Source organism: Bradyrhizobium sp. UFLA05-108, from assembly GCF_059803455.1.
On record NZ_JBANAZ010000013.1, the window covers coordinates 57,672 to 151,094 of the forward strand.

The following is a 93,423-nucleotide window of genomic DNA, read 5'->3' on the forward strand; positions in this document are numbered from 1 at the left end:
GGTCGGGAAGCTCGGCGGCACTTTTGACCAGGAAGAAGCCGCGATTGGGCTCGGACCGGACCACCTTCATGTCTTCGAGGATTTGCAGTGCTGCGTTGATCGGCGCGCGCGACACCCGCAGTGCATCCGCCAGCGTCTGGCTCGGCAGATGCTGTTCGGCCTGCAAGCCGTTGGCGCGGATGTAGTCGAGGATCCGCGCGGTCATCTGGGTCGCGAGATTGGGGCGTGGCATGGGGCGACTCGGTTGATCCTCTCTCAAGAAGATGTCGCTTACCTGCGCGGACTGCACAAGCGGGACGCCAGAGCAGTTCTTGCGTCTCATAAAGAATTGTGTTTTAAAAAATAAAAAGCAATATGGGGAAACGTGACGTCCAAGAATTCTGTCCCTGCTCCGCTCCGCGCTGACGGCGCCCCGCTGTCGCGGCGCTTGTTCGCGAGCCTCGTCGCCGCCGGTGCGGTGACCGCTGCATGGCCCGGTGCATCCGCGTTATCTCAGACACAGTCCCATCCGGAGGACAACATGCTCGAAGGCTCTCGCTCATTCGTTTATGTCGGTGCGCGCACCACCAAGGAACGCAACGCCCGCGGCGACGGCCTCAACGTCTATGCAATGGACAACGCGACCGGTGCCTGGCGCCATGTCCAGCTCCTCGGCGATCTCGTCAATCCGTCGTTTCTCGCCTTCGATCGCACGCGACGCTTCCTCTACACGGTGCATGGCGATCTCAGCGACATCACGGCGATGGCGATCGATCCTGCGAGCGGCAGGCTTGCCGTGATCAACCGGCAGAGCACGGAAGGAAAGAACCCCGTCCATCTCGCGATAGATCCCACCAACCGCTTCGTGGTGGTGGCCAACCACATCACGTCCACGCTGGCGCTGCTGCCACGGCAGGACGACGGTTCGCTCGGTGCTGTCATCGATCTCGTCAAGCTGGAGGGCAAGATCGGCCCGCATCGCGTCGAGCAGCCCTTCGCCAAGCCGCATCAGGTCGAGTTCGATCCGTCAGGCGCGTTCATCGTGGTGCCGGACAAGGGCCTCGACCTCGTCTTCACCTACAGGATCGATGCCGAGAGGGCAAAGCTCGTGCTGGCCGGCAAGCCCGTGCAGGCGCGTGAAGGTGCCGGCCCGCGCCACGTCGCGTTTCACCCCCAAGGACGGCTCGCCTACGTCGTCAACGAGCTTGACTCGACCGTCACGGCCTACCGCTTCGATCCCGCAACCGGTGCGCTCAACCCGTTCCAGATCGCCTCCGCGGTGCCCGATGCCTACACAGGCAACAGCCGCGCGGCCGAGATCGCGGTATCGTCCGATGGACGCTTCGTCTACGCCTCCAATCGCGGGGATGACAGCATCGCGACGTTTGCAATCGATCAGGTGACCGGCCGCCTCTCGTCCGTCGGCTGGACGCCGAGCGGCGGCAAGACACCGCGATTCTTCGCGCTGGCGTCGTCGGACACTTTGCTGTTCGCGGCGAATGAGGACACCGACACGGTCAAGCTTTTCAAGCGCGATACCACTAGCGGCCGCCTCATTGCGACCGACCAGGTGGTTCACATCGGCAGCCCGGTTTGCATCCTCTTCAAGACACTTTGATGCGCCAGGCGTGCGCTCGGATTGGTGAGAAGGCTTGAGCACTGGGCGGCTGTAGTAGAACGGCGCCCATTGCTGCGGCGCGGCTTGCCGCAAATCTCGGCTTGCCTGCCAAATCGCCAAATGTCAGACTTATGACATGAATACAGCCAAACGACGCGAATCGAACCTTCGCGACGAATACGCCGAGATGACGCGGCAGCGCATCGTGGCAGCCTTTGTCGAGACTTTAGAGGACGAGGCGGCCGACGACATCTCGATGGCAGCGGTGGCCAAGCGCGCCAAAGTTGCCGAGCGGACCATCTATCGCCACTTCAAGACCCGCGCGGAGCTCTTTGCGGCTGCCGGAGAGTGGATCGAGAACAACGTCTTCAGTTACATTCCCTTCGCCTCGCCTGATGAGCTGCCCGATATTTTCCGCAAGCTCTGCAAGCGCTTCGATCGTCATCCGCATCTGGCGCGGGCCATTGCGATGACGCGGGCAGGTCGCCGAGTGCGCGCGGGCTTCCGGCGCCACCTGATCGAGCAGCATCGCAAGGCAATGGCGCCGCTGGTGCGGCATCTTCCTGCGAAGGAAGTCCGCCAGGCAGAGGCGCTCGCGTCCTATCTCAACAACGTGCTGGCCTGGAACGCGATGCGCGAAGACTTCGGCATGTCCAGCACTGATGTCGCCGATGCGATCGAGTGGGCGCTCACGACTCTTTTGAAAGATGTCCGTCAGCGCGATGCCGCCGCGGCGCGCAACGGCAAAGCCGGCAAATCGCCGCGAAAGCGAACCACGGCCGCGAAAGAGCCGGCGTAGAACGAGGCATGCCATGAATGCGATACCCGACGATCTCCTGATCAACGCGCCCGACGAGGTCCGCATTCGCCAGGACCTCGTGCTGACGGCGCTCGGCCGTCGCCCGGCTGATCGCAGTCTGCGGGTCGGAAGATTGCTCGACGTCCATAGCCGTACCTGGAGCGAGGATCAGGAGATCGTCTTTAGGGGACGGCGCATCGCGTGGGTGGGGCCGGCGGGAAGCTATCCAGGCGAGGTCCGCGAGCGGGTGCACCGGCCTGATCTCGCCGCCGTGCCCGGCTTCGGCGAGGTGCACAAGCATATCGAAAGTTCGCATCTGACGCCGGAATGGGAGGCCGCGTTGGTGCTGCCGCATGGCAATACCTGGACCTGCGAGGCGAGCCACGAATTCTCCAACGTCAACGGCGCGAAGAATCTCGAATTCTGGTTCGAGGCACGCTGCCGCGGCTCGCCGCTCAAAATCTTTCCGCAGCCCGGTTCGGCCGTGCCACCGACGGCTTACGAATGGGGTGGCGGCTGGTATGGGCGCGAGGAGCAAGCGCGCTTCATGGGCGAGAGCCTGATGGTCACCGGGCTTGACGAAGTCATGGACTGGCCGGCGGTGTGGAACCCTGACAACCCTTCCTACAAGAGGCTCTGGGGTATGATCGAGGCAACGTTCGCGGCGCGCGGCGTCGTCGAAGGCCATGCCTCGGGCCTGCGCGATCTGCCCTCCATCAATGCCTTTGCCGCGGCGGGGCTCGCCTCCGATCACGAGGTGCAGACGCCGGAAGAGACCTGGGACAAGCTCACGCGCGGCCTGTTCGTCGAGCTGCGTGTCTACGCGATGGACGAGATCGTCAAATGGCTGCTTGCCAAGGGCTTGCAGGATTGGTCGCAGATCGCGTTCACTACCGATGACCGCAGCGCCAGCCACACGCTCGAGCTGGGCGCCAGCGATCACAACGCGCGGGTCGCGATCGAAGCCGGCCTCCCACCGGAGATCGCAATCCAATGTCTCACCATCAACCCGGCGCGGCACATGCGCCTCACGCCGTTCGTCGGCAGCCTCGCCCCGGGGCGCTTCGGCGATGTCGTGTTGCTCTCGGACGTATCCAAGCTCACCATCGCTGAGGTGTGGGCCGATGGCGTGCAGGTCTCCAATGGCAAGCGCTACCTCGGTGATGTCCCCAGGATCGAATGGCCGAAATGGGCGACCAGGACGATCAATATCAAGCGCACGATCAAGCCGGAAGATTTCGCGCTGCCGGCCGACCCAGGCCGCACCACGATGAAGGCGGCCGTGATCCGCCCCTTCCACTGGCATCCCGAGTTCTACACGCTCGAATTGCCAGTGCGGGACGGCGCCGTGCAGCGCGACGAAAGCGAGGCCATCACCAAGTTCGCCATCGTCGACCGTTTCTCTGGCGAGGGACGGGTTGCAAAGATGTTCTGGCGCGGCTGCGGACCTCGGACGCCGGAGACGGCGCTGGCCTGCTCGGTCGCGCATGACAAGCATAACATCTGGGTGGTCGGCTCGTCTGACGCAGCGATGGCCAAGGCGGTGAACGCGCTGATCGAGCTTCAGGGCGGATGGGCACTGGTGCGCGAGGGCGAGCTCGTTGCGACCGTGCGCTTCGAGGTCGGTGGGCTGATGAGCTGCCGCTCGGCACAGGCGCTCGATGCCGAGATGCAGGCGCTCTACGCCGAGGGCCGCAAGGTCGACTGGATGTATGAGCCGACCTTCCGGCCGCGCTGGTATCCAGGATTCCCTGAACGACTGATGTTCGCAACGCTGACCTGCGCGCCCTGGAGCTGGGTGCTGGTAGCGCCGTGTGAGCAGGCGCCGCTCGGGTTCATCAATGTGCAGACCGGTGAAGCGCACCCGGTAGTTTGGTAGGGGAGTGACGGGGATGAACGAGATGACGCCACCGCAAGCCGCTTCCGCAGAACCGGCGCCGCGCGCCGCCGTGGGCCCGCTCGATCGCATCTTTGGCCTCACCGAGCGCGGCACCAGCGTCGGCCGCGAGGTGATGGCCGGCGCGACCACCTTCGCGGCGATGGCCTATATCGTCGCGGTGAATCCGGCAATCATGTCAAACGCCGGAATGGACCGCGCCGATCTCGTCAGCGCCACGGCACTCGCCGCGATCTTCGGCTCGGTGCTGATGGGCCTTTGGGCCAACCTGCCGCTCGCCGTTGCGCCGGCGATGGGCTCGAATGTCATCTTCACCTATGTCATCGTCAAGCAGATGGGCATGCCGTGGCAGGGCGCGCTTGCCATGGTCGCCTTCACGGGCGTGCTGTTCTTGATCCTCAGCCTGTCGAAGCTGCGCGAGAAGGTTGCGAAGGATGTGCCGGAAGCGCTGAAGATCGGCATCCAGGCTGCCGTCGGCACGCTCATCGTCTTTATCGCACTACGCGGCGCTGGCTTCGTTGTGCAGAACCCCTCGACCTACATCGCGATGGGATCGCTGCGCAGCCCGCCCGTGCTGCTGACGCTGTTCGGTCTCCTGCTGACGCCGGTGCTGGTGGCGCGCCGGGTGCCCGCGGCGCTGATCCTGTCGATCGCGGTGCTGACCCTGATCGGCTTTTTCGTTCCAGGTGGGAACGGCAAGATGGTGACGTCGGTGCCATCAGCGATCATGTCGTGGCCGCGCTGGCCGACCAGCACCTTCATGGCGCTCGACGTCGGCTATCTCTTCAGCCATTTCGTCGTGGCGCTGCCGCTGCTGTTCTACTTCCTGTGCGCCGAATTCTTCTCGACGCTGGGCACGCTGATCGGCGTCACGGGTGCTGCCAATCTACGCAGGGCAGACGGTTCGATCCCGAATGCTACTGCGGCGTTTGCAACCGACGCGACGGCATCCATCGTCGGCCCGCTGCTCGGTACCTCCGTTGTCACGGCCTACATCGAGTCCATCACGGGCGTGCAGGCCGGCGGGCGCACCGGCCTGACCTCGCTGACTGTTGCGGGGTTCTTCTTCCTCGCGTTGTTCTTCTGGCCGATCTTCGTCATCATCCCGCCGCAAGCCACAGCGCCCGCGTTGGTGCTCGTCGGCGTCTTGATGATGCAGGGTCTCGCGCGCATCGACATGACCGATCTCGTCAATGCGGTGCCAATTGTGCTCACCCTGCTGGTGACCGTGCTGACCAACAACCTCATCAACGGCATGGCGCTGGGGACGCTGAGCTACATTGCGCTGGAGGTGACCATGGGGCGCCGCGGGCAGATTCCCGCAATGGTCTGGGGGCTGGGTGTCGTGTTCATCGCCTACGCGATCGTGACCGCGCAGATATTCTGAAGACAGGGCTACGCCGCCAGATCCAGCAGCCGGCACGATCCGCGCACCAGCACCTTGCGGCCGGATGAAGTCATGACGGGCACGCCGTCGCTGATCGCGACGAGGCCGAGTTTGACGAGGTCTTCGACCGCATGGGCCTTCGAAAAACGATGGAGCGCCGGGCAGCGCAATGCTTTCAGCATTTCCCACTGGTCCGGAGAAAGATTGAAGTCGAAATCGTCGTTCATGTTGCCTCGAAATACCTGACCGTTCGTGCACCGATTAGCGGCGCAGCATGAAAACCATGCGACGACATTGAGTCGGGAATTCGATTGGCTGTTTAGAACATCCCTTCACAAATTGCCGCAGGTTATTGCGCCACAATAGTTAAGATCGCGAGCACGAGAGTATCGTCCCGATCTTCGATCACCTCTTGATGATCGATAGTTGATGCTGCATCGCGAACTACCGCAGTGCACGGGAATAAGAGCTGTCCCATTCCGCGTTGCGATGTGCACAGGAAAATGAGACAAGCCGTTCAAGACTCTGTTACGGTGATTCCTGGGGAATGGCTTCACGCAGCAGGAGTGGAGTGCATGAACAGGCTGGTGGAAATTCGCAGTCAGGAATCCTTTTGCCGGGAACGTGCGGCGCTGGATTCGAGACGCCGGGTTTTCTGGCTCGCACAGGCCGAAGAGTGGGAGCAGCGCGCGCTCGACGAGATCGCTTATCACTTTCGCGAGTGCAATCTGGCTCACGGGGATTTGCACGCACTCGCCAGCTAGCGGATTATCACCGGTTTACTGATAGCTCGCCACGATATCGGACACGGCGCGCTCGAGCTGTTGCGCGGTAGCGCATTGTCGCACCACGCTGCAAAATGTCGCGTAGCGCGGCATCTCGGAATCACCAAAGCCCCAGACCATGCGGCCCTCCGGATTGAGCCAGACCAGCCGCTTCGACCGCTCCGAGATGCGCCGCAGGATGTCGGCGCGCGGATCGAGATTGTTGCTGCGGGCGTCGCCCAGCACGATGACAGTGGTCTGCGGCGTTAGCGTGCTCATGAACTCATGCTCGAAGTCGTCGAGCGACGAGCCATAGTCGGATGAGCCGAAACCCACTTTGGACATGATCTCGGCCATTGCCGCCTCGGGCGAGTTCGATTCCAGAATGTCACTGACCTCGATCAGATGCGAGGAAAAGGCGAAGGAGCGGACGTCGTCGACCACCTCGTGCAGCGAGTGGATCAGCAGCAGGAAGAAATCGGAGACGCGGGCAACCGAACCTGAGACGTCGCACAATGCCACGATCTTCGGCCGATCGCGGTGCTTGCGCTTCCAGGCCGTGAGGAACGGCACGCTGCCCCAGGCGGCGTTGCGGCGCAGCGTGCGGCGGACGTCGAGATGGCCGCGCCGCTGGCGCTTGCGCGGCTTGGAGTAGCGCTCGCGCAGGCGGCGCGCGATCTTGCGGATCAGCGCGCGCATCTCATCAACCTGGCGCGGCTCGATTCGGGCCAGCGGCGCATTGCGCAGGATGTCGTTGCGCAGGTTTTCGGCCTCCTCGCGCGCATAGAGCGCGAGCCCCTGCGAGACCGTATCGCGGACGGCTTCGCGCAAGCCATCGAGCGCCGCGCGCAGACGCTCGGCAAGCGACGGATTGGTCGCGGTCAGTTCGTCGAGATCGTCGCGCAGCCGCTGGAGACCCATCGCGTCGAGGATGCGGCTGGAAAAGATCCCGCGCTGGGTGGAGTAGCGGATGTTGGACAGCGACGCCGCGCTGGCGGCGCCGGCGATCGCGGCGGCGATCGCGTTGCGGTCCTGCGACAAGAGCATTTGCGCCAGCGAGCCCAGGCCTTCGGTAGGTTGACCGCCTCCCGCGTCATTGGCCGCGTCGGGGGAGGGCGGCTGACTGCCCTCCGGAGGCGTATCGTTGTCGTTGGTCTCGGGTTGCTCCTGGCGCGGCTCCGGTTGGCTAAAAAACAGATCAAAGCAGTCGCCGAGCGCAAGCTTCTCGTCCTGCGACTTTGCCAGCGTCAGCAGCAGCGCGTCGCGCAAGATGTTGCGGTCGGAAAAGCCGACCTGCGCGACCGCGCGCATGGCGTCGATGCTTTCGGCGGGCGAGACGTGGACGCCGGCACCACGTGCCGCACGAAAGAAGCGATGGAGGTTTTCCCGCATCGGTATCAACCGAAGACGTTCGACCGCGCCGCCTTGGCAATGAACGTCGTGACGTGGGGCGCCGCTGCCTCGATGTCGGTCTCGTATTTCAGGAGCACGTTGAGCGTGTCCCTGACGGTCTCTGTGTCGAGCTCGCCGGCCTGCAACAGCACCAGCACGCGCGCCCAGTCGATAGTCTCGCTGACCGAGGGCAGCTTTTTCAGGTCCAGCGTGCGGATCTCGTGGATGAAGCCGACCATCTGCCGGCGCAGCGTCTGCGAGATGCCGGGCACGCGGCTCTCGACGATGCGCTCCTCCAGCCGCTGCTCGGGGAAGCCGATGTGCAGATGCAGGCAGCGCCGCTTCAAGGCGTCGCCGAGATCGCGCTCGCTGTTGGAGGTGAGGATCACCGTCGGTGGCGTGATCGCCGAGACGGTGCCGAGCTCGGGAATGGTGACCTGGAAATCGGACAGGATCTCCAGCAGCAGCGATTCAAACTCGGCGTCGGACTTGTCGATTTCGTCGATCAGCAGTACGCAGCCGCCGGGCTGCTCGAGAGCCTGGAGCAGCGGGCGCGGTTCGACGAATTCCTTGGAGAAGAACACGTCGCCGAAATCATGCAACTGGTCGAGCGCGGCGTGCAGAGTCTGCGCTCCGCCGAGGACTTCGCCGAGCTTGTCCTTCAGGATCTGGGTGTAGAGAAGCTGCTTGGCGTATTTCCACTCATAGAGTGCCTTGGCCTCGTCGAGGCCTTCGTAGCATTGCAGGCGGATCATCTTCATGCCGCGCCAGGCGGCGATCGCCTTGGCAAGCTCGGTCTTGCCGACGCCGGCGGGACCCTCGACCAGGATCGGCTTCTCGATCTGTTGCGACAGATAGACTGCGGTCGCGATCTGCCGGCTCGCGATATAGCCTTGCGCGGCGAGGCCGCTCTCCACTGCCTCGATCGAGGTCGAGGGCTTCTGATCAGCCACGAATGGGCGCTCCCGATAGTCTACTTGAGGCTTGTTCTGCCCCCCTTCCGGACAAAGGACAAGCCTCGATTATCGGGGAACACGTTGCACTGGCGCCATTTTTCCGCTCAGCGCAAATACCCGAGCGCAGGGCTCGGCGTCTTTATCAGTGACGCAGCAGCTCAGGTTTTTGAATGGTCTGCCGCAGTTCGCCGCCGCAATCGGCGCATTCGTAGACGAAGTCGATCTTGGCAAGGCTCCAATGCGGCTCAACCTCCCGCACATACATTGGCAGGAACCCCATGCAGCACGGGCAAATCACAGGCGCGATCTCGATGTCCTGATGATGCTGTACATAGGCTGGCATCTCGGCTCTCCTTCGCAGGCGACCATCAAACCCCGCGCAGAATCTACTGCCGGCGGCGTAAGCGCCGTCATCAACTCTTTCGAACAGAGGCGGAACGGCCGGCATTTGTCCACCGCTGTGACATTCTTGTAACGTCTCTGTACTGTAACGGGCGGACTAAATGCCTATTTCAGAGACCGATCAGCTTTCTTCCGACGAGCACTCCAACAATAAGGGAGCAAACACCCATGACCCATGCCATTCGTTTTCACAGAACCGGAGGTCCGGAAGTCCTGGTTTGGGAGCAGGTTGAGGTCGGCAAACCCGGTCCGGGCGAGGCGCGCATCCGTCACACCGCGGTCGGTCTCAATTTCGTCGACATCTATAACCGCTCGGGTCTCTATCCCGCGCAACTGCCGAGCGGGCTCGGCAGCGAGGCGGCCGGCGTGGTCGAGGAGGTCGGACCCGGTGTGACGGATTTGAAGCCGGGTGATCGCGTTGCCTACGGCGCCTCGCCGCTCGGCGCCTATTCCGAGGCGCGGCTGATCCCGGCCGACCGGTTGTTGAAGCTGCCCGATGGCGTCGACGACAAGACCGCGGCGGCGATGATGCTGAAAGGGCTCACGACGCAGTACCTGATCCGGCAGACCTATCGCGTGAAGGCGGGCGACACCATCCTGCTGCATGCGGCAGCGGGCGGGGTCGGCTTGATCCTGAGCCAGTGGGCGAAGCATCTCGGCGCAACAGTGATCGGCACGGTGAGCAACGACGAGAAGGCCAAGCTCGCGAAAGCTCATGGCTGCGACCACGTCATCATCTATACACGTGAGGATTTCGTGAAGCGCGTCGACGAGATCACCGGCGGCAAGAGGGTTCCGGTCGTCTATGATTCCGTCGGCAAGGATACTTTCCTGAAGTCACTGGACTGCCTGGCGCCGCTCGGTGTCGTCGCACTGTTCGGCCAATCCTCCGGCGCGGTCGAGCCGCTCAATCTCGGTCTGCTCGCACAGAAGGGCTCGCTCTTCGTTACCCGTCCGACGCTCTTCACTTACGCGGCGAAGCGCGAGAACCTGGTGGCGATGGCAGGCGAGCTGTTCGACGTCGTGAAGTCCGGTGCGGTGAAGATCGAAGTCCACCAGACCTATCCGCTAAAGGACGTGGCGAAGGCGCATGCCGATCTCGCGGCCCGCAAGACCACGGGATCGACCGTGCTGCTGGTGTGATACCGGGTCAGATGGTGATGCGGGCCGCTCGCGGCCTGCATCACGACCGTTCGTGCTTGCGCAGGTCCCGGGCGTGATCGAAGCGGGTCACCTGGAGGGTCGACCTCGCCAGGCGCAATCTCAGGCGGCGCGGCCTGCGTGAGGATGTCCTCGGTCACGTCCTCGACCGCGGACCCGCTGATTTCGTGGATGAAGCAGATGTTTCCGTATTCACCGGAGGCGACGCGCGAAACGACCTCGCGCCGGGTGACTTCGGGATCGACAACCGCTTCGCGGCCGCGGCGACCATAATCGATCATCACGACGAAATACTGCATCAAAAATCCTTGCCCGCCTCGAGGCCACCTGCAGTATTTCTGAAAATAAGAACATAGTCAAGCCTCGATTTCCAAAAATCGGAAATCGAGGCTTTGCGGTCTCCGGCAGGCCACGTGTTACTTGCTCTTGCCCTTGCGCGCGCGGGCGGACTTGGCGCGCAGACGCTCGAGCTGGCCCTTGGGCATCGTGAGGCAGATCTCGCCGACCCACTCCAGCTTCACGCCGACGATCGGCTTGACGTTGAAGCTGGCGAGATTGACGACGGAGGGGGTCTTGCCGCGTTCGATGGTTTTCAAATAGCGCTCCCCCGTTTTCAGCCGGACCACGGCCTCCTCGCCATAGAAGCTCGATAGCGGGAAGCGCTGCTCCTTGTAGACCACGATCACGTCGCCGTTCTCGTACTTGGGCAGCATCGAATCGCCCATGACCTCGAACGCCACGGTCTCCTCCATGATCGGGAAGGGCAGCACGATGTCGCCAAGTCCTTCCGGCGGGACCTGCTCATACTCCGGCTCGATGACGGCGCCGGCGCCGACCCGGCCCATGATCGGCGAGAGATTGAGCTCAAGGTATTCCATGATCGGCAGGATTTCCGAGGCCTTGACCAGGCGCTCGCCGCCGAGGATTTCGGAGACAGCGCCGGGGCGGACGCCCATGGCCTGGGCCAGCCCGCCCTTGCTCTTGCCTGACCGCTTCAGGCCCCGTTCGATCATTGTCGCGTCCATCATGGTGATTTCCTCGCTTGTCGAGCTTTCGTGACTATCTTAACCCGAAATTCGGAATTATCTATTACGAATATCAGAATTCTGGCTTGACTTTGTTCTTCGGAATATCGGAATGTGTGGCTCGCCTCCGGAGTGTCGTTCGGACCAGATGAGGCGCATCACAGGGCAAGACAGTATGGAACCGGGCAACTGGGCGTCGGAGCATTCCGACGCGCTGCGCGACTATTTTCTCAAGGGAATGTCTTTCGCGGAGATCGGGAAGGAGATTAACGCAAGATTTGGAACGAATTACAGCCGCAACGCGGTGATCGGGCGGGCCAAGCGGATGGGGCTTGCCGCGCCCAAGCAGATGCAGGCTCCGCCGATCGCGCCGCATCTGCCGAATGGACTGCAGTGCTGGCCGACCCCTGCGGGGAGAGGCGAGACGTCCAAGCCGCCCCTGGTGCCGGCCGAACCGGTCAAGCTGCGCTGCGTCGGGATACGGCCGCGGCTGGTCTCGCTGCTCGCGCTCGAACCCGGCGACTGCCGCTATCCGTATGGCGGGGACAAGGACGGGGAGTCGATCGCCTTCTGCGGTCATCCCCGGCGCCCGGGCTCCAGTTATTGCACGCCGCATTTTCACCTGACCTCCGGTCCCGAGACGGCGCGAACGACCGGCCCGGTCATCCTGCGGCTCGTCGCGGCTGCCTGAACCTGGCCGCCCCGTGCTGGGAATCCGATTTCCATCGTTTTGTGTCAAGGAGTATCCAAGTGGCACGTGCCAAACGCAGCAAAACCTTTAGCCTCGGAGGGATCTACGACCGCAGGTCACGCGACTTGGCGCTCCACGCCGAAGTGGCGGAAATCGAGGTCGACGATCCCTTGGGCCTTGATCCCGGCGAGAAAATCATCGCGTTGCGCTCAATTCGCAACGATCCGCTGGGCCGGCTCCACGCCCATCACCAGATCGACGAAGCGCAGTATCGCGGCGGCCGTGCGTTCCAGAACGACTGGGAGAAGGCGGAGCGGGGTCCGCAGGCGGTCGACCCCAGCCGGGAATATGTCGACGGCACCCTCGGCCGGGAGCCCGTCACCGAGAGCCAGCGCAAGGCGGTGCTGCGGCTGAACCGGGTCGAACGCGAGCTCGGCACGGACGGCGCTGCGCTCGTGCACGATGTCCTCGTGCTCGGACTGACGATGGAGCAGGTCGGCGAACGCCGCGCGGTACGCAGCCAGCGCTGGAACGACTATTTCTCCAAAAGGTTGCAGGAGTGCCTGGATCGGTTGGCACAGGTCTACGGCTTTGCAACCGACGGCGGCGCGACGAGCCCGCCCAGCTCCAAAGCGCGATGAGATCGTCGTCGCGCTTCAGGTTATTGTTCGAGCGTGATCACGCATGTCACGGATGCGGCATGATCTGGTACGGTGTCGTGTAGGGTTCGACGCGGAGCGAGGCGTTGGCCAGTAGTCCGATCTTGGCGGTCGGCGCCTGCTGCATCTCGCCGTTCTGGCCGCGGTGGACGTTGTATTGCCACACGGTGAGATCGCCCTTCTGCGCCAGCGCATGTGCCACGGCGCTGGCGTCGGTGCCGCCGAGCGCCTGGAGTTCTTCGGCGTTCAGTCCGATGACGATTTCATCCTTGACGGTAACGATCTTGAACAGGTTCACCTTGGCCTCCTGCGCCCATGCGCCGTGCGATGCGAAAGTGAAAAGCGCAACGGCCGCGCCTTTGATGAGATTGCCGCGAGAAAGCATGCCGTCTTCCTTTGCTGGACGCGCGCCCGAATCGTTAGTCCAGAAGTCAGCCATGGCGCCCGTGACGTGCGTGGCCGTATCGCACTGGGCTCTTGGTCGTCCGCTTGCGAATGGCGGTTCATGCCTTTGAAAAATATCGTAAGACGGTGAACCGCGATGGGGCGCGCCGTGTCCAAGTACGAGACTAAAAAGGGGACCTCAGATGAAATTCGCCGGCATCGTCTGCTTTCTCGCTTCTCTGGCTGGGGCCGGCGCCGCTCACGCAACCGACCCCTCCTACGTCGGAAGCTGGAAATTCACGAGCGCGGTGGTGGCGCCTTGGGCGGATCCGCAGCACAAACCCGACAGCACCGAGCAGGCGCGGTTGATGGGCAAGATAGTCGTCGTCGCGGCCAAGGAAATCTCCGGACCGCGCCCCTTTGCCTGCGCCAAGCCGCAGTACAAGCTCACCGACTACGGCGCCGACATGATCTTCCAGGGCGCCTTCGACGAGTTGCAGCACTCCAGCAAGAAGGCCGATCCGAAGGCGCTCGCCGCCTCTCTCGGCTTCACCGGCGCCAAGATCAAGACGCTCGAGACGGGGTGCGAGATCGATTTCCACTTCGTGGATGATGGGACCATGGAAGCGGGCCTCAATGATTACGTCTACACGCTGAAGAAGCAGTAGCCCGATCGCTGCTGCAGTAGCGGCTATCCTTCGAGACGCCCGCCTTTGTAAGGCCCCTCAGGATGAGGTCTGATTTCGTGGGGACGTATTAGATCCTCATGGCGAGGAGCCCGCAGAGCTGGCGTTTCGAACCGTGAGGCCCCCGGGCACGTTCATAGCTTTCCACCGGGGGCCACCCCTCAAATCGAATTAATATGTGAGTATCGTCCCCGCCCGTTCCAGGTTCATATTGGGAAACAAAATACGCCGGTTGTCGCATTGACGCAGATCAAGCCAAGGTGCAGCTATGACCTGCTGAATCCTGTCGCGGACGGGGGTGGACCGGGTCCGTTATCCGGAATTGCCGAGGTGCGATGACGACGAAGCAACCCTCTCCCAGCAGTTTGGCTTGCCGGAAGGGTTGTTCCTTGTCATAGTTGCAACCTCGTCGGGTTCGCCCGAGCCGTTGGGGTCATTCGGTTTGGCGGTCCGCCCGGGGTCGCCCGGCCGAAAGCCGTTCATGTCCGAGGTTGGTTCTCGAACGACGTCTGCCCTCTCACGAAGGCCGTTCCTTTCATAGGTGCGAGATGAAAAACCTCAATTTCGCGACTGAACTGCACCTGAAGCTGGGGGCGCCCGCGAGTCAAACCGTCGAGAGCCTGCGACTGCTGCGCGCATTTCTCAAGCTCGCGCCGCGCCAGCGTTTCGAGGTCATCAAGCTGGTGGAAGACCTCACCACCGAAGAGATTCCCGAACATCCGCTTTCGTGAGGGGGTGTCGCCGGACGAAGTCCCAACCAGAGCCGACCGCCCCAGGGATCCCTGACGCCAGCCGAGCCGCTGGAATGCGATCCGATAAGTGTGATAAATCAGTCAGGGACAAGGGGAGGACGGCGACATGATCGAACCGAAGCTCGAAGTTCCGGCCGAATTGCGCGACCTGGCCGAGAAGACCATTGATCAGGCGGAAAAAGCCTTCGGCCTGTTTTTCGATGCTGCCACCAAGTCGATGTCATCAGTGCCTGGAACCGGTACAGAGGTTTCCAAGCAAGCGCTTGTTTTCACCGAACAAAACATGAAGGCGGCGTTCGAGCACGCGCGCAAGCTGGTTCACGCAACCGATCTCCAGGAAGCAATGCGCATCCAGTCCGAATTCCTGAGAAGTCAATTCACCAACGCCGGTGAGCATATGCGACAGATCACCGGCAACCTGATGCAGCCCGGCAAAGGCAAGTCCTGAACCACGGGCGGCGCGCGTGCTCACGAATTGATCTTGCGTGAGAGCGTCGCGCGGAATTCAATTGCAGGGCAGGTCCATGATGGCCCACCGGATGAGCATATCATCCGCCGTCCGTCATCCTTTCTGCTGATCCCTGTCGGCTCAACCGGCAGGGATTTGCCTTTGAGGAGCGGGTGGTTGTTTGAGCGTGCTCTCCGCACAAACGCGTTCCGCGGTTGTCGCGAGGGAAAGCCGCTTCGCACCTTGCGCGAACGCGACCCTCCGGGTCTGGATCATGCTCTCGCCCGCTACTGGCGTAGCGAGCCGATATAGGCGGCAATGTCGCCGGCCTCGATTCGGCTCAATGGAAAGTTTGGCATCTTCGGATGCGGATCGAGCAGGAAGAAGGCCAGCTTCTCCGGCGTGAAGTCGGGCCTGCGCGCGATGGCGGCAAAGGCGGGGACGTCGGCGCTCGCCTGTTTCTGTTCACTCGTCACGACGTGGCAGCTCGCGCACCAGCGCTTGGCAAGGTCGGCGCCGTGATCGGCATCGGCGGCGAAAGCCGTCGATCCGGACAGGCCGCTTGCGATGATCAGAGTGGAAAGCCGTCTGACAGGCGCGCGCATGAGGCGTCCTTGAACTATTTGTCCGGTGTTCGTGCTCAACCGCAGCACGATCCGGGGAATTGCGAGAGATCGATGCGGACGATGATCGACCGGATCAGCCTGCGGGTGGAGCGGAAGAGGCGGCGAAGGAAGGCCGGCGCAGCCGCCGCGGGCAGCCTTAGACTTTCTGTGGAGTGCGACATCTGGGCTTCCTCGACGCTCAAGGTTCGCCTTGTCGCGTATTCGGGGGCGTACCGCCTTGATCTGCCGCAAGCCGGCTTGGCCGGGGTGTGGCCGTCGACTGACGAGCGGGCCTAGTAGTCGCCGGGGTTCATGATCATCGGGCTCGTCGTATCGGCCGGCGCGAGCTCGCTGCTGGAACTGCTGCGCAGGAACTGATCCAGCGTAGCCTGGATCTTCTCCTTCACCGAATCCGGGCCGCGGTCGCTCAGCTCGGTATGCTGCGCGCCGGTATTGATGATGTCGATGCCGCGCAATTTCGCCTGCTCGGGCGTTGGCAGAACGCCGGGATCGGTGACGAACTTCGGGTCCTTGGAGCGGAATGACAGGATCTTGAGGTGATCGTTGAGCACGAAGGGCACCCGCAGATTGTCGAGCGTGATCACCTTGGACACCAGCTCAGGATGCTGATGGGCGACATACATGGAGACGTCGCCGCCGTTGGAATGACCGACGAGCGTGATGTGATCGTATTCCGCGTTCTCCTGCTGCTTCTTCAGTTCGTTCAGGACGAACAGGATGTTGGCCTCGCAGCGCATGTAAACGCCCTTTCGACCGACATAGGGCTGACCGACCTTGGTCATCAGGGGCGGATCGGTCGGCAGATCCTGCTGGATGCTGGCCACGAGATATCCGCGCGCAGCGAGCACGTTGGCGAGGAACGAGTACTCGGTCGCCTTGACCGTGTTGCCGTTGCTGATGACTGCGAGTGGAAGCTTCCAGAGGCCGAGATTGGCCTTGGTCTCGTAGTCGCGACGCACGGCGACGTCGACCGAGACCGGCCGCTGGCGCGCGGCGTCGAACAGATTGAGCGTCTCGTGGCGGATCGCGAGCTTGCTCACGGCGAAATACTCGCCCGCAGCAAGAACGCAAAGGAACGCCAGAATCGCAAAAGCCCTTTTCATCGTTTCATCCCGATCACTTTTCGCAGAGGTAGTGATGGGGAACTCACGGATCGATCGATTGTGAGGGCGGGACGGGATTAAATTTAGGCAAGCTTGACCGCACGCAAACGAAGGCGGGGAACTATAGGCAGTTTGCCTTGCCCCGCTCCGGGCAGAGTCTGAAGGCGTTCGATAGCGTGAACAGGAACCGCGCGTTCCGCCGCTCATTGTCGGGCGCGCGGTAGCTGAGCGGAACAGCGACGGCAAGATCAGCCCGCAAATCCTCCGACAGGAACAGACGTATGCCGGCGCCGGCGGATGTCAGCGACAGCCCCTCGCTCGGCTGATAGCCGTCGTTCCACACCACGCCGGCATCGGCAAAGCCATAGATCTGGTAGCCGGTCCAGTAGCGGAAGTTGACCGTCTGGTCGAAGCGGAGCTCGAACGATCCGGCAAGCCCGTTGTCGCCGCTGATTTCGGCGGCGCCATAGCCACGGCCGAAGGCGGCGCCGCCGAGATAGAATTGCTGCGACGTGAACAGCGGCCGGGATGCGGTCTGGCTCGCGCCTGAAAGCTTGATTGACCACGCGTCGGTGAGAGTCTGATAGCGCGTGAACCAGGCGTTCAACACCGAGAAGTTCGCCGAGGCGCCGTCGCGCGACAGCAGGTCGTCGCTCCAGTGCGAGGCGCCGAAGATGTCGAGCCCCTGGCGATAGGTCAGCGTCAGATAGTTGGTGCCGCCGAAGCGGTCCTGCAGCCGGTAATCCGAGGTCAGGCTCGCGGTCCTAATATGGTCATTGTACCACGGCCCAAACATATCGTGTTCCGATACGTTGCTGAAGGTAAAGGCCGAGGTGAGGGTGAGCGAAGATGCCTGCGACTGAAGCGGGACGACGCTTGCCCGTAGTTCGAAGGCTTCCGTCGTCGTGATGTCGCGGTCGAGGCGACGGGCATCGCCCGGCCGCACCGCGCTGTACAGGATAGAGGCGCCGAGCCGCACGCCGTCGACACCAACCGGCGCGTCATAGGACAATCGCCCGAAGCCAAGTTGACGCGGATCGTTTGCGATCGTCGACAGGTTGACCGCCAACGTGTCGCCGGGCGCGAGGTAAGAGTTGAAGGCTCCGGTCGCATAGGTCTGCCACGGTCCGACCGATGCCGATCCAAGATTGTCCAGGCCGAACGATGTGAAGATGTGCCAGGTCTTCAGGAAGACGGTGAGGCGGAAACGGCCGCTCGCGGTACCGATCTCCTCGAGCGCAGTATCGGCGATCCGCACGCCCGGCCATCCGTTGATCAGATAAAGCTGGCGTTCAAGCGTGGCGAGGCGCGAAGGATGTTCGGCGAGGACCGGATCCAGCATCGGACGGACGCCGAACTGCTCGGCGCCATCGCCTTTCAAGTCGGTCTCGACGATGGAGCCTTCGATCACCTGAATCCGGACGCGTCCATCCTGGATGTCCTGCGGTGGGATGATAGCCCGGCTCAGATGGAAACCGTTGGAGCGATAGAGATCGCTGATCGCGCCAGCGATCGCCGCGAGGTCCGCCTGCGAGATCTGCTTTCCAAGATACGGTTGCCAGGTGCTGGCGATGCGGTCACGCTGAATGCTGTCCTCGCCAACGATGCTGACGCCGCGAAGCACGAATTGCGGCCGGGCATCGGCGCCGAGGTCGGGTCGGCCGAGACTCGGTAGTCTTACGGGGGTGCGGCCGCGGGAGTCCTGATCGGATTGTCTGTCGAAATATTTTTCGGTCTGTCGAGGATCGAAGCCCGGCTGGTTCGCCTGCTGCGCGAGAGCTTGCGGAATTGCCGCAAAAGTCGGCACAAGCAGGCCCATTGCGGTAACAAAATGTCTCCACCGGCCTCTCCATCGGGACCGATCTCCGTAGTTCAACTGAGTCGTTCCCCGGGCATGGTAAGAGATCGTTAGGCGCATGATTTTTCATAGTTTTTTATGGTCAACGATTGGTTAACGGGGCCATGGATCTTGCCGCGACTCCGGCTAATCCTATCTTGAGACATCTCCGATAAACCTCAGGCCGGCTCTTAGGCGGACTGAGGACTCATATGCTCGGCAAAGATGGAATGCGGCGCACCCTCCTGGCTGCGTTCGTACTGGGATTTGCTTCCAACGCCTTTGCCGCGGATGGCGGTGTCTGGTCGGTCAGCAAGGCGTCGGGCGAGGTCTGGATCGCGACCGACGGCGTCCAGCAGGTCTCGCTCAAGCAGGAAGAGACGCTGAAGCCTGGCGATACCATTCGGACCGGGCGTAATGGTCGCGTGCTTCTGGTGCGCGGCGAAGAGACAATCCTGATCTCACCGAATTCCGTCGTCGCTCTGCCGACGGAGCAGAAGGACGGACTTTCGACCACCATCGTGCAGCAGGCGGGCTCGATCCTGCTCGAAGTCGAAAAGCGCAACGTCAAGCATTTCGAAGTCGAGACGCCCTATCTCGCCGCCGTGGTCAAGGGCACGCAGTTCAGCGTCACGGTGAACGCCGACAGCACCAAGGTCGGCGTCGTCCGCGGGCAGGTCGAGGTCTCCGATTTCCGCACCGGTCAAATCGCCCGGGTGATGCCAGGCCAGGCTGCGACGGCCTTCGAGCATGACAAGCCTGGCCTCAACCTGAGCGGCTCCGGCACCTTCAATCCGATCGAGCAGGGCAAGCCGCGCGCTTCGACCATCGAGCGAGTGCCGGTGCCGAAATCGGGCCTGCCGGCCCCGCGCAACGCCGCGAACGGCCACACCTTCCACGCTCTCGCGCACATCGAGAGGGGCAAGGCAGCCGGAGCGGCTTCCAAACCCCAGAATTCGGCGAGCGGGTCTTATGTCAAGTCGGGCGTGGTCCGCATCTCAGGCGCGCTTGGCGAGGTGAAGCTGAATTTCAGCAAGGTGACGCACGGGCTCGCGCGCGGATCGGTTACAACTGCCGCCGTCAGAAGTGCGTCAAGCTCCAGCACCGACACCGTCTGGAGTGACAGCAGGACGAGCACGACGACGGTCTCCAACAGCGCCGGCCAGACGGCGGTGACGACAAGCAGCAGCGGCGCGAGCAGCAGCACGAGCTCCTCGAGCACGACCACGACCACGACGACGACCGCGACAACCGCAGGTTCGTCGAGTGATAACTCCAGCAGTGGAAACTCCGGTAACGGGAACGGAAATTCCGGCAACGGCAATTCCGGCAATGGTAACGGAAACAGCGGTGCCACCGGAAACGGTAAAGGCAACAACGGCAACGGCAACGGGAATGGCGGGGGCAACGGCAGTAACGGCAATGCCAACGGCCACAAGCACTGAGGCCATTCCGTAGGGGATCAAGGGGGCGCATCCGGATCGAGCCGGATGCGGGGGACTAAGTGAAACGCTATCGACCGCATATTCTGGTTGTGGCTGCGCTTGCTGTCGTGCTGTCCACGGGATGGCACGGCGCGCTGCGCAGTGCGCTCACCGATTTGCGCTTCGCCTGGCAATCGCGCGCGGCGAGCGGCGATATTGTGGTGGTTGCGATCGATGCCGCATCGATCGACCGGATCGGCGTCTGGCCGTGGCCGCGGCAGCTACATGCCGAACTCCTGCGCAAGCTCGAAAGCGCCGGTGTTCGCGACGTCGCCTTCGACGTCGATTTCAGCACACCGTCCGATCCTGCATCCGACCAAGCTTTCGTCGAGGCGCTGAAGGACGTCGGCGGTTCGACGATCCTGCCGTCCTTCAAGCAGCCGGCACCGAACGGCGGCAGCAGTGGGATCCACATCAACCGTCCTCTGACGCCATTCGGCGAACAGTCGTGGCCGGCCGTCGTCAATGTTACCGTGGAGCCCGACGGGCTGGTTCGACGCTATCCTTTCGGCGAGAGGCTCGGCGAAGAGTTCGTGCCTTCGATGGCGGCGGTGTTGGCGGGGCAATATGCCAACCGGAGCTCGCCGTTCCTGATCGATTTCTCGATCCGTGCGGCATCAATTCCGCGCGTCTCCTTTGCCGACGTGCTGCGCGGCGACGCCACGACGCTTGTCAAGCTGAGGGACAAGAAGGTGCTCGTCGGGGCCACCGCCCTCGAGCTTGGCGACCGCTTCAGCGTACCCAACGGCAATGTCGCATCCGGTCCCGTGCTACAGGCGCTGGCGGCGGAATCGATCCTTCAGCATCGCACGCTGCGCTCGACCTCCGATACCGGCATGATCCTGGGCCTCGGTGCCCTGGCCTTGCTCATGATGTTCTCCTGGCGCCGGCTTGGTCCGGGCGTTCGGGTCGTGATCCTCGTTGCGGCGGCGGCGGCAGTCGAGCTCGTCGCTGCCCTCGCGCAGCTGAAATGGCCGCTCGTCATCGACACGTCGCTGTTCCACATCGCGACCATCGCCTATCTCACGGCGATCGCGCTCGACGAGATCGATTTCCGCAGCCTGCTCGGTCGCATCGCCGAGAGCCGCTTCCACCGCATCGCGATGTCGCTTGGCGACGGCCTGATCTGCACCGACGAAAATCACATGATCACGGTGTGGAACCCCGGCGCGAGCGCGATCTTCGGCTACATGCCAGCGGAAATGATCGGCCGCCCCTTCGAGGCGCTCTGCGCAGCGTCGATCGACGGAGCGGGCAAGCGTTTCTCGATGCGAGACGCTGCACGTCAGGCTTTGCTGGTCCCGGGCGGGGCCGTCGTCGTCGAGTTTGAGGGACGGCGCAGGAACGGCGAGGTGTTTCCGGTCGAGGCCAGCTTCTCGGGCTGGCAAGGCACAGACGGTTTCCAATATGGCGCGATCCTGCGCGATATCTCGGTCCGCAAGCGCGAGGCCGAACGTGTGAAATATCTCGCCGAGTACGACTCGCTCACCGGCCTTGGCAACCGCAACACCTTGCATGCGGCGCTCGTCGACCTGGTCGCGACGGCGAAACGGCAGTCGCACGAGATCGCGCTCCTGGTGCTGGGGCTCGACGGCTTCCAGCAGATCAACGATGTGTTCGGTCATGCGGCCGGTGATCTCGTGCTCAAGGCAGTCGCCGCGCGGCTGCGGACCGAGGCCGGAGACAATGCGATGGTCGCGCGGCTCAGCGGCGACGAGTTCGCGATCGCGATCGACTGTGTCGAGGCCAATGAGCCGATCGCGGTGTTCACCGAGCGCGTGACACGCGCATTCGAGCTGCCGCTCGTGGCCGGCGCGCGCCAGCACCGCGTCAGGATCAGCGTCGGGGTCGCGGTCTATCCGGACGGCGGGCAGAACGCCGACGACCTCCTGAGCAACGGCCATCTCGCACTCTACCGGGCGAAGACGACCCACCGCGGCGGCTGCGTGATCTTCGAGAGCACCATCAGAGAGGAGCTCGAGAGCAGGCTGACGCTGGAGAGCGAGCTCGCGCAGGCCGCGGACCGCAACGAATTCGAGCTGTTCTACCAGCCTCAGGTTCGTCTGGTCGACGGCGCGCTCCTCGGCGCGGAAGCGCTGATCCGGTGGCGTCATCCGTCGCGCGGCTACGTCTCGCCGGCGGAATTCATGCCTGTCGTCAATACGTCGGCGCTCTCGGAACGGATCGCCAGCTGGGTGATGGAGACGGCCTGCAAACAGGCGCGGGCGTGGGAGCTCGCCGGCAACAACGTCCGTGTCGCGATCAATCTGTCGCCGTCGCAGCTTCATTCCGGCGATCTCGCGCATTCGGTTGGCGAATTGCTCGCCGCCACCGGCCTCTCGCCTTCGCTGCTCGAGCTCGAGGTGACCGAGGATATCCTTCTCCTCGACGAGGCGCGGGTGCTCGACATGTTCAAGCGGATCCAGGAGCTCGGTGTCCGCGTTTTGTTCGACGATTTCGGCACGGGTTACGCGAGCTTGAGCTATCTGAAGAAGTTTCCGCTCGACGGGCTCAAGATCGACCGCTCCTTCGTGCTCGATCTGCTCGCCGATTCCGACGACGCGGCGATCGTCAGCTCGACCGTCGGACTGAGCAAGCAGCTTGGCCTCTCCGTGATCGCCGAAGGCATCGAGAACCGCGCCACGGCCGACTTCCTGGTCAGCATGGGATGCGAGGAAGGGCAGGGCTATTTCTTCGGCCGCCCGATGCCGGCCGAAGCATTTGGGCGTCAGTTTCTGACGGCGCAGCCGATCCAGGAAGCCGTCGGCGCCGCCTGAGTGCGACGCGCGGCGGTACAGACAATCCCGGCAGAATCAGTATCATCAGTCTCGTGCGACATGCCCGTCGTTTCGAGGCTCATCGAGATCGTGACGGATTATCAGCCGGAGCTGGCCAAGGGAGCACTTCTGCACAGACAGAAGGGCCACCGCGATCTGCGATTGGACGTCTGCCGCGGATTGGCGCTGTGGTTCATCTTCATCGATCACATCCCGGACAATTCGCTGGCATGGTTGACGCTGCGCAATTACGGCTTCAGCGACACCACCGAGGTGTTCGTCTTCGTCTCCGGTTACACCTGCATGCTGGCCTATGGCGGCGGCCTGCCGGAGCAGGGGTGGCTCACGGTGATCGTCCGGGCGCTGCGGCGCAGTTTCGAGATCTACTGCGCGTTCCTGCTGCTGTTTGGGGCCTATGTCGCACTGGTGTGGCTCGTCGGCGGTGGCGAGCGCTACGTCGATGAAACCAACACGGGCTTCTTCTTCAAGGACCCCGGCGCGGCGCTCGTGCATGCGGCGATGCTGCAATATACGCCCGTCAATACCGACATCCTGCCGACCTTCGTGCTGCTGCACCTCGCATTTCCGCTACTGCTGTGGCTCCTCATCCGCATCCCCACGACAACGCTGGCCGCTTCGTTCCTCGTGTACCTGATGGTCCAGCTCCGGAGCTGGCACGTGCCGGCCTGGCCGACGGGTGAGCTCTACTTCAATCCGTTCGCATTCCAGCTCCTGTTCGTGTTCGGCGCCTGGTATGCGGGCGGCGGCGGTAACATGATCAGACCGCTGGTGCAGTCGCCGGTAACTCTGGTGCTCGCGCTGTTCTATCTGCTGTTCAGCCTGGTCATCGCCTTGAGCTGGCAGTTCGATGTGCTGACACGACTGATCCCGGACGACGTCTCGGAATGGATCTATCCGATCTACAAGAGCCACCTGGCGCCGGTGCGCCTGTTGCACTTCCTCGCGCTGGCCGTCGTGGTTTCGCGGTTCACGTTGCGGAAGGAACGCCGACCGGTGCCGCCGCTTGCGATCGCGATGATCCGCTGTGGCGAGAACTCGCTTTCGATGTATTGCCTGGGAGTCCTGCTGTCCTTTGTCGGTCAGGTCTTCCTCAGCGATGTTTCCGGCGGTTTGGTCGCGCAACTCTGGGTCAGCGTTGCCGGAATCGCGGTGATGATCGTCGCCGCCACACTGGCGACATGGGAGGCGCAGCTCGATCGGCGCGGACCGAAACTGTTCTGACGTTAGCGCCGGCGCGCAATCGCGACGCCGAACAGGAACGCGACGAAAAGGCTCGCCAGCGGAGCCTCGCGGGTGATCGCGGCAACCGTCGAAAGCGGCTCGCCGGGCCTTCGCGCCTCTTGGATGGCCGCGGTGAGGCGATCGACTGCGGCATGCAGGCCGCCGGCGACCTCGCCGATCGTGCGGGAGACGTCGGTTGCGGCATCGACGGCGCGCTCGGCTAGGCCTGGCTGCGAAACTGGTTCCGGTATGTCCACGCTCAAGGCTTGAGGCCTCCACAGCCGCGAAATGACAGGGACCGGCACCTTTGGCTATCCTCGCGAGCGCTCGTTTTGAACAGCGGGTCCGAAGACCTTTGGCTATCCGCGACTGGCGCCGTCTTGACGGCGGGTGCCGGCCTGCACTGGAAATGCGGTGGGCGAGGTTTGGTTCCAGCGGTGTCGGCCCGCGACAGCATCAGCCCCGGGAAACGACGGACGCGAATCTCTGTTAGGCTGACGCCTCAGCGCAGACCTGATCAGGGAGATGGTCGTGACCGATCGCACAACATCGGATCGAACCAGGCGCATTGCGCTGCTCGGCGCTCCCATCGACATGGGGGCTTCGCAGCGCGGGACGCTGATGGGTCCTGCGGCCTTGCGGACCGCCGGCCTTGCGACCTTGCTGGAAAATCTCGACTTCGAGGTCGTCGATCATGGCGACCTTTCGGTCGCCGGCATTCCCGATTCCAGCGACGAGCCGCCCCAGAATGCCAATCACTACCGCGAGATCCAGCGCTGGACACGGGTCGTGAGCCATCGCGCCTACGAGGTCGCGAAGACCGGCGCGATCCCGATCTTTCTCGGCGGCGATCACACGCTGTCGATGGGCTCGGTCAATGCCATGGCGCGTCACTGGCAAGAGCGGGGGCGCAAACTGTTCGTGCTCTGGCTCGACGCGCATGCCGACTACAACACCCCGGCGACGACGATCACGGCGAATATGCATGGCATGTCCGCAGCGTTCTTGTGCGGCGAGCCCGGTCTCAATGGGCTGCTCGGCAAGGAGTCGCGGGCCTCGATCGATCCCGGCCAGCTCGAGCTGTTCGGCACGCGCTCGATCGACAAGCTCGAGAAGGAGTTGATGCGCACGCGGCGCATCCGCGTCGCCGACATGCGCCAGATCGACGAGTTCGGGGTCGCCGTCCTGATCCGGCGCTTCATCGAGCGGGTGAAGGAGAGCGACGGCGTGCTGCACGTCAGCTTCGACGTCGATTTTCTCGACCCCTGCGTGGCCCCTGGCGTCGGTACCACGGTGCCGGGAGGGGCGACCTATCGCGAGGCGCATCTCATCATGGAGCTGCTGCACGATTCCGGCCTGGTCCGGTCGGTCGACATCGTCGAGCTCAATCCGTTCCTGGACGAGCGCGGGCGCACCGCGCGGACGGCGGTCGAGCTTATCGGGAGCCTGTTCGGTCAGCAGATCGCGGACCGCCCGACGCCGAGCAACGCGATCTCGCCGGGTGAGTAGAGCCGATCAGATCGTTCATGCGCTGCGGCACCGGGAAGGAACTCCTCCGCTCGAGTGTGGATTTAGATCAGCCGTCGCGACGATCGCCTGATTTTGAAACGCACGCGAATTGCCAAGGCGCTCGGAAGGCGATTTCATGCGGTCGACCACGAGGGCCCGCAATGACCAAGACACAAACGACTGCCGGCATCGACGCGGCCACGCGCCGTCGTTTCCTCAGGTCTGGCGGCGCGGCACTCAGTGGAGTCGTTCTCGGCAGCGGGGCCGCCAAAGCGGACAATCTGCCGCCCGACATTCCCGAATGGATGAAGGTGCCAGGCGAGCCGATGGGCAGTCAGCCCTATGGGACGCCGTCGCCGTTCGAGAAGAACGTCGTCAAGAACATCTCGAAAAGCCTCAAACAGTATTTATCCGCGTCGAGCCGGACGCCGCTGCAGGAGCTCGACGGCATCATCACGCCGAGCGGGCTATTCTACGAGCGCCATCATGGCGGCGTGCCGACGATCGATCCGGCGCAGCATCGCTTGATGCTTCATGGCCTGGTGGAACGTCCCCTGATCTTCACCATGGACGACCTGCGGCGCTTTCCGTCGCAATCGCGCATCCACTTCCTGGAATGCTCGGGCAATCCCGGCTTTACGAAGCCTTACGGCAAGACCGCCTCTGACCTCGTAGGCCTGGTGAGTTGTGCCGAGTGGACCGGCGTGAACCTGAAACTGGTGCTCGAGGAAGCCGGCCTCAAGCCCGAAGCCAAATGGGTCGTGGCCGAAGGCGCCGACGCCGCCGCGCTGACGCGCAGCATCCCGATCGAGAAATGCCTCGACGACGCCATGCTGGTCTACAGCCAGAACGGCGAGCGGCTGCGGCCGCAGCAAGGCTATCCGCTGCGGCTCTTCCTGCCCGGTTTCGAGGGCAACATGAGCGTGAAATGGCTGCGGCGCCTGCACGTGACGTCGGAGCCCACCTATTCGCGCGAGGAGACCTCGAAATACACCGACCTGCTGCCTGACGGCACCGCGCGCGAGTTCTCCTTCTACATGGAGGCCAAGTCGATCATCACGCGCCCCTCCGGCGGACAGCGCCTCGACGCGCCCGGCTTTCACGAGATCACCGGCATTGCCTGGAGCGGGCATGGCAAGATCGCCCGCGTCGAGGTGTCCGCCGATGACGGCAAGAGCTGGCAGTCAGCGCAATTGCAGGAGCCGGTCCTGACGCGCGCGTTGACGCGCTTCCGCTTTCCCTGGCGGTGGGAAGGCAAGGCCGCCGTGATCCAGAGCCGCGCCATCGACGAGACCGGCTACGTCCAGCCGACGCTTGCCGAGCTGCTGGCCGTGCGCGGCGAAAACTATTTCTACCACAACAACGCGATCTGGCCCTGGCGCATCGCAGAGAGCGGCGAGGTGACCAATGCGCTGGCGTGAAGCTTACGGCATCGCCGTCGCGGTCATGCTGTGGGCGTGGACGAGCGGCGTCTTTGCGCAAAGTCCTTACGGCATCGGACGGCCGGCATCGCCCGCGGAGATCGCAGGCTGGAACATCGACATCGGACGCGACGGCAGCAATCTGCCGGAGGGGCGCGGCACGGTCAGTCGGGGAGGCGAGGTGTTCGCTCAGCAATGCGCGTCCTGCCATGGCGACAAAGGCGAGGGCGGTTTGGGCGATCGGCTGGTCGGCGGGCAGGGGACGATCGGCACGGCGAGGCCGATCCGTACCGTCGGCAGCTACTGGCCTTACGCAACGACGCTGTTCGACTACATCCGCCGCGCCATGCCGCAGAACGCACCGCAATCTCTCAGCACTGACGACGTCTATGCGGTGTCGGCCTACATCCTCAGCCTGAATGGACTGGTGGCCGCGGATGCGACGCTCGACGCCAAGGCGCTCACCGCGATCAAGATGCCGAACCGCGACAAGTTCGTCGGTGACGCGCGTCCCGACGTGAAGTGAGCTTCCGCGACAATCGCTGGGTTCCGAAGGAACCGCGCCGTTTGAGACGGAACCACGCGCGACCTCATTGAATTAACCCATGAGAGGAAACAGCCCAGAGTGTTCGATGGCAACAAGCTTCACGAACTCCCTTGCTATTGCGCTTCGCCATCCCGGCGTGATCGCGCTGATCGTCGCCGGCGTTACCATTGCCGCGATGCTGCTTGTCGACCATGGCCCGTGGAGCCGGGCCAAGACGCAGTCGGCGCAGGTCGCGATGTATCACACCACGGGTGAAGCCGCGCGTGCCGCGGGCGCCATGGTGCTGCCGACCGATCCGAAATCTCCGATCGAGCCGGTGCGTCCGGGGCCGAAGGCATCCCCGGCCGTCAACCCCATAACGCCGTAGTCCTTCAGCTCTTGCGGCCGTAGCTGAGCAGCCCGCCGTGGGTCTTCGGCGGGTGCGCGGCAAGCGCCTCCTCGTTCGGCTCGGTGCCCCAGCCCGGGCGGTTCGGAATGACGAGATGGCCGTTCGCGATCTCCGGCTCATGCGTGAAGAGCTCGCGGTCCCACGCCAGGCGGTCGATGTCGATCTCCATGATGCGCAGGTTCGGCATGGCGGCGCAGAAATGCGCGTTCATCATCGAGCAGAGATGGCCGTAGAAATTATGCGGCGCGACGTTGACCTCGAAGGCTTCGGCGACTGAAGCGATCTTCATCGACTGCCAGACGCCGTTCCAGGGCGTGTCGACGATCGCGACGTCCATGGCCTGCTCGCGGAAATAGGGCAAAAATTCGCGCAGCCCCAGGAGCGTTTCGCAGGACGAGATCGGGTGCGGGCTCTGCCTGCGGATATAGCCGAGCGCTTCCGGATTGAAGCTGTCGATCTCGACCCAGAACATGTCGATGTCCGCGATCGCGCGCAGGATCTTCAAATAACCTTCGGTCTTGGCGTTGAAGTTGCAGTCGAGCAGGATCTCGACGTCAGGACCGGCGCCGTCGCGGATCGCCTCCAGATGCATGTGCAGGTCGCGCAGGATTTTGCGATCGACATTGATCTCGGGCAGGAACGGCGAGCCGAAGCCGGGGCGCCAGCCGGTCGGCTTGCCCTCGTCATAGGAGAAGATGTTGGTCTTGAGCGCGGTGAATTTCTTCTCGCGCACCTCGCGGCCCATCGCCTTGACGCCGTCGAGGCTTTCGATCGGCGGCTTGTACCAGGAGGGATGATTGATCCGCCACGTCGCGCAATGCGACCAGTACACGCGGACGCGATCGCGGATCTTGCCGCCGAGGAGCTCGTAGCAGGGCACGCCGAGACATTTGGCCTTGGCGTCGAGCAGCGCGTTCTCGATCGCACCCAGCGCCTGCGCCACGACGCCGCCGGCGGCCGGCCGCGTCGCTGCGAACAGCTCGGCATGGATGCGCTCGTGCTGGAAGACGTTTTGCCCGATGACGCGGCTCGACAGGCGCTGGATCGCGGCGCCCACACCGGGCGAGCCAAAGCCTTCGTCGAACTCGCTCCAGCCGACGATGCCGTCTTCCGTCGTCAGCTTGACGAAATGGTAGTTTCGCCAGCCGGCATCGCAGGCGAGGATTTCGATGGCAGTGGCTTTGGATGATGTCGTCATGTCGCTCCCCGGCGGCTGCTTGATGAGCCTTGTTGATCTCCGCGCAAACGCTTCGCGTTTGTCGCGCTTGATTTGGCGATGCGGCGACCCGGCTTTCGCACGACGCCCGCAGAACCTGTTCGTCTTACCGCGTCATAAGACCCTCATGGTGAGGAGCGCGGAGCGCGTCTCGAACCATGAAGGCCCGGATCTCGCCCGCGGCCATCCTTCGAGACGCGCGTCCCGCGCTCCTCAGGATGACGAAAGCAGTGTTTGTCACGCAATAGAATTAGGCTAAGGCGCGAGCCCCGAGAAGCGATGGAGGCGCGCAGGGCTTATGCAGCAGCGTTGTTTTGCAGCGCGAAATGGCTGCCGGAAAGGCTGGGGATAGCCATGATCTTTCCGGAGATCGCCGCGAAATCGCGCCGGCTTCTTTCCGTTTTGGCCACAATCGCACCCCCACCATCAGCCCCATGCAAGCCTTGGCTTTTATCTCGATTCTGGCGCTGCTCACCTTGGGCGGGGCAGCCATTTCCGACCAGATTCTCACGGCCGATCAGCAAATCGTGCAGAGGGTTCAGTAAAGCGTTTTCCAGCGAAGTGGCGACCGGTTCGCGAAAGAAAACGCGTCAAAACTAGAATCTAGAGCTCAGTTCCGATTCAATCGGAACGGAGCTCTAGGGCGCACGGCTAGGGAAGGCGCATTGTCTTGGGGGACGACGCGATGCTTTCGGTAGACCAGTTTCTGAGATTGATCAGCGTGCCGGCAGTGTTCGTGGCCTTCATCATCGCGTCGCAGGTTTCGGCGGCCCTCACCTCGAACTGAGCCGCACGCCCAGAGCGCGATGAGATCAGGGGGAATCGTCATCGCGCTTCAGGTTGTCATTTCAGCATGATCTTTTCGGAAAACCGCTTCACACTTTTCCGGATCACGCTCAACCGACGACGGACGAGCCGAGCAGGGCGACGACCGCGAGCGCCATCAGCGCCGTGCCGAGCCAGCCGAGCGCGATCAGCCATGTCCGCGCCCTGAACTGGCCCATGACGCCGGCGTTCGAGACGATCAGCATCATCATCACCATGATGGGGACGGCGACGATGCCGTTGAGCACGGCGCTCCACACCAGCATGTGGATGGAATCGATGCCGGTGAAGCCGAGCGAGAAGCCGATGACGGTCGCGGCCGCGATGATCGTGTAGAAGCCGACGGCTTCATCCGGCTTCGCCTCCAGCGTGGCGCGCCAGCCGAAGATTTCCGCAACGCCATAGGCCGCCGAGCCCGCCAGCACCGGGATCGCCAGCAGGCCCGTGCCGATGATGCCGAGCGCGAACAGCAGGAAGGTGAAATCGCCGGCGAGCGGCCGCAGCGCTTCGGCGGCCTCCGTCGCCGAATTGATTTTGGTCACGCCATTGGCGTGCAGCACGGACGCTGTGGTCAGGATGATGAAGAAGGCGATGCCGTTCGAGAGCAGCATGCCGAGCGTGGTGTCGGCCCTGATGCGCGTCAGCTCGGGATCGCCCGCGCGCGGCGCCTTCGCCAGCGGCTGGCGGTTTTTGTGGTTCATCTCCTCGACCTCCTGAGAGGCCTGCCAGAAGAAGAGATAGGGGCTGATGGTGGTGCCGAGCACGGCGACCACCATCAGGAAATAATCGGCGCTGACATTGGCCTGCGGCCAGACCGCCGCCAGCAGCGCCGTGCTCCAGGGGATGTTCACGGTGAAGGCGGTCGCGACATAGGCGAACAGCGACAGCGTCAGGAATTTCAGCACCGGCGTGTAGCGGCGATAGGGCACGAAGATCTGCAGCAGGGTCGAGGACGCCGCGAAGATCAGCGCGTGCTCGTGGTTCAGCCCGCCGATGACCAGCGAGAGCGCCTCCGCCATCGCGGCGATGTCGGCGGCGATGTTGAACGTGTTCGCGGCAACCAGCATGGCGACCAGCGCCAGCACCAGCCAGCGCGGCACGATCTTCATGACGTTGGCCGCCAGCCCCTTGCCGGTGACCCGGCCGATCCGCGCGCTGACGAGCTGGATCGCGATCATGAACGGCAGGGTGAGAAACACCGTCCAGAGCAGGCCATAGCCGAACTGCGCGCCGGCCTGCGAATAGGTGGCGATGCCCGACGGATCGTCGTCGGCCGCCCCCGTGATCAGACCGGGCCCCAGCCGCTTTAGCACCATCCGGAAGGATTTTGGCGGTGCGGGAAGGATGGGGGCGGTCATGAACAGCGGGGTCTCGCGTCGGCTGGCTTTTTCCCAATTCTCCCGGCTAACTCGGGGCAAGGATCAAAAGTTCCCGCGGGTCAGTTCGACCCGCGTTTCGGATTGTCCGCATTTGCGGTTGACACGTCGGGCAAATCACCTGTAAACAGGCATCATCGCAGAAATCGTCGGAGCTCGCGCCGTTCACCGGTCGCGGGCTTTGTTGTTGAGGCGAGGGCGGAGATTGCGGACTAGCGGACGCTGACGAACATTCCCCAGGCGGCCGCGAGACCTGCTCCGGTGAGAACGTAGATCGGATTGTCACAGAACGCGCTGCCATAGGTACACATGGTGGCGCCGAACGAGCCGATCTCGTGATGGCTCGCGGAATAGAACAGGCCCGACAAGCCAAGCAGTGCAGCGGCGACGTAGTACATCGATCTCCTCCTCGATGGATTTCAAACGTCGGGCCGCCGCTCAACGCTTGATCCTTCAGTCACTCGACAAGATTGGAGGCGATAGTGGCGTGAAGAAGTTTCATTCCGCCAAATTCGGTTTCGTGCATTTTAGATAAAGTTTGATAGGTCTGTGATAGGCTTCTGATTAAGCGAAGTTGCACTTGACGCGTCGGGCAAATCACCTCTATAGTGGCATCATCGAAAGAGTTTGCATCAACCCGCGCGGAGAATTCCGCTGCGGGTTTTTTCGTCATGATGCCGCTCACGTCAGACGAGATAGCTCAGAGGGGGAGAGCATCGTTTCGGACACGGCCGACAACAGGATATCTGCGAATAACTTCATCAGGACGGGCTACCGGCTTTATGAGCCGGAGGTGCCTTGGGGGTGGCGCAATACGCTTTACTGGCGAAAATGGCTGAACGGGGTTTAGGGGCCATCATGCTTCCGTGAAGCGGAATGCGCCGCGCAAAGCACGGACGGCAGGCCATCGTTCGCTACGTTGAAACGGCCCGGCAGCTTGACGCTGCCGGGCCGTTTTTGCGTTTTGAGAGACGCCGGCGATCCGCGGCATCATTGCTTTATGATCGCAAGCGGGCAGGGGACTTGCCCGTGCCGAGAGGCGGGCTTTAAAGTTGCTATTCGGCGGGCACAAGCCGATGTAGGGAGCGAGCGCGCATGATCGATCAGCCGCAACTGCCGGAGCGTCCACCGCGCGCCGGGAACGGACCTACGGCACTTGGCGGACTGCTGGTCATCGATTTCACGCGCGTGGTCGCGGGGCCCGCCTGTACGCAGACGCTTGGCGATTTCGGCGCCACCATCATCAAGATCGAGAATCCCGACGGCGGCGACGATACGCGGGCCTATGAGCACGCCGAGATCGGAGGCGAGAGCGCCGCCTTCCTCAGCCTCAATCGCAACAAGCGTGGCATCGCGCTGGATCTTGCGGTGCCGGCCGCGCGCGACGTGGCGCGCGAGCTGATCCGCAAGGCGGACGTGGTCGTCGAGAATTTCTCGGGCGGCGTCATGAAGAAGTTCGGCCTCGATTATGTATCGGTCGCGCCGACCAACCCGCGGCTGGTTTATTGCTCGATCTCTGCCTATGGCCGCACCGGGCCGTTTGCTTCGCGGCCCGGCTTTGATCCTATCACCCAGGCCGAGAGCGGCTTCATGTCGCTGAACGGCTTCCCTGATGGCCCGCCGGTTCGGACTGGTCCGCCGATCGTCGACATGGCGACAGGGATGGCCGCCGGCAACGCTATCCTCCTTGCGCTGCTGGCCCGGGAGAAGCTGGGCCGCGGGCAGCACGTTGAAGTCGCGCTGTTTGATATTGCGATGGCCATGACCGGCTTCTATGGCATGGCTTATCTCATCAACGGCCACAATCCCGGACGATTCGGCAATTCGCCGAGCGGTTCTCCCACCGTCGGAGTCTACGAGGCGTCTGACGGACCGCTCTATATGGCTTGCGCCAATGACAGGCTTTACCGGCGTCTTGTCGTCGAGGTGCTTGATCGACCTGAGCTGATCACCGATCCCCGCTTTGCCACGCGGAAAGCACGCTCCGAAAACAAGGAGAGGCTGCGCGCCGCCATTGCCGAGGTGTTTGCAGGCGATCGCCTCGAGAACTGGATGATGAAGATGAAACAGGCCAATATCCCGGTTGGCTATCTTCGCACTGTCGAGGAAGGCTTCAATGCACCCGAGGCGCGAGAGCGGCAACGGCTGAATAAGATCCCGCACCCCACGGCGGGCTGGGTGCCTAACATCGAATCTCCGGTGTCCATGAATCTCACGCCCGCCGTTGAGCCCGTCGCGGCGCCGCTGTTGGGTGAGCACACCAGGGACGTCTTGCGCGAGACGCTTGGCTATGACGAGCGATGGCTCGCCGAGCTTGCGGAGAGCGGAGCCTTCGGAGCCGGCCGGCGACCGGGGGTACCCGTTCCCTGAACCTTGCCTAGGGCCGGAAGCGTTGGCGAATGGAAGGGAGTGACGATGAACATCGAACTCTACGGTTTCTGGCGATCGATCGCGTCCTTTCGCGTGCGGGTGGCGCTGAAGCTCAAGGCTTTGCCGTTCAGGGAAATCCCCATCGACATCATGTCGGGCGAGCAGTTCACGCCTGACTATGATGCCGTGAACACGGAGCGTGTCGTGCCGACTTTGGTGCACGACGGATACCGGGTGTTTCAATCGCTCGCGATCATCGAGTATCTCGACGATGTCAGTCACGGGCCGAGGTTGTTGCCAACCGATCCGGCCGATCGCGCATATGCGCGGTCGCTGGCTCTGGTGACGGTCGCGGACGCCCATCCGCTGGTGACGCCGCGTGTGCGCAATCACCTCGTAAAGGCATTCGGGGCAGATGGTGACGCGGTCACAGGATGGGCCGAGCATTGGGCGCGCGAGGCGTTGGCGACCTATGAGCGGCTCCTGGCAAGACGATCGCCGGCTCCGTTCGCCTTAGGCGCCATGCCCGGGATAGCTGATATCTGCATTGCGGGGCAGGTTGTGGGAGCCCATTTCCTCAAATTGAATATGGCGCCGTTTCCGACCGTGACCCGGCTCGCGGAGCGCTGTTTCGCGTTGCCGGCGTTTGCAATATCTCATCCGTTCGAGCAACCCGGGTACAAAACCGAATCCGGTCGCTGACATTGCATCGTCTTGATTTGGCGGGCTTCCGGCCGCATAACAGTTGCGGAAACGAAGGATACGAATGGTGGCCGGCAATCCCATCTCAGGTGCGGCCCAGCCGGAGGCTGAGACCGGTGAGCGTGCCTATGCCGCGATGATCGCGCGCGCGAGGGCGCTCGTTCCACAATTGCGCCAGCGCGCGGCGCGGACGGAGGAGCTTCGACGCCTTCCGCCCGAGACCGAACAGGACCTTCATGACGCCGGCCTATTCAGGATTCTTCAGCCCAGGCGTTTCGGCGGATCGGAGCTCGATTACGTTGCGCTGATCGATTGTGCCGACCTGTTGGGGCAGGCAGACGCTTCAGTGGCCTGGAATTTTGCCAATCTGGCGAGCCACCATTGGATGCTCGGCATGTTCGAAGAGAAGGCCCAGACTTTGGTCTGGGGCCGCGATGCCAATACCCTGATCGCTTCGTCGTTCATTTTCCCGGCCGGTCGTGCCCGGAAGACCGATGGCGGTTATCGGTTGCACGGAAGCTGGCCATTCTCGTCGGGCGTGGCGTCCTGCGAATGGAACATGCTTGCGAGCGTGGTCTACTCCGATGATGAGGCCGATGGCATCGAATATCGCATCTTCTTGCTTCCCAGGCAGGACTACAAGATCCTCGACACGTGGAACGCGGCGGGACTGCGGGGCACCGGTTCGAGTGACGTGGAAGTCAGGGATGCCTTTGTTCCCGACTACATGACGGTCGCCGTCGGCAATCTGGCCGGAGGTCCGACGCCCGGGAGCGCGGTCAATCCCAATCAGCTCTATGCGCTTCCGGTATTTTCCTTGTTTCCGTACGTTCTGTCCGGCGTCGCGCTCGGAAATGCTCAGGCGTGCCTGGACGACTACGTCGAGGTCGTTCGCCACCGCATATCGACCTACAACCGCGCCAAGCTGAGCGATTTCCAGAGCACGCAGATCAAGATTGCCGATGCCTCGGCGAAGGTCGACGCCGCGCGCTTGATCATGCGCTCTGCCTGTGCGCTTGCCATGGAAGATGCGCGGCGTTGCCACGTTCCGAGCATGGCAGCCAAGACCAAGTACCGACGCGACGGCGCATTCTCGGTCAATCTGTGTACCGAGGCGGTGTCGATGCTGTTTGCCGCCAGCGGTGCGCGGGGATTGTTCACGAGCGGCGTCTTGCAGCGGCAATTCCGCGATGCTCATGCCATCAACTCGCACCTTGCGTTCAATTTCGATGCAGCCGGGACCAACTACGGCCGTGTCGCGCTCGGCCTGCCGTCCGAGAACTTGACGCTGTGAGGCCGGCTGATGACTGATTTGCCCAAGCAGCCGCCGGCCGCAGACCCAGCGAACGAACTGGCGAGCGACAACTCGCCGATCGATCCGCGCGATTTTCGCACTGCCCTTGGCACCTATGCGACGGGGGTGACCATCATTACCGCCGCGGGTCCGGACGGCAAACCCTACGGTCTGACGTGCAATTCATTCGCTTCGGTATCTCTCAATCCGCCGCTCGTGCTCTGGAGTCTCGTGGTCTATTCGTCGAGCCTGACCGTGTTTCAGAATGCCAGCCATTTCGCAGTCAACGTGCTCGGCGCCTCACAGCAGGCACTTGCGAACACGTTCGCAAAATCCTCGGACGACAAGTTCACCGGCGTTGACTGGAGTCCCGGGCTCGGGAATGCGCCGGTGCTTGCCGAAGGTGTTGCCAACTTTCAATGCCGATCGGTCAATCGATATTATGGCGGCGACCACGTGATCTTTCTTGGAGCCGTCGAGGCCTATTCCTACAATCGAAACGAGCCGCTGCTTTTTGCGCGCGGGAGCTACGGGCATTTTTTGGCGGACGATGATCGCCAGAAGCCGTCGTAAGACGGACCGGTTCGGCGTTTCCGCGTTCAAGCCGATTCAGCCTTTCGGTGCGGAGAGCTGGTAGATCTCCAGCGCATCGGCATCCGCCCCGCGGCTCGCGCTGGCAAGTCTGAACAGCTGCCCCGCGAGCGAAGCCATCGGAACGGGCGTCGAGGTGGCGTGGGCGACATCGGCGACGGTGTCGAGATCCTTCAGCATAGTCGCGATGTGGCCGAGCGGCGGGGAATGAATGCCCCGAACCATCCGTGGGACGAAGAGCTGGAGGGGAATGGAATCGGCAAAGCCTCCGGCGAGCGCTTCCGGAAGTCGTCCTGCGTCGATCCCTGCATTCACCGCAAGACGCGTTGCTTCGGCAAGGACGGCCATCGCGCAGCCAACGATCACCTGGTTGCAGAGCTTGGTCGTCTGGCCGGCGCCGATCGGGCCCATGTGTGTGAGTCTGCGCGCCATTGCAAGGACGTACGGCCGCACCCTCTCGACGTCGGCGGGATCTCCGCCAGCCATGACCGCTAGCGTGCCTTCCTCTGCTCCTTTTGTGCCGCCCGAGACCGGCGCGTCAATCCAGCCCGTGCCGTTTGCCGCCTTGAGCCGCGCGGCAATGTCGCGCGCGGCATCCGGATGGATGGATGAGAAGTCGACGACGAGCTTTCCCGCGCCTGGAACCGTGAAAAGTCCTTCAGGGCCGAAGATCACTTCCTCGACTGCCGCGGCATCCGTCAGGCACATGAAAACGACGCTGGCACTGGTCAAAACGTCGCGGGGGCTGGTTGAGCGCTTCGCGCCGGCTTCGACGAGGGCCGCCGCCTTCGCGGCCGAACGGTTCCAAATCGCTACCTCGTAACCAGCCGCGAGCAGTCGCCGGGTCATGGGGGCACCCATCAATCCGAGGCCCAGATAGCCGAGCTTCTCGGCGGTGTGCGGCGTCGCGCCGGGGGATTCGGCCATGGGTCGCTTCCTTCTGAGCAATGCTGGTTGAATGTGGCCCTAGCATACACGGGAGCCGATCGGGAAATCGCGTCGGTGCGCATGGCTTGCCTGACTGTTTGAACCATGAAACATTTGGCTCCTGGTCGGGTTGGGTGGCGCCGGTCGGCGTCGAAGCAGCGGAGCGGCATGATGCGGACGGTTTCAAAGTGGGTCCTGGCATTTGGGACGGTGGCGGCGATCGCCGCGAGCACGGGCTCATCGCGGGCGCAGCAGACGATCCGCGTCGGCTGGACCATTCCGGCTGAGGAATCCAAATATTGGATGATGCGGCGGCCGGCGGAATTTCCCGATCTCGGCAAGACCTATAATATCGAGTGGACGCAATTCCAGGGCACCGCGCCCATGACGCAGGCACTGGCCGCCGGCGCGCTCGACTGCGCCACGCAGGCGCCCTTGTCCCTGTCCAACGGCGTGGTCGGCGGCAATCTCAAGGCCTACATCGTCGCTCAGCACGTGTTCGAGAAGCCGGGCGGATTTTCGGTCTATTGGGCGGTGATGGACGACTCGCCGATCAAGACGATCGCCGATCTCAAGGGCAAGACGGTCGGCATTTCGGTGATCGGCGGTGGCACGCAGGGACCGTTCAACATGCTGCTCAAGCAGAATGGCATCGATCCCGCAAAGGACATCAAGCTCGTCGAGGTCGGCTTTGCGGTCTCCGAAGACGCATTGCGGCAGGGCCGGGTCGACGCCGTCAACATGAACCAGCCATTTGCCGCGCGTGCGGAAGCAAAGGGTGGCACGCGCAAGCTGTTTTCGCTGTCGCAGGCCATGCCGAACATCGTGCATATCCTTGAAGCCTGCCGCGCCGATTTCGTCGACAAGAACCCGGAACTGGTGAAGGCCTATGTGCGCGACATCACCTCCGGCATGAAGAAAGCGCTGGCGAACCGCGAAGAAACGCTGAAGGTGGTATCTGAAGTACTCAAGGCGCCGATCCCGGTTCTCGACACCTACTTGTTGAAGGACAATGATTTCGGGCGAGATCCGGGCGCTGCACCGAACTTCCCGGCGATCCAGAAGATGCTGGATATCTACGCCGAAACCGGAATGCTGCCGAAACTGGATGTCGCGCAGTTCAAGCATCCGACCATCGTTGCGCCATTGCAATAAGCAGCTCGGCGAATAGCCGGAACGATTTGCGGCGTCCCAATATTGGGTGGGACGTCGAATGTAGATGATACCGACATGAACAAGCTGCGCTCCCGGATAACGACTGACGGCCTCGACCGCGCGCCGCATCGCGCATTCATGCGCGCGATGGGGCTGGACGACGCGGCTCTCGCCAAGCCGATGGTCGGCGTCGTCAGCATGAAGGGTGAGCAGACGCCCTGCAACATGACGCATGATTTCCAGGTCGAGGCGGCCAAAGCGGGCATCGAGGAAGCCGGCGGAACACCTCGCGAGTTCACGACGATCTCGGTGTCCGACGGCATCAGCATGAATCACGAGGGAATGAAGTTCTCGCTGTTTTCGCGCGAGCTGATCGCCGACTCCATCGAAGCCGTCGTTCACGGCCTTGCCTACGACGCATTGATCGGCTTCGGCGGCTGCGACAAGACGCTTCCCGGCGTGATGATGGGCATGATCCGCTGCAATGTGCCGTCGATCTTCATCTACGGCGGCAGTGCATTGCCGGGCCGACTGGAAGGACGAACGCTGACCGTCCTCGATTCCTATGAGGCGGTCGGCGGCTTCATGACCGGCGAGATCGATGGTCCAACACTCGAAAAGATCGAGCGAAGCTGCTTGCCGACCATCGGCGCGTGCGCCGGACAATTCACCGCAAACACCATGGCGATGGTTTCGGAGGCGATGGGCCTCACCATCCCCAATTGTTCGATGATTCCCGGTGTCTATCCGGAACGCGCGCAGGTCTCGCGCCGTGCGGGCCGGCTCGTCATGGAAATGCTCGAGCGCGGCGGGCCATTGCCGCGTGATATCGTGACACGGAAGGCGCTGGAAAATGGTGCCGCAATTGTCGCGGCCACCGGTGGCTCGACGAATGCGGCCTTGCACCTGCCGGCAATAGCGAACGAGGCCGGGATTTCCTTCACCATCGATGACGTTGGCGAGGTTTTTGCCCGTACCCCGCTGATTGGAAATCTGCGTCCCGGCGGCAAGTACACCGCCAAGGATGTTTACGATATCGGCGGAGCCGCCGTGGTGATCCGTGAACTCGTTCAGAGCGGGCATATCGATGGAAGCGCCCTGATGATTACCGGTCGTACACTCGCCGAGGACTATGGCAGCGCCAACGCGCCGGATGGCGAAGTAATTTATTCGGCCGGCACACCCATTATGAGCGATGGAGGCGTTGCAGTGCTGAAGGGCAGTCTCTGCCCGGATGGTGCCGTGATCAAGGTTGCTGGACTGAAGAGCCTGTCCTTTGAAGGGCCCGCACGTGTCTTCGAAGACGAAGAGGCATGTGTCGAAGCCGTGCGTAACCGTAACTACACCTCGGGTGAGGTCCTGGTGATCCGCAATGAAGGACCAGTTGGCGGCCCCGGCATGCGCGAGATGCTCGGCGTCACGGCGCTGATCTATGGCCAGGGTATGGGCGAGAAGGTCGCCCTGATCACCGATGGGCGTTTTTCCGGCGCGACACGTGGCATGTGTATCGGCTACGTTTCTCCTGAAGCCTTCATCGGAGGCCCGTTGGCGCTCGTGCGCGACGGCGATAGAATTCGGATCGACGCCGGCGGCCGTCGCATGGACCTTTTGGTCGACGAACAGGAGCTCGCAACGCGCCGGCGCAACTGGAAACCGCGGCCACCGCGCCACCGCGCCGGCGCCCTTGCGAAATATGCGCGTCTGGTTGGGCAGGCTCCGGGCGGAGCGGTCACACACGAAGGACCGGCGGAATGGCCGTGGTTCAAGTGATCGACTCGCGCGCTAGGGCGGCATTCGTCTGGCAAGTTTCTTGCTAAGCTGATGCCAATCGTGAAGGGAATTCAGCAGGTCGTTCGCATACGGATCAGCGTACGCATGAGGCAAGAGACGGCATGAAGGTGTTGCCTTCAAGATCGAGCGAGATGGCGGTTCAAGTGCCGGCACGACAGCCGTCGACCGCCATGATCGAGATCGACCGCGTTTCGCAGATCTTTCAAACGTCCGCGCGCAAGGATCATCTTGCGCTTTCGGAAATTTCGCTGACGATCGAAGCAGGCGCTTTCGTCTCCATCCTCGGGCCGTCCGGCTGCGGCAAGTCGACGCTTCTCTACATCGTCGGCGGTTTCGTCAGTCCGACCAGCGGCTCCGCGAAAGTGAAGGGCAAGACGATCACGGCACCGGGGCCCGATCGCGGGCCGGTATTTCAGGAGTTCGCGCTCTTTCCCTGGAAGACCGTCCTCGGCAACGTCATGTACGGACCGCGTCAGCAAGGCGTCCGTGCGACTGAAGCGGAAGCACAAAGCCGCGCGCTGATCGAGATGGTCGGCCTCAAGGGCTACGAGAATTTCTTTCCCAAGGAGCTGTCAGGCGGAATGAAGCAGCGCGTCGCGCTTGCTCGTACGCTCGCTTACCATCCCGAAGTCTTGCTGATGGATGAGCCCTTCGGAGCGCTCGATGCTCATACTCGTACACGGCTTCAGAACGACCTCTTGAACATCTGGGAACGAGATCGGAAGACGGTTCTGTTCGTGACGCACTCCGTCGATGAGGCGGTGTTTCTTTCGGACAAGGTCGTGATGATGTCGCGATCCCCCGGCCGTATCCGGCAGGTGGTCGATATCGATCTGCCTCGGCCGCGCCGGCGCACCGAGCTGCTGCTCGACCCGCGCTATCAGAAATACGTCGTCGATATCGAACGCATGTTCGATGATGGCGACGAGACGGGTGTGAAGGCATGACTTTGCCCGCTGCCATCGGTAGGCGCGTTGCTCCCGTGCTCGCCTGCGTCGGGCTGCTCGCGGTGTGGCAGGTTGCGGCGCTTGCTCTGAAGAACGACAGTTTCCCGACCGCGCTCGAAGCCATGCGTGCGGTTCCTGCCATCCTTGGCGACAAGGAGTCCCTGATTAATATCCTGGCGTCGCTGCGTCGCATGACGATCGGATTTGCCGCAGCCGTCGCCGTTTCGATCCCCCTTGGGCTCCTGATGGGCCGAAGCCGGGCCGTGGCGGCGTTCTTCAATCCGCTTCTGATGGTGATCTATCCCGTGCCAAAGGCGGCGTTGATGCCGATCATCATGCTTTGGCTGGGCGTCGGCGATATCGCCAAGACGCTTGTCATCTTCCTAGGTGTCAGCCTGCCGGTAATTTATCACAGCTTTGAAGGTGCCAAGGCGGTCGAGGAGAAGATGCTATGGTCCGGGGCGGCCATGGGCCTGTCATCCGTACAACGCCTGGTCCGCATCGTGCTGCCAGCGGCGTTGCCGGAGATCCTGACTGGTTGTCGTACAGGGCTCGTGCTGGCGCTGATCACCATGATCACCAGCGAGATGATCGCCCGTCAGTCCGGCGCAGGCAATATCCTGTTCAATGCGCTGGACATGGGCCAGTACGACACCGTCTTCGCTATGATCATTATCGTCGGTGCCATGGGAATAGGCCTTGATGCTGCCTTCGAGAAGGTCCGGGCACGCCTGGTGCGGTGGTCGGAGCCTCAGTTCGACATGCCCCTGAGCTTTTCATGAAGTCGCGCGCGCTCTCTACGGACGTATTCCTCGGGCTTCTGCCGATCGCCTTGCTCATTGCATCGTGGCAGGGCTTGGTATCGTTTGGAGTTGCACCAGTCGCGTTGCTACCTCCACCGGGATTCGTATTTACGCGGTTGCTGCAACAGCTTGCCACCGTCGGTTTTCAGCAGGAGATCATCGCGACGCTGTTCCGGCTATTCGCGGGTTTCCTGATTGCGGTCGCGCTGGGCGTCAGCATCGGTATGGTGGCGGCCGCGAGTCCTGCGATCAACGCCATCGTGCGGCCGCTCGTACGGGTTCTCGCGCCGTTGCCAAAAGTCGCGCTTTATCCTGCGCTGCTGCTGCTACTCGGCTTCAGTCATGAATCGAAGATCGCGCTGGTCGCCGCGGATGCGCTGTTCCCGATCCTTTTGTCCACCTATTATGGTGCCTCCACCGTGGAGCAGAAGCTGATCTGGTCGGCGATGGCGGCCGGTACGCCGCGGCGGGAGATCTTGCTCAAGGTCGTGCTGCCGGCTGCGATGCCGTCGATCCTGACGGGCTGCCGCATCGGGCTCGTCATTTCGTGCATCGTGGTGTTCCTGGCCGAGATGATCACGTCGACCGACGGCCTCGGCCACGTGCTCATCACTGCGGCCCGCACGTTCCAGGCCGTTGACATGTTCGTGCCGTTGATCACGATCTCTCTGCTGGGATTGATACTGAACGCGCTGTTGCAAGCTGCGCGGTCGTACCTGCTGCGGGGATTTCCCGAGGCGTGATCTGAGCGAACAAGAGAATAAGAAAGTCGGGGAGCGAACCATGCTGGCGGATCGGATCGAGGCGAAATGGATCGACGCGTTCTGCGAGATTTTTGAGCGGTGTGCCGTCAAGGCTGGCGATACGGCCGCCATCCTTTCGGAAACCCAGTCGCGTGCGCTCAACGTGCATCTGGCGGAGCTCGCTCTGCTGCGTATAGGCGCACGACCGTTCCATGTCGTTATGCCCACGCCGAGGAACCGCCATATCGTGCCCGTCCGTTCTACCGGGGCGAGCGAGGCGATCCAGCGGATGGCGCCCGTCATCAGTGCCCTGCAGCAGGCCGGTTTCGTGGTCGATTGCACCATTGAAGGCCTGATGCACGCCGTGGAGACGCCGGAAATCCTGAAGGCCGGTGCCCGAATTCTGGTGATCTCCAATGAGCATCCGGAAGCGCTCGAGCGCATGGTGCCGGATCCAGCGCTCGAAAAGCGGGTTCGCGCGGCAGCGAAGATGCTGCGCGGAACGAAGCGGATGCGCGTCACCTCGAAGGCAGGCACGGCTCTCGATGTCGACATGGTCGGGGCTTCGACGGTCGGGGTCTGGGGGTGGACCGACAAGCCGGGGACGCTGGCGCATTGGCCGGGCGGCATCGTCGTCAGCTTTCCAAAGAGCGGGACCATCAACGGGACTGTTATCATGGCGCCGGGTGACATCAATCTCACCTTCAAGCGTTACCTGACATCTCCCGTGACAATGACGCTGAAAGACGACTATGTCGTCGAACTCGAAGGAGAGGGCACCGACGCTGCCATGATGCGCGCCTACCTCGCGGCATGGGGCGACCGGGAGGCCTATGCGGTGTCGCATGTGGGGTTCGGCATGAACCCGGGCGCCCGCTATGAGGCCTTGTCGATGTACGATCAGCGCGACACCAACGGCACCGAACTGCGCGCGGTCTCCGGCAACTTCCTGTTCTCGACCGGCGCGAACGAATTTGCCGGCCGCTACACGGCGGGACATTTCGACCTGCCGATGATGGGAACCACGATCGAGCTGGACGGCGTTGCGGTGGTGCGTGACGGCGTGCTGCAAAACGTGTTCAGCTAGTCGTCGTCGAGCGCGGGCGGTCGCGCGAGGCCAAAATGCCGGAGCAGGTCGACCATCGCCTTGAGCCGTGCCTCGCGATAGGCGTCGATATCGAGCCCCGAATAATCGAGGAAACCTGCGCCGGTACGAAGTCCGATCCGGCCTTCCTGCATGTTTTGGGAAATGACTTCGGGCGCCCGATAGCGCTCGCTACCGAGGGCGCCTTCGAGATAGCGGCTGGCGTAGAAGAGAATATCGCCGCCGCCCCAATCGATGAACTCCAGGAGGCCCAGGACCGCATAGCGGAAGCCGAACCCGTAGCGGATCGCCTTGTCGATCTCCTCGGCGCTGGCAACGCCTTCCTCGACCATGCGCGCAGCCTCGTTCATGGCGAGCGCCTGGATGCGCGGGACGATGAAGCCGGGCGTTGCGGCGCAGACCACCGGCACCTTGCCGATGCCTTCGAGCAGCGCCTTGACTTGAGCCACAACGGCCGGATCGGTGGCGGCGCCTGGCGAGACTTCGACCAGAGGGATCAGATAGGCCGGATTGAGCCAGTGCACGTTGAGGAAGCGGCCTGGATGTTCGATCGCACAGGAGAGATCGTCGACGAGGATCGTCGATGTCGTGGAAGCAATGATGGTGTCGCGTCCGACCTGCCTTGATGCGGCGGCGAGCACGTCGCGCTTGAGCGCAACGACTTCGGGGACCCCTTCGAAGACCAGGCCAGCGCTGGACAGGGCTTCATCGCTTTCACTGGCCGGTACCACCGAGACCCGCCTGATGAGCATGTCAGCTTGCACATCGGTGAGCAGTCCAAGGCGCGTCAGACTCGCGAATGTCTTCCGGGCCTCATTCAACGCGTCGGCCTCGAGTCTTGCGAAGTCTTCCGCAGAGCGCGCCTTGACGTCGATCATCGTGACAGCATGCCCGGCATAAGCAAAGGCGACCGCAATCCCGCGGCCCATGCGGCCAGCGCCGAGACAGGCGATGTGGGCGCGGGCGGTCATCGGTCAAAGCCCTCGCGTAGCAATGTCTGCAATTCGGCTTGGCTGAGTTGGCCGAGACCCAAGCTTGCGAGCGTGCGACCACTTTGTGCAAAATCCTCGCCGCAGATTGCGCCGCCGATGGAGAGGAAGGCCCGCGCGAGCGGCGTTGCAACGCCGGTTAGCTCGGCGACCGAGACGAGGAACGAGAGCCCGAGCCGCAGATCTTCCCGCATGTAGCGATGGTCCCTCAGCACGATCCGCTCGCGCCAATCGCCGGAATCGGTCAGCCGATCATGCGAGCCGCGGCCATACATCCAGATCTCGCCTTCCTTTGCGTAATGGTGGGCAAGTGGGAAGTGCGGAGCTTCGTAGCCGAGCTCTTCGCGCACCGCGATGCGCTCGGCGTCAAGCGCATCCGTTACCCGTCGGATCGCGGCTTGCGTGCCTTCCTTATGGATGTCCCAGCGTTCAAAATGCTCGATCGGACCGGCGTTCATGACGATCAGCGGCGGATGGATGATAGGCCCTGCATTCATCAAGGCGCCGGACAGAGCGTCTCCGCACGGTTCAATCGCATCAGGAAACGCGCGGCCGATCACATCGAGCGCGTGTGGCGCCCGGCTGAGCGGGAATACGCCGACCGGCAATCGCTTAGCGCGGATCGTGATCGCGACCTCGAACGGTCCATGCTTGCGCGTCAGCCAGGGCAGCGTACCGGTTTCGGCAAAGCTCGCCTTTGCGCGGTTGCCGCAGTCGCGCAGAGCCAGAGCGAAGATCATCGAGCCGAAGGTTGCCGGCGGCAGAAAAACGACCTGCCCGTCTCGCAGGTGCGGTGCAAGCAGGCGAGCGATATCCTGCTGGGCAAAGGCCGGTGCGGGGCACAGGATCAGCTCGGTGTTGCTGATCGCCTCGGCAATGTCGGTCGTGACCAGCTCAAGCCAGACCTCGTGCCGGCCGCGGTGGTCCTTGACGAGGACGCGCGAACCGGCTGCGCGGTGCGCCGCCACTTGATCTCCGTCGCGCCGCCAGAGCCGAATCTCGTGCCCGGACAGCCCAAAATCACCGGCGGCCGCGAAGGAACCGTTGCCGCCGCCCAGCACGGCAATCTTCAAGAGACTTCTCCCTGTGCGCACGACTGCGCGTCGAGCTTCTTCAGCAGGAAATGCTGCACCTTGCCCAGCGCCGTGCGCGGCAGGTCGGGGACAAAGACGAACTCGCGCGGAACCTTGTAGCGTGCAAGCTGCGCCTGCAAATGCGCTTTCAACTGGTCGGCGTCGGGCCGACGGCCCGACCGCGGGATCACATAAGCGACCGGCACTTCGTCCCAGCGCGGATCAGGCCTGCCGATCACGGCGCACTCGCTGACATCCGGATGATCCATCAGGACGCGCTCGACCTCGGCTGGATAGACGTTTTCGCCGCCGGAAATGATCATGTTCTTCTTGCGATCCCGGACCCAGAAATACCCGTCGTCATCGCGCAGGCCAATGTCACCGGTGCGATACCAGCCGTCATGCAGCGCATCGCGCGTGGCGTCCTCGTTGCCCCAATACTCGAAGAATACGTTGGGGCCGCGCACTGCGATCTCGCCAGGCGTTCCAGGCGGCACCTCGGTGCCGTCAGTGCCAATCACCTTGGCCTCGCAGAAGAGGCCGGGCAGGCCAGTCGAGCCCGCGCGCGATATATCTCCGCCGAGCCGGGTGTAAACGGCGATCGGGCAGGTCTCGGTCGAGCCGTAGACTTGCAAGACCGGAACACCGCGCGCGACGAAGCGCTCGATCAGGTGCGGTGGCACGATGGTCGATCCCGTGGCGATGGCCTTCAAGGACGAAACATCGGCCGCAGCCCAGCCGGGATGATCGCTTACCGCCTGGATGATCGCCGGTACCAATACCGTCAGCGTTGGGCGGTCGCGCTCGAAGCTGGCAAGCGCCGCCTCCGGCGTGAAGCGGGAATGAATCGTAACGCTCGCACCTGCGTGCAGAGCCGGCGTGGTCTGGATATTGAGTCCGCCGACATGAAAGAACGGCAGCACCGTCAGCACGTGATCGTCCGACGTCAGATTGTGCATGTGCTGGCTCATGACGCCGTTCCAGAACAGCGCTTCCTGACGCAGCACCGCGCCCTTCGGCCGCCCGGTCGTGCCCGACGTGTAGACGATGAGAAGCGGGCAGGCGAGATCGGCATGCGGATTGCGCCCATCATGGTCGCCGCATTCCAGCAGTGAGGCAAAGGTGCTGCCATCCGGTGGAGCGAAGTCGAGACCCAGAAGGCTGATGCCCGGCAGGCTTCGCTCCAGCTCCGGAATAACGCCGGCGAAAGCCTCTTCGAGTGCCAGCACCTTGGCGCCGGCGTCCGTGAGAATGAAAAGCTGCTCGGCCACCGCGAGCCGCCAGTTTAGCGGGACGAGTATCGCGCCGAGACGTGCGCACGCGTAGAGCAGGACGAGGTAGTCAGGCCGGTTCAAACTCAGGATCGCGACGCGATCGCCGCGGCCGACGCCGAACTGGGCCTTCAACGCGCTGGCGGTTCGCTCGATGCGCGCGGCAAAGGCCGCATAGCTCAAGCTTTCCCCTTCGAAATGGATCGCCGGCTTGTCCGGCGCGAACGCCGCGTTGCGATCGATCAGGTGACAGAGGTCCACCGTCAGTCGTCCGATTCGCCGGGCTCGTAGAGCGCTTCGCGCCCGATGCGCTCGAGGCAGAGCTCGGCCGTCCAGGGCAGCATCAGCGAGCCACAGCGGCTGTCGCGATAGATCCGCTCCAGCGGCAGCGATCTGAGCATGGCCTGGCCACCACAAGTGCGGATCGCCAGCGCTGCGAGCTCGTTGGCACCTTCCATGACCGAATATTGTGCGGCGTAGGCCCGCAACACCTGCTCCTTGCTCGGATTGGCGCAAGCCTCGGTGACCGCCTGAAACCAGATCGCCTTGACCTGCTCGAGCTTGATCTGCATTTGCGCGACCGCGATCTGCTTGGTCGGATACATCCTGCGCTTGACCGGCGGCATGCCGGGAACCTCGCCGCGCAAATAGCGCACGGTGAAATCATACGCCGCCTGCGCAAGGCCCATATAGGTCGGCGACAACGTCAGGAACATGTGCGGCCAGCGCATTGCCGCCTGGAAATAGACGCCGCGCGGCATCAGGGCGGCATCTTCCGGCACGAACACGTCCTTGAACAGGAGCGTGCGCGAGACTGTTCCTCGCATCCCAAGCGGATCCCAATCCCCGACGACAGACACGCCTTCCGTCTTGGCGGGAATGGCGAGGTAGAGCGTGTTGCGCCGTGAGGCCTTTTCGCCTTCCTCGACTTCGGTGCAGAGCACGCCGTAGTAATCGGCATGGCCCGAGAGTGAAGCAAAGATCTTCTTGCCGTTGATGATCCAGCCGCCGCCAACGGGTTTCGCTTCGGTGCCGAAAGCAACGCCGCCAGCGGCCGCTGCGCCGCCTTCCGAGAACGGCTGCGAGTAGATCGCGCCATCCTCGACGATGCGCTTGTAGTGGACTGCGCGACGGCGCTCGTGCTCCGCACGCATGGCGTCATCCATGTCGAGGTCGTCGGCCAGCGGACCCGACCACAGGGTCGAACAGACATGCATGTTCCAGGTCAGCGCGGTCGCGCCGCAATAACGACCGATCTCAGCTGCAGCGAGCGCATAGGTCTGGTAGCCGGCCCCCAGTCCGCCATGCTTCTTCGGGACGGCGATGCCGAGCAGGCCGACGCGGTGCAGATCCCGGTAATTCTCGGTGGGGAACACCGCGTCGCGATCATAGCCTGCGGCGCGGCCGGCGAATACGCTCTGACCGATCTCCCGCGCCCGCGCGATGATGGAAGTCTGCTCGGCGTCCAGACGGAATGCGACGGGATCGAAAATCGGCGCGTCGAGCGCGAGCTTGTCGGCTGTGCTGCTCTTGCTGACTTGCATGGTCATTGTCCGGTCACCTGTGTTTTGGTCACGCTCGATTCCAGAAAATCGCCGATTGCTGCGTCGAACTCTTGGGGACGTTCGAGATTGGCGAGATGGCCGACGCCGGCGAGCTCCACGTAACGAGCGGTCGGAATATAGCCCGCCATTTTCGCCATCATCGGGGCAGGCGCATTGTTGTCTCTGGCTCCGGACAGGAGCAGCGTCGGAACGGCGATGCCCTTGAGCGCGCTCCGTCTGTCGAAGCCGATCAAGGCGAGCATCATCGCGCGATAGCTCGCCTCCGGCACGCTGGCCATGCAGTCACGCGCGACATCCACACCCTCCCTGTCCGGATCCTCGCCGACCAGCTCCTTGACGAGGGACGGGGCGAGCGAGCTCATGGTCTCGCCGCGATCGAGCGGGCCAAGCCGCGCCGCAATGAACGATTTCTGCCAGTCACCATCGGCCTTGCCGAAGGCCGGGCTGGTCTGCGCCAATACCACGGCGCGTGCAGCCTGAGGATATTGCGTCAGCCATTGCTGCACGATCATCCCGCCAATGGAATGGCCAACCAGGACGGGCCTGTCGGCTTCGACCTGTTGCAGGAACTCCTGCAAGGCCTCCGCCAGTGCGGCGATGCTAACGTTGCGGAGCGGTTTCGACCCGCCATAGCCAGGCATATCCCACGCAATCGTGCGAAAACGACTGCCGAACGTGGCAAGCTGGTGGCGCCAGGCGCGCGCTGCGCCGCCAATGCCGTGCAAAAAAACCAAAGGCACCGCATCCGGATCGCCAGCGGCCTCATAGGCGAAGCGTCCGTCCCTGGTGATCGTCGGCGTCGGTTGCTGCACGCGGCTTCCTCTTGCTCGGCCCGCCGATGCTAACAGGCCTGTTGGGGATGGGAAGAGATAACTTTATACTTAAAGCAATTTTCGGACCGGCGCCTCGCGAGGCTTAAAAGGGCCATCCATTGCAATAATTTGAAGCTTAAAATATATTCGAAAAGCTCGATCCACCGGTGCCTTCAGGGAGGCTGCGCATGTCGGGACTGCCGCGTTCTTCGCATGCGCTCGTGACAGGCGGTGGCCGCGGCATCGGCCGCGCGATCGCAGCAGCTTTGACAGGAGCCGGCGCCACGGTCACCATACTCGGCCGCAACGCAGCGACGCTCGAAGAGGCCGTCAAGGCAGGTGCCGCGCATTTTACTGCCGTTGCCGATGTCTCGGATGAGGCGGCGCTGAGGGCTGCAATCGCCAAGGCGGCCGAGCGGCAGCCCATCGACATCCTGGTCGCAAACGCTGGGAGCGCCGAGTCCGCGCCGTTCGCGAAGTCGGACGCCGCGCTGTTTGCCCGGATGATGGATGTGAATTTCATGGGCGTGGTGCACGCCGTCCGGGCCGTGTTGCCCGGGATGAAGGATCGGCCTTACGGCCGCGTCGTCGCGATCGCATCGACTGCGGGACTGAAAGGCTATGCATACGTCAGTGCTTATGTCGCCGCCAAACACGCCGTGGTTGGGCTCGTGCGTTCGCTGGCACTGGAAATGGCCGGTAGCAATATCACCGTGAATGCTGTCTGCCCGGGCTTTACGGATACGGACCTCGTTGCCGATAGCATCGAGACCATCATGAAGAAGACAGGGCGGAGCCGCGAGCAGGCGATCGCCGATCTCGCGCGGCACAACCCGCAAGGTCGGCTCGTCACGCCGCAGGAGGTGGCAGACGCTGTGCTCTGGCTTTGCGGTGAAGGCGCCGGCGCAATCACGGGCCAGGCGATCGCCGTAGCCGGTGGTGAAATATAGCCCGCAAAGTAGCGGTGGAACGAGAACGACAGGGAGTCCTCATGAGCAGACCAGCCAATCCCGTTACCGTGCCGTTGGCGGATTATTCGTCTCAGCATTTCCTGCTTGCAGTGGTTGACCATGTGGCCACGGTCACGCTGAATCGCCCGGACCGGAAAAATCCCCTGACGTTCGAGAGCTATCGCGAGCTCACCGACTTCTTTCGCGCCTGCGCGTTCGACGATGCGGTGAAGGCCATCGTCGTCACGGGCGCCGGCGGCAATTTCTCCTCGGGCGGCGACGTGTTCGAGATCATCGGCCCCCTCGTCAAGATGGACACCAAGGGGCTTACCGCCTTTACGCGCATGACCGGCGATCTCGTGAAGGCGATGCGGGCCTGCCCACAGCCGATCGTCGCCGCGGTTGAAGGCATCTGTGCCGGTGCCGGCGCGATCGTCGCCATGGCATCGGATATGCGGCTGGCGGCAAGTGGTGCGAAGGTGGCGTTTCTGTTCAACAAGGTTGGGCTCGCTGGCTGCGATATGGGCGCCTGCGCCATCCTGCCGCGGATCATTGGTCAATCGCGCGCCTCGGAGCTGCTTTACACTGGTCGTTTCATGACCGCGGAGGAGGGCGAGCGCTGGGGTTTCTTCAGCCGCATCGTCACGTCAGATCAGGTCCTGCCGCAGGCGCAACTGCTGGCGAAACAGGTCGCGGAAGGCCCGAGCTTCGCCAACACCATGACCAAGCGGATGCTGGCGATGGAATGGGCCATGTCGGTGGAAGAGGCGATCGAGGCGGAAGCCGTGGCGCAGGCGCTCTGCATGACGACGGCCGATTTCGAACGCGCTTTCGAGGCCTTCGCCAACAAGGTCAAGCCGGTGTTCAGGGGGGATTAGCCGCTCCGCAGCAAGAATATGCGAAGGCGGGAATTTCGAGGAGTTGTTAATTAAGGCTAAGCCCAGGAGCCGGGCGACGCGGAGGGTGAGGGCGACAAAGCCGCTTGCGGCGGAGTGACCGCCCATGCGACGTTAACCCCGTTGCCTGGCATGTATCGAGTGGAGTTTGGGCGATGAAGGCGATTATCGTCGGCGGCGGTATCGGAGGTCTCACGACGGCGTTGATGCTGCGGGCGCGCGGCATTGCTTGTGAGATTTTCGAACAGGCCGATACCATTCGCGAGCTCGGCGTCGGCATCAACACCCTGCCGCATGCCATGCGCGAGCTTGCCGGGCTCGGTCTGTTGCCGAAGCTCGACGAGGCCGCCATCCGCACCGACCAGCTCTATTATCTCAATCGTCACGGTCAGGAAGTCTGGCGCGAGGCGCGCGGCATCGACGCAGGCCATGACGTGCCGCAATTCTCGATTCATCGTGGCCGCCTGCAGGGCGTCATCCATCGCGCGGTCGAGGAGCGGCTCGGGCCCGAGGTCATTCACACCGGTTGTCGCCTGGGCGCCTTCACCCAGGACGAAGGCGGCGTCACCGCCTATTTCTTTGATCGCTCCGGCGCACACGTCCACTCGGCGCGTAGCGACATCCTGATTGGCGCTGACGGCATCCACTCGCGCGTGCGCGAGACGCTGTTTCCCAATGAGGGACCGCCTTGCTGGAACGGCCTGATGCTGTGGCGCGGCGCGCGCGACTGGCCGGTATTCCTCACCGGCAAGTCGATGATCGTCGCCGGTGGCCTGAACGCCAAGGTCGTGGTCTATCCGATTGCGGAGGGCTCGAGCCCCGCGAGCCGACTCACGAACTGGGCGGTGCTGGTGAAGATCGGCGAGGGCAATGCACCGCCGCCGCGCAAGGAGGACTGGTCACGGCCGGGCCGGCGTGAAGAATTGATGCCGCACGTTGCACGCTTCTCTGTGCCTTATGTCGACGTCAAGAGCCTGATCTCGGCAACCCCTGAGTTCTATGAATATCCCACCTGTGACCGCGATCCCTTGCCCTATTGGTCGTCGGGGCGGGTCACCCTGCTGGGCGATGCCGCACATCCAATGTATCCGGTCGGCTCGAACGGCGCGTCTCAGGCCATTCTCGATGCGCGCTGCCTTGCGGATCTGTTGGCGCGCTCCGAGCACCCGCGCCAGGCGCTGGTCGAATACGAGAAGAAGCGCCTGCCGATGACGGCCGAGATTGTCCGCTCCAATCGTCGGGGCGGCCCGGAAGGGGTGATCGACGCGGTCGAGCAACTCGCGCCGAATGGTTTCGACAATGTCGAGAACGTGTTGAGCTACTCGCAGCGCGAGGCGATCGTGCGCGGCTATGCGACGAAGGCCGGCTTCGCCGCGGTGCCAGGCCTTGCGGCTGTCAAGGCGTGATACGCCGCCCTTCGGCTAGGATGGCGGCGGGGGCAGGAAGTGGATGTTGAACTCCGCAGCCATCGCGACAACGTCCTCGGGCTTCTGCTCTTTCATGTTGTGAAGGCCCCAGAACAGGTCATAAAGCTTGCGGCTCGGTGATACCCAGAACAGCACCTTCGCCGTCTGCTCCGCCTTGTTGAAGATGCCGTGCGGGACGCCCATGCCGAGGCGGATCAGGTCACCGGGCGTCGCCTGCGCTTCGGTATTGCCGAGCACGAAATCGAGCTTTCCCTCCAGCATATAGAGATACTCGTCCTGGTCCGGATGGATGTGCGGCGGCACGAAAGTGCCGGGCGGCAGCGTCGCATGCCAGGAGAAGCTGTGCTCGGCATAGCTCTTTGGCACGTAGGTCTGGCCGAGAATGTTCCAGGAAATGCCCTGGATACCTTCATTGGCCCTCGTGATGCCGGTGATCTCGCTCTTCACTTGAATTCCTCCCTTTACTCGACCATCGACTCGGCACTCAGTTCGCCGGTTTGCAGTCTTTTGCGTAACGGTCGCCGTAGTTCTCGAAGACCTTTTGAACGATCTCGGTCTGGAATTTTCCGTCAGGACGCTTGGCGACCTTGGTCAGATAGAAATCCTGGATCGGATAGCCGTTGGTGTTGAATTTGAAGGCGCCGCGCAGCGAGGTGAAGTCGGCTTTCTTCAGGGCCGCGCCTACGGCGTCCTTGTTGGCGAGGTCGCCTTTCACCCCCCTGACTGCGCTGTCGATCAACATCGCGGCGTCATAGGCCTGGAAAGCATAGGTGCCGGGCACGCTGTTGTAGGCAGCTTCATAGGCGCCGACGAACTTCTTGTTTTGCGGGTTGTCGAGGTTGGGCGCCCAGTTCGCGCCGCCGAACATGCCCACGGCCGCGTCCTGCTGCGCCGGCAAGGTTGACTCGTCCACCGTGAAGGCCGATAGCACCGGGATCGTATCGGCAAGCCCCGCCTGCCGGTACTGCTTGACGAGGTTGACGCCAAGGCCACCCGGCATGAACGTAAAGAGCGCATCGGGCTTGAGCGAGGAAATCTTCGAAAGCTCCGGCTGGAAGTCCAGCGTGTTGAGCGGCATATAGGATTCCTCGACGATTTCGCCCTTGTAGTCGAGCTTGAAGCCGGCCGCCGAATCCTTGCCGGCCTGATAGTTCGGCACCATCAAATACATGCGCTTGTAGCCGCGATCCTGGGCCACCTTGCCGAGGATCTCGTGCACCTGGTCATTCTGGTAGGAGGTCACATAGAAGAACGGGCTACAGTCCTTGCCGGCAAATGTCGATGGGCCGGCATTGGGGCTGATCAGGAATGTCTTTGATTCCGTGACCGGGCGGTGGATCGCCTGCAGGATGTTGGAGAAGATCGGCCCGACCACGAAATCGACCTTGTCGCGCTCGAGCAGGCCCTTGACCTTGGTCACCGCCGCATCCGGCTTCAGCTCGTCATCGACGACCACGACCTCGACATCGCGGCCGCCCATCTTGCCGCCGAGATCCTTGACCGCGAGCGCGAAACCGTCGCGAACCTGCTGGCCGAGCGCGGCGGCGGGGCCCGACAGGGTCACGATCACGCCGAGCTTGATCTTCTCCTGCGCAAATGCCGGGTCCAGTGCGGTACCGACGAGCAAAGCCAATCCGGCCAACCTCAGTTTCTTCTTCATGATCTTTTTCCCGATATGCTTGCGCTCACGCTACAGCCCTGTCGTTCGATCCAAGCTTATTCTGATGACGGCATCCGCGGCAAGCAGGGCCGAAGCCTGCTGCATCCTGCGTCGCGCCATCAGCCCGGCGCCATCAGCCCGGCGTCATCAGCCCGGCGCCATATGCAAGCGGCGCGCCAATTGCTTGAAGCCTAAAGAAATTCGACCCGCACTGGTTGTTCGGCGCGTTTTGGGCTTGCGGCGGCGCGAAAATTACTTGAAGCTCAAAACGACAGTTGGCTCGCTTCTGCCGCCAGTGCTGTGACATAGTGACCGCACCACGATGCTCGATTCCGAGACCAAGGCTGTTGAACTTCCGGAAGACCACGCCGAAGAGCTACGGCTGTGGTTGCGCCTGTTGACCTGCACGACCCTGATCGAGGGTGAGGTGCGCAGCCGCCTGCGGGAGCGGTTCGACGTCACGTTGCCTCGCTTCGATCTGATGGCGCAGCTCGACAAGGCGCCGGACGGCATGACCCTGTCCGATGTCTCCAAGCGCATGATGGTCTCCAACGGCAACGTCACTGGGCTCGTCGAACGTCTCGTGGAATCCGGGCACCTCGACCGCCGCACGTCCGATACCGACCGCCGCGTCCAGGTGATCCGGCTGACGAAGCTTGGCCGCGCCGAGTTTCGCAAGATGGCCGCGGAACACGAGACCTGGATCGCCGACGTCTTTGCCGATCTCACGCCAAAGGACGTGCGTGAATTGATGCGCCTGCTGGCCAAGACCAAAGCGTCCGCCCAGAAATCCGCTTCGCGCCGCAAACTGTAGGCCGTTCCGCGGCGAACTCTCCCCCTGCCGTCAGAAAAAACGCGTGATGTCCAAAATCTGCTATTGCGCCAAATTATTTTAAGCCTAAAATGATTTTGCTGCCGGGTGCTCTCCAAGCTGAAAGGAGCGTGCGATGGCTAACGCCGCCAAGGTTCAACTTCCGGGCTCGTATGATGGCAGGGTTGCAACGGCTCACGCCGACACCTTTGCCCTGCAACATCTGCCGCCCCGCGATCTATGGCCCGAATTCATCTTCACGCGGCCGGAGCTGCAATATCCGCCGCGATTGAACTGCGTCAGTTACTTCCTTGATCGCTGGGTCGAAGAGGGGCATGGCGATGCGCCCTGCGCGATCAGTCCTTCCGTGAGCTACAGCTATCGCGAGCTGCAACGGCTCGTGAACCGCATTGCCAACGTGCTGGTTGGCAAGCTTGGCCTCGTGACCGGCGGACGTGTCCTGCTCCGCTCGGCGAACAATCCCATGATGGTCGCGACCTATCTTGCGGTCATCAAGGCCGGTGGAATCGTGGTTGCGACCATGCCGCTATTGCGTGCCAAGGAGCTTCTGTATCCGATTCAGAAGGCCGAGATCACGCTGGCGCTGTGCGACGGCAAGCTGTGCGAGGATATGGAGAAGGCGAAAGCGGCAGCGCCCGGGCTGAAGCACGTCGTCTACTGGGGCACCGGTGCTGCCGACTCGCTGGAAGCGCTGACCGCGGACGCAAGCTCCGAGTTCGAGGCGGTCGACACGGCGTCCGACGATGTTTGCCTGATCGCGTTCACCTCGGGCACGACCGGCGATCCCAAGGGCACCATGCATTTCCACCGGGATATGCTGGCGGTCTGTGACGGCTATGCGCGCAATATCCTGCGGGCGAAGCAGGACGATCGTTTCATCGGCTCTGCGCCGCTCGCCTTTACGTTTGGCTTCGGCGGCGTGTTGTTCCCGATGCATATCGGCGCGTCCTTCGTCGTCCTGGAGAAGACCACGCCGGACGATTTTCTCGCGGCCATCGAGCGTTACAAGACCACGGTCTGCTTCACGGCGCCGACGGCATACCGCGCGATGCTCGGCAAGATCGCAGGCCGCGATATCTCGTCGTTGCGCAAGTGCGTGTCTGCCGGTGAGACCTTGCCCAAGCCGACATTCGACGCCTGGCTGCACGCAACGGGCATCAAATTGATGGATGGCATCGGCTCCACCGAATTGCTGCACATCTTCATCAGCGCGACGGAAGACGAGATTCGCCCAGGCGCGACGGGCAAGCCGGTGCCGGGCTATGAGGCAAAGATCGTCGATGATGACGGCAACGACGTGCCATCAGGCACGATGGGGCGCCTCGCGGTCCGCGGGCCGACCGGATGTCGCTACCTTGCCGACGAGCGGCAGCGCAAATATGTCCACAATGGCTGGAACATCACCGGCGACACCTATGTGATGGATGCCGATGGGTACTTCTGGTACCAGTCGCGCTCCGACGACATGATCGTTTCGGCCGGCTACAATATTGCCGGTACCGATGTCGAAGCCGCTCTTCTGACGCATCCGGCGGTCGCCGAATGCGGCGTCGTCGGGGCGCCCGATGAGGCGCGCGGCATGATCGTGAAGGCGTATGTGGTCCTCGCCCCCGGCGTCGTGCCGGACGCGCGGCTCGCGAGCGATCTGCAGGAGCACGTCAAGCGCGAGATCGCGCCTTACAAGTATCCGCGCGCGATCGAGTTCGTGGCGCAGTTGCCGAAGACCGAGACGGGCAAGTTGAAGCGCTTTGCCCTGCGGCAGATGGCGCAGGCGGCGGCCTCGTCGCCTGGCGTCGGTCCCAAATAAGAGAGGAATGGACGATTGTCTGCAACGACGCCGAAAAGCCCGCAGCTCGCAACGCTGCCAATCAGGGAAGATGCAGCCCCGATCCGGATCCTGCAGCCCTCCGGCTGGCCGATGCCGAAGGGCTATGCCAACGGCGTGGCCGCGGAGGGACGCATCGTCGTCACCGGCGGTGTGATCGGCTGGGATACGGAAGAGCGCCTCGCGGATGGCTTTGTCGCGCAGGTACGTCAGACGTTGAGCAATATCGCGGCGATCCTAGCCGAGGGTGGCGCGCGGCCGGAGCACCTCGTGCGTCTCACGTGGTATGTTGTTGATATGGACGAGTACCTGGCCAACCTGAAGGCGCTCGGCCAGATTTACCGGGAGATTCTTGGCGCGCATTATCCAGCGATGGCGCTGGTGCAGGTCGTCAGGCTGGTCGAGAAGGCGGCGCGCGTCGAAATCGAAGCCACCGCCGTAATCCCGCGCTGATGCACCGATCAGCTCGCCTTGGCGAGATCGTCGTCCTCCGGTGAGTTCAGATAGACGCCGGAGATGGTGTCGACCCAGCACAGGTGGTCGTGCACTTTCTTCACGCCGTCGATGTTCTCGGTCAGGACAATTGCCGCCCGGCGTGCGCTTTCGTCCGTGATGACGCCGCTCAGGTGGACAATGCCGTCGCTGACGATCACGTTCAGTCCGAACGGGCACCAGTCGTTCTTTTCCATCGCGTCAATGATGCGGCCGCGAATGTGATCGTCGTCCGCCGTGGGATCCGGCACCTGGCGGGCAAGGCTCGCTACTGCCTGGAGCAGGTTGGCGCGAGAGACGAGGCCGACGACCTTGTCGCCGCGCACCACGGGCAGGCGCTTGATGTTGTTCTGCTCCATGATGTCGACGATCTCGGCAAGGGCCGTATCCTCGGTGATGGTCACCGGCGACGTCGTCATCACCTCGGAAACCTTGCTGCCGTGTTCCTGAACGAAATCGCTGGCCGATTGGCCGGGGCCTAGGATGAACTTCAGCCAGCGGCCACGCTTGCGCTGGGTCCCGATCTCGCTGCGTCGGATGAAGTCGCCCTCCGACACGATTCCGACCAGCTTGCCGCTCTCGTCGACCACGGGAAGACCGCTGACATGGCGCTTGAGCATGATGTTGGCGGCTTCGACGATGGTGGTGTCGGGCGTGACCGAGATGACCGACCGGGTCATGATCTGGTGGGCGCGCATGGAATAACTCCGCATGTCCTGGCAGAATTCGATCTCACAAGGCTAATGCAGGCCGGGTTTGGCGGTTTGACGCAGGTCAATGGGGCAGCGCGGCCGCGCTTGACGCAGCTCAAGGTGCGCCCGGCCCATGGGCATATTCTGGAATTTATAAGTTCCAGGGCCAGCCAGGAGGTCACCTTGAGCGAACTCGCCAGACTGCAGGATTTTGCGCCCGGGAAGCTGGTATCGGATCCCGCCCGGCAGGTCGCGGAGGCGAACCAGCGTGCGTGCGATCTCATGTTCAGCGTGCAACGGCAGTTCCTTGACGAGATTGTATTTGTCGCCAACGAGCTCCTGGACCGGACGCAGACCGAGACACATTTGTTCGCGGAGTTCCTCTCGAAACTGGCCGCCTCGCACTCGGTCAAGGATTGGAGAACGCTCTGCGCCGAATGCGGCCAGCATCAGCTCGATTTCATCCGGCGCGACTGCGACCGGATCTTCAAGCACGGCGACAGAGTGATCGCGACCACCGCCGGCCTCTTCAATGTTGCGTCTCGCGATTGAGCCCGAAATCGTAAAATACGGACGAAATGCGAGCCATGAGCGCCGGAAAGACCTCTCTCCTCCCGCGGGCTGAGGAGCCTGCTGCAGCGGCGGATCTGATTTCCGACGCGCCGGCAGGCACTGAGGCTTCCGATCCCGAAAAATCGGCCGAAGCAGTGACCGCTGAGCCAGCCCCATCAGCGGAATCCTATCCGGTTGACCGAGCCTTGCATGCGATGCTGGCGCGGCTGACCGGCGGCATCTCGCCCATCGCTCTGTCGCTCGCCTATCTCGATTGGGCCTCGCACCTTGTGGGCGCGCCGCAGCGACAAATGGAGTTTGCGAAGGACGCTGTTCGAGATGCGGGCCGGCTGCTCCAGGCCGCGGCACATGCGTCGACACCCAATCAGGACCCCTGGTCCGTAATCAAACCGCAGCCTCAGGATCGTCGCTTCGCCAGGCCCGAATGGGAAAGTCCTCCGTTCAACCTGCTGGCTCAGGCGTTTCTGTTGAGTGAGCAGTGGTGGCACAAGGCGACGACAGGTGTTCGAGGTGTGGCATCCGCCAACGAGGCGGTCGTGGAGTTCTCCGTGCGCCAGGTCCTCGACATGCTGGCGCCGTCGAGCTTCGTCGCGACCAACCCGGAAGTGCTGCAAAGGGCCTTTCGGAGCGGCGGCCAAAATTTCGTATGCGGTTGGCAGAATTGGTGGAGCGACTTTCTGCGGATGCGTTCCGCCAACAAGGCGGTCGGTGACGGAGAGTTCTCGGTCGGCAAGACGGTGGCGGCCTCGGCGGGAAAGGTGGTCTACCGCAACGAATTGATGGAGTTGATCCAGTATCACCCTGCCACGCAGAATGTCCGGCCTGAGCCAGTGCTGATCGTTCCGGCCTGGATCATGAAGTACTATATCCTCGATCTGTCACCAGAGAACTCCCTGGTGAAGTATCTCACCGGCGAGGGTTTAACCGTGTTCGCGATCTCGTGGCGCAATCCCGGCGTCGGCGACCGCGACGTTGCCTTCGACGATTATCGGAAGCTGGGCGTGAAGGCGGCGCTTGATGCGATCGCCTGCATCCAGCCGCGTCGGAAGGTCCATGCCCTCGGCTACTGCCTTGGGGGAACCCTATTGTCGATCACCGCCGCCGCTATGGCGCGCGACGGCGACAACCGCTTGAAGTCCATCACGTTGCTGGCCGCGCAAACGGATTTTACCGAAGCGGGCGAGCTGACGTTATTCACCAGCGAGAGCCAGGTCGCATTCCTCGAGGACATGATGTGGGAGCGCGGCTATCTCGACACCACGCAGATGGCCGGCGCCTTTCAGCTTCTGCGCTCGAACGACCTGATCTGGTCGCGGTTGTCCCACGACTATCTCTTGGGCGAGCGCGCACCGCCGAGCGATCTGATGGCCTGGAATGCGGATGCCACGCGTCTGCCGTATCGGATGCATTCGGAGTATCTGCGTCGACTGTTCCTCAACAACGATCTGGCGGAGGGGCGCTATCATGTCGACGGGCGCAATATCGCATTGTCAGACATTCACGCGCCGATGTTCGTGGTCGGCACGCTGAGGGATCACGTGGCGCCCTGGCGATCCGTCTACAAGATTCACTATCAGGTCGATGCCGACGTGACCTTCCTGTTGACCAGCGGCGGCCACAACGCGGGCATCGTGGCGCCGCCTGGCGAGCCGGGGCACAGCTACCAGGTGATGACCAAGGCGGCAGAAGCACCCTATGTCGGCTGTGACGAATGGTTCAAACGCGCACCGCATTTCAAGGGGTCGTGGTGGCCGGAATGGACCAAATGGCTTGTCGCGCGATCTGGCGATCTTTGCGAATCGCCTCAAATGGGGCTCGGCAATGTCGATCGACTCCCGGATGCGCCCGGCGAATACGTTCTGACCTAGTCAGCAGGCTCCGTGCCGAGCCTCAAGCGTGAAGCTCCAAAAGGCTTCGTCTTGTTTAGCTTCTTGTAGGCAGTCGCCGCTTTCTTCAGCAGCTCTTTCTTGCGCTTGCGACCGAGGAAGTGAAAGCCTACGGCCGAGCCTTCATCATTCAACGTCTTGGCAAGCACGCGGCCTCTCGCATCGTCATTGAGTTGCCCCAGGCTGCGTTGCGCCCGACGCAACTGTTTCAGAATGGCCTTCTGCTTTTCAAGCGACTCATCGACGAACAAGTCCTCGAGGGACTCGATCGCATAGGACAGTCGTTTGTTGAGCAGGCGCAAGTGATGCCGCTTCTTCACGCCGAGTTCGGCGAGCTTGCGAGACCTCTTCAGGAGGATCCTTTCCCACGCGGCCAGCTGCTGCGCCGCGTGTTCGGCAAGCGGGGAGCGGCGCAATCTGATGGCCTCCTTGCCTCGTCGGGTTGACCAGGGTCCACTCTCGATCCAGCCGGATGTCTGCTCGATCAGGCGGCGATATCGGACCGATCGCAGCGCCCGCGCCAAAAGACGATGGCTTTCTGCGCGCTTTTCCTGCCACGACTGAAGCTCGGCAATCAGGGCAAGCTCCTCGCCGCTGGCGGCAACAATTCGTTCGATCGCCACATCGAGATCGCGCACCATGCCGAGTTGCCGGTGTAGCCACTTCAGTTCGGCCCAGACGACCGGCCGCATGGCGTCGTCGACTATGGGAGAAAAGAAGCGGATGGCGGCGCGAAGGCGTGTGAGCGCTATGCGAATCTGGTGCAGGGCGTCGGGATCGCCGCTGCATGTTTCCTCGTGCCGGGCCATGACGGCATTGAGGTGACGGCGAGCCACGATTCGAAATGCGGTATCGCAGGCCATTGCCGCGCTCAGGCGAGCCGGTGAGGCGCTCCGTGCCGACGCCGGCTTGACGCGGGCGGGGGCCTCCGGTGTCGTGCTGCGTCGCGCCATCGCCTTGGTTACCTGTCCCCCGCCATCCCCGTCCGGCAACGGTCGCGCGTTTGCTCTGGTGTTCCTGAGGCGTCAACGATCCTCCAGTCCAGATCGCCGATCTTATAGCGCTCCTGAAGCTCGGCAACCTCTCGCGTTGCATCTGACGCGTCGTCCCGCCGGCTGTCGATACGCGCCTGGCGCGTCGCCAGGTCCGCAATCAGAAAGAGCCCGCTCAGAGGGACGTTGCACGCCCGCGCCAGCGCGGCCATCCCGTTCCGCTCAGACTGCTGCGCAAAGACCGCATCGACGATGACGGAATGTCCCTGCGCCAGAACGTGCCGCGCGCGCTCAGTCAGGACATCATAGACCCGCGCGGTGACGTCGGGCTGATAGGCGGATTGCGGCAGCCGGTCCGTTTCCTGGATCTGAAACAGCCGTTTTCGAACGACGTCGCTGCGCAGCACGACGGCGCCCGGCTGTGGCGGGACGAGGGGTGCGAGCATGCGCGCGAGCAGCGATTTTCCGGTCCCCGAAAGGCCGCCGACTGCGATCAAGCGGGGAGCCGGCGGGTTGATCAGCGCCTGGGCCAGCCGAAAATAACGGCGCGCATCCTCGATGATCCCGCTCTCATCGGCGTGAGGCCGCGCCAGCTTCGCGAGCAGCACCTGGGCGCGGATCGCTGCGCGGATGGACATGAACAGCGGAAGCGCGCCGATCGCGTCGTGGTTTTCGGCCTCAGCCGTGACGAGATAGCGATTGAGGATCGCATTTGCGGCCGATTGCTGCTCGTAGTGCAGCAGGTCCATCAGCGTGAATCCGAGATCATAGAGTACGTCGATCGAAGCCATCTCCGGATCGAACTCGATGGCGTCGAACAGAACCGGTTGATTGTCGATCAGCACGATGTTTCCAAGATGCAGATCGCCGTGGCAGCGTCGCACGAAGCCCCGACGTCCGCGATCTCCGAGCAGGTCGCGGACGCGTAGGAATGCGTCATGTGAAGCCCGTGCCAACTCGTCGATCTCGGTCGTCGCGACATGGCTGCCCCGTCGCAGACCCGCGCCATTTCCGTCGATGAGCGCCGGGATCGTTGCAATCCAGCGAGGTGCCTCGACGCGTGCTGCGATCGCATGCGAGGCCGCGATCGCATCCGCGATTCCTGTGGCGAGATGCGCACCCAGCGGGCCCGCTTGTGCCAGGTGATCCAGCGTCCGGTTCTCATCGAAGCGGATCATGTCCACGGCGAACTCGATCGCCCGACCATCTCCTCCAATTCTCAGCGAGCCGTCATCATCCTCCGTGATCGCCACCACGCCCCGGTAGATTTGCGGCGCCAAGGGCTGGTTGATCCTGATTTCCTCCTCGCAGGCCGCCTTCCTCTTCTCCAGCGTCGAATAGTCAAGGAAGGGAAAGCGGACGGCCCGCTTGATCTTCAATGCGCGGTTGCCGTCGAGAAAAACCGAGGCCGCATGCGTATCGATCCGCGTGACGCCGGGCTGCGTGGTCGGATCGGTCAGGAATGCGAAGATCCGTTCCTGGGTCGAAGTGTCCGGGTGAGAGGTCGTCATGTGCCGATATCGTCAAGGCCGCAGCACGGCCGCTCCCAAAATCTGCCCGCCCCGCAACCTGCCCAGAACTTCGTTGGCCTCGCTCAGTGCAAAAACGGTGGTTTCGGTCCGGACGCCGGCCTGCAGCGCAATTTTCAGAAAATCCAACCCATCGTGACGGGTCAGGTTGGCGACGGAAAGCAGTTGCCGTTCCTCCCACAGCAGGCTGTAGGGAAAGCTCGGAATGTCGCTCATGTGAATGCCGGCGCAGACCACGCGGCCGCCTTTGCGGACCGCGCGCAAGGCGGCCGGCACGAGCTCGCCGGCAGGCGCGTAGATGATCGCGGCGTCGAGCGGCGCATCGGGCAGTTCGTCCGAAGCGCCAGCCCAGACGGCACCGAGATTGCGCGCAAAATCCTGCGCCGCGATGTCGTCGCGGCGCGTAAAGGCGTAGACTGATCGCCCCTGCCAAACCGCGACCTGGGCGACGATGTGGCCCGCGGCTCCGAAGCCATAGATCCCGAGCCTTTCCGCATATCCTGCCATCACCAGCGAACGCCAGCCGATCAGGCCCGCGCATAGCAGCGGCGCGATCGCGACGTCGTCGCCATCCTCGCCAAGCGGAAATGCGTAGCGCGCATCGGCAATGGCATCCGTCGCATAGCCGCCGTCGCGGGTGCAGCCGGTGAACAATGGATGATCGCAGAGATTTTCCATGCCCTCGCGGCAGAACCGGCAGGTGCCGCAGGTGTAGCCGAGCCAGGGGATGCCGACGCGATCCCCTAGCCGATGCGTGGTCACGTCAGGCCCGACGAGATCGACGCGGCCGACGATCTCATGACCGGGGACGATCGGATAGCGGATGTCAGGCAGCTCGCCGTCAACCACATGAAGGTCAGTACGGCAGACGCCGCAGGCACTGACCTTCACCCGGATCTGGCCGTCGCCAGGGATCGGGTCCGGCCGCTCATCCATCCGCAGCCGCGCTCGCGGGCCGGGCAACACCATCGCACGCATCAGTCTCTCCCGAACCCATCGCAGGTATCATGTCAATCCTAGAGCATGATCCGGAAAAGTGTGGAGCGGTTTTTCCGAAAAGATCATGCTCAAACAACCACCTAAAGCGCGATGACGATTCCCCAATCTTATCGCGCTTTAGCGTGCGAACGCGGCAAGTCCTTGACGTCCATCAAATCGGCGACTTGCCGGCCGGCGGCTCCCCTTGGCCTTGATAAGGATCAAGGGCCGGGCGGGGAGGCGGTCTATTTTGACCGACAGAGGAGAATCCCGATGCCCATCAAGGACGTCTTGTTGCCGCTTGTTGGTGAGCCGAGCACGTCGGCACTGGCCGCGATCGAGACATGTGTGGCGGCAGCCGCCGATCTCGGTGCGAAGATCACCGCGTTCGCGGTGGAGGAGGATGTTCTCGTCCGGCCGAAAGTCGTGATCTCATCGGATCTGGACAATGCGGCGGAGGCTCATGCCCTGCGCAGTGTGACGGGGGTGCAGGATCTGTTGAATGCATTCAGGATCGCGGCATCCCGCTTGAACATTCGGGCTGACGGCCAGTTGCACAAAGTGGAAGCGGAGGCGATTGCGGCGGCGGTGGCGGAGCGCGCGCGCTACAGCGATCTCACGCTGGTCCCGGTCAAGGCCAACGACAGCCGGTCGGAACACCTCATCGAGCAATTGATTTTCGAATCCGGCCGACCGCTTTTGCTCTGTCCCGAAGCGCATGCCGACAAGCTGCGGGTTGAATTCGAGAACGTCATCATCGCGTGGGACCGTTCCGCGCCTGCGGCACGAGCCGTCGGCGATGCCCTGCCGATCCTCCAGGCGGCGGCCTCGGTTCGGATCATCACGGTGACGGACGACGCGGCCGACGACATCATGAAATCCGGGACCGGCCTCGTCGACCACCTCAGGGAGCACGGAGTCCCCGCGTCCTTTGAAACCGTGAAGATCGACGGCAGCTCGATCGGCAAGGTGCTCGGAAGCTGGGCAAAGGAGCATGCCATCGATGCGATCGTCATGGGAGCCTACCACCATTCCCGCCTGAACGAGATCGTCTGGGGCGGCGTGACCAAGACCGTCATCGGTGAGCCACCCTGTTGGGTTATGATGTCGCATTAGATGCTTCAGCCATCTGTCATGGCCGGGTTCCAAACACGTCGCCCGGCGCCGAGTGAATGATTGCGACATGTCGACCTATCGTCTGAAGAATTTGCTGTCGCCCCGATCGGTGGCACTCGTCGGGGCCAGCCCACGGCACGTGTCGGTCGGTCGTGCGGTCCTGGAAAACATCCGCAAGGCGAGCTTCAAGGGCGAGTTGGGGCTGGTGAACTCGCGCTATGCCGAGATCGCCGGCGTTCCGGCCGTCGACAGTCTCGACAGGCTGCCATTCGTGCCGGAACTCGTTGCCATCACCGCGCCGGCGGGCGAGGTGCCCGGCATCATCGAGCAGGCCGGCCGCCGTGGCTCGGCGGGCGCGCTGATCGTGACCGCGGGGCTCGGGCATGGTCCCGGATCTCTCGAAGAAGCGGCACTCGTCGCAGCGCAAAGATACGGCATGCGATTGATCGGTCCCAATTGCCTCGGGATCATGATGCCCGGCGCGAGCCTGAATGCGAGCTTCTCAGCTCACATGCCCGGCGCAGGCAGCCTGGCTCTGATCTCGCAGTCGGGCGCGATCGCTGCCGGCATGGTGGATTGGGCGGCACAGCGCGGCGTCGGCTTCTCCGGAATCGTCTCGATCGGCGACCAGCTCGACGTGGATATCGCCGATCTCCTCGACTACTTCGCGCTCGACCACAAGACGCGCGCGATCCTGCTTTATATCGAGGCGATCAAGGACGCACGGAAATTCATGTCGGCGGCGCGCGCCGCGGCGCGGGTCAAGCCGGTGGTCGTCGTGAAGTCCGGCCGCCTGGCGCAAGGCGCGCGCGCGGCCGCGACGCACACTGGAGCTCTCGCCGGCGCCGATGCCGTTTACGACGCAGCATTCCGCCGTGCCGGCATCCTGCGCGTGTCCGACCTGCGCGAGCTGTTCGACTGTGCGGAGACGCTCGGGCGCGTCGAATCGCCGAGCGGAAAGCGGCTTGCCATTCTCACCAATGGCGGCGGTATCGGTGTTCTCGCGGTCGATCGTCTCGTCGAGCTCGGCGGCATTCCCGCGCCCATGACGCCGGAGATGCGGCAAAACCTAGACGCGATACTGCCTTCGACCTGGTCGGGCGCAAATCCCGTCGATATCGTCGGCGATGCGGACGCCTCGCGCTACGCGGCTGCGCTCGAAGTACTGCTCGCCGATCCCGGCAACGACGCCGTGCTGGTGCTCAACGTCCAGACCGCGATCGCGTCCGCGTCCGATATCGCGACAACCGTGACTGAACTCGTCAGGAAATACCGCGAGCAGCATCGTAGCTGGGCCAAGCCCGTGCTCGCCGCCTGGGTCGGGGCCGAACAGACAATCGTGGAGACGCTCTCAAGCGCCGGCATCCCCAACTACCCGACAGAGGACGATGCTGTGCGCGGGTTCATGCACCTGGTGCGGCATCGCGAGCTGGTCGAGGAGATCACGCAGGTGCCGCCCGCGATGCCTGACTCATTTGCGCCCGACGTCGAAGCCGCAAGACAAATCGTGAGGGCCGCCATCGCGGATGGCCGTAAATGGCTCGAGCCGGTCGAGATCAAGCGGGTGCTCGAGGCCTACGATATTGCCATGGTGCCGACCTACGCGGCTGCCGATGTCGAGCAGGCGGTCGCTCATTCCAGGGAGATGTTCGCGCAGGGCGCCACCGTCGTACTCAAGATCCTGTCGCGCGACATCGTGCATAAGTCCGATGTTGGTGGGGTCGTCCTCAACTTGACCACACCCGACGCCGTGCGTGCTGCCGCTACCGACATTCTGGCCCGGGCGAGGAAGCTGCGGCCCGAGGCGCGCATTTCCGGCGTCATCGTGCAGGCCATGGTCGTGAAGGCGAAGGCGCGCGAGCTCATCCTCGGCCTTGCCGACGACCCGACCTTCGGCATGGTCGTCGTCTTCGGGCGGGGCGGCACCGCGGTCGAGATCATCAACGACAAGGCGCTGGCGCTGCCGCCGCTCGATCTGCAGCTTGCGCGCGACCTGATCGAGCTCACCCGCGTCTCGCGCCTGCTGCGCGCCTATCGCGACGTGCCGGCGGTCAAGCAGGACGCCGTCGCCATGGTGCTGGTCAAGCTCGCCCAGATGTCCGCTGACATTCCCGAGATCCGGGAGTTGGACATCAATCCGCTGCTTGCCGACGAGACCGGGGTGACGGCGGTCGATGCGCGCGTCGCGGTCGGGGCGCCGCAGCGAAAGTTCGCAGGCTCAGGGCCGGCCAATTTTGCCGTTCGCGCCTATCCGTCGCAATGGGAGCGTCACCTCGAGCTCAAGGAGGGCTGGCGCATCTTCGTGCGGCCGATGCGTCCCGAGGACGAGCCGACCATTCACGAATTCCTGCGGCACGTGACGCCGCACGACCTTCGCCTGCGCTTCTTCGCGCAGATGAAGGAGTTCAACCACCAGTTCATCGCGCGTCTGACGCAACTCGACTATGCCCGCGCCATGGCCTTCATCGCTTTCGACGAGGCGACCGGCGACATGGTTGGCGCGGTCCGCATCCATTCTGACTCGATCTACGAGACCGGCGAATACGCTATTCTGTTGCGGTCCGATCTGAAGGGCAGGGGACTCGGATGGGCCCTGATGCACCTGATCATCGAATATGCGAGATCGGAAGGACTGAAGGTCATATCGGGCGATGTGCTGCAGGAGAACATCGTGATGCTCGACATGTGCCGCCAGCTCGGCTTCGAAGTGAAGCCGGACCCGGTCGAGCCTGATATCTGCGACGTACGGCTGAAGCTCTGAAGCGTAACGTGGCCGCGGAAGCTCGCTCAACGTCTCTCGCTGGCAGGCAGCGTAATCGCATATGACGTAAGCGCTTGGGGCGCTGAAGTTTCCACATTGTCATGGCCGGGCTTGTCCCGGCCATCCACGCCTTACTTTGCAGCCCAAAGAACGTGGATGCCCGGGACAAGTCCGGGCATGACGGGCTCTTGTTACATTGCCCGCAAGCGAGAGAGGAGGGCACGTGTTTCGCGGCAACTATCATTTGCGTCAAGCATGGAGACGTGTGGCCGGCTTGAGGCAGGTCAATCGGGCTGCCATGCGCCGGCCTAGAAACGACGCATGCTAGCTTGGGACCGGTCGTCCCGAGGAGGTGTGATCTTGAACGCTGAACCTTTGTTGGCGGCGATGCCGTCCGGTGACGTGCTCGAACTGCGCCCAGCCGGGCCGTGGATCGCAGCCAATGTCTCGAAGCTCGAATCGCTGTCGCGCTCGGTGAAGGCCGATGTCGACCGGTCGAGGGCCGTGAAGCTGGACATGAGCGAGGTGAGCGAGCTCGATACGCTCGGCGCATGGTTGCTCGAGAAGCTGTCCCGCCGGGGCCCGTCGACGGGCAGCACCGCCGAGATCGTCGGCGTTGCCGACAATTATAGCGGGCTCATGGACGAGGTTCGTCAGGTCAATCGGCACAACCCGACGTCCCTGCCGATACCCAACCCGGCCTTGCTGCGGCTGAACGAGCTCGGCAAAGCCACGGTCGGCGCGCGGGAAGACATCGCGATCTTCCTGCAAATGTTGGGCGCGCTGTTCATGGCCTTGATCGGCGTGGTGCGGCGGCCGCGGTCGTTGCGGCTGACGTCGCTGGTCTATCAGCTCTACCGCATCGGCTGGCAGGCGATCCCGATCATCATGCTCATCACTTTCCTGATCGGCGCGATCATCGCGCAGCAGGGCTTTTTCCATTTCCGCAGGTTCGGCGCCGAGTCATATACGGTGGACATGGTCGGCATTCTGGTGCTGCGCGAGCTCGGCGTTTTGATCGTCGCCATCATGGTCGCCGGGCGGTCGGGCAGTGCCTATACCGCCGAGCTCGGCTCGATGAAGATGCGGGAGGAGATCGATGCGCTCGCGACCATGGGGCTCGATCCGGTCGACGTGCTGATCCTGCCGCGCGTGATGGCGCTCGTCATCGCCCTGCCGATCCTAGCCTTCATCGGATCGATTGCCGCTCTCTATGGCGGCGGCCTGGTCGCCCAATTTTACGGTGACATGGGGCCGGCTATCTATCTCGCGCGGCTGCACGAGGCGATCTCGGTCACCCATTTCGAGGTCGGCATCCTCAAGGCGCCGTTCATGGCGCTGGTGATCGGCATCGTCGCCTGCAGCGAGGGGCTGCGGGTGAAGGGCAGCGCGGAATCGCTGGGCAAGCAGACGACGACATCGGTGGTGAAGTCGATCTTCCTCGTCATCGTGCTGGACGGCCTGTTTGCGATCTTCTTTGCCTCGATCGGAATGTAACGATGGCGGATACGTTACAGGCATTTGCGATCCGCGTCCGCGATCTCGTAGTCGGCTTCGGCCACCAGACCGTGCTCGATCATTTGTCGCTCGATGTCCGCCGTGGCGAGATCCTCGGGCTGGTCGGCGCGTCGGGTGGCGGCAAATCGGTTCTCATGCGCACCATCATCGGCCTGATCCCACGCCGAAGCGGTGAGATCGACGTGATGGGCCAGCCGATCGGCGCGACGCACGACCGCAGCACCCAGAGCGTCGCGAGCCGATGGGGCATCTTGTTTCAGCAGGGTGCGCTGTTCTCATCGCTGACGGTGCGGCAGAACATCCAGTTTCCGCTCCGCGAAAATCTCGTCCTGTCGCAGGAGTTGATGGACGAGATCGCGACTGCAAAGCTCGAGATGGTGGGGTTGCGGCCGCAGGACGGCGACAAATATCCGGCAGAACTATCCGGCGGCATGACCAAGCGCGTCGCGCTGGCACGCGCGCTGGCACTCGACCCGCCGATCCTGTTCCTGGACGAGCCGACCTCAGGCCTCGATCCGATCGCCGCCGGCGATTTCGATGCGCTGATCAAGACCTTGCAGAGGACGTTGGGGCTCACCGTGTTCATGGTCACCCATGATCTGGCCAGCCTTACGACCGTATGCGATCGCGTCGCTGCACTTGCGGACGGAAAGATCGTGGCCATCGGGCCGATGCGCGAGCTGCTTCAATCCGAGCATCCCTGGGTGCGAGCCTATTTCCACGGCAAGCGCTCCCAGATGCTGCAACCTCAGATGAGATGAGACATGGAAACCCGCGCACCCTACGTTCTGATCGGCGCCTTCGTGATGGCTGCGATTCTTGCTGTCTTCGGCTTCATCTACTGGCTGAACAACACCGGCGGTATTGGGCCGCGGACGAGCTACCACGTGCAGTTCCAGGGCCCCGTGCCCGGACTTCTGGTCGGCGCGGGCGTGCTGTTCAACGGCATCCGCGTCGGTGAGGTCGCCGCGCTTGCGCTTGCTCCGGACAATCCGCGCTTCGTCAATGCGACGATCTCGGTGGCCTCCGCCACGCCAGTGCGTGCCGACACCAGGGTAGGCCTGGATTTCCAGGGCCTGACCGGCGTGCCGGTGGTGGCGCTCGAGGGCGGGATGATCGTCGCAAAGCCGGGCGAGATGCCGGTGCTGATCGCAGATGCCGGCGCCGGACAGAGCATGACTCAGGCGGCGCGCGATGCTCTGCGCCGCGTGGATTCGGTGCTCGAAGAGAACTCCGGGCCGCTCAAGGACACGATCGCCAATTTCAAGACCTTCTCGGAAGGGCTTGCGCGCAACACCGGCAAACTCGACGGCATTGTCGCCGGATTGGAGAAGATGACGGGCGGTGGTGCTCCAGCCCAGAAGATCACCTATGATCTCCGTGCCCCGCAAAATATCGGTCCTGTCGGCAAGACCCTGACGGAGGCACTGGCGATCCCCGAGCCGACCGCGGTCGCGATGTTGCAGACACAGCGGATGCTGTTCTCGCCGACCGGCGACTATCCCGGCTTCGCCGAGTTCCTGTGGGCCGACAGCATTCCCAAGCTTCTGCAGGCGAGGCTGATCGACAGTTTCGAGAACTATGACATGGCGCATGCGCCGTTGCGGACGAGCGACATCGGTCAGGCGGACCATCAGCTCCTGATCGACATCAGGCGCTTCCGGATCTCGACCGACGGTGATCCGGTTGCCGAGATTGGCCTGTCGGCGAGGATCGTCGACAAGAACGGCAAGGTGATCGCCTCGCGTCTTCTGGAGGCCAGCGAAAAGCTCGACAAGATCGAGCCGGCCGCCGCAGTCGAGGCTTTCAACGCTGCGTTTGCGCAGATTGCAAAGGAACTGATCGGCTGGACCGTGCAGTCGGTCTAGCCAGCGCTATTCCAGCGTCTTCAGATAAGACAGGAGATCGTGGATCTGGTCCGGATTGAGCTCGAAGGCGGGCATGTCCGGATGGCCGGTATAGATGCCCTCCGCGAGCGCTTCGCCGAGCGTCTCGATCGGGTAGCGTTGATGCAACGTCCGGAATGCCGGAGCGATCTTCAGCGGGCTTTCCAACCTGCGGTCGATGGCATGGCAGCGCGCGCAATTGGCGCGCGCGTAGGCCTTGCCGCGTTGCTCGGCCTTGGAGGCGGCGAGGGCCGGTGTTGCCAGGAGAAGCGCGATCAGGATCTGACGAAGCGTGAATTGCAGCATGAAGGGATTGGTCTCGAAGGGGCCGGCACAGAGAATACGGAGGCGGCGCATCGCAAAATTGATCTGGGTCAACTGCATCTGTGACAAGGCAGTAAAATGCCGAAGCGCGGCAGACTCGGCTTAAGGCCGGAGGCGGGTGCGCCTGGCTGGAGCGATGAATGAAGTCTTCCCTGGTTGCAATCGAACCCAACAGGCACTTCTGCAGGGAGTGCTCGATACGTGATTTCAGCATGTGCGCTTCGCTCGATGCGGCTGAACTCAGGGAGTTCGAGCATCTGGGGCGCCGTGTGCATTTTATCGCCGGCGAGACGGTATTTTCCGAGGAAGACATCACGACATCCTTTTACAACCTTCTCGAAGGTGTGATGAGGCTCTACAAGCTGTTGCCGGATGGGCGGCGGCAAATCGTCGGCTTCGCGCTGCCCGGCGACTTCCTGGGGATGAATGTCTCCGGTCGCCACAACTTCTCTGCGGACGCAATCGGCCCCGTGACGGTCTGCCAGTTTGCCAAGGCCGCGTTCGGCCGTTTCATCGAGGACAGGCCGCATCTCCTGCGCCGTATCAACGAACTCGCCGTGCGCGAGTTGAGCCAGGCTCGCGACCACATGGTCTTGCTGGGACGCCGTTCGGCGGAGGAGAAGGTCGCTACCTTTCTCCTCGGCTGGCGCGAGCGCCTGACACTGCTCAACGGGCCGTCAGGCACGGTGCCCCTGCCGATGAGCCGCCAGGATATCGCCGACTATCTTGGACTGACCATCGAAACGGTCAGCCGCACCTTCACCAAGCTCGAGCGTGTCGGCGTGATCCAGATCCTCCATGGCGGTATCAGCCTGCTTGATCCGGCGCGCGCCGAAGCACTGGCGGCTGCCTGAGAGACCTCTTTACCATGGTGATCGCTGATTTTTGATCGCGATCAAGGACGACGATCGGCGGCCGCGCATACTGCCCAGGTTGATGAAAGCTCAGGGGGGCAGCACCATGCCGATCGATGCGCTGTTGATGACCATTGCCGTTGTGACCGTCTTCGTCGCCTTCGCGGCGGTGTTGGCATGGGCGGACCGCCAAACGAGGCCTAACCAGCTCAAGTCGAACGAAACAGCCTTCAAACATTGAGGCGGCTGAGGTCATAGCCTCATTGGCGTGACCTGAGATGGAGTTGGTGGAAGGTCCATCTTGGCCCTGCGAGGCAAAGGCCGTGCATCGCCGCGCTTATGGTTAATTCGCAACTCAGCATCGCGCGCATCCCTTTGATGCAGCCTGTGGATGCGCACCTTGGGGCGGCGGGAACGCTCCCTTTCCCGGCACTTGCCCTAAAGTGCATATGTGTGGTTTCCGGTTGAAAAGCCCGGTAACGTTGACTACGCAGGAACCCCAGTACCTCGCAGTCTTAGGAGTCCGACGGCGTGCCTCAGGACAAGACCAGCGATCCCCGACAGTCGTCGGGCAACAAGCTTTCGGTGCTGCGCAAGCATCCGATCTTCGCTGATCTGGAGCCGGAGGCGCTCGACCAGCTCTGCCGCTATGCCAAGCACACCACCGTCAAGCGCGGCGCGACGATCGCCGCGAAGGGCGATCCCGGCAACAACCTTTTTGCGGTCATCACCGGAACTGTAAAAATTTCCTCCTCTTCGCCCGATGGCCGAAACGCCATCCTCAATTTGATCGGTCCAGGAGAAATTTTTGGTGAGATCGCGGTGCTCGATGGTGCGCCACGGTCGGCAGACGCCACCGCCAACACCAATTGCGAGCTCTACATCATCGATCGTCGGGATTTCCTTCCTTTCGTGAAGAGCCAGCCTGAATTGGCGATGAAGTTCATCGAGCTGCTCTGCGGCCGGCTACGCTGGACCAGCCAGCAGGTCGAGCAGGTGATCTTGCAGAACCTGCCGGGACGGCTCGCCAGTGCGCTGCTCGGCCTGACCGAGGAGCGCAAGCTCGATTCCGGCAGCGGAACCCTCGCGATCACCCAGCAGGAGATCAGCGAGATGGTCGGCATGACCCGCGAGAGCATCAACAAGCAGTTACGCGCCTGGGCCGCGCGGAGCTGGGTCCGCCTCGAGCATGGCGCCATCGTCGTGCTCGACATCGACGCGTTGCGCGAGCTTGCCGAAAGCGGTCTCGAAGGCGGGTGACAACGTTCGGTGTCATCCGTCGATGATAGCGACGGCTCGCGTCCAGCCCGCCGAAGCCCGTTCGATCTTCACGGGGAAGCAGGAGACGGTGAAGCCCGTCGACGGCAGCTTCTCCAGATTGTGCAGCTTCTCGAGATGGCAGTAGCCGATGTGACGCCCCGCCTTGTGACCTTCCCAGATCAGCTTCGCATCCTTCGTCTCAGCATATCTCTTCGCGGTATGGACGAACGGCGCGTCCCAGCTCCAGCCGTCGGTGCCGGTCAGCCGCACGCCGCGCTCGAGCAGATACATCGTGGCCTCATAGCCCATGCCGCAGCCTGAATTGACGTAGTCGGCGCGCCCGAATTTCGCGCCGGCGCTGGTGTTGACGACGACGATCTCGAGCGGCGATAGCGTGTGCCCGATACGCGCGAGCTCCTTCTCCACGTCGTCGGCGGTCGCCACATGGCCGTCTGGCAGATGGCGGAAGTCGAGCTTGACGCCGGGCTGCAGGCACCACTCGAGCGGCACCTCGTCGATCGTCCAGGCGCGCTCGCCGCGGTTCATGGTGGGATGGAAATGCCAGGGCGCATCGAGATGCGTGCCATTGTGAGTCGATAGCGATACCTGCTCCACCGCCCAGCCTTGACCATCGGGCAGATCCTCGGCCTTCAGCCCGTCGAAGAACTGCAGCATGCGCGGCAGCCCCTGCTGATGATCGATGTACTGGATCGTCGGATGGTTGCCGGGCGGGTCGGCCGGCACGTCATTCTGCAACGGCACCGAGATGTCGATCAGCTTCCGCGGCATGGCATTCCCTCAAGACGGTCCGGTGTGTCGGGCATCTTGGGGGGCCTCCATTGGCCACGTCAAGTGACGCGCCGGCGACGTCAAGTGACGCGCTGGCGAGGTCAGGGGACGCGCCGGCGACATCAAGCCAGCCCGCCGAAGGCGAGTCGCGGCCAGGTGCATCGATGCAACTCTTGCATTGATCGATGCCGTATTTGGCTTGGACAGGGAATGCCGCCCGCCCTAGGGACGACAAGGGCGACTTCGCGCTGATGCAGCGCGTCCGCTCAGGGACGGGACGACCGTCTCGACCGAACCTCTAAGCCGCAACCAATAGCGGTCGAGCATAAGACGAGAGGAACATCCATGGGTACATTGAGCATCGTTACCACGCGCTGCGCCGGCCGGGGCCTTCGATCCCGCCGCAGCACCACGGCGGGGAGGTCATGAACGGCGACCTTCGCGACGCCGAGGACTTCGCGGCCGCGATGATGAAGCAGCCGAATCCGCCCGAATCCCTCGCACACAATGCTACCAAGGTGGTGCGCTTGTGACGCTTGACTTCGCACCTGAAGAGGAGCGCCTTAAGGCGGCCCGCAGCACCTGCGCAACGACGACATAATCAATTGAGGAGGAAAGACCAGATGAAGACACTAACCGGCATCATCACGGCCGTTGCGCTGGCGGTCACAGCGCCCCTGGCGACCGCACGCGATTTCCGCTCCGCCGACGTACACCCCGCCGATTATCCGACCGTCGAAGCCGTCAGGTCAATGGGCAAGGAGCTCGCAACGGCGAGCGGTGGGAAGCTCGGCGTGAAGGTGTTTCCAAATGGAGCCCTGGGCTCTGAGAAGGACACCATCGAGCAGCTCAAGATCGGCGCGCTCGACATGATGCGGATCAACGCATCGCCGTTGAACAACTTCGTGCCGGAAACCATCGCGTTGTGTCTGCCATTCGTCTTCCGGGACACGCAGCACATGCGCAACGTTCTCGACGGGCCGATCGGCGATGAAATCCTGGCCGCGATGGAGCCCGCGGGTCTCATCGGCCTTGCCTATTACGACAGCGGCGCGCGCTCCATCTACACCGTCAAGGCGCCGATCAAGTCGCTCGCGGACGTCAAGGGCCTGAAGATCCGCGTCCAGCAATCCGACCTTTGGGTCGGCATGATCCAGAGCCTCGGGGCCAACCCGACGCCGATGCCGTATGGCGAGGTCTATACCGCGCTCAAGACCGGTCTGGTTGACGCCGCCGAGAACAACTGGCCCTCTTACGAATCGTCGCGGCATTTCGAGGCAGCCAAGTTCTACAATGTCACCGAACACTCCTTGGCGCCCGAAGTTTTGGTGATGTCTAAGAAGGTCTGGGACACGCTGAGCAAGGAGGATCAGGCGATGATCCGCAAGGCGGCCAAGAACTCGGTGCCCGTGATGCGCAAGCTCTGGGACGAGCGCGAGCAGGCCTCCCGCAAGACCGTCGAAGCGGCCGGCGTTCAGGTCGTCACGATCGCCAACAAGCAGGAGTTCGTCGATGCGATGAAGCCGGTGTACGACAAGTTCGCCGGTGACGAAAAGCTGAAGAGCCTCGTCAAGCGTATCCAGGACACGAAGTAGGAAGAACGCGTCGGCTTCCGGCGTCGCCGAGCGGCGACGCCGGACCCTCGCAAGGAGGCGCGGGAATGACAGACCCACACGTCGCAAGCCACGAGCCGGAAGCGGCGGCACGTCCGTCGACCGGCTTGCTGTCGCGGATCAATGCCGTCATCGCTCGTATCGGTATGTATCTATCCGTGAGCGGCCTGCTGGTCATCGTCACCATCGTTTTCTACCAGGTGTTCGGACGTTACGTGCTCAATTCCAGCCCGACCTGGACGGAGAACCTTGCGCTGGTTCTCATCCTCTATGTCACGCTGATCGGTGCCGCCGTCGGCGTGCGCGATGCCGGACACATCGGCATGGACAGTCTGCTGGTGATGCTTCCGGATCATTTGCGAGAGAAGATCGAGCTGGTGATCCACGTTCTGGTGGCCTTGTTCGGCATTGCGATGGTCTACAACGGCTGGATCCTCGGGGCGTCGGTCGGCACCGTGAAGATCCCCAATCTCGGCCTTCCTGAGGTCGTCCGCTACGTACCGCTGATCGCCTCCGGCGTCCTGATCGTCTCCTTTTCAATCGAGCACATCATTGCTCTCCTGCGCGGCGAAGAGGTCGTCCCCTCATGGAATTGATCATTCTCGGCGCCACCTTCTTCGGCTTCCTCGTCCTCGGCGTCCCGGTCGCGTTTGCGATCGGCCTCTCGGCCATTTGCACCATCCTCTACGAAGGCCTGCCGGTTGCCGTCATCTTCCAGCAGATGATGTCGGGGATGAACATCTTCTCCTTCCTCGCCATACCGTTCTTCGTCTTCAGCGGTGAGCTGATGCTGCATGGCGGCGTCGCCGACAAGATCGTGCAGCTTGCCAAGAATCTCGTCGGACACATCCGCGGCGGGCTCGGCATGTCGAACGTGGTCGCCTGCACGCTGTTCGGCGGCGTATCCGGCTCGCCCGTGGCCGACGTGTCGGCGATGGGCGCGGTGATGATCCCGATGATGAAAAAGGAAGGTTTCGACACCGACTACGCCGTCAACGTCACCACCCACGCCTCGCTGGTCGGAGCGCTGATGCCGACCAGCCACAACATGATCATCTATGCCCTGGCCGCCGGCGGCAAGGTATCGATCGGCGCGCTGATCGCCGCCGGCATCCTGCCAGCGCTCGTGCTGATGGCGTGCATGCTGGTCGCCGCTTACGCGGTCGCGGTGAAGCGAGGCTACCCGGCCGGCAAGTTCCCGGGTTGGGCCGAGGTGTTCCGCTCGCTCGCGGCCGCGCTGCCCGGCCTTCTGATCGTCGGCATCATCCTGGCGGGCATCCTGTCCGGCGTCTTTACTGCAACCGAATCTGCAGCCGTCGCAGTCACCTACACGATCCTGCTGACGTTCTTCATTTACCGCACGATGACCTTGCAGAACTTCCTGCGGGCCGCGGCCAAGGCGGTGAAGACGACGGGCGTAGTGCTGCTGCTGATCGGCGTCTCCACCATGTTCCAGTATCTGATGGGACTCTACGAGGTAGCCGACCTCGCCGGCGACATGATGAATAAGGTGTCCTCGGAACCCTGGATGATCTTCCTGCTCATCAACGTCATCCTGTTTTTGCTCGGCACCTTCATGGACATGGCGGCGACCATCCTGATCTGCACCCCGATCTTCCTCCCGATAGCGATGAAGGCGGGCATGGATCCCGTGCAGTTCGGCATGCTGATGTTGATCAACTGCGCCCTGGGGCTGAACACCCCGCCGGTCGGAACGACGCAGTTCGTGGGCTGTGCCATCGGTGGCATCTCGGTGGGCGCGGTGATGCGCACCATCCTGCCGTTCTACGCCGCGCTGATCGCAGCGCTCATGTTCGTGACCTACGTCCCTGCTTTCTCGCTCTGGCTGCCGCGTCTGCTGATGGGGTACAAGGGGTAGCCGCAACAGGGAGAGGCTATCCGTGACGGACTATCGCAAGCTGTTCGATCTCACCGGCAAGACCGCGGTGGTGCTGGGTGCCGGATCGGGCATCGGCAAGTCGTCGGCCGAGGCGTTGGCCGGGCTCGGTGCCCGCATCGTCTGCGCCGATCGTGCGCTGGACGCAGCGGAAGCGACCGCCGCCGGCATTCGCGACAAGGGCGGCTGGGCTGAGGCGGCTGCGTGCGATACTGCGAGCGCCGCCGATGTCAATGCGCTGGCCGCGACCGTGATGCAGAAATTCCCGCGGCTCGACATCGCGGTGACGACGCCGGGGTTGAACATCCGCAAGACCATTCTCGATTATACCGAGGAGGATCTCGACCGCGTCCTCAACCTGAACGTCAAGGGCACCGTCTGGTTCTTCCAGGCCTTCGGCCGTATCATGGTCGAGCAGAAGGGCGGCAGCATCATCGCCTGTTCCTCGGTGCGTGCTGTCACCATCGAGCCCGGTCTTGGCATCTACGGATCGACCAAGGCGGCGATCGGTCTCCTGGTGAAGGGCTTTGCCTCCGAGGTCGGGCATGCCGGCGTTCGCGTCAACGCGATTGCGCCGAGCATCGCCGAGACCGCGCTGACCGGCCCGTTCAAGCAGCGTCCCGACATCTACGATCTCTATGCCCGGCATACCGTCTTCAACCGCTGGAGCAGCGCCGACGAGGTCGCGACTGCCGTGGCCTATCTCGCCTCGGATGCCGCAAGCTATGTCAGCGGCAGCACGTTGTTCGTCGATGGCGGCTGGACGGCCGTCGACGGTCCGCCGACCGGTCTCACGCAGCTCAGCAAATAGCGCGAGCGCCTTTATCTAAAGCGGAATGGCTTTATTCAGAGTGAGCCGAGGACTCGGATCACCTCTCCCGAAGGGAGAGGTGGACTTCCAGGCGATCGACGGAACTTGATCTCATCAGGACTTAGCCGCAAAGCCCACACGCCGGCGCAGCTCTCTCTGATCTCCGTCGGTTAGCAGTTCGATCAGCACGCGCGCCGCGGCGACATGTGCCGCGCGCGTCGTGACACCCGCCGTATACATCGTCGCGAGTTCGTGCCCCGGCGGGAGCGAGCCGGACAGCACAGTCCCTTCAGTCGCGATGATTTCGGTCGCCTGCGTGCATCCGATCGGCCGTTTGGCATCGGATGCCGCGAGCTGCCGCATCGCGGTCGCGCCGTTCGGAAAGATTCTGAGGCGTGACGCGACCTCGCCGGCGATGCCGAGCCGCTCCATCACCATGGCGACGTGAATTCCGGCTGTTGAGACCTTGGTGTCGGGGACAAAGATTGCATCGGCCGCGCGCAGCGCGTCCCGCAGGTCGGCCTCGGTCTTGACGGTGACCTCCGGGTCGTTGGCGCGGACGGCGAGCGCGGTCTCGACGACGCCGACATCGGCGATTGAAGTCGGATCGACAAGCTTTTCGTCGGCAAGCCTGGTCACGAGCGTGCGCGTCAGGATGACGATGTCGGCCGGCGCGCCTCCGCGCAATCTGTCGGCCATCAGACCGACCGCGCCGAACTGACCTTCGATCCCACAGCCTGTACGCGCTTTGAGGTTCTCGGCAAGCCGGGCGACCAGGCCCTGCGCCGCGCCGCCGCTCAAAATATGGATCGCCGTCACGATACAAGCTCCATTGCTGCGATCAGCCTGTCGCGCGTGATCGGCAAGTCGCGCACGCGGACGCCGAGGCAATCGAACACCGCATTCGCAATCGCGGCCGTCACCGGACCATGCGCGGCTTCGCCGGCGCCGACCGGCGCGACCTCCGGCCGCTGGATGACCTCGACGTCAACGGCGGGCACCTCGCTGAAGGTCAGGATCGGATAATCCGTCCAGGACGTGGAGGCGATGTGCGTGCGGTCGAAGCGGACGCGCTCCTTCAAGACCCAGCTCGTGGCCTGGATCGCGCCACCCTCGATCTGGTTGATCACACCATCCGGATTGATGGCCTCGCCGACATCGACCGCAAGCGTCAACCGCTTGACACGTATGTCGTCCTCGCCCGCGATTTCGGCAATCGCCGCGCAATAGGCACCGGTGTTTTTGTAGCGCGCGAAGCCGATGCCATAGCCGGTCCCGGCCTGCTTCTCCGGCTTCCAGCTCGCTCGCTTTGCGACGGCGCGGATCACATCCTTTGCCCGCTCGTCGCGCAGATGGCGCAGCCTGAACTCAACCGGGTCGTCACCGCTGATGGCCGCGATCTCGTCGAGCATGGACTCGATCGCGAACACATTGCCCTGGGCACCGAGCGTCCGTAGCGCCGAGGTGCGGACGGGCATGGTGAGGAGGCGATGGCTTTCGATCGTCCAAGCGGGCAGGTCATAGAGCGGAACGGAATTGCGGTCGCTGCCTCCGCCATTGGCCGCCGGAGGATCCGACGAGATCAGGCGCGGATAGGGCGTTGCGAGCTCGGTTGCCGCGAGCAAGGCAGGCTGCGCCGCGCGTCCCGGCCGCGCGGTATGGCCGTTGCTCCAGATCGCGTGCCGCCAGCCGACGATCTCGCTATGCGCGTCGAGATCCGCCTCGATCTCGATCGCCATCGCCGCACCGAACGGCGCATGCGACATCTCATCGTGCCGCGACCATTGCACCCGCACCGGACGTCCGCCGGCTGCTCGTGCCAGCAGCACCGCGTCGAGCGCAACGTCATCGGCCGCATTGTGGCCGTAGCAGCCGGCACCCTCCATGTGTTCGACGGTGATGCTCTCGGCCGGCAGCTTCAGCACGATCGCAAGGTCGGCACGCAGCATGTAGACGCCCTGGCTGTGCGTCCAGACGTGGACGCGATTTCCCTCCCATTGCGCCATCGCGCAGGACGGAGCGATCGAGGCGTGCGCGATATAGGGACGCGTGTATTGCCGGTGGATCGTGCGCGCGACCTGCTTCGGCGCGGCTGCGGTTTTGCTGTCGATGATCCTCGTCTCGACCGGCTGGCTCTTCAGGAACCCAGCCAGGTCGTTCTCGTCCGGCAGCAGCTCTCCCGCCGACCAGGACGCGCCCTTCCGCAACGCTCTCGACGCGGTCTCGGCGCCGTCCTCGGTCTCGCTGACGACGCCCACAAAGCTGCCGTCTCGTACGATGGCAATGAACCCGGCAACCGCGCGCGCTGCCGCTTCGTCGAGCGTGACGAGCTTTCCGCCCGACACCTCCGCTCGAAGCACACGACCATGCAGCATGTTCGCCAGCGGCGTGTCGTGAATGAAGCGCGGCCGCGCGAACACCTTGTCGGGGATGTCGATCCGTTGAACGGACTGTCCGGCAACGCGGCGCGCAGCGGTCAGCTTCGCGATCCCTTCCGCCGTCGCGTTGCGATCGAGCGAGACCTCGCCGGCGAGCTCCCAATAGCTGGTCCGGACATTGCCCGGTCCGGACATCGTGCCATCGTCGATGTCGAGCGTCGACGCGTCGACGCCGAGCCGCTCCGACGCCGCTGCGAGGAACAATCGGCGCACCTCGGCGCAGACCTGGCGAAGCGCGCGGCCCGATTGCTGGATCGAGAGGCTGCCCGAGGTCACTCCTTCGTTCGGGCTCGCGCCCGTCGAGGCGCGGATCATCGCGATCCGGCCGATATCGACATCGAGCTCGTCGGCTGCGATCTGCGCCAGCGCCGTGACGATGCCCTGGCCGATCTCGACCTTGCCCGGGGAGATCGCAACGCGCCCGTCGGGCGTGAATTTCACCCATGACGACAGGCTTGGATTGGCCGCCAGGCTGGGCGGCAATTGCGGTGCATGGGGCGGCGTGCTCATGGCGGGGCCATTTCCGATGCTGCGCGCAGCACCGCCCGCACCATGCGGTTCTGCGAGCCGCAGCGGCAGAGGTTGCGATCGAGCGCTTCACGGATCTCCGTTTCCGTCGGCGTCGTATTGCGTTTCAAGAGGGCTGCCGCGCTGATCAAAATACCCGACACGCAATAGCCGCATTGCATCGCCTGTTCGGCGACGAAGGCGCGCTGTAGCGGGTGCGGGTGCTCGGGCGTGCCGAGACCTTCCACGGTCGTGACCTCCTTGCCGGCCACCGACCACAGCGGCATGTCGCAGGAGGCGAGCGCGTGGCCATCGACCATCACGTAGCACGCGCCGCATTCATTGGCGCCGCAGCCGAAATGGCTGCCCATGAGGCCAAGCTTGCCGCGTAGCACTACGAGCAGCATCTGATCCGAGTCGGCGTCGATCGCGGTGTCGGAGCCGTTCAGACGAAATCGAATCGTTGGCATGACCGGCGACGACCTCAGGACTTGTCGAACTTCTTGACGACGTCTGCCCATTTCACGATGTCGCCGCGCAGGAACTTTTCGAATTCGTCCGGCGTCATCGCCATCGGTATCGCTCCCTGTTCGGTCCATAGCTTGACGATATCGGGCCGCTTCACCAGTGCAGTTACAGCGGTGTTGAGCTTGTCGATGACCGGTTTCGGCGTACCCGCCGGTGCCATCAGGCCGAGCCAGATGGTTGCCTCATAGCCGGGCACGCCGGCTTCGCCGGCGGTCGGAACGTTCGGCAGCACTGCGGAGCGCTGCTTGCCGGTGGTCGCGAGCGCACGCACCTGGTTCTCGGTCACGTTGGGCGCCATCGCGGGGACAGCGTCGATCATCATCTGCACCTGTCCGCCGATCACGCCGCTGCGCGCCTCGCCGCTGTTGCGATAAGGGACGTGCACGACGTCGATCCCTGCCATTGCTTTGAACAACTCTCCGGCCATGTGATAGGGCGTGCCCTGGCCCGATGACGCGTAGTTCAGCTTGCCCGGCTGCGATTTTGCGAGCGCAATGAATTCCTGGAGCGACTTCGCCTCGACCTTCGGATGAACGACGATGACGAGATCGGAATAGTTAACCGGCGCGATCGGCACGAGGTCGCGCATCAGATCGTATTTGCGCTGCGCAGGCGTCAGCAGCGATTCGTTCGCGGTCTGGGTGTTGGACATCATCAAGAGCGTGTAGCCGTCGGCCGGCGATTTCGCGACCTCCGATGTGCCGATGACGCCGCCGGCGCCCGTCCGGTTCTCGATCACGAAGGGCTGGCCAAAACGTTCCTGCAGCACGTTCCCGATAAGCCGCGCTGCAACATCCGCGGGGCCTCCGGCGCCGAAGGGGACGATGATCCGGACCGCATGTGCCGGATAGTCCTGCGCGAAACCGCGGGGCGCAGAGAACAGGGCGAGCAGCCCGGCCAATGCCAGCACCAATCTTGGGCTCGTCATGCCCGCCTCCCTGACGTCGTTCTTGTTGGCGCGCACTGTAGCGACAGGCCAAGCCGCATGTCGACGCCTCACAAAGTCGACTTGGCCGGGAATCCTGGCCGGGAATATTGCGCGGTTTCCGGTGTGGCCGCGGCCCCGGCCCCGGAACAGGCCGGGTCGGCCCCTGCTATTTGCATGGGCAATCCCGGATAAATGCGCTCGGCTGGCCGGTAGTTTGATGTTACGAAGTTGCCCATGAACCAGCACGCCAAGATCGCGATCCGACACTCCACCTGTCCGCACGACTGCCCGTCGGCCTGCGCGCTCGACGTCGAGGTCATCGGGGGCCGGAGCATCGGTCGCGTCCGCGGCTCGAAACAGCAGACCTATACGGCGGGCGTCGTCTGCGCCAAGGTCGCGCGTTATGCCGAGCGCATCCATCACCGCGAGCGGCTGATGTATCCGATGCGCCGCACCGGGCCGAAGGGCTCGGGCCAGTTTGCACGGATCTCCTGGGGCGAGGCGCTGGACGAGATCGGGCATCGCTTCAACGCGGTCGAGCGCGAATTCGGCGCCGAGGCGGTCTGGCCCTATTACTACGCCGGCACCATGGGGCTGGTGATGCGCGACGGTCTCAACCGCCTCACGCATGTGAAGAAATACTCGCGCTTCTATTCGACGATCTGCGCCAACGTTGCGCGCGTCGGCTTTGCGGTGGGCGCCGGCAAGATCGCCGGCGTCGATCCGCGCGAGATGGGTGTCTCCGACCTCGTGGTGATTTGGGGCACCAACCCCGTCAACACCCAGGTCAATGTGATGACGCACGCCTCCCGTGCCCGCAAGGAGCGTGGCGCGAAGATCGCCGCCGTCGATATCTACAACAACGACACGGTCAAGCAGGCTGACATCAAGATCATCCTGCGTCCCGGCACCGATGGCGCGTTCGCCTGCGGCGTGATGCATGTCTTGTTCCGAGATGGCTATGCCGACCGCGCCTATATGGACAAGTATACCGATTGTCCCGGTGAGCTCGAAGCGCATCTGAAGACGCGCACGCCGGAGTGGGCGTCCGCAATCTGCGGCGTTCCGGTCGCCGAGATCGAGGCCTTTGCGAAGGCGGTCGGTGAGACCAAGCGGACGTTCTTCCGCCTCGGCTATGGCTTCAGCCGTAGCCGCAACGGCGCGGCCCAGATGCATGCCGCGGCCTGCATCCCCGCGGTGACCGGCGCCTGGCAGTATGAAGGCGGTGGCGCCTTCTTCAACAATTACGCGCTGTGGCACTTCGACGAATCCATCATCGAAGGCCACGAGGCGATCGATCCCTCGACACGCGCGCTCGACCAGTCCCAGATCGGCCGCATCCTGACCGGTGATGCCGAGGCCCTGCACGGCAAGGGTCCGGTCAAGGCGATGTTGATCCAGAACACCAACCCGGTGACGGTCGCGCCGGAGCAGGTGCGGGTAGCCCAGGGTTTTGCACGTGAGGATCTGTTCGTGGCGGTACACGAGCAGTTCATGACCGAGACGGCGCAGATGGCCGACATCGTGCTGCCGGCGACCATGTTCATGGAGCACGACGACCTCTATTACGGCGGCGGCCACCAGCATATCTCGGTCGGTCCCAAGCTGATCGACCCGCCCGGCGAGTGCCGGTCCAACCACGAGGTGTTGCAGGCGCTGGCGCCACGTCTTGGCGCCAACCACCAGGGTTTCGAGATGTCGCCGCGCGAACTGATCGACGCGACGCTGAAGTTGAGCGGCCACGGCGATATCAAGGCGCTCGAGGCGGATATCTGGCGCGATCTCCAGCCGGATTTCCGCACCTCGCACTTTCTTGATGGTTTTGCGCACGCCGACAAGAAATTCCACTTCAAGGCCGACTGGGCGCATCCGCCGTTCGGTCTGATGATGGGCGATTTCGACAAGATGCCGCCGCTGCCGGATCATTGGGCCGTGATCGAAGAGGCCGATCAGAACCATCCGTTCCGTCTTGCGACGAGCCCCTCGCGCAGCTTTCTCAACACGACCTTCAACGAGACGCCGTCCTCGCAGGCCCGCGAGGGCAAGCCGAGCGTGATGGTCCATCCCCAGGATGCTGCCGCGCTCGACATTGCAGAGGGCGATGCCGTGACGCTCGGCAACACCCGCGGCGAGACGACGCTCATTGCGACGCTGTTCGCCGGTGTGCAGCGCGGCGTGCTGATCGCGGAGTCCGTCCATCCGAACAAAAACCACGTCGGCGGCCGCGGCATCAACGTTCTGACCGGTGCGGACACGATCGCGCCGATCGGTGGCGCGCCGTTCCACGACAACAAGGTCTGGCTGAAGAAGGCCGTGCCCGCCTGAGGCGCGAGTTTCTGCCACCATCGCGGTGCAAAGTTGTGTCGAGGCGCTAAGCAGCGACATGTCGGTAGATTGCGCTTGCGCCTGCCGTCCGACCTGCCGCAAATGGCTTGCAAGCAAGTCCAAACAAGCGAGCGCGCCATGACCGATACGAGCAGCGTCATCACCGAGAAACGCGGGCAGGCGTTCTGGATCACCATCAACCGTCCGGAAAAGCGCAATGCGCTCAACGGCGACGTGATCGCCGGCATAGCCAAGGGCTATCGCGATGCGCATGACGACAAGGACGTCCGTGTCATCGTGCTGACGGGCTCGGGCGACAAGGCGTTTTGTGCCGGCGCCGACTTGCAGAATTCCGGTGCCGCCTTCGCGATGGACTTTTCCAGGCCCAACGTCGACTACGCCGATCTGTTGCGGCTGTCGCAGGACGCGACGAAGCCTGCGATCGCGCGCGTCAGTGGCGTCTGCATGGCCGGCGGCATGGGCCTGTTGTGCATGACCGACATGGCGGTCGCCGCCGACCACGTCATCTTCGGCCTGCCCGAGGTCAAGGTGGGCGTGTTCCCGATGCAGGTGCTCAGCCTGTTGCAGAACATCGCGCCACCGCGGCTCGTCAACGAATGGGCGCTGACGGGCGAGCCGTTCGATGCCAGGGCTGCGCAAGCGGCGGGCCTGCTGAACTATGTCGTTCCCGCGGCCGAGCTCGACGCCAAGATCGACTGGCTGATCAGCCGTATCGTCGACAAGTCACCGACCGCGATCCGCCGCGGCAAATACGCCATGCGCGCCATCGCCTCGATGTCGTTCGATGAGAGCATCGCCTATACCGAGAGCCAGATCGCGCTGCTCGCGATGACCGAGGACGCCAAGGAAGGCCTGAAAGCGTTCAGCGAAAAACGCAAGCCATCCTGGACAGGGAAATAACTATCTTAAATCGGCTGGCCTAGGTTCGAGTCTTGGAGGCCCCAATAGCCCAAGATGCTGCTATTCAGACGCGCGGGTAGTGGCGATTCCGATAAGGGCTGCTCTTGCTCGCTCTTCGTGGCGCTTCTTGGAGCCTGCGATCAACTGTTTGCGCGTGCGTTTGGCATAGGTTGGCAGTTGGCGTGCCGATCGATGACGACCCGCTGCGCGTAACTCGGCATCCGTGAGATCGCTGTCCGCTCCTTCCGTAAATCCACCGTGACGGAACGAGGTAAAAGAGAGTTCACTCCGAAGCTCAGCTGCCGCGACAATTCTTTTTACGACGCGGCGCAAATAACGCAGGTCCTTGCGTTGTGTGATCCAAGGGAGCTGCGTAGGCGATCTGCGATGTTCATGGTCGCGCCGAAAGACCAGCCCCGAGACCACGGTCTCCTTGATGGCGTCGAGCTCCGCCATCAGTTCGGGGAAGAGAGGCTCGTCCATTTCATCGAATAGTGGCCACCAGGCTTCCTCGCCATTTTTCGGATGCACAATCTTCACACTGTTCGGCCGCTCCTTTGGCCGGTAGTGCGAAATTTCGAAAGCTCCAAAGACGTGTTCTTCGCGCTGCAACCACTCCCATGTCAACAGCGCGGCAGTTCCGACTGAGCGGTAACCCAGTTTCGTCGCCGCCGCCCTGAACGCGACAAGTTCGTCCCAAGCCGCCGTAGGTGTCTGGCGGACGGGCTGGCCAGGCGCACGGCTCTTTAGGCCCATCCGCGAAAATGGATTGATCGCTGGCACTTTCGTTTCTTGGGCACGCTGCCCAACAAACCATGCGCGCCTGCAAGAGGCCATGGCCGCATTTGCAAAGCGGCGACGCTCGCGCTTGACGACGTTCCCGCATGCGTCCCTGTGTTCCACGACAAGCAGTTTCGCGTAGATTGCGTCGACGAAGCCTTTCGTAAAATCAGAGAGCTGCTTCGAGCCCGCACGGCTACCATCCTTCAGCGTGTGGTTGGAAAAGAGTGCGAGGCCTTGCTTGTAAAGGCGCTGTGTTTTTTCGTCTATTTCTCTCCATTTCTGATGAGCTTGGAAGATGCTGACCAGCCAATCGAAACTGCCGGGCACGGGAGAAGGTGGAATCATGTCGGTCAACCCTCGTGAACGCCAACTGTCGAAGGCGGGAAGAAGGATATTTTCAACCCGTTCAACGGCAGCGGCATATTGTTCTCCTAACGCTTCAGCCTTGACGTTGCAGCCCTGCCGGCGGGCCCAGGTCGGCGGTTCAAAGAAGTAAGCCCATCGATCGCTTTTCAAGAGCTTTCGTCGGCAGTAGCGCGGAAGTTTCGACCGGGGTGGCTTCATACGAGAGAAACCAAATCTTGCGATCTATCTGGATTCATTGTCCTCGCCGGTGCCGCGAAGTTATCGATGGCGGCCTTGGACCAAATTGGCTGTCGCGCGCGCCCGATTCCGCGATAGCCAGTGGGAGGTGGTGCCTCGCCGCGACCAACGGCGCGTGCGAGTTCACCTGTATCGCGATAATCGAGATAGGCAGCGGCCATGTCGGCGCGCATGAGTGCAGGCCATGTGCCAATGGGCGGATAACGGGCAGGAAGGGCAGGGCGAAGTGCCATGAGCACGGGTCAATGGTCTAAATGTCCGGGCTGGGCCATCAACGCCTTAAGTCTTTTGAGATGCTTCTGGCCTATGGCAGGCCCACAAGGTAACGATTTGGATGGTTTCAGCTTGCACTCGAACATCTTGCCTCTTGCGCGCATACTTCCACGCCCCCTGTCACCGGCACCTCGATATGAAGGCCGAGGCGCCAGAGAAAAAGGAGAGCAGAGAGCTCGTGTGGCAATCGGCTGGCATGGCGTGCAAATAGGACGAACGATGTAGCCTAACAGAAACGATCACGATCGCACGGGTATATTCGGGCGCTGACGGGTTCAACAAAATTGCGGCCGCAAAGGCGGCGACAACCTGCGCGTCGGGTCTTGTAGTGGCAGGATCGCGGTATCTGCGCCCAGTAGCCTGGGACGCGTGTCTCTCACGGATCGCTAGCTGCGCTACCAAAATGGCGGCGCTTACGGACCAGACTCCCGCTCGCCTAGAACGCCGATGGGAAAGTTCGATCTGGCGATGGGAGTGCAATTGCCGAATGCGTAGCGAGACCGATCGACGAACCAAGCGCGTCGGAGCCCGCGGAGCAATGGGTTGTGTATGCAACACGACGGATGCCAACTTTTGGCGCTGAAGCGACATCCTTGCCCCCTTGGTGAGAGACAGCTGATTCTGCTGAACTATCAGTATTTGATCCGACAAACCTATTGATCAACTTGCATTAGAGTGCACAGCAAGTCTTCTCTTTGTCGGAATGATACCCCTCGTAGGAACAGCAGCGGTAGTTCGGCTTCTCGTCGGCTCGGCTGGAGTATTAAGACATTCGCGAAGTTGCGATTGGGATGTCGCCGCCAGAACGTAATCGCTGTCGTCGAGACACTTTTGATCTGCGTCATCGCGCGCGCGGCGTTTGCCGCAACGAGCTCTCGTGAACCGAGCCGCTCTGCGTCTCGGCCGACGGCTTCGATCCCGCGCATCGGATGTGTCTCTCGCCGGAGGCACTCGGTTCCGGGTTTCGTCGCGTTCCGCGCCGGCGCTATACTAACCCTCCTGCGGGTGCCTTATTAATCCGGTCTCGAGACTGCAGTCGGTCCCGCGTCCCGCCTGGCGGCGGCGCTATGCTGACGCTCCTGCGGCTGCTTTCTTTGGCCCGCCATCGCAGGCCACCAAGAAGTGTGCCTTAGAGGAGTTGATCGCGGAAACTGCGGGCCTCATTCTTGCATGCCGCACTTCGCATTGCGCCGTCGATGCAGCGCACCGACCGCATCGCCTCATGGCTTGAGGGGCGGCGAGGACAATCGGGCGATTGTCCTCGCAGCAAGCCAAGTTAGTGAGGCGTCGGATTAAATCATAGGCGTTTTGCCAGATCCCGCCGTCGACATAGCAGGTGACGGTACGGAGCGTGAGGCCGCTTGAAGCATCTCGTCGCTACTCGGAGGAAGAGTGAGAGGGGAGGTGGAGTTTCCGCGACGGGTTGGAAGCCAAGAGAGAGGCTCTCGGCCGCCCGCCGTGGAGCACCGAAATGGTGGAAGCTGTCCCGACGATCACCTCGTTTCCGGCCTGTGACTTTACCTTTAACAAGCTGGCGCTGGAGCGCCTCCAGATTGAGTACGTCGGCCATCGGGAGGCTGCGTGATGTCGCGCGGCGCTTCCGAACTGGCGCGTCGCCTCGCGCGAGAGGCCGAGGCGGTGTGCCGTTACTATCTCTCGAACGGTCGGCGGCAAGGGCGCTATTGGCTGGTTGGCGATGCCCGCAACACGCCGGGACGCTCGATGTTCGTCCGATTGAAGGAATCGCCCAAGGGACCAGCGGGGAAATGGACTGATGCTGCAACGAGCGAGCACGGCGACTTGCTCGACATCATTCGCGAAAGCTGTGGACTGCTCAATTTCCGCGACGTGGCGAACGAGGCGCGCCGGTTTCTCAATTTACCTCGCTCGGACTCAGAGCCTTCAGCGAAACTTGCGCGCAGCAGAGCGTCAGTCGGTTCGCCCAAGGCGGCTCGGCGACTCTTCGCTATCTCGCAGCCAGTCGCCGGAACTCTCGGTGAGGTCTATTTGCGTAATCGGGGCATTTTAGCGTCACGCGACGATCGTGCGCTGCGCTTCTACCCGCGCTGCTACTACCGACCCGATAGCGACGCGCCCACCGAGATTTGGCCGGCATTGATCTCCGGTGTCACGGACCTTGATGGTCGGATCACCGGCGTGCATCGCACCTGGCTCGATCCCGACGGTTTCGATGTTGTGCGCCTGGGTAAGGCGCCGATCGATACGCCGCGACGGGCCATGGGTGACCTTCTCGGTAACGCGGTTCGATTCGGGACGGCCGACGACGTGCTGGTGGCAGGAGAGGGCATCGAGACCATGCTGTCGCTCCGCCGGGCAACTCCAGCGCTGCCAGCGGCTGCCGCGCTTTCCGCAAACCATGTTGCTGCCCTGCTACTTCCGCTGCAGCTGCGCCGACTCTACATCGCGCGCGATCGTGATGCTGCCGGCGACTTCGCGTTGGCGGCCCTGGCCAAACGGGCTTTGGACGCCGGTATCGAGGCGATACCGCTGTCGCCCCGGCTTGGGGATTTCAACGAAGATCTACTCACCTTTGGCATCGACCAGCTTCGTGAGACCTTGCGCGCTCAACTCGCTCCGCAGGATGTCGTGCGCTTCATGTCCTTGACGGCTGCTGAAACGGGTTGAACGTGGGTCGCTTAGAGGCGTTGCGATCGGTTGTTCAAGCCGCGGCGGCCGGACACAGTCGCGCCCCGGGCCTTCCAGAGGGCGATCGGACGGCGGGCGAGTGCGGCCCTGCAACGGCAGAGGTTGTGGCTATTTTCCGCCGGCGCCTCACGCCTTTGCATCGCGAAACAAAATAGCCGCATCTCTGCCATCCTCCGCTGTCGCTTCGGCCCTGCGCTTTCACTTCGGGTTCTGGTCCTTTCCGCCCGCGGTCAAGTGATCGCCACGAAGGCCGCGATGGGCGCGGCCGATCCAGCAAAGGGCCTCACCTATGATGACCGACCAGGACGACCCCGATTTCGAAGCGCCGCACCCTCGGTCTGCGACCGACCACATCCTCAGCGAGCTTCAGCTCTATGGGTACCGCCCGTTGCAAGATGAACCCGATCCAAGGCCACTTCCGGAAGGCAAGGCCATCGCCGGTGCGGTCGCCGACATTTTCGATGCCCTAGTCGCGACACTGAATGACACGCGCCTCGAGCCGGATCTTGAGGACTTGCTCTGGTCGGCCGTTAATCTCTTCCATCGTGCGGCGGACCGCATCGAACGCGAGCTCGACACAAACGAGCAGGCGCAGCAGAAGAGTCTACGTGAGCAAAATGGCTCGGAGGTCCGATCCGTCGAGCTAGAACGGCTCACCGCCGAGGGCATCACGATCATGGAGCGCCGCAACGTCATGGAAGTCTTTCGCGACCAAGCTGCCGAATGGTTCGAAGTCCACACTGGCTCGCTCTGGCGGCCGCGCTCTGGATCAATCATCAACCACGGCACGCTCACCGCCGCGATGATCGACAGCCGCGATTTCCTCGCCACCAAGCGTCGCTCCGAAGCCGAGGTGGTGGTGCCGGCCGGGCCGAAGATCGCGCTCACCGGCGGACTTGACTTCAACGACGTTTCGCTCGTGTGGGACCGGCTCGACAAAGTCCACGCGAAGCATCCCGACATGGTCCTGCTCCACGGCGGTTCATCGAAAGGTGCTGAATTGATCGCTGCAAAATGGGCCAACAATCGCAGGGTATCACAGATCACCTTCAAACCAGACTGGACGAAGCACGCCAAGGCTGCACCATTCAAGCGCAACGACGCCATGCTGGCAGTCATGCCGATCGGAGTTATGCACTTCCCGGGGACCGGCATACAGGACAACCTCGCCGACAAGGCGAAGAAGCTCGGTATTCCGGTCTGGAAATTTCACAAAGATGGCGCGTGAGCGCCGTCTTACGCGACTCGAGCCGAAAATCGGTTCGCGTGGGCAACGCCAGATAGAGCCGGCCCGCTCATCAAAGCCCAATTTCATCCGAGACTTCACCTTTGTCATCGCGTCTTGATCTAAACATCGAGATGCGCCGTGACGGTGGAGATTTGTCCTCAATGTCGCTGGGCTTACCCTATCTTTCTGACTGACCTTTGTCTCGCGACATATGTCGTCTCATTCGTGGCAGTTAAGATCGGAGTTCTTCGAGGCTAGAGACGAGTGTCTTCTTTGCCAACGCCTGATCGGGAGCCACTCGGGTCGAAGCGCCGAGCTGATTGAAGTGTTCCTCGCCAGACGGCCTTGAATCTACCGTCAGTCACTCTCGGCGTTGGCCGAACGCGTCTGCGTGTAGTTGTTCAATCTTTGAAACTTCGTCCTCCGTAAGCGAGCAGATTTTCTCTCTCTCTCTCTCTCTCTCTCTCTCTCTCTCTTGCGCGCTTCGACAGCTTGCCCTGATTCGTACCTTAGCACTGCAGGCGGGAAACGCGCGCGCGTGCGATGTGGTTCGCTGGCGTTTGCCGAGGCGCATCTTCCTTGCCGTTAATGCGCTGCCGTCAGCAAGTGTCCGATCGAACCGGCCTAAGTCCTTGTGATGCGTCGGTGTCGGAAGCCATGGTCGCCTCCGTCGGTTCGTTCACGGTGTGCGTCCAACGCAACCTCGAATGGGCTGATCAGGCCCGAGGGCCGGCAAGAGCCTCGATCGCCTTCCCGCAACGGCCGCGCCTGCTTTTTTCCCCTGCCGCGAAGAGGCGGCATTCCTCGCGGGAGACAAAAAGAGCAGGCTTGTGGCCGTCCTCCGCTAGCGCTGCGGGTCTGAAGTCTGCGGGCCGATCGCTCCCCGGCCCAAGGATCGCCATCGAGGCTGCGATTGGCGCAGCCCGAGCAACAAACGGAGACTATCATGGCTACCATCATCGGCACCTTCACCGCTGCGGACAACGGCTACGTCGGCTTGATCAAGACTCTGACGCTGAACATCAAGGCAAGATTCGCCGCGTCCGAGAAGGACAACGACAAGGCGCCCGATTACCGCATCTTCGCCGGTATGACCGATTATGCGGAGTAGCGCATTATGCGGAGTGGCGTGCTGTGAACGCAGGTTTTTCGCGGCTTTATCGACCGCGGCA

General features: G+C 62.9%; 88 protein-coding genes and 3 pseudogenes (1 of these 91 cut by a window edge). 56 read left to right on the forward strand and 35 right to left on the reverse strand.

Going from position 1 to position 93,423, the window contains the following annotated elements; all coding sequences use genetic code 11:
* Positions 1–232, reverse strand: the start of a protein-coding gene (locus SO140_RS12340; protein WP_449382053.1) for a GntR family transcriptional regulator. The gene continues 653 nt to the left of window position 1, outside the view; 232 of the gene's 885 nt are visible here — the first part of the coding sequence; the start codon lies at positions 230–232; its stop codon lies off the left edge, out of view.
* Positions 233–520: 288 nt separating this feature from the next.
* Here SO140_RS12340 and SO140_RS12345 point away from each other — a divergent pair, with 288 nt between their 5' ends.
* From SO140_RS12345 to SO140_RS12360, 4 genes are all read left to right on the forward strand, one after another.
* Positions 521–1,597: a lactonase family protein gene (locus SO140_RS12345; RefSeq protein WP_449382054.1), complete on the forward strand. Its 1,077-nt coding sequence runs from the start codon at positions 521–523 to the stop codon at positions 1,595–1,597.
* Positions 1,598–1,733: 136 nt separating this feature from the next.
* A complete protein-coding gene (locus tag SO140_RS12350; protein WP_498540948.1) occupies positions 1,734–2,396 on the forward strand; it encodes a TetR/AcrR family transcriptional regulator in 663 nt (220 codons plus the stop codon).
* A 13-nt stretch (positions 2,397–2,409) separates the two neighbouring features.
* A complete protein-coding gene (locus tag SO140_RS12355) occupies positions 2,410–4,275 on the forward strand; it encodes an adenine deaminase (protein ID WP_498542607.1) in 1,866 nt (621 codons plus the stop codon).
* A gap of 13 nt (positions 4,276–4,288) precedes the next feature.
* A complete protein-coding gene (locus tag SO140_RS12360; RefSeq protein ID WP_449382057.1) occupies positions 4,289–5,680 on the forward strand; it encodes an NCS2 family permease in 1,392 nt (463 codons plus the stop codon).
* 8 nt (positions 5,681–5,688) lie between these two features.
* Here SO140_RS12360 and SO140_RS12365 read toward each other — a convergent pair whose 3' ends face one another.
* Positions 5,689–5,907 carry a hypothetical protein gene (locus SO140_RS12365; RefSeq protein WP_449382058.1) on the reverse strand — a complete coding sequence of 73 codons (219 nt, stop codon included), beginning with the start codon at positions 5,905–5,907 and terminating at the stop codon, positions 5,689–5,691.
* 348 nt (positions 5,908–6,255) lie between these two features.
* Here SO140_RS12365 and SO140_RS12370 point away from each other — a divergent pair, with 348 nt between their 5' ends.
* Positions 6,256–6,444 (forward strand): hypothetical protein, encoded by a 189-nt coding sequence (locus SO140_RS12370; protein WP_449382059.1) that lies wholly within the window; start codon positions 6,256–6,258, stop codon positions 6,442–6,444.
* A 15-nt stretch (positions 6,445–6,459) separates the two neighbouring features.
* Here the strand turns inward: SO140_RS12370 and SO140_RS12375 are convergent, their stop codons facing one another.
* From SO140_RS12375 to SO140_RS12385, 3 genes are all read right to left on the reverse strand, one after another.
* Positions 6,460–7,836: a vWA domain-containing protein gene (locus tag SO140_RS12375; protein WP_449382060.1), complete on the reverse strand. Its 1,377-nt coding sequence runs from the start codon at positions 7,834–7,836 to the stop codon at positions 6,460–6,462.
* 5 nt (positions 7,837–7,841) lie between these two features.
* Positions 7,842–8,789 carry an AAA family ATPase gene (locus SO140_RS12380; RefSeq protein ID WP_449382061.1) on the reverse strand — a complete coding sequence of 316 codons (948 nt, stop codon included), beginning with the start codon at positions 8,787–8,789 and terminating at the stop codon, positions 7,842–7,844.
* Between the two features lie 145 nt (positions 8,790–8,934).
* Positions 8,935–9,135, reverse strand: coding sequence for a hypothetical protein (locus SO140_RS12385; RefSeq protein WP_449382062.1), 201 nt, complete (start codon positions 9,133–9,135; stop codon positions 8,935–8,937).
* Positions 9,136–9,362: 227 nt separating this feature from the next.
* On the opposite strand from SO140_RS12385, the gene SO140_RS12390 reads away from it, so the two are divergent.
* Positions 9,363–10,337: a quinone oxidoreductase family protein gene (locus SO140_RS12390; protein WP_498542608.1), complete on the forward strand. Its 975-nt coding sequence runs from the start codon at positions 9,363–9,365 to the stop codon at positions 10,335–10,337.
* A gap of 40 nt (positions 10,338–10,377) precedes the next feature.
* Here SO140_RS12390 and SO140_RS12395 read toward each other — a convergent pair.
* Both SO140_RS12395 and SO140_RS12400 read right to left on the reverse strand, forming a co-directional pair.
* Positions 10,378–10,654 (reverse strand): annotated as a pseudogene (locus SO140_RS12395) (hypothetical protein).
* A 117-nt stretch (positions 10,655–10,771) separates the two neighbouring features.
* On the reverse strand, positions 10,772–11,383 hold the full coding sequence (locus tag SO140_RS12400; protein WP_449382065.1) for a S24 family peptidase: 612 nt from the start codon (positions 11,381–11,383) through the stop codon (positions 10,772–10,774).
* 172 nt (positions 11,384–11,555) lie between these two features.
* On the opposite strand from SO140_RS12400, the gene SO140_RS12405 reads away from it, so the two are divergent.
* Positions 11,556–12,071, forward strand: coding sequence for a GcrA family cell cycle regulator (locus SO140_RS12405; protein ID WP_449382066.1), 516 nt, complete (start codon positions 11,556–11,558; stop codon positions 12,069–12,071).
* 59 nt (positions 12,072–12,130) lie between these two features.
* Positions 12,131–12,712: a hypothetical protein gene (locus SO140_RS12410; RefSeq protein WP_498540944.1), complete on the forward strand. Its 582-nt coding sequence runs from the start codon at positions 12,131–12,133 to the stop codon at positions 12,710–12,712.
* Between the two features lie 46 nt (positions 12,713–12,758).
* On the opposite strand, the gene SO140_RS12415 is transcribed toward SO140_RS12410, so the two are convergent.
* Complete coding sequence (locus SO140_RS12415; RefSeq protein ID WP_498540943.1) at positions 12,759–13,115, reverse strand: hypothetical protein; 357 nt, start codon at positions 13,113–13,115, stop codon at positions 12,759–12,761.
* Positions 13,116–13,317: 202 nt separating this feature from the next.
* On the opposite strand from SO140_RS12415, the gene SO140_RS12420 reads away from it, so the two are divergent.
* The 3 genes from SO140_RS12420 to SO140_RS12430 all read left to right on the forward strand — a co-directional run bounded on the left by SO140_RS12420 (position 13,318) and on the right by SO140_RS12430 (position 15,000).
* Positions 13,318–13,782, forward strand: coding sequence for a hypothetical protein (locus SO140_RS12420; RefSeq protein ID WP_449382068.1), 465 nt, complete (start codon positions 13,318–13,320; stop codon positions 13,780–13,782).
* 566 nt (positions 13,783–14,348) lie between these two features.
* Positions 14,349–14,531: a hypothetical protein gene (locus SO140_RS12425; protein WP_027528419.1), complete on the forward strand. Its 183-nt coding sequence runs from the start codon at positions 14,349–14,351 to the stop codon at positions 14,529–14,531.
* Between the two features lie 127 nt (positions 14,532–14,658).
* Complete coding sequence (locus SO140_RS12430) at positions 14,659–15,000, forward strand: phasin (protein ID WP_449382069.1); 342 nt, start codon at positions 14,659–14,661, stop codon at positions 14,998–15,000.
* Positions 15,001–15,287: 287 nt separating this feature from the next.
* Here SO140_RS12430 and SO140_RS12435 read toward each other — a convergent pair whose 3' ends face one another.
* Positions 15,288–15,605 (reverse strand): c-type cytochrome, encoded by a 318-nt coding sequence (locus tag SO140_RS12435; RefSeq protein WP_449382070.1) that lies wholly within the window; start codon positions 15,603–15,605, stop codon positions 15,288–15,290.
* 72 nt (positions 15,606–15,677) lie between these two features.
* Here SO140_RS12435 and SO140_RS12440 point away from each other — a divergent pair, with 72 nt between their 5' ends.
* A complete protein-coding gene (locus tag SO140_RS12440) occupies positions 15,678–15,902 on the forward strand; it encodes a hypothetical protein (RefSeq protein WP_449382071.1) in 225 nt (74 codons plus the stop codon).
* Here SO140_RS12440 and SO140_RS12445 read toward each other — a convergent pair.
* Both SO140_RS12445 and SO140_RS12450 read right to left on the reverse strand, forming a co-directional pair.
* Positions 15,899–16,729: an alpha/beta fold hydrolase gene (locus tag SO140_RS12445; protein WP_498542609.1), complete on the reverse strand. Its 831-nt coding sequence runs from the start codon at positions 16,727–16,729 to the stop codon at positions 15,899–15,901. The two genes, SO140_RS12440 and SO140_RS12445, sit on opposite strands and share 4 nt — an antisense overlap.
* A gap of 121 nt (positions 16,730–16,850) precedes the next feature.
* Positions 16,851–18,647 (reverse strand): ShlB/FhaC/HecB family hemolysin secretion/activation protein, encoded by a 1,797-nt coding sequence (locus tag SO140_RS12450; protein WP_498542610.1) that lies wholly within the window; start codon positions 18,645–18,647, stop codon positions 16,851–16,853.
* A 131-nt stretch (positions 18,648–18,778) separates the two neighbouring features.
* Here SO140_RS12450 and SO140_RS12455 point away from each other — a divergent pair, with 131 nt between their 5' ends.
* From SO140_RS12455 to SO140_RS12465, 3 genes are read left to right on the forward strand one after another with little or no spacing between them, the layout of a single operon-like run.
* Positions 18,779–20,011: a FecR family protein gene (locus SO140_RS12455; RefSeq protein ID WP_449382074.1), complete on the forward strand. Its 1,233-nt coding sequence runs from the start codon at positions 18,779–18,781 to the stop codon at positions 20,009–20,011.
* A gap of 59 nt (positions 20,012–20,070) precedes the next feature.
* Entirely contained in the window at positions 20,071–22,827 is a 2,757-nt protein-coding gene (locus SO140_RS12460; RefSeq protein ID WP_498542611.1) for an EAL domain-containing protein, read from the forward strand.
* A gap of 60 nt (positions 22,828–22,887) precedes the next feature.
* Positions 22,888–24,069, forward strand: coding sequence for an OpgC domain-containing protein (locus SO140_RS12465; protein WP_449382076.1), 1,182 nt, complete (start codon positions 22,888–22,890; stop codon positions 24,067–24,069).
* Positions 24,070–24,071: 2 nt separating this feature from the next.
* Here SO140_RS12465 and SO140_RS12470 read toward each other — a convergent pair whose 3' ends face one another.
* Entirely contained in the window at positions 24,072–24,332 is a 261-nt protein-coding gene (locus SO140_RS12470; RefSeq protein ID WP_498542612.1) for a hypothetical protein, read from the reverse strand.
* A gap of 268 nt (positions 24,333–24,600) precedes the next feature.
* Between SO140_RS12470 and rocF the strand changes: the two genes are divergently transcribed.
* The 4 genes from rocF (at position 24,601) to SO140_RS12490 (ending at position 27,913) form a co-directional block, all read left to right on the forward strand.
* Positions 24,601–25,578, forward strand: coding sequence for an arginase (rocF, locus tag SO140_RS12475; RefSeq protein ID WP_498540938.1), 978 nt, complete (start codon positions 24,601–24,603; stop codon positions 25,576–25,578).
* A 161-nt stretch (positions 25,579–25,739) separates the two neighbouring features.
* The gene (soxC, locus tag SO140_RS12480) at positions 25,740–26,999 is read left to right on the forward strand and encodes a sulfite dehydrogenase (RefSeq protein ID WP_498540937.1); all 1,260 of its coding nucleotides are present in this window, start codon (positions 25,740–25,742) and stop codon (positions 26,997–26,999) included.
* The gene (locus tag SO140_RS12485) at positions 26,986–27,525 is read left to right on the forward strand and encodes a c-type cytochrome (protein WP_498540936.1); all 540 of its coding nucleotides are present in this window, start codon (positions 26,986–26,988) and stop codon (positions 27,523–27,525) included. Before soxC ends, SO140_RS12485 begins: the two co-directional genes overlap by 14 nt.
* 106 nt (positions 27,526–27,631) lie before the next feature.
* Complete coding sequence (locus SO140_RS12490) at positions 27,632–27,913, forward strand: hypothetical protein (protein ID WP_449382081.1); 282 nt, start codon at positions 27,632–27,634, stop codon at positions 27,911–27,913.
* Positions 27,914–27,917: 4 nt separating this feature from the next.
* Here SO140_RS12490 and SO140_RS12495 read toward each other — a convergent pair whose 3' ends face one another.
* Positions 27,918–29,132: a mandelate racemase/muconate lactonizing enzyme family protein gene (locus SO140_RS12495; protein WP_498540935.1), complete on the reverse strand. Its 1,215-nt coding sequence runs from the start codon at positions 29,130–29,132 to the stop codon at positions 27,918–27,920.
* Between the two features lie 344 nt (positions 29,133–29,476).
* On the opposite strand from SO140_RS12495, the gene SO140_RS12500 reads away from it, so the two are divergent.
* The gene (locus SO140_RS12500) at positions 29,477–29,695 is read left to right on the forward strand and encodes a hypothetical protein (protein ID WP_449382083.1); all 219 of its coding nucleotides are present in this window, start codon (positions 29,477–29,479) and stop codon (positions 29,693–29,695) included.
* Between the two features lie 351 nt (positions 29,696–30,046).
* Here SO140_RS12500 and SO140_RS12505 read toward each other — a convergent pair whose 3' ends face one another.
* The 3 genes from SO140_RS12505 to SO140_RS12515 all read right to left on the reverse strand — a co-directional run bounded on the left by SO140_RS12505 (position 30,047) and on the right by SO140_RS12515 (position 32,024).
* Positions 30,047–31,333: an NRAMP family divalent metal transporter gene (locus SO140_RS12505; RefSeq protein ID WP_498540933.1), complete on the reverse strand. Its 1,287-nt coding sequence runs from the start codon at positions 31,331–31,333 to the stop codon at positions 30,047–30,049.
* A 230-nt stretch (positions 31,334–31,563) separates the two neighbouring features.
* Positions 31,564–31,749 carry a hypothetical protein gene (locus SO140_RS12510; protein WP_449382085.1) on the reverse strand — a complete coding sequence of 62 codons (186 nt, stop codon included), beginning with the start codon at positions 31,747–31,749 and terminating at the stop codon, positions 31,564–31,566.
* Between the two features lie 59 nt (positions 31,750–31,808).
* Positions 31,809–32,024: a hypothetical protein gene (locus SO140_RS12515; RefSeq protein WP_498540932.1), complete on the reverse strand. Its 216-nt coding sequence runs from the start codon at positions 32,022–32,024 to the stop codon at positions 31,809–31,811.
* A 36-nt stretch (positions 32,025–32,060) separates the two neighbouring features.
* On the opposite strand from SO140_RS12515, the pseudogene SO140_RS12520 reads away from it, so the two are divergent.
* From SO140_RS12520 to SO140_RS12540, 5 genes and pseudogenes are all read left to right on the forward strand, one after another.
* Positions 32,061–32,201: pseudogene (locus tag SO140_RS12520) on the forward strand (GNAT family N-acetyltransferase); the annotation flags it as partial.
* A gap of 245 nt (positions 32,202–32,446) precedes the next feature.
* Positions 32,447–33,721: a CaiB/BaiF CoA transferase family protein gene (locus tag SO140_RS12525; protein WP_498542613.1), complete on the forward strand. Its 1,275-nt coding sequence runs from the start codon at positions 32,447–32,449 to the stop codon at positions 33,719–33,721.
* A gap of 45 nt (positions 33,722–33,766) precedes the next feature.
* On the forward strand, positions 33,767–34,423 hold the full coding sequence (gene maiA / locus SO140_RS12530; RefSeq protein ID WP_498540930.1) for a maleylacetoacetate isomerase: 657 nt from the start codon (positions 33,767–33,769) through the stop codon (positions 34,421–34,423).
* 64 nt (positions 34,424–34,487) lie between these two features.
* A complete protein-coding gene (locus SO140_RS12535; protein WP_498540929.1) occupies positions 34,488–35,717 on the forward strand; it encodes an acyl-CoA dehydrogenase family protein in 1,230 nt (409 codons plus the stop codon).
* A 9-nt stretch (positions 35,718–35,726) separates the two neighbouring features.
* Positions 35,727–36,290, forward strand: a complete 564-nt coding sequence (locus tag SO140_RS12540) for a flavin reductase family protein (protein WP_498540928.1) — start codon at positions 35,727–35,729, stop codon at positions 36,288–36,290.
* Positions 36,291–36,326: 36 nt separating this feature from the next.
* Here the strand turns inward: SO140_RS12540 and SO140_RS12545 are convergent, their stop codons facing one another.
* The gene (locus SO140_RS12545; protein ID WP_449382090.1) at positions 36,327–37,235 is read right to left on the reverse strand and encodes an NAD(P)-dependent oxidoreductase; all 909 of its coding nucleotides are present in this window, start codon (positions 37,233–37,235) and stop codon (positions 36,327–36,329) included.
* A gap of 171 nt (positions 37,236–37,406) precedes the next feature.
* Here SO140_RS12545 and SO140_RS12550 point away from each other — a divergent pair, with 171 nt between their 5' ends.
* The 6 genes from SO140_RS12550 (at position 37,407) to SO140_RS12575 (ending at position 43,761) form a co-directional block, all read left to right on the forward strand.
* On the forward strand, positions 37,407–38,390 hold the full coding sequence (locus SO140_RS12550) for an ABC transporter substrate-binding protein (RefSeq protein WP_449382091.1): 984 nt from the start codon (positions 37,407–37,409) through the stop codon (positions 38,388–38,390).
* A 75-nt stretch (positions 38,391–38,465) separates the two neighbouring features.
* Positions 38,466–40,160, forward strand: a complete 1,695-nt coding sequence (ilvD, locus tag SO140_RS12555; protein ID WP_498540927.1) for a dihydroxy-acid dehydratase — start codon at positions 38,466–38,468, stop codon at positions 40,158–40,160.
* 122 nt (positions 40,161–40,282) lie between these two features.
* Positions 40,283–41,128 carry an ABC transporter ATP-binding protein gene (locus SO140_RS12560; protein WP_474799004.1) on the forward strand — a complete coding sequence of 282 codons (846 nt, stop codon included), beginning with the start codon at positions 40,283–40,285 and terminating at the stop codon, positions 41,126–41,128.
* Positions 41,125–41,910, forward strand: a complete 786-nt coding sequence (locus SO140_RS12565) for an ABC transporter permease (RefSeq protein ID WP_449380091.1) — start codon at positions 41,125–41,127, stop codon at positions 41,908–41,910. The genes SO140_RS12560 and SO140_RS12565 overlap by 4 nt, the downstream gene beginning before the upstream one ends.
* Positions 41,907–42,674: an ABC transporter permease gene (locus SO140_RS12570; protein WP_449380092.1), complete on the forward strand. Its 768-nt coding sequence runs from the start codon at positions 41,907–41,909 to the stop codon at positions 42,672–42,674. Before SO140_RS12565 ends, SO140_RS12570 begins: the two co-directional genes overlap by 4 nt.
* A 40-nt stretch (positions 42,675–42,714) precedes the next feature.
* Positions 42,715–43,761: a 2,5-dihydroxypyridine 5,6-dioxygenase NicX family protein gene (locus tag SO140_RS12575; RefSeq protein WP_498540926.1), complete on the forward strand. Its 1,047-nt coding sequence runs from the start codon at positions 42,715–42,717 to the stop codon at positions 43,759–43,761.
* Here the strand turns inward: SO140_RS12575 and SO140_RS12580 are convergent.
* From SO140_RS12580 to SO140_RS12600, 5 genes are read right to left on the reverse strand one after another with little or no spacing between them, the layout of a single operon-like run.
* Positions 43,758–44,750 carry a 3-hydroxybutyryl-CoA dehydrogenase gene (locus SO140_RS12580; protein WP_449380094.1) on the reverse strand — a complete coding sequence of 331 codons (993 nt, stop codon included), beginning with the start codon at positions 44,748–44,750 and terminating at the stop codon, positions 43,758–43,760. The genes SO140_RS12575 and SO140_RS12580 overlap by 4 nt on opposite strands.
* Positions 44,747–45,841 carry an NAD/NADP octopine/nopaline dehydrogenase family protein gene (locus tag SO140_RS12585; protein ID WP_449380095.1) on the reverse strand — a complete coding sequence of 365 codons (1,095 nt, stop codon included), beginning with the start codon at positions 45,839–45,841 and terminating at the stop codon, positions 44,747–44,749. Before SO140_RS12585 ends, SO140_RS12580 begins: the two co-directional genes overlap by 4 nt.
* Entirely contained in the window at positions 45,838–47,373 is a 1,536-nt protein-coding gene (locus tag SO140_RS12590; RefSeq protein WP_498542614.1) for a class I adenylate-forming enzyme family protein, read from the reverse strand. Before SO140_RS12590 ends, SO140_RS12585 begins: the two co-directional genes overlap by 4 nt.
* A 2-nt stretch (positions 47,374–47,375) precedes the next feature.
* Positions 47,376–48,662 carry an acyl-CoA dehydrogenase family protein gene (locus SO140_RS12595; protein ID WP_498542615.1) on the reverse strand — a complete coding sequence of 429 codons (1,287 nt, stop codon included), beginning with the start codon at positions 48,660–48,662 and terminating at the stop codon, positions 47,376–47,378.
* Positions 48,659–49,489 (reverse strand): alpha/beta fold hydrolase, encoded by an 831-nt coding sequence (locus tag SO140_RS12600; protein ID WP_449380098.1) that lies wholly within the window; start codon positions 49,487–49,489, stop codon positions 48,659–48,661. Before SO140_RS12600 ends, SO140_RS12595 begins: the two co-directional genes overlap by 4 nt.
* A gap of 188 nt (positions 49,490–49,677) precedes the next feature.
* On the opposite strand from SO140_RS12600, the gene SO140_RS12605 reads away from it, so the two are divergent.
* The 3 genes from SO140_RS12605 to SO140_RS12615 all read left to right on the forward strand — a co-directional run bounded on the left by SO140_RS12605 (position 49,678) and on the right by SO140_RS12615 (position 52,741).
* Positions 49,678–50,439, forward strand: coding sequence for an SDR family NAD(P)-dependent oxidoreductase (locus SO140_RS12605; RefSeq protein ID WP_449380099.1), 762 nt, complete (start codon positions 49,678–49,680; stop codon positions 50,437–50,439).
* Between the two features lie 41 nt (positions 50,440–50,480).
* Complete coding sequence (locus SO140_RS12610) at positions 50,481–51,317, forward strand: enoyl-CoA hydratase family protein (protein WP_449380100.1); 837 nt, start codon at positions 50,481–50,483, stop codon at positions 51,315–51,317.
* A gap of 173 nt (positions 51,318–51,490) precedes the next feature.
* Positions 51,491–52,741, forward strand: coding sequence for a flavin-dependent oxidoreductase (locus SO140_RS12615; RefSeq protein WP_449380101.1), 1,251 nt, complete (start codon positions 51,491–51,493; stop codon positions 52,739–52,741).
* 15 nt (positions 52,742–52,756) lie between these two features.
* Here SO140_RS12615 and SO140_RS12620 read toward each other — a convergent pair whose 3' ends face one another.
* Together SO140_RS12620 and SO140_RS12625 are read right to left on the reverse strand one after the other, a co-directional pair.
* Positions 52,757–53,209 carry a cupin domain-containing protein gene (locus SO140_RS12620; RefSeq protein ID WP_449380102.1) on the reverse strand — a complete coding sequence of 151 codons (453 nt, stop codon included), beginning with the start codon at positions 53,207–53,209 and terminating at the stop codon, positions 52,757–52,759.
* A 37-nt stretch (positions 53,210–53,246) separates the two neighbouring features.
* A complete protein-coding gene (locus SO140_RS12625; protein WP_449380103.1) occupies positions 53,247–54,422 on the reverse strand; it encodes an ABC transporter substrate-binding protein in 1,176 nt (391 codons plus the stop codon).
* A gap of 322 nt (positions 54,423–54,744) precedes the next feature.
* Between SO140_RS12625 and SO140_RS12630 the strand changes: the two genes are divergently transcribed.
* The 3 genes from SO140_RS12630 (at position 54,745) to SO140_RS12640 (ending at position 57,532) form a co-directional block, all read left to right on the forward strand.
* A complete protein-coding gene (locus SO140_RS12630; RefSeq protein WP_449380104.1) occupies positions 54,745–55,236 on the forward strand; it encodes a MarR family winged helix-turn-helix transcriptional regulator in 492 nt (163 codons plus the stop codon).
* A 133-nt stretch (positions 55,237–55,369) separates the two neighbouring features.
* A complete protein-coding gene (locus SO140_RS12635) occupies positions 55,370–57,061 on the forward strand; it encodes a benzoate-CoA ligase family protein (protein ID WP_449380105.1) in 1,692 nt (563 codons plus the stop codon).
* 15 nt (positions 57,062–57,076) lie between these two features.
* Positions 57,077–57,532 carry a RidA family protein gene (locus SO140_RS12640; protein ID WP_449380106.1) on the forward strand — a complete coding sequence of 152 codons (456 nt, stop codon included), beginning with the start codon at positions 57,077–57,079 and terminating at the stop codon, positions 57,530–57,532.
* Positions 57,533–57,540: 8 nt separating this feature from the next.
* Here the strand turns inward: SO140_RS12640 and SO140_RS12645 are convergent, their stop codons facing one another.
* Positions 57,541–58,269: a CBS domain-containing protein gene (locus tag SO140_RS12645; protein ID WP_449380107.1), complete on the reverse strand. Its 729-nt coding sequence runs from the start codon at positions 58,267–58,269 to the stop codon at positions 57,541–57,543.
* A 99-nt stretch (positions 58,270–58,368) separates the two neighbouring features.
* Here SO140_RS12645 and SO140_RS12650 point away from each other — a divergent pair, with 99 nt between their 5' ends.
* Both SO140_RS12650 and SO140_RS12655 read left to right on the forward strand, forming a co-directional pair.
* Positions 58,369–58,815 (forward strand): hypothetical protein, encoded by a 447-nt coding sequence (locus SO140_RS12650; protein ID WP_449380108.1) that lies wholly within the window; start codon positions 58,369–58,371, stop codon positions 58,813–58,815.
* Positions 58,816–58,850: 35 nt separating this feature from the next.
* Positions 58,851–60,704, forward strand: coding sequence for a PHA/PHB synthase family protein (locus SO140_RS12655; protein ID WP_498542616.1), 1,854 nt, complete (start codon positions 58,851–58,853; stop codon positions 60,702–60,704).
* Here the strand turns inward: SO140_RS12655 and SO140_RS12660 are convergent.
* Genes SO140_RS12660 through SO140_RS12670 form a run of 3 tightly spaced genes read right to left on the reverse strand, consistent with a single transcriptional unit; the run spans position 60,701 to position 64,221 of the window.
* Positions 60,701–61,675, reverse strand: coding sequence for a CHAD domain-containing protein (locus tag SO140_RS12660; protein WP_449380110.1), 975 nt, complete (start codon positions 61,673–61,675; stop codon positions 60,701–60,703). The two genes, SO140_RS12655 and SO140_RS12660, sit on opposite strands and share 4 nt — an antisense overlap.
* An 8-nt stretch (positions 61,676–61,683) precedes the next feature.
* Positions 61,684–63,225: a bifunctional aminoglycoside phosphotransferase/ATP-binding protein gene (locus tag SO140_RS12665; protein WP_449380111.1), complete on the reverse strand. Its 1,542-nt coding sequence runs from the start codon at positions 63,223–63,225 to the stop codon at positions 61,684–61,686.
* Positions 63,226–63,237: 12 nt separating this feature from the next.
* Positions 63,238–64,221, reverse strand: a complete 984-nt coding sequence (locus SO140_RS12670; RefSeq protein WP_449380112.1) for a zinc-dependent alcohol dehydrogenase family protein — start codon at positions 64,219–64,221, stop codon at positions 63,238–63,240.
* 273 nt (positions 64,222–64,494) lie between these two features.
* On the opposite strand from SO140_RS12670, the gene SO140_RS12675 reads away from it, so the two are divergent.
* The 5 genes from SO140_RS12675 (at position 64,495) to SO140_RS12695 (ending at position 71,484) form a co-directional block, all read left to right on the forward strand.
* Positions 64,495–65,337: a universal stress protein gene (locus tag SO140_RS12675; protein WP_449380113.1), complete on the forward strand. Its 843-nt coding sequence runs from the start codon at positions 64,495–64,497 to the stop codon at positions 65,335–65,337.
* A 67-nt stretch (positions 65,338–65,404) separates the two neighbouring features.
* On the forward strand, positions 65,405–68,098 hold the full coding sequence (locus tag SO140_RS12680) for a bifunctional acetate--CoA ligase family protein/GNAT family N-acetyltransferase (protein ID WP_498542617.1): 2,694 nt from the start codon (positions 65,405–65,407) through the stop codon (positions 68,096–68,098).
* 360 nt (positions 68,099–68,458) lie between these two features.
* Complete coding sequence (locus SO140_RS12685) at positions 68,459–69,595, forward strand: ABC transporter permease (RefSeq protein ID WP_449380115.1); 1,137 nt, start codon at positions 68,459–68,461, stop codon at positions 69,593–69,595.
* A gap of 2 nt (positions 69,596–69,597) precedes the next feature.
* Entirely contained in the window at positions 69,598–70,377 is a 780-nt protein-coding gene (locus SO140_RS12690; protein ID WP_449380116.1) for an ABC transporter ATP-binding protein, read from the forward strand.
* A gap of 3 nt (positions 70,378–70,380) precedes the next feature.
* A complete protein-coding gene (locus SO140_RS12695) occupies positions 70,381–71,484 on the forward strand; it encodes an ABC-type transport auxiliary lipoprotein family protein (RefSeq protein WP_449380117.1) in 1,104 nt (367 codons plus the stop codon).
* A 6-nt stretch (positions 71,485–71,490) separates the two neighbouring features.
* Here the strand turns inward: SO140_RS12695 and SO140_RS12700 are convergent, their stop codons facing one another.
* Positions 71,491–71,808 carry a c-type cytochrome gene (locus SO140_RS12700; protein ID WP_449380171.1) on the reverse strand — a complete coding sequence of 106 codons (318 nt, stop codon included), beginning with the start codon at positions 71,806–71,808 and terminating at the stop codon, positions 71,491–71,493.
* A gap of 158 nt (positions 71,809–71,966) precedes the next feature.
* On the opposite strand from SO140_RS12700, the gene SO140_RS12705 reads away from it, so the two are divergent.
* The 3 genes from SO140_RS12705 to SO140_RS12715 all read left to right on the forward strand — a co-directional run bounded on the left by SO140_RS12705 (position 71,967) and on the right by SO140_RS12715 (position 73,940).
* Complete coding sequence (locus SO140_RS12705; RefSeq protein ID WP_449380118.1) at positions 71,967–72,680, forward strand: helix-turn-helix domain-containing protein; 714 nt, start codon at positions 71,967–71,969, stop codon at positions 72,678–72,680.
* Between the two features lie 31 nt (positions 72,681–72,711).
* Positions 72,712–72,921: a hypothetical protein gene (locus tag SO140_RS12710; RefSeq protein WP_449380119.1), complete on the forward strand. Its 210-nt coding sequence runs from the start codon at positions 72,712–72,714 to the stop codon at positions 72,919–72,921.
* 290 nt (positions 72,922–73,211) lie between these two features.
* The gene (locus SO140_RS12715) at positions 73,212–73,940 is read left to right on the forward strand and encodes a Crp/Fnr family transcriptional regulator (protein WP_449380120.1); all 729 of its coding nucleotides are present in this window, start codon (positions 73,212–73,214) and stop codon (positions 73,938–73,940) included.
* Positions 73,941–73,952: 12 nt separating this feature from the next.
* Here SO140_RS12715 and SO140_RS12720 read toward each other — a convergent pair whose 3' ends face one another.
* Positions 73,953–74,729: a cyclase family protein gene (locus SO140_RS12720; RefSeq protein WP_449380121.1), complete on the reverse strand. Its 777-nt coding sequence runs from the start codon at positions 74,727–74,729 to the stop codon at positions 73,953–73,955.
* A 623-nt stretch (positions 74,730–75,352) separates the two neighbouring features.
* Between SO140_RS12720 and SO140_RS12725 the strand changes: the two genes are divergently transcribed.
* The 4 genes from SO140_RS12725 to SO140_RS12740 all read left to right on the forward strand — a co-directional run bounded on the left by SO140_RS12725 (position 75,353) and on the right by SO140_RS12740 (position 79,050).
* Positions 75,353–76,324: a TRAP transporter substrate-binding protein gene (locus tag SO140_RS12725; RefSeq protein WP_449380122.1), complete on the forward strand. Its 972-nt coding sequence runs from the start codon at positions 75,353–75,355 to the stop codon at positions 76,322–76,324.
* Positions 76,325–76,389: 65 nt separating this feature from the next.
* Positions 76,390–76,938, forward strand: coding sequence for a TRAP transporter small permease (locus tag SO140_RS12730; RefSeq protein ID WP_449380123.1), 549 nt, complete (start codon positions 76,390–76,392; stop codon positions 76,936–76,938).
* A complete protein-coding gene (locus tag SO140_RS12735) occupies positions 76,929–78,221 on the forward strand; it encodes a TRAP transporter large permease (RefSeq protein ID WP_449380124.1) in 1,293 nt (430 codons plus the stop codon). Before SO140_RS12730 ends, SO140_RS12735 begins: the two co-directional genes overlap by 10 nt.
* Before the next feature lie 22 nt (positions 78,222–78,243).
* Positions 78,244–79,050 carry an SDR family NAD(P)-dependent oxidoreductase gene (locus SO140_RS12740; protein ID WP_449380125.1) on the forward strand — a complete coding sequence of 269 codons (807 nt, stop codon included), beginning with the start codon at positions 78,244–78,246 and terminating at the stop codon, positions 79,048–79,050.
* 114 nt (positions 79,051–79,164) lie between these two features.
* Here SO140_RS12740 and SO140_RS12745 read toward each other — a convergent pair whose 3' ends face one another.
* The 4 genes from SO140_RS12745 to SO140_RS12760 are packed head-to-tail and all read right to left on the reverse strand — an operon-like array spanning position 79,165 to position 83,451.
* Positions 79,165–79,869 carry a molybdate ABC transporter substrate-binding protein gene (locus tag SO140_RS12745; protein ID WP_449380126.1) on the reverse strand — a complete coding sequence of 235 codons (705 nt, stop codon included), beginning with the start codon at positions 79,867–79,869 and terminating at the stop codon, positions 79,165–79,167.
* A complete protein-coding gene (locus SO140_RS12750) occupies positions 79,866–81,998 on the reverse strand; it encodes a xanthine dehydrogenase family protein molybdopterin-binding subunit (protein WP_474798990.1) in 2,133 nt (710 codons plus the stop codon). The genes SO140_RS12745 and SO140_RS12750 overlap by 4 nt, the downstream gene beginning before the upstream one ends.
* On the reverse strand, positions 81,995–82,465 hold the full coding sequence (locus SO140_RS12755; protein WP_449380128.1) for a (2Fe-2S)-binding protein: 471 nt from the start codon (positions 82,463–82,465) through the stop codon (positions 81,995–81,997). The genes SO140_RS12750 and SO140_RS12755 overlap by 4 nt, the downstream gene beginning before the upstream one ends.
* 14 nt (positions 82,466–82,479) lie before the next feature.
* Entirely contained in the window at positions 82,480–83,451 is a 972-nt protein-coding gene (locus SO140_RS12760; protein ID WP_449380129.1) for a tripartite tricarboxylate transporter substrate binding protein, read from the reverse strand.
* A 234-nt stretch (positions 83,452–83,685) separates the two neighbouring features.
* On the opposite strand from SO140_RS12760, the gene SO140_RS12765 reads away from it, so the two are divergent.
* Together SO140_RS12765 and SO140_RS12770 are read left to right on the forward strand one after the other, a co-directional pair.
* A complete protein-coding gene (locus SO140_RS12765; RefSeq protein WP_449380130.1) occupies positions 83,686–85,776 on the forward strand; it encodes a molybdopterin-dependent oxidoreductase in 2,091 nt (696 codons plus the stop codon).
* A 138-nt stretch (positions 85,777–85,914) separates the two neighbouring features.
* The gene (locus tag SO140_RS12770) at positions 85,915–86,697 is read left to right on the forward strand and encodes an enoyl-CoA hydratase/isomerase family protein (protein WP_449380131.1); all 783 of its coding nucleotides are present in this window, start codon (positions 85,915–85,917) and stop codon (positions 86,695–86,697) included.
* Positions 86,698–86,757: 60 nt separating this feature from the next.
* Here SO140_RS12770 and SO140_RS12775 read toward each other — a convergent pair whose 3' ends face one another.
* Positions 86,758–87,996 carry a hypothetical protein gene (locus SO140_RS12775; protein ID WP_449380132.1) on the reverse strand — a complete coding sequence of 413 codons (1,239 nt, stop codon included), beginning with the start codon at positions 87,994–87,996 and terminating at the stop codon, positions 86,758–86,760.
* Between the two features lie 1,944 nt (positions 87,997–89,940).
* On the opposite strand from SO140_RS12775, the gene SO140_RS12780 reads away from it, so the two are divergent.
* The 3 genes and pseudogenes from SO140_RS12780 to SO140_RS12790 form a co-directional block, all read left to right on the forward strand.
* On the forward strand, positions 89,941–91,002 hold the full coding sequence (locus tag SO140_RS12780; RefSeq protein WP_474799036.1) for a DUF7146 domain-containing protein: 1,062 nt from the start codon (positions 89,941–89,943) through the stop codon (positions 91,000–91,002).
* Positions 91,003–91,315: 313 nt separating this feature from the next.
* The gene (locus tag SO140_RS12785) at positions 91,316–92,251 is read left to right on the forward strand and encodes a DUF2493 domain-containing protein (protein WP_449380172.1); all 936 of its coding nucleotides are present in this window, start codon (positions 91,316–91,318) and stop codon (positions 92,249–92,251) included.
* Positions 92,252–93,197: 946 nt separating this feature from the next.
* Positions 93,198–93,353: pseudogene (locus SO140_RS12790) on the forward strand (DUF736 family protein); the annotation flags it as partial.
* Positions 93,354–93,423 lie beyond the last annotated feature (70 nt).

What these genes read in the sequence shown, in the direction of transcription:
- maiA (WP_498540930.1), top strand. Translation starts at nt 33,767, where the DNA reads ATGAACATCGAACTCTACGGTTTCTGGCGATCGATCGCGTCCTTTCGC.
- SO140_RS12350 (WP_498540948.1), top strand. Translation starts at nt 1,734, where the DNA reads ATGAATACAGCCAAACGACGCGAATCGAACCTTCGCGACGAATACGCC.
- SO140_RS12400 (WP_449382065.1), bottom strand. Translation starts at nt 11,383, where the DNA reads ATGATGGACGCGACAATGATCGAACGGGGCCTGAAGCGGTCAGGCAAG.
- SO140_RS12355 (WP_498542607.1), top strand. Translation starts at nt 2,410, where the DNA reads ATGAATGCGATACCCGACGATCTCCTGATCAACGCGCCCGACGAGGTC.
- SO140_RS12780 (WP_474799036.1), top strand. Translation starts at nt 89,941, where the DNA reads ATGTCGCGCGGCGCTTCCGAACTGGCGCGTCGCCTCGCGCGAGAGGCC.
- SO140_RS12735 (WP_449380124.1), top strand. Translation starts at nt 76,929, where the DNA reads ATGGAATTGATCATTCTCGGCGCCACCTTCTTCGGCTTCCTCGTCCTC.
- SO140_RS12645 (WP_449380107.1), bottom strand. Translation starts at nt 58,269, where the DNA reads ATGCGCGCCCACCAGATCATGACCCGGTCGGTCATCTCGGTCACGCCC.
- SO140_RS12455 (WP_449382074.1), top strand. Translation starts at nt 18,779, where the DNA reads ATGCTCGGCAAAGATGGAATGCGGCGCACCCTCCTGGCTGCGTTCGTA.
- ilvD (WP_498540927.1), top strand. Translation starts at nt 38,466, where the DNA reads ATGAACAAGCTGCGCTCCCGGATAACGACTGACGGCCTCGACCGCGCG.
- SO140_RS12370 (WP_449382059.1), top strand. Translation starts at nt 6,256, where the DNA reads ATGAACAGGCTGGTGGAAATTCGCAGTCAGGAATCCTTTTGCCGGGAA.
- SO140_RS12695 (WP_449380117.1), top strand. Translation starts at nt 70,381, where the DNA reads ATGGAAACCCGCGCACCCTACGTTCTGATCGGCGCCTTCGTGATGGCT.
- soxC (WP_498540937.1), top strand. Translation starts at nt 25,740, where the DNA reads ATGACCAAGACACAAACGACTGCCGGCATCGACGCGGCCACGCGCCGT.
- SO140_RS12660 (WP_449380110.1), bottom strand. Translation starts at nt 61,675, where the DNA reads ATGGCGCGACGCAGCACGACACCGGAGGCCCCCGCCCGCGTCAAGCCG.
- SO140_RS12430 (WP_449382069.1), top strand. Translation starts at nt 14,659, where the DNA reads ATGATCGAACCGAAGCTCGAAGTTCCGGCCGAATTGCGCGACCTGGCC.
- SO140_RS12595 (WP_498542615.1), bottom strand. Translation starts at nt 48,662, where the DNA reads ATGACCATGCAAGTCAGCAAGAGCAGCACAGCCGACAAGCTCGCGCTC.
- SO140_RS12450 (WP_498542610.1), bottom strand. Translation starts at nt 18,647, where the DNA reads ATGCGCCTAACGATCTCTTACCATGCCCGGGGAACGACTCAGTTGAAC.
- SO140_RS12490 (WP_449382081.1), top strand. Translation starts at nt 27,632, where the DNA reads ATGGCAACAAGCTTCACGAACTCCCTTGCTATTGCGCTTCGCCATCCC.
- SO140_RS12485 (WP_498540936.1), top strand. Translation starts at nt 26,986, where the DNA reads ATGCGCTGGCGTGAAGCTTACGGCATCGCCGTCGCGGTCATGCTGTGG.
- SO140_RS12540 (WP_498540928.1), top strand. Translation starts at nt 35,727, where the DNA reads ATGACTGATTTGCCCAAGCAGCCGCCGGCCGCAGACCCAGCGAACGAA.
- SO140_RS12670 (WP_449380112.1), bottom strand. Translation starts at nt 64,221, where the DNA reads ATGCGTGCGATGGTGTTGCCCGGCCCGCGAGCGCGGCTGCGGATGGAT.
- SO140_RS12505 (WP_498540933.1), bottom strand. Translation starts at nt 31,333, where the DNA reads ATGACCGCCCCCATCCTTCCCGCACCGCCAAAATCCTTCCGGATGGTG.
- SO140_RS12570 (WP_449380092.1), top strand. Translation starts at nt 41,907, where the DNA reads ATGAAGTCGCGCGCGCTCTCTACGGACGTATTCCTCGGGCTTCTGCCG.
- SO140_RS12545 (WP_449382090.1), bottom strand. Translation starts at nt 37,235, where the DNA reads ATGGCCGAATCCCCCGGCGCGACGCCGCACACCGCCGAGAAGCTCGGC.
- SO140_RS12655 (WP_498542616.1), top strand. Translation starts at nt 58,851, where the DNA reads ATGAGCGCCGGAAAGACCTCTCTCCTCCCGCGGGCTGAGGAGCCTGCT.
- SO140_RS12375 (WP_449382060.1), bottom strand. Translation starts at nt 7,836, where the DNA reads ATGCGGGAAAACCTCCATCGCTTCTTTCGTGCGGCACGTGGTGCCGGC.
- SO140_RS12405 (WP_449382066.1), top strand. Translation starts at nt 11,556, where the DNA reads ATGGAACCGGGCAACTGGGCGTCGGAGCATTCCGACGCGCTGCGCGAC.
- SO140_RS12680 (WP_498542617.1), top strand. Translation starts at nt 65,405, where the DNA reads ATGTCGACCTATCGTCTGAAGAATTTGCTGTCGCCCCGATCGGTGGCA.
- SO140_RS12565 (WP_449380091.1), top strand. Translation starts at nt 41,125, where the DNA reads ATGACTTTGCCCGCTGCCATCGGTAGGCGCGTTGCTCCCGTGCTCGCC.
- SO140_RS12700 (WP_449380171.1), bottom strand. Translation starts at nt 71,808, where the DNA reads ATGCTGCAATTCACGCTTCGTCAGATCCTGATCGCGCTTCTCCTGGCA.
- SO140_RS12575 (WP_498540926.1), top strand. Translation starts at nt 42,715, where the DNA reads ATGCTGGCGGATCGGATCGAGGCGAAATGGATCGACGCGTTCTGCGAG.
- SO140_RS12495 (WP_498540935.1), bottom strand. Translation starts at nt 29,132, where the DNA reads ATGACGACATCATCCAAAGCCACTGCCATCGAAATCCTCGCCTGCGAT.
- SO140_RS12625 (WP_449380103.1), bottom strand. Translation starts at nt 54,422, where the DNA reads ATGAAGAAGAAACTGAGGTTGGCCGGATTGGCTTTGCTCGTCGGTACC.
- SO140_RS12535 (WP_498540929.1), top strand. Translation starts at nt 34,488, where the DNA reads ATGGTGGCCGGCAATCCCATCTCAGGTGCGGCCCAGCCGGAGGCTGAG.
- SO140_RS12345 (WP_449382054.1), top strand. Translation starts at nt 521, where the DNA reads ATGCTCGAAGGCTCTCGCTCATTCGTTTATGTCGGTGCGCGCACCACC.
- SO140_RS12615 (WP_449380101.1), top strand. Translation starts at nt 51,491, where the DNA reads ATGAAGGCGATTATCGTCGGCGGCGGTATCGGAGGTCTCACGACGGCG.
- SO140_RS12390 (WP_498542608.1), top strand. Translation starts at nt 9,363, where the DNA reads ATGACCCATGCCATTCGTTTTCACAGAACCGGAGGTCCGGAAGTCCTG.
- SO140_RS12675 (WP_449380113.1), top strand. Translation starts at nt 64,495, where the DNA reads ATGCCCATCAAGGACGTCTTGTTGCCGCTTGTTGGTGAGCCGAGCACG.
- SO140_RS12500 (WP_449382083.1), top strand. Translation starts at nt 29,477, where the DNA reads ATGGCTGCCGGAAAGGCTGGGGATAGCCATGATCTTTCCGGAGATCGC.
- SO140_RS12630 (WP_449380104.1), top strand. Translation starts at nt 54,745, where the DNA reads ATGCTCGATTCCGAGACCAAGGCTGTTGAACTTCCGGAAGACCACGCC.
- SO140_RS12425 (WP_027528419.1), top strand. Translation starts at nt 14,349, where the DNA reads ATGAAAAACCTCAATTTCGCGACTGAACTGCACCTGAAGCTGGGGGCG.
- SO140_RS12605 (WP_449380099.1), top strand. Translation starts at nt 49,678, where the DNA reads ATGTCGGGACTGCCGCGTTCTTCGCATGCGCTCGTGACAGGCGGTGGC.
- SO140_RS12360 (WP_449382057.1), top strand. Translation starts at nt 4,289, where the DNA reads ATGAACGAGATGACGCCACCGCAAGCCGCTTCCGCAGAACCGGCGCCG.
- SO140_RS12365 (WP_449382058.1), bottom strand. Translation starts at nt 5,907, where the DNA reads ATGAACGACGATTTCGACTTCAATCTTTCTCCGGACCAGTGGGAAATG.
- SO140_RS12760 (WP_449380129.1), bottom strand. Translation starts at nt 83,451, where the DNA reads ATGACGAGCCCAAGATTGGTGCTGGCATTGGCCGGGCTGCTCGCCCTG.
- SO140_RS12440 (WP_449382071.1), top strand. Translation starts at nt 15,678, where the DNA reads ATGCGGACGATGATCGACCGGATCAGCCTGCGGGTGGAGCGGAAGAGG.
- SO140_RS12635 (WP_449380105.1), top strand. Translation starts at nt 55,370, where the DNA reads ATGGCTAACGCCGCCAAGGTTCAACTTCCGGGCTCGTATGATGGCAGG.
- SO140_RS12705 (WP_449380118.1), top strand. Translation starts at nt 71,967, where the DNA reads ATGAAGTCTTCCCTGGTTGCAATCGAACCCAACAGGCACTTCTGCAGG.
- SO140_RS12725 (WP_449380122.1), top strand. Translation starts at nt 75,353, where the DNA reads ATGAAGACACTAACCGGCATCATCACGGCCGTTGCGCTGGCGGTCACA.
- SO140_RS12525 (WP_498542613.1), top strand. Translation starts at nt 32,447, where the DNA reads ATGATCGATCAGCCGCAACTGCCGGAGCGTCCACCGCGCGCCGGGAAC.
- SO140_RS12515 (WP_498540932.1), bottom strand. Translation starts at nt 32,024, where the DNA reads ATGACGAAAAAACCCGCAGCGGAATTCTCCGCGCGGGTTGATGCAAAC.
- SO140_RS12750 (WP_474798990.1), bottom strand. Translation starts at nt 81,998, where the DNA reads ATGAGCACGCCGCCCCATGCACCGCAATTGCCGCCCAGCCTGGCGGCC.
- SO140_RS12560 (WP_474799004.1), top strand. Translation starts at nt 40,283, where the DNA reads ATGAAGGTGTTGCCTTCAAGATCGAGCGAGATGGCGGTTCAAGTGCCG.
- SO140_RS12665 (WP_449380111.1), bottom strand. Translation starts at nt 63,225, where the DNA reads ATGACGACCTCTCACCCGGACACTTCGACCCAGGAACGGATCTTCGCA.
- SO140_RS12765 (WP_449380130.1), top strand. Translation starts at nt 83,686, where the DNA reads ATGAACCAGCACGCCAAGATCGCGATCCGACACTCCACCTGTCCGCAC.
- SO140_RS12445 (WP_498542609.1), bottom strand. Translation starts at nt 16,729, where the DNA reads ATGAAAAGGGCTTTTGCGATTCTGGCGTTCCTTTGCGTTCTTGCTGCG.
- SO140_RS12435 (WP_449382070.1), bottom strand. Translation starts at nt 15,605, where the DNA reads ATGCGCGCGCCTGTCAGACGGCTTTCCACTCTGATCATCGCAAGCGGC.
- SO140_RS12770 (WP_449380131.1), top strand. Translation starts at nt 85,915, where the DNA reads ATGACCGATACGAGCAGCGTCATCACCGAGAAACGCGGGCAGGCGTTC.
- SO140_RS12550 (WP_449382091.1), top strand. Translation starts at nt 37,407, where the DNA reads ATGCGGACGGTTTCAAAGTGGGTCCTGGCATTTGGGACGGTGGCGGCG.
- SO140_RS12385 (WP_449382062.1), bottom strand. Translation starts at nt 9,135, where the DNA reads ATGCCAGCCTATGTACAGCATCATCAGGACATCGAGATCGCGCCTGTG.
- SO140_RS12610 (WP_449380100.1), top strand. Translation starts at nt 50,481, where the DNA reads ATGAGCAGACCAGCCAATCCCGTTACCGTGCCGTTGGCGGATTATTCG.
- SO140_RS12690 (WP_449380116.1), top strand. Translation starts at nt 69,598, where the DNA reads ATGGCGGATACGTTACAGGCATTTGCGATCCGCGTCCGCGATCTCGTA.
- SO140_RS12720 (WP_449380121.1), bottom strand. Translation starts at nt 74,729, where the DNA reads ATGCCGCGGAAGCTGATCGACATCTCGGTGCCGTTGCAGAATGACGTG.
- SO140_RS12415 (WP_498540943.1), bottom strand. Translation starts at nt 13,115, where the DNA reads ATGCTTTCTCGCGGCAATCTCATCAAAGGCGCGGCCGTTGCGCTTTTC.
- SO140_RS12465 (WP_449382076.1), top strand. Translation starts at nt 22,888, where the DNA reads ATGCCCGTCGTTTCGAGGCTCATCGAGATCGTGACGGATTATCAGCCG.
- SO140_RS12755 (WP_449380128.1), bottom strand. Translation starts at nt 82,465, where the DNA reads ATGCCAACGATTCGATTTCGTCTGAACGGCTCCGACACCGCGATCGAC.
- SO140_RS12730 (WP_449380123.1), top strand. Translation starts at nt 76,390, where the DNA reads ATGACAGACCCACACGTCGCAAGCCACGAGCCGGAAGCGGCGGCACGT.
- SO140_RS12785 (WP_449380172.1), top strand. Translation starts at nt 91,316, where the DNA reads ATGACCGACCAGGACGACCCCGATTTCGAAGCGCCGCACCCTCGGTCT.
- SO140_RS12510 (WP_449382085.1), bottom strand. Translation starts at nt 31,749, where the DNA reads ATGTACTACGTCGCCGCTGCACTGCTTGGCTTGTCGGGCCTGTTCTAT.
- SO140_RS12420 (WP_449382068.1), top strand. Translation starts at nt 13,318, where the DNA reads ATGAAATTCGCCGGCATCGTCTGCTTTCTCGCTTCTCTGGCTGGGGCC.
- SO140_RS12580 (WP_449380094.1), bottom strand. Translation starts at nt 44,750, where the DNA reads ATGACCGCCCGCGCCCACATCGCCTGTCTCGGCGCTGGCCGCATGGGC.